Origin of the sequence: Streptomyces sp. NBC_00442, from assembly GCF_036014195.1 — a bacterium.
In the GTDB taxonomy this organism is placed as follows: domain Bacteria; phylum Actinomycetota; class Actinomycetes; order Streptomycetales; family Streptomycetaceae; genus Streptomyces.
Window position 1 is genome coordinate 3,247,178 of sequence record NZ_CP107918.1, and the last position, 111,593, is coordinate 3,358,770.

A 111,593-nucleotide genomic window follows, 5' to 3' on the forward strand; every position below is an offset into this window, starting at 1 on the left:
CGCGCGCGCCGAGGCCCAGACCGCCATCCTGACCGAGCGCGGCCGGATAGCCCGCGATGTGCACGACGTCCTCGCCCACTCCCTCGCCGGCATCAACATGCAGCTGGAACTGGCCGACGCCCTGATCGAAACCGGCGACCTGGAGCGGGTCCGCGAGGCGAACCAGAAGGCGCACAGCATGGTCAAGGAGAGTCTGAAGCAGGCCCAGTGGACGGTGCACGCGCTGCGCGAGGACGCCCTGCCGCTGGTGCCGAGCCTGACCGCGATGCTCGACTCTTCGGGCCACCGCGACGCACTGACCGTCACCGGGACCGTGCGCGACGTCCCGTCCCAGGTCACCCAGAACCTCCTGCGCATCGCCCAGGAAGCCCTCACCAACGCGGCCCGGCACGCACCCGGTGGCCCGGTCGCGGTGGAGCTGACGTACACGGCGACGTCCCTGACACTGGCCGTACGCAACGGCCCGGCGGCCCGTAGGGTGAACGCCGGCGTCGGCAGCGGCATGGGCCTCATCGGCATGCGGGAACGCGTCGCCCTGCTGAAGGGCACGATCACCGCGGGCCCGGTCGTCACCGGCCCGTACGAGGGCGGCTGGCAAGTGGAAGCGGTGATCCCCGGATGAGCGACAAGTCGAAGGACGAGGTGGGCGGCGACGTGACCGAACCGACGCAGGGCGCAGCGCGGTTGAAGGTGGTCGTGGCCGACGACCAGGCGGCGGTGCGCGAGCCGCTCGCCGCGGTGCTCGGCCTGTCCGACGACATCGAGGTCGTCGCGGCGGCGGCGGACGGAACCGAAGTCCTCGCGGCGGTCGCGGCGGGCCCGGTCGACGTCGTCCTCATGGACCTGCGCATGCCGGTGATGGACGGTACGGAGGCGACGCGGCGGCTGACCGAGGAGCATCCGGAGGTGGCCGTGGTCGTCCTGACCACCTTCGCCGACGACGACTCGATCCTGGCCGCGCTGAGCGCGGGCGCGCGCGGCTACCTCACCAAGAACGCCGGGCGCCAGGACATCGCGCGGGCCATCCGCGCGGCGGCGGCCGGCCAGTCGGTCCTGGACCGCGAAGTCCAGGCCCGCCTCCTGGCCACGGTCCGCACCGGCCCCGCAGCCGCCCCGGCCCCGGCCGCGTCGCAGCCGCTGCCCGGCGACATCACCCCGCGCGAACGCGAGGTGCTCGCCCTGATCGGCCAGGGCCTGCCGAACCGGGCGATCGCGCAGCAGCTGTTCATCAGCGAGGCGACGGTGAAGACCCACATCAACAACCTGTTCGCGAAGGCCGACATCCGCGACCGCGCGGACGCGGTACGCCGCGCGATCGCAGCGGGCCTGTCCTGACGGACCCCGCTCAGTCCCGCCGCGCCGTGGCGTACGCGACGAACGCCCCCCACGCGGAGGGCGCGAGCGCGAGCCGGGGCCCGGCCCTGTCCTTGGAATCCCGGATGTGGATGGCGGCGGGGCAGGCGGCCACTTCGACGCAGTCGTCGCCGGAGCTTCCGCTGTAGCTGCTTTTGAACCAGTCGAGTGCCGTGCTGCTCATAGCGCTCCTCGCAGTCGCTTCAACAGCCCCACGGAGTCCTCATAGGTGAGGGCCTGTGAGCGCAGTTTCGCATACCGCATATGGAGCGTGCTGATCACTTTCGGATCGTAGACGAACTGTCCGCTCTCCTGCCCTTCGCAGTAGCCGAACCATCGGTTACCAGGCGTCTCCAGCAGGCGGATTGGCCCGTCCATCGCAGCGTGGACGTCCCGCTGCATCGGAACGATCTGAAGCTGCACGTTGCGGGGCTCAACGCACGCCAGCACATAGTCGATCAGCTCGCCCGTCACCCCCGCCCCGCCCGTGCGCCGCAGGAAGACGTGCTCCTCGACGATGAAACTGTACGAAGTGTTCGGCCGCGACCTCAGCAACCGCTGTCGCTCCGCTCGGGCCGCCACCTGCGACTCCAGCTGTCTGTCCGTGAGGGGCGGGACGCGCTCGCCGAACAGAACGCGGGCGTATGCCTCCGTCTGGAGCAGCCCTGGGACCAGCCGGGACTCGTACGTGTACAGACCGATGGCCGACTTCTCCAGGCGAGCCCACTTGCGGAACCAGGTCGCGAGCCCCTGCTGGCGGTTGAGGTATTGAGCAGAGTTGCGCAACGCCCCCGTGTTACCGAGCGCGAGCTCGGCGCGCTCGACGAAATCGGGATCGGCAAGGCGGCGCCCCAACTCCACCGACGCGACGGTGTGTTTGGAGTAGCCAACCAGGATGGCGAACTCGGCGCGGCTGAAGCCGGCGTGTTCGCGCAGGGCCTGGACGACCGCACCGAACGTCTTCAGACTGTCGGAGGGGTCGGGCTCCCCATCACGCCCCTGCCCCTCACGCTTCTCGCCATCCTGTGCCATCGGCGGCCACCTCCCGGTGAACGAGTCGCCCCGCGTACGCAACTCACCCAGAGTTACGGTACGGAACGCGTACCGTCTACAGCGCGTGCGCGTACGCTCGCGGAGCGTACACAGTGCAGGGCTGGCGGCAGGGGTTCCACCCCGGCCAGGCTGGCCGTATGCACCTCGAAACAGAACCCGGAGTAGCCCAACTCCCGCAGGCCGTAAGCGTGTTCAGGAAGCGGTTCGCGTCGACGCGGCGGGCGGCGAGCTTGGCGCGGAGACTGGCGCAGGGCCAGTTGGACGCATGGGGCGTCGCGCACGGGAGCGAGGCCTCGGACACGGCGGGGCTGCTGGTGGCGGAGCTGGCGGCGAACGCGGTGCTGCACGGGTATGTGGCGGGCCGGGGTTTCGAGGTGGGGCTTCTGCTGTGCGAGGACGGCGTCCTGCGGATCGAGGTGACGGACACGCGGGCGGACAGGACGCTGCCGGTGGTGGCGCCGGTGGCAGCCGAGGACGCGGAGTCGGGGCGCGGCCTGCTCCTGGTGCAGGCGCTCGCCGATCACTGGGGGACGGTGGACGGCTTGCCGCCCCAGAAGACGGTGTGGGCTCAACTGGCCGTCTTCTAGGGGGGGGTCGTGCCTGCCGCGGTGCCCCGTCAGACCATGGCGAGCCGGTCCACCAGGAGCCACACCCGGGGCTCGGCCTCCTCCGGCGGCAGCCGTCGCGCCCGGGTCAGGGTCGCGAGGCCGTGCAGGGACGCCCAGAACGTTTCGGTGAACAGCCCCGGGTGGACGCCGTCCCCGGCGACGCCGCCGAGGGTCTCCAGGAGCGCGGCGAAGGCGTCCTTCAGCGGCTCGGGGGTGTCCTCCTGCGCGTACGCGAGGCCGCCGTCGAGCTGGAAGATGGCGTCGTAGACGGCCGGGTTGCGCTCGGCGAAGTCGAGGTAGGCACGGGCGAGGGCGGCGACGCGCTCGCGCGGGCCGTCCGCGGAGGAGGTCGCGGCGCGCACGGCCGCGGCCAGCTCGGTGGCGCCCTCCAGGGCGACGGCGCCGATGATCTCCCGCTTGCCGCGGAAGTGGCTGTAGAGAACGGGCTGGCTGTACTCGATGCGCTCGGCGAGCCGGCGGGTGGTGACCGCGTCCCAGCCCTGCTGCTCGGCGAGTTCGCGGGCCGTGGCCACGATGAGGCGCTCGCGGTCCGCCCGTTCGCGCTCCTTGCGTTCCTGTAGCGACATGATGCGATCCTAGCACCGCTAGACAACAGAGCGGCAGCAGGACTAGCGTTGCCTCATCACCTAGCGACGCTAGATTCGATCCCCGAACCCGGTCCCTGGAGGGGCATCATGCTGAACGCACTTGAGGTCGTCACCACCGTGATCGTCGGCTTGATGGTGGGGGTGGAGTTCTCCGTCGCCTTCGTCGTGGGCCCGATCCTCAACGCACTCCCCGAGGACAGCCGCCAGCTCGGTCATGCGCACGGGGGTCGGATGCTCGGGGCGGTGATGCCGTTCTGGTACATCGGCTCGCTCGCCCTCGTCGTGGTGTGGGCCGTCGCCGCACGGCACCACCACGGCACCGGTCTCGTCGTCACCGCAGGCGGGTTGCTGATGCTCAGCGTGGTCATGTCGGTGCTGCTGCTCGTCCCGATCAACAACCTGAACAAGACGTGGACCCCGGAGAACCGGCCCGCCGACTGGAAGCGGCAGCTGCACCGCTGGGAACGCTTCCACTACGTCCGCGTCGCCGTCATCGTCGCCGCGTTCGCCCTGCTCGTCGCGGCCCTCGTCTGAGCCCGCGCGGTACGAGGCCCGAGGGTGTCGGGTGCGGGCCGTGCGCGGCTGGTCGCGCAGTTCCCCGCGCCCCTGGGCGGGCGGACCTCGGCAGGGCGCCCAGGGGTGGCCACCCCGTGCCCGCTCCCCTCGCGCCCCCCGGTGGGCGGAACTGGCAGCAGGCCCAGTGGAGGCCACCTCAGCCCGCCATGGGGGTCCCCCCTGGCCCTCAAGGCCTTGGGGGAGATCGAGGACGAGCGCCCTCGAGGCGCGAACGGGGTCTGGGGCGGAGCCCCAGGGAGCCGGGGCCAACCAACCCCGCCGTACGGGTGGGTGGGTGGGGAAACGCGCTGAGGGGAGCCGAGGCGGAGCCGAACCGCCTGACCCCGGGTCGGAGAGGAGCCCCGAACCCCGCTACGCGTCAAGCACCGCCCGCCACTCGGCGACGGCCGCCGAGGAGACCGGGGCGGACCATCCGCCAGGCCGAGCCGCCCCGCCGATGTGCACCGCGTCAATGCCCGCACCCCGCAGCACCGGCAGGTGAGCGAGCGTGAGCCCGCCCCCGACGAGGATCCGCGGCTCGTACCCCGGCTCGTCCCGCCGCCCGGCCTCCGCGAGGAGAACGGGCAGCCCGTCCTCGACCCCGAGGGGCGACCCCGCGGTGAGGTAGGTGTCGAGGCCCGACAGCCCGGAGAGCTCCTTGCGCAGGGCGTCGCGGGAGGCGGCCCGGTCGATGGCCCGGTGGAAGGTCCAGCGGCACCCGGCGAGCGCGGAGGCGAGCGCACGTACCGCCACCAGGTCGGGACCCCCGGTCTCGTCGAGGAAGCCCAGCACGAACTCCTCCGCCCCCTCGCCGCGCAGCGCCTCCGCATCGCGTACGAGCGCATCGACGTCCCCCGCCGCGAACCCGTCCGCCGACCGCAGCATCACGCGCAGCGGGATGTCGACGGCGGCACGGATCGCCGCGAAGGTCCTCAGGGGCGGGGTCAGCCCGTCCGCGGCCATGTCGGTGACCAGCTCCAGGCGGTCCGCCCCGCCGGCCTGGGCCGCGACGGCGTCCTGCGCGTCGAGCGCGATCACCTCAAGCAGTGCGCGGTTGCTCATCTGGCCCCATTCCTCCGTAACCCGGGCCCGGCTCGGCCCCAATAGGTCTAGTCCATTGACCAGCCTACGCCGCGAGATGCCCGCCCGTGCGGACGGTAAAACACGCGGCGGCCGGAACGACGGATGCCCCATCGCTCCCCCTTGCGCTATATACGCCCGGGGGGTATACCTGTGACCGCACGAGGCAATACCCCCAAGGGGTATACTCGTCCTCATCACCACCGAGCCCACGGCCCGCACCGCGCCCACACACCACCTCCCACCCCTACACCCCCCAGCCGCCCCGCCTCCGCACTCCGCACTCCGCCCGAGGAGACCGCAGCCCATGACCACCACCGGCACCACCGGCACCAGCTCCCGCACCGGCACCCCCGGAGCCGACCCCGCCCCCACCGCCGTAGAACTCGCCATCGGCGGCATGACCTGCGCCTCCTGCGCGGCGCGGATCGAGAAGAAGCTGAACCGCATGGACGGCGTGGAGGCCACCGTCAACTACGCCACCGAGAAGGCGAAGGTCACCTTCGGTGGAGCCGTGTCCGTGGCCGAGCTGATCGCCACCGTCGAGGCCACCGGGTACACCGCCGAGGAGCCCGCCCCCGTACGGACCGGGCCCGGCCCCGCCGGTGACGGCGAGGGCGGTGAGGGCGGCGACGCGGAGCCGGCCGGCGCACTGCGCCCGCTGCGCCGGCGCCTGCTCGTCGCGGTCGTCCTCGCCGTCCCGGTCATCGCGATGTCGATGACCCCGGCCCTCCAGTTCGCGTACTGGCAGTGGCTTTCGCTGGCCCTGACCGTGCCGGTCGTCACGTACGCGGCCTGGCCCTTCCACCGGGCCGCCTGGACCAACGCCCGGCACGGCGCGGCCACCATGGACACGCTGATCTCGGTCGGCACATCGGCGGCGTTCCTGTGGTCCGTGTGGGCCCTGGTCTTCGGCACGGCCGGAATGATCGGCATGACCCACCCCTTCGAGCTGACCATCGGCCGCTCGGACGGCGCCGGCAACATCTACCTGGAGGCCGCCGCCGGGGTCACCGCGTTCATCCTGGCCGGCCGCTACTTCGAGGCCCGCTCCAAGCGCAAGGCGGGCGCGGCCCTGAGGGCGCTGCTCGAACTCGGCGCCAAGAACGTCACCGTCCTGCGTCCCGACGGCAGCGAACACACCGTCCCCACCGTCGAGTTGAAGGGCGGTGACCGCTTCCTGGTCCGGCCCGGCGAGAAGATCGCCACCGACGGCACGGTCGTCGAGGGCTCGTCCGCCGTCGACGTCTCGATGCTCACCGGCGAGTCCGTACCCGTGGAAGTCACCCCCGGGGACAGCGTCACCGGCGCCACTCTCAACGCGGGCGGCCGGCTCGTCGTCGAGGCCTCGCGGGTCGGCGCGGACACCCAGCTCGCCCGGATGGCCAAGCTCGTCGAGGACGCCCAGAACGGCAAGGCCGCGGCGCAGCGCCTCGCCGACCGCATCTCCGCCGTCTTCGTACCGGTCGTCATGGCCCTCGCCCTCGCCACGCTCGGCGTCTGGCTCGCCACCGGCTCCGGCCTGACCGCCGCTTTCACGGCCGCCGTCGCCGTGCTGATCATCGCCTGCCCCTGCGCCCTGGGCCTTGCCACCCCGACCGCCCTCATGGTCGGCACCGGGCGCGGCGCCCAGCTCGGCATCCTGATCAAGGGCCCCGAGGTCCTGGAGACCACCCGCCGCATCGACACGATCGTCCTCGACAAGACCGGCACGATCACCACCGGCCGCATGACCCTGCTCGCCGTCCACACCACCGACACCACCGACCGGGCCGAAGTCCTGCGCCTGGCGGGTGCGTTGGAGCACGCGTCCGAGCACCCCATCGCCCGCGCGGTCGCCGACGGCGCCACGGCCGAGGTCGGCGCCCTGCCCGCCCCCGAGGACTTCGCCAACGTCGCGGGCCTCGGCGTGCAGGGCATCGTCGACGGGCACGCGGTCCTGGTGGGACGCGAGAAACTGCTCGCGCAGTGGGCGATGGAGCTCACCCCGGTGCTGCGGAAGGCCAGGGAGGACGCCGAGGCCGCCGGACGCACCGCGATCGCCGTCGCCTGGGACGGCGAGGCCCGCGCGGTCCTCGAAGTCGCCGACGCGATCAAGGAGACCAGCCCCGAGGCCGTCGGACGACTGCGCGCCCTCGGCCTCACCCCGATCCTGCTGACCGGCGACAACAAGGCCGTCGCCGAGGCCGTCGCGGCCGAGGTCGGCATCGAGAAGGTGTACGCGGAGGTCATGCCGCAGGACAAGGTCGACGTGATCAAGTCCCTTCAGGGCGAGGGACGTTCGGTCGCCATGGTCGGCGACGGCGTCAACGACGCGGCCGCCCTCGCCCAGGCCGATCTCGGCCTCGCGATGGGCACGGGCACCGACGCCGCCATCGAGGCCGGCGACCTGACCCTGGTCCGCGGCGACCTGCGGGCGGCCGCCGACGCGATCCGCCTCTCCCGCAAGACGCTCGGCACCATCAAGTCCAACCTGTTCTGGGCCTTCGCCTACAACGTGGCCGCGCTGCCGCTGGCCGCGTCCGGCCTGCTCAACCCGATGATCGCGGGCGCCGCGATGGCCTTCTCGTCGGTCTTCGTGGTCGGCAACTCCCTGCGCCTGCGCCGCTTCAAGGCCGCCGACCACTGACCGCACCGGCCGGCCCGGCCGCCCCACGCCGTCCCGGCCGGGCCGGGGCCGGCCCACCTGCCGCCCCTACGGCTCAGGCCAGTTCGCGGCGGGTGCCGTCGGCGACCGCGTGAAGCTTGTCGGGGTTGGCCACGTTGTGGATCGTCGAGATGCGGCCCTCGGAGTCGAAGTCGAACGTCATCGTGGCGATCACCCGGTCCGGACCGCGGAAGACCACACCCGGACCGCCGTTGATCGATGTGAGCTCCGCCCGCATCTGTCCGGGCTCGATGCCCTGGTAGGTGACGGTGCCGAGCGAGGCGAACCAGCGCGCCACGGTCTCCAGGCCGACGACCGGCTTGAGTGCCTGACGGACCTTGCCGCCACCGTCCGTCCACAGCGTCACGTCGGGGGCGAGCAGCTCCATGAGGGCGTTGAGGTCGCCGCCCGTCGCCGCCGCCAGGAACCGTTCGGTGACGTCGCGCCTGCGGGCGCCGTCCGCGGCGAACCGGGGCCGGCGGGCCCGTACGTGCTCGCGGGCCCGGTGCGCGGCCTGCCGGACCGCCGGCTCCGAACGGTCCACCGCCCGCGCCACCTCCCCGTAACTGAAGGCGAAGACCTCCTTCAGGACGAAGACCGCGCGCTCCAACGGGCTCAGCGTCTCCAGGACGACCAGCAGGGCCGTGGAGACCGAGTCCGCCACGGCGACGCCCTCCGCGGCGTCCGGGCCGGTGAGGATCGGTTCGGGCAGCCAGGGTCCCACGTACGTCTCGCGCTGCCGACGGGTCGAACGGAGCTGCTCCATCGCCAGGTTGGAGACGATCCGGGCCAAATAGGCCTTGGGGTCGGCGACTTGGGACCGGTCGGCCGCGGACCATTTCAGCCAGGCGTCCTGGACCACGTCCTCGGCATCGGCGGCGGAGCCGAGGATCCGGTAGGAGACGGAGAACAGCAGGGTGCGGTACTGCTGGAAGACGAGCTGGTCGGTACCGGTCTGCCGGGGCGGGCTCTCCTGCTGCGGCCGGCTGTCCTGCTGCGGCTGGCTGTCCTGCTGCGGCTGGCACTCCTGCTGGGGCTGGCTCTCCTGCTGGGGCTGCGGCTGGGTCACTTGGTGCTCCTGTTACGGGTGTAGCGGCCGCCGTGCGGCCAGAACGCGCCCGAGGTGGGCATCTTCTTCATCCGGGCGAAGGTCGGCCACGGCGAAGCGGTCACCGTCTCCTTGTACCTGGCGGCACGCCTTCCGGTCAGCACGATCCGGCGCGGACTGCCGTCGGGGCGGGTGAACTGCACGACGGCGTCGCCTCGGCCCAGGCTGACGGGCGTGTGGTAGTAGCCGAAACGGAACGGCTTGGGCTCCTTGCCCGCCAGCACCCGCAGGATCGAGAGGGCCGCGTGCACCCCGGTCGGCATCCCGCTCTGGCAGGTGCCGTGCATCATGCCGTAGCCCTGCCGGACGGCCGCCGCGTCACCCACGGCGTAGACGTCGGGATGGGAGACCGAGCGCAGCGTGCCGTCGGTGACGACGCGGCCGCGCTCGTCGACGGTCAGGCCCGCGGCGGCCGCCAGCGGTGAGACGCGCGTCCCGCCGGTCCACAGCACCGCGGCCGCCGGGACGCCGGAGCCGTCCTTCAGCGCGACGCCGTCCGGCAGCACCTTGGCGACCTCGACGCCGCAGCGCACCAGGACGCCGAGCCGGGCGAGCGACGCGTCCAGGTGGGCCCTGGCCTTCGGGTGCAGCCCCGCGCCGGGCTCCCGCCGTCCCAGGAGCACGACCTGGTACTCCGGATGCCGCTCGGCGATCTCCGCGGCGGCTTCGACCCCGGTGAGGCCGCTGCCGACGACCGCCACCGTGCCACCGCCCTGCCGGGCCAGCCGGCGGGCCAGGGCGGCGGCGCCCTGCGGGTCGTCGAGCAGGTGGGCGTGGTCCGCCACGCCGGGGACGCTCGCGGTGTCCGCGATGCTGCCCAGGCCGTAGACCAGGGTGTCGTAACGCAGGACCCGGTCGTCATCGACGCGTACGGTCTTCGCCCCCGCGTCCACGGCGGTGACCCAGCCGCGGACGAAGTGGGCCCCGGTGCCCGCCAGCAGCTCCGGAATGCTCAGCTCCGCCGTGTCCTGACCGGTGGCGGTCATGTGCAGCCGGAGCCGCTCGGTGAAGGTGTCGTGGGCGCCGACCACCGTCACCCGCAGGTTCCCGCGCTTCCTGGTGCGCGCCGCGAGCTGGATCGCCGCCGAGAGCCCGGCATAGCCGGCGCCCAGGACCAGGACCTCGTGCTGCTGCGCTGCTGTCGCGTTCATCGCTCCGCCGCCTCTTCCGTGTCGGTCGATACCGCCGCCGTTCCCGCCGTGCGGACGACCACCAGACGCGTGCGGCCCTTCCGTTCGTGACACGACCCCGGTGTGCCCCGCATCACACTCCGCGTCGCACCCCGCGTCACACCCAGCGAGGGAGGCGGCTGCGGGAGCGGGCCGAGGTCTCGGCGGGCGGACGAGGACCCGGCCGGCGGCGGAACCCGCCCCCGCTACCCTCGGCCGCATGCCCGACACCCCCTCCCTGCGCACCCGCTGGCACACCACCCTCCTCGCGGCCCGCCCCGCCGGCCACGGCCCCGCCCCGGACCCCGCGCCGTACGGCGAGAACCTCCTCGCCCGCTGGGCGGAACCGCAGCGCCGTTACCACACCACCACCCACCTCACCGCGGTCCTCGACCACATCGACGTACTGGAGCGGTACGCGCACGACCCCGACCTCGTACGCCTCGCCGCCTGGTTCCACGACGCCGTGTACCTCCCGGACCGTTCGGAGAACGAGGAGCGCTCGGCCCGCCTCGCCGAACGCGCCCTGCCCGAGGCCGGGTTGACCCCGGAAGCGACCGCGGAGGTCGCCCGCCTGGTGCGCCTGACCGTCACCCACGCGCCCGACGAGGGCGACACGAACGGCGCGGTCCTGTGCGACGCCGACCTCGCGATCCTGGCCGCCTCCCCGCAGGCGTACGCCGCGTACGCCGCCTCCGTACGCGAGGAGTACGCCTTCGTGCCGGACGAGGCGTTCCGCTCCGGCCGGGCCGCCGTCCTGCGCCAACTGCTCGACCTGCCACGGCTGTTCCGCACCCCGCACGGCGAACGCGAGTGGCAGGGGCCGGCTCAAGGGAATCTGCGAGCGGAACTGGCCCGGCTCACCGCATAATCGGCCCGAGCCACCACCGCTCCCCTTCTCCCCGCCCGCCGACGGAAAGCAGGTACCCGCGTGCTCCCCGTGACAGTCAAGGCCGACCGTGTCACCCTCCACGAGCTGACCCGGGCGTCGGCGGCGGATCTCCAGGACGGCGGGAGCGGAGGCTGGCGGTGGGCGCCCGGCGGCCCCGACGAGGGCAGCCGCTTCGCCGCGGCGAAGATGCTCTCCGGCATGGACGCCGGCCGGCACCGCGCGGGCTGGGGCGCGTACGTCATGGTGCGCACCGAGGACGGCCGGGCCATCGGCGGGATCGGCTTCCACGGGCCGCCCGAGGACGGCCGCGTCGAGGTCGGCTACGACCTGGCCGAGTCCGTACGGGGCCGGGGGTACGCGACGGAGGCGCTGCGCGCGCTGAGCGCGTGGGCGCTGGCGCAGCCCGACGTCCAGACCGTGTACGCCACGACGGACGAGGACAACACCGCGTCCCAGCGCGTCCTGACCCGCGCGGGCTACCACCGCATCGGGGACACCCCCCGCCCCATCGGCGGCCGAGAATCCCAACACCTGTACGAACTCTCCACCCCCTAGCCCCACCCCGCCAGGGGCGCGGGGAACTGCGCGGCCAGCCGTCCACCGGCCCGCAGACGAAAGCGGGTTTTAGGGGCGCGGGGAACTGCGCGAGAAGCGGGCACGGTCCGCAGACGACAGCAGGTTTTAGGGGCGCGGGGAACTGCGCGAGAAGCGGGCACGGTCCGCAGACGACAGCAGGTTTTAGGGGCGCGGGGAACTGCGCGAACGGCGCTCACCGGCCCGCAGCCGATGTCCCGCCCCGGGAGGGGCCCGGCCGGCCCGGGGAATACCGGTCCGCCCCAACCCGTTGGCACCCGATATGCCCGCCGAGCCCATACCCAAGCCCGTGCCCGCACCCACAACCCCCGCCCAGCCCCCCGCGCAAGGGGGCCGGATGCCCCTGGCCGTCTACATCCTCGGCCTCTCCGTCTTCGCACTCGGCACGAGCGAGTTCATGCTCACCGGCCTGCTCCCCGCCATCGCCGACGACATGAGCGTGTCGATCCCCCAGGCGGGCCTGCTGATCTCGGCCTTCGCCATCGGCATGGTCGTGGGCGCCCCGCTCCTCGCCGTAGCCACCCTGCGCCTGCCCCGCCGCACCACCCTCATCGCACTGATCACGGTGTTCGGCCTGGGCCAGGTCGCGGGCGCGCTGGCCCCGAACTACGCCCTGCTCTTCGCCTCGCGGATCGTGTCCGCGCTGGCCTGCGCCGGGTTCTGGGCGGTCGGCGCGGCCGTCGCCATCGCGATGGTGCCGATGAACGCGCGGGCCCGCGCGATGGCCGTCATGATCGGCGGCCTGTCGATCGCGAACGTCCTCGGTGTGCCGCTGGGCGCGCTGCTCGGCGACGGCCTCGGCTGGCGCGCCGCGTTCTGGGCCGTCGGCGCGGCCTCCGCGATCGCCCTGGCCGGCATCCTGACCCGGATCCCGCGCATCCCGCTCCCCGCCGAGAAGCCCCGCCTCAAGCGGGAACTGGGGATCTACCGCGACCCGCAGGTGCTGCTCTCGGTTGCGATCACCGCTCTCGCCGCGGGCGGCGTGTTCTGCGCGTTCAGCTACCTCAAGCCCCTGCTCACGGATGTCGCGCACGTGGACGCGGGCTGGGTCCCGGCCGTGCTCGGCCTGTTCGGCGTGGGCGCGCTCATCGGCACGACGATCGGCGGCCGGGTCGCCGACGCGCACCTCTTCGGCGTGCTGCTCGGCGGCGTCACGGCCTCGACCGTGTTCCTGGTCGCGCTCGCGCTGTTCGCCTCGACGCCGGCCGCCGCGATCACCCTGTCGTTCCTGATCGGCCTCTCGGCGTTCTTCACCGCCCCCGCGCTCAACGCCCGCATGTTCAACGTCGGCGGCGCCGCCCCGACGCTGGCCGGCGCGACGACGACGTCCTCGTTCAACCTGGGAAACACCGCGGGCCCCTGGCTCGGCGGCATCGTGATCAGCGCGAACCTCGGATACGCCGCCACCGCCTGGGCGGGCGCCGCGATGACGGTCCTCGCCCTCGCCCTGGTCACGGCCTCCCTGCGACTGCACCGCTCGCAGTCCCGCGTGGTGGCCCGCTCGCCGGAGCGGACCCCCTCGGCGGCGTGCGTGGAGGTCTGACCCGGGCCCGTACACCTCCGCCGCACACCTGCGGCGTACACCTACGGCGTACATCTGCGCCGTACCCGTACACGACGGAGCGCCCCGCACCCGATTCCTCGGGTGCGAGGCGCTCCGGTGTTTCCCGGCCGGAGCCGGGGTCACGGTGTCACGCGGTCACTCAGACGGTGGTGACGTTCTCCGCCTGCGGACCCTTCGGGCCCTGGGTGACGTCGAAGTTGACCTGCTGGTTCTCCTGCAGCTCGCGGAAGCCGGTGGAGTTGATGGCCGAGTAGTGGACGAAAACGTCCGGGCCGCCGCCGTCCTGCGCGATGAAGCCGAAGCCCTTTTCGGCGTTGAACCACTTCACGGTGCCGGTTGCCATGTGTTTCCCCTGTCGAGGATCGTGGGGCACTGGCTTGTCAGTACCCCTGGGTGAGGTGATCGCCCTGGTCCTCGGACATTGCTGCACAGCAAACGCCCACGGCGTAAACCGCGGGCGTTGAGACTTCGGAACCACGACTACTGGCAAGGAAGTTAGCCGATCCGCGATCGTCTGGCTACGGGCCGCAGCCGAACCGGGTACAACTTCCGGCCAAGCAGGTGCTTCGAAGGGGGTCCGGCGGCGCGTCGGGCAGCCCGATCCGGCCCCGTCCAGCGGCGCCCCGCCCGGCCTCACCCGGCCCGGTCGGCGCGCCCGGCCCGGTCAGGCCGACCGCCCCTCAGGCAGGCCGACCGCCCCTCAGGCAGGCCGTCCCTTGGGCCGCCGCAGCCCCGCCCCCGTCAGACGGCGTACGAGCTCCTTGGAGCCGATCTCCACCGCGCCCGCGCGCACCGCGTCCTCGTACCGATGGGACGGCACGTCGTAGTGATCGCGTTCGAAGGCGCGGGGCGGGCAGCCGATGGACGCCGCGAAGGCGTGCAGTTCCTCGTACGAGACGTCGCTGACCAGATGCGACCACATGCGGCCGTGTCCCGGCCAGGTCGGCGGGTCGATGTAGAGCGTCATCCGCCGAGCCCGCCCGCCGCTCCCCCGCCCGGCCCGCCGGCTCCCCCGGGCCCGCCGAGCGCGCCGACCGGCGCCACCACGACGCCCGCCTTGCCGCAGACCCAGTGCGGGTCGGGCCCGAGCTCCGGCTCCACGTCGAGCGCGTGCGGGTCGCCGACGTCGCACACCGGGCACAGGGGCCAGCGGCCGTACCGCTCCAGGAGGGCGTCCTGGACGTCCTGGGCGACGAGCCCCGCGACGTACTCCGTGCCCTCGGGCCACTGCTCCACCCACCAGCGCCGGTGGGTCACCGCGTCCTCGACCAGGGAGACGACGTCGGCGTGCGCCACGTCGCGCGCCGCGAGGTCCGCCAGGACCAGGGCGCGGGCGGCGTGCAGGGCTTGCTCCAGAGGTTGTACGTCGTCCATGCCCCCCATTGTCACCCGAGGGGGTTGACCGGCGAACGTGCTGAAAATATCTTTCAAGAGTGACCAATGACGTGAAGGAAAGTTCCAACGAGGGTGCCCCGCCCGCACCCGCGGCCCTCGCCGCGAAGGTGCGCACGCTCGCGCCGTCCATGACCCGCTCGATGCAGCGGGTCGCCGAGGCCGTCGCCGGCGACCCGGCCGGCTGCGCGGCCCTCACGGTCACCGGCCTCGCCGGTCTCACCGGCACCAGCGAGGCCACCGTGGTGCGCACCGCCCGCCTCCTCGGCTACCCCGGCTACCGGGACCTGCGCCTGGCGCTCGCGGGCCTCGCCGCCCAGCAGCAGTCGGGCCGGGCCCCCGCGGTCACCGCCGACATAGCCGTCGACGACCCGATCGCGGACGTCGTCGCGAAGCTGGCCTACGACGAGCAGCAGACCCTCGCCGACACCGCGGCCGCCCTCGACACAGTCCAACTGGGCGCCGCCGTCGCCGCGTTGGCGGGAGCACGGCGCATCGACGTCTACGGTGTCGGAGCCTCCTCCCTCGTCGGCCAGGACCTCGCGCAGAAGCTGCTGCGCATCGGGCTCATCGCGCACGCCCACACCGACCCGCACCTGGCCGTCACCAACGCCGTGCAGCTGCGCTCCGGCGACGCGGCGGTCGCGATCACCCACTCCGGCTCGACGAGCGACGTCATGGAGCCGCTGCGGGTCGCCTTCGACCACGGCGCGACCACGATCGCGATCACCGGTCGCCCCGACGGCCCGGTCTCGCAGTACGCGGACCACGTCCTGACCACCTCCACGGCCCGCGAGAGCGAGCTGCGCCCGGCCGCCATGTCGTCCCGTACGAGTCAACTCCTCGTCGTGGATTGCCTGTTCATCGGCATCGCCCAGCGCACGTACGAGACGGCGGCGCCGGCCCTCGCCGCGTCGTACGAGGCCCTCGCCCACCGCCACAACCCCCGCACGCGCTGACACCCCCCGCCCCCTCCGCCCCCCATCCCCCTTTCCCGTCGGTACGCAGAGAAAGAGCCACCGCCACCATGACCACCCAGGATGAGCGCCAGGACGAGGGCCGGCTGCACGGCCGGGACCAGCGGCACGACGAGCCCCAGGCCCACGATGAACCCCGCGGCCACGGCCAGGACTACGCCGAGCTGCGCGCCCAGCTGGCCACCCTCACCACCGAGGCGTTCCGGCCGGAACTCGCGGACATCGACCGGCTGCCGACCGCCGAGATCGCACGGATCATGAACGGCGAGGACGCCACCGTCCCGGCCGCCGTGGCCGAGCGGCTCCCGGCCATCGCGGCCGCGATCGACGCCACGGCCGAGCGGATGGCGCGCGGCGGGCGCCTGGTCTACGCGGGCGCCGGCACGGCGGGGCGGCTCGGCGTCCTGGACGCGAGCGAGTGCCCGCCCACGTTCAACACCGACCCCTCGCAGGTCGTCGGCCTGATCGCGGGCGGCCCCTCCGCCATGGTCAAGGCGGTGGAGGGCGCCGAGGACTCCCGCCTGCTGGCGGCCGAGGACCTGGACGCGCTGCACCTCACCGCCCTCGACACGGTCGTCGGCGTCTCGGCCTCGGGCCGCACCCCGTACGCGATCGGCGCGGTCGAGCACGCGCGCCGCCTGGGCGCCCTCACGATCGGCCTGTCCTGCAACGCGGACAGCGAGCTCGCGGCGGCGGCCGAGCACGGCATCGAGATCGTGGTGGGCCCGGAGCTCTTGACCGGCTCCACCCGCCTGAAGTCGGGCACGGCCCAGAAACTGGTCCTCAACATGATCTCGACGATCACGATGATCCGGCTCGGCAAGACCTACGGGAACCTGATGGTCGACGTACGGGCCTCCAACGAGAAGCTCCGCGCCCGCTCGCGCCGCATCGTGGCCCTGGCGACGGGCGCGGACGACGCGGAGATCGAGGCGGCGCTCGCCGCGACGGAAGGCGAGGTGAAGAACGCGATTCTGGTCATTCTGGGCGGCGTGGAGGGCGGCACGGCGGCCGAACTCCTGACAGAATCCCGCGGCCACCTGCGCGCAGCACTGCAGGCGGCACCCTGACCCGAGCCCCCCACAGCAAGGCGCACCACCGTGACGCAACCGCCTCCGGAGTCCAAGCACCGCGCCGTCGCGGCGGCGATCCTCCCGCTCGTCGGCGGCGCCGGGAACATCGACTCGATCGCCCACTGCATGACCAGGCTCAGGCTCGGCCTGAAAAACCGCGCACGGGTCGACGACGAGGCCCTGAAGGCGCTGCCCGCGGTGCTCGGCGTGGTCGAGGACGACACGTACCAGATCGTGCTGGGCCCGGGAACGGTGGCGAGGGTGGCCCCAGAGTTCGAGACGCTGGCGACGGCGGAGGGAAGACCCCAAACCCCCCTCGCCGCAGGGGAGTTGGCAGCCCACGGAGCCGCCCTGAAGGAATCCCGCTCAGCAAGAACTGACGCGGTCCCTCACACATCGGCCCCCCGGCCCCGCGCCCACTCCTCGAACCCCTCCACCACCTCCCGCAACCGCCACGGCTCCCCCTTCAGGAACACGCCACACATTTCGGCGACCGGCACCGACGCCGGGCGGTAGTCGTCGTCCTCGTACAGGTCCTCGTGATCCGGGTCCTCCATGGGGTCGTCCGGCGTGCCGACGAACGGCCCCTCCCACCCGTCGCCGAAGTCCGACGCCGGGTTCACCTTCCACACCGCCCCCGCCGCCCGCACGCACACCTCCCCGAAGTACCACGCCGGTGCCGTCACCCGGGGCGTGTGCTGGAGCGCGCGCACCTCTTCCCACTCCGCACCCGCGAAGTCCGCCCGCACCGCCGATTCCAGCGCGTCGACCGAAGCCGGCGAGAAGTCCCACTCCCCCGGGTGCGACGCCGCCCACTCCCCGAACGCCGCCTCCTGCTCCGCCAGCCACGCGCGGAGTCGGGGGTGGTCGGTCCAGTCGGGGTGACGTTGCTCGCTCATGACGCCGAGCGTACGGCAGGGCGGCAAAAGCCTTGCGGGGAACGGCAGTTGGCGGGTTCGGCCGTCGACGCCACCCGGGCCATTGGCCCTCGCGCACGCCGCGCACGCCGCGTACGGTCGACGAGGACGTGAGCGGTGAGCATGGGGGGCGACGCCAAGTGAGTACGCGGGTCGGAGAGTGGGTGGGCACCGGCGCCAGTGCCCTCGTCCTCACGCTGGGTGCCGTAGTGACGGCGTACGCCGTGTTCTGCGCCTACGCGATCGAACCCGCCGGCCCGTGGGACCACCACGCCGTCACCAACGCCACCATGTCCGCCGGTCTCGGCCTGCTCTTCGCGGCGCTCCTGACCCTCCTGACATGGGTGGCCACCACGGCGGAATGGCTACGGACGTGGTGGTACGCCATACCCCTCACCCTGGCGGCAGCCGCCGTAGTGCGGCTGACCCTCGCGGCCCCCACACCCTGAAGCGAACTCATGTGGGGTGGTGACCGGGACGAGTGCCGCCCCCGGCACCACCCCCGGCACCGCTCCCTCCGGGCTGTACGCGCCGGCGAGTACGGCCACGAGCCTCAGCGCCATGTCCATGTTGCAGCGCCCGAGGTCCACGAGCGAATACAGCACGTGCCCCCCGCAGGTCAGCGGGTCGATCCTGAGCGACGGCAGCACCACCCCGACCCGCGCGAGCCCGTCCCGCAACTGCTCGACGGCATCCTCCGCCGCCCGCACCCTCTCCTCCGCCGTCAGTGCCATGTCCTCGTACCTCTTCCCTACAACCGAGTGTGCCGCTTACCTCACCCAGCGTGGCCGTTCGGGGCTAGCCTGACTACTGTCGGCGATCCAACAACCCCGCGTGTATCCGCAGGAGTTGCGCATGCCAGGACCGAAGGACCTCGACCCCTCCGCCTCCCCGCGCGCCCTCCTCGGCGCCGAACTCCGCCACGCCCGCGAGAAGGCCGGCCTCGGCCAGGAGGCCCTGGGCAGCCCCCTGTTCGTCTCCTCGTCCTTCATCGGCCAGCTCGAAGCGGGCATCCGCCGCATGCACCTGGAGTACGCCCGGCAGTTCGACCAGATCCTCGGCACGGGCGGCTTCTTCACCCGCAAGTGCATAGCGGCGGCCAAGTCCAAGTACCCGGACCACTTCGCCGAGGCGGCGGAGGCAGAGGCCGTCGCGACCACCATCCGCGAGTACGCGCCGCTCCTCATCCCGGGCTTGTTGCAGACGGAGGGGTACGCGCGGGCGGTGTGCCGGGCGTACCAGCCAACGGCCCCGGAACCGGTCATCGACGACTTGGTCGCCGCGCGTCTCGCTCGCGCCCACCTCCTCGACAGTCCAACAACACCGATGTTGTGGGCGGTACTTGACGAGGCCGTACTGCGCAGGGAGGTGGGCGACCGGTCGGTGATGGCCGAAGCACTGACGCACGTCTCGGCACTTGGAGTTCGGCACCGGATCATCGTGCAGGTGCTGCCCTTCACGGTGGGCGGGCATGCGGCACTCAATGGCTCCCTCAAGCTGATGAGCTTTGAGGACGCTCCACCTCTCGCCTATCTCCAGGGGCTGGGAACCGGGCAGCTTCAAGACGATCCCGCCACGGTCGCCCGTCATGAACCGACCTACGATCTACTCGGGGCCAGCGCACTCCCACCCCAACAATCCCTGGCCTGCTCAAGTCAGTGGCGGAGGATTACGCCCATGAGGATCAGCCCTGAGCATGACCTGAGCAAGGCCACGTGGCACAAGTCCAGTTACAGCGGTGGGGACGGCGGCGACTGCCTGGAAATCGCGCGCTGGCAGAAGTCCAGCTACAGCGGCGCGAGCGGCGGCGACTGCCTAGAAGTCGCCCGCTGGCGTAAGTCCAGCCATAGCGATGGCAGCGGAGGCAACTGCCTCGAAGTGGCGAACGACTTCCCGCACATCGTCCCCGTCCGGGACTCGAAGGCCGCCCCCGGCGGCCCGACGCTCGTGTTCCGAACCGCGACGTGGTCGGCTTTCATCGCCGACGTGAAGAAGGGGTCCAACACGGCGAGCTGAGGACCCGCAACCCCCGCACGAGCCGGTCACCGTCGCCGACGGGGCCGGCTCGTCGCATGTGCGGCGAAGCTCACGCGTCGAGCTTCGAGCGGTGCTTGAAATCGAATGGTTAGTGGGCCTCAACCCACCCTCCCACCCCGCCAGTTGGGCAAACACGCCTCGGCGAACACTTTCCGCGTTCGACTTGCCACGGAGGGTGACAACCCTCTAGCGTCCAGAAGAACAGCAAGACCCAAGACAGCATTCAGCCCCCGCCAGGTGCGGCAACACCTCCGGGGGCCTGACCACCAAGATCATCTCTCTCAAAGGAACCTGATCCGATGGCTGACAGCCACTTTAGTGCCGCACCCGCCCCCTCGCACCCCGACCGCCACCCGATGGCCAATCCGGGCTACGGGAAGCGCTCGACGCCGGGCCAACTCAAGCCGACAAAGCGCGACTTCGCGCACCTCCCGCCCCGCGAGGCGGCCGTGGCGGGGTACCTGGACCGGCTCCCGGACGGCGCGGACATCTCCGTGAAAACGCTGGCGAAGGTGCTCCCGTACGGGCAGTGCGCCCTGCGTACCGCGCTCCAACGCCTCGTCATTGAAGGCCACTTGCGGCGTGGACGCGAGCACCTGCGCGGCTCGGACAGCGCACGGTGGGTGACCCGGACGTGGTTCTCGCGTACGGCGCGGGACGACGCGTGGTGGGCGGAATTCACCCGAGGGGGTGTCAAAGACACGTCCCCCGCCCCGCCCCCGGAACCCGAGCCGCGCGCACACCCTCAACAGGCCACGCACAGCAAGGCGTTCATGCTGCTGGCCGCGCTGGGGCGTACCGCGCCGGCGCTCTCCCTCTCGGCGCGGGACTGTTCGGACCTGGAACCGCTGGCAGCGGCGTGGTTCGAGCGCGGCGCGACGGAGTACGACGTCCTGCGCGCCCTGACCGCAGGCCTGCCGACCCCGGTCTACAGCGCGGCCGCCCTGACCCGTACCCGCCTCACCACCAAACTCCCCCCGGAGCCGCCCCCACCTCCCGCACGACCGGCCCTGCGTGTCCTGGAGTGCGCGAAGTGCGGTGCGCCGGGCCGCCCAGAAGCCCTGCCCGGCGGCGAGTGCGGCCCGTGCCGGGGCGAGCGCCCGCCCCGGCCCCCCGCCCTCCCCCCGGCGACGGTCCAGGCCCGTGCCGCCGAGGCAAGGGCGGCAGCGGCGGGCCGACGCCGGGAGGACAGTCCCGTATGAGCGAGAGCGGCTTCGCTCAGGCCAGTTCCATCGCCTCTGTCCTGCGGCGGAGGTTGCCCTCGGTGTCGCTGTCGGAGTCCGAGCCGTAGTCGGTCGTCACCTTCGGCGACCCGTTGGTCGTGGCGATGGTGATCTCGTGCTCGGCGTCGCACTCCCATTGCAGGGTCGCGTAGGTGTTCCCGATCGCCTCGTCCACTCGGCTGACGAACCGCGAGGCATTCTTCGCCGAGTAGCCGGCCATTTCGATGTTGGCGGCGCCAGAGATCCAGAGCGGCCCGGGGCGCGTGTCGGTACCGATGAACAGATTCGCGTAGCACGAAACGCAGGGACGCTTCGTTCCCGCCAGACTGTCCGGGATGACCTGCTCGGGCCCGTCGCCGCTGAGATGGGAGACGATCCGGCGTTCGGCGTGATAACCGTCGTCACCACCAGAAGCGACCGTCACGGGCTTGCTGAGTGCGGTGATGACATTCTTGTACTTGTCCGCGGCTGCCGCGTCGACGTTGTCACCGACGATGCGCTTGTCGGTCTTGTCGGTGTGCCGGGCCAGCCTGCCGTCAGCGTTTCCGCTGTTGAGGTGGGCTGCCTCGGCCGGGTACTCCTCAAGAACCTTCTTCAGGAAGGCGCTGCCGCTGAGCCCTTCGAGGTGGTCCGCGAGCAGGCTGTTCGATGCCGTGGTGTTTCCGGCTATGTACAGGGCGCCTTCGTGGACCGCCGCCTGGATTTCGACGGGATTCGCCCCGTAGTCCGTCAGATAGTTCTTCACTACCGTGGCTACCCAGCGCATCGCCTGCTTGTCGGGCTCTCCCCGGTAGGAGCGGGGAGCCATGGTGTTTTCGTCATGTGCCTTGTAGGCCGCCGTGCTGGATTTGTAACCGGCCGCCTGCTTCGCGTCCATCCCCCCGATCTTGTGGAGGGTCATCCGGGACCAGACTTCCGGACTGCCGTCGGCTATCCAGCCCTTTGCCTCGAACTGCGACTTGACGGCGCGAGCGAATTCCTTGTTCGCTCTGGCCTCCGGGGACTGCTTGGCCTTGGGCATGCGCTGGATGGCGGGGGCCGCCGACGAGCTGGCCATGGCCCGCTGGGCGGTCACCGGGCCGTCCGCGACGGACCGCTGCGCCGCGACCTGCCCTTCCGGTGCGGGGCTCGACATGACGCGGGTGGCGTTGGCTTCGGCTTCGCGTTCGAAGCGGTCGGAGGGGTCGGAGACCTTGAGCCCGCTGCCGTTGTCGGTGCCGGCCACGGGGCCCTGACGCTGCTGAATGACGTGGGTCAACTCGTGCGCGAGGGTGTGCTTGTCGGCTCCGCCGTCGCCGATGACGACGTGGCTGCCCGAGGTGTAGGCGCGGGCGCCGACCTCCGCGGCCGATGCCTTGGCCGCGCTGTCGTTGTGGACGCGTACGTCGGAGAAGTCCGCGCCGAGCCGCGACTCCATGTCGCTGCGGGTGGTGCTGTCGAGCGGGCGTCCGCCGGTGCGCAGCACGTCGTGCACGGCGGAACGCTGCACCTGCGGGCCGGCCGCGCGCTGGACCGAGGGCCGCTCGGCCTGCTGGTGTCCGCATCCCGCGCCGTGCTGGTGCCGCTCCTGTTCGGCGGCCCGGTCCTGCGCGCCGGGGTGGCCGGCGCGGCGCAGCATCTGCACGACGGCGGCGTTGCCCGCACTGCCCTGGAGGGAGAGCAGGCTGTGCGGAATGCCGCCGCCCGACGCGGAGTTCTTAGCGGTGGTGCCGGCCGGCTTCTTGCCTTCGGAAGTCTGGGCCTGGTCGTTGGCGTGCACGGGGTCCTCTCTGCGTGGCACTGCTCGCGCTACGGTCTCGGGAAGCGTGACCGACGCGATCACTCCTCCCACTCCATACTGCACTGCCCGCTCCGCACTGTGGCCACGAGACCGGACCGCTGAGGAGGGCGCCGCGCTTACGGGCAACGGCGGCGGCCATCGGCTCTGCTGCGCTTGGGGGCACGTCAAGCACCCGATAGGGCATGCAAGTTGTGCGTTGATCCTGACGCTGGCCCTGACCCTTGCCGATGCCGATGCCGATGCCGATGCCGCTGCCGCTGCCCTTGCCGCTGCCCTTGCCGATGCGCTGCCGGGGCCGGCGGCCTTGCCGGGGCCGGCGGCCTTGCCGGGGCCGGCGGCAGTCGTCCAGGCCCAGGCCGGTGGCCGCGATGCACCGTCGACTAGGTCAGGGCGGTACCGGATTCCCCTTGATCCGACGTATCACGGCGCCCCTGGGCTACTTGGTGCAGCCGTACTTCTTCGCCTCGCGAGGCACCAGGTCCTCAATGAAAGGCTGGATCTTCTTGTAGCCATCCGGGGTGTCTTCCACTCGGCTGCCCGCAAGCTTGACGACCACACTGAGATAGCTGTTCGGGTCATCACATGTTGCTGCGACGACGCTGCCGTCGCTGCCGATAAAGGCTTCACCACGGAAGGAGACCTGGCGCTTTTTCCCGTTCCTGTAATTCAGGTCCAGCTTCGGGTCCAAGGGCTCCGGTGCGTGGCTGTACTGCTGAACGCTGGTGTAGAGGATTCGAGTTCCGTCGATGCTGATGCTGCACGCCATACCAGGGACAGCCTGAAGATCCGCATGCCAGTTTTTCAGGCTCTCGCCATCCGGCAGAAGCCGGGCCAAACTCTCCTTCTGCACCGGTACGCCACAAAACTCGCCAGGGACAGCAGCCTTGCCCCCGCACCCGGAAATGGCGGACGCCAAAACGAGCACCACTGCCACTGCTCCCGCTATCCGCGGCACTATTGTGCACCTGCCACGCCGCGACCTTGCTGGTTCCCGTCGTTGGCCGACGCGGCTATCTGCTTGTACACCCCGTCACCCGCGCCTGCGGAATAGCCCGGATGAGAGTCCGCCCAATCGGAGTTGACCGCGTGCCACTGGTCCGCGAGGGCATCAAGCTCTCCCCGGCGCTGGTTGTACGTCGTCTGATTGTCACCGGTGAGCTTCTCCGCTTGGCGGTGCTGCTCATCCATGATCCAAGCAGTGGTGACCGCATCCACTCCTCGCTGAGCCGCGTCCCCGACGCCGGGAATAAGAGTGATCGGCGTGCCCAGTGCGTGGTAACTCCATGTCTTGTCCCAGGTAAAATCGTGCTGGTCACCTTTGAGCGCTAGGTATCGGGCCTGCTCCATGGCTCCGACGGTGTATCCAGCAGAACTAAGGGTGTCCTCCGGCTTGCGAGTAGTGTCGTAGAAGGAGTCGACTATGGACTTGTGCATTCCCTCAGTGAACATCCCGTAGGAGTGCTCGCTCCGAGAAATCTGCTTGACGACCTCGAGGACCTTTTGCTGGTCCAACGGGACGTGCTCATTGTTGACTCTGCCAAGGGTCTCATGGATGTCATGTCCGTGATTACTCATCATCGTAGCCATGCTGTCTCGCAGGGAAGCCGGCACATCATCACCTTGCTTGGAAAAAACGTCCAGGGAATGCTTGAACACACGGTCATTGACATCCGTGTGAGAGGTGGGTGCGAGGTGCGGACCCGTCGAGGGGTCTGTTCCGGTCGCCGCTGCGGTCAACGCATCCCCCAGCCCCGCGCGGGTATCGGCATCAGCGATATCCGGGCCGTGCGTTTCGACCTTCGCCGCCGGGCCATCCCATTGGGTGGTGTTGATGACGTCCCAATTACGGCTGCCATCGCCGTGCCCGAGCAGATAGTCGAAGCGCTTTTTCCCGTCTTCCGTACCTGGGTCGAAGTACCCGGCGGCACCCTCCGGATCATGGGACATGACGCCGAGGGCTGCATCGACGGGATCATTCGCGAACCAGCCGTCTCCATCCTTCTTGTCGAACTTCCCATAGAGGTCCCAGATGTTGGGGTCCCTCTTTTCCATGGCAATCATGTCGTCGGTGACGTCTGCGACGAACTGCGGGGAGTACCCGTGCCCTTGTTGCATCAACGTGGCCAGGCTCTGGTACCCACGTACCTGCTGCCCCTGCCCCGGCCCGACCTTGACCTGGCCCTCGGCTACTTCGACGGAGTATTCGTCATCACCATGCTGCCGCAGGGCATCGCGCCAACGGCTGTAGAACTGCCCTTCTTTACGGTTCTCCCAGAAGCTGAGCTGAAGCTTGTATTCCGGCGTTCCGAGCTGCAACTTTGCACCGTTGGCGTCCGTGAAATCCGGTACGTGCATCGCGGTCGCCAGCGAGTCCGAAAGCCCACCGGCGAGCTTCAGGTAGGTGTCCTTGCGCTTGGTGTCGTCGAAGTACGCCAGGTCGTCGATCTTGTTGGACAACTTCAAGGTGTTGTCCGGGCCCAACGAGTCGAGAAGGGTCTGGCTGAAGACCCGGTCGCCCGAGTTGTCCCGCATGAGGCGTGCCCACTCATCCAGGTCGTCCGGCTTCTGGCCCGCAAGGACCTGGTCTGCGTACTTCTTCGCCTCTCGGGCCTCGTAGAGCTCGATGTCGCCGAGCGCGTCACCGTTGAAGGCGTGGTCGAGTCCCAGGACCTGATCCGGTATGCGCTGGAAGATGTCCTTTATGCCTGCGGCCTCATGCAGCGCCAGCTGCGCGCCCTGGTCCGCGTCGTCGACCGCTCTTACCGCATCCGCGATGCTCTTCGTCCACTCCGCGGCAGCGGCGTTCCCCTTCTTGACGGTCTCGTCGTAGTCCGTCCTGTACGGACTCAACTTGGCCGTGTCGTAGGCCGCCTGCCCTTGACCATTGACGTGCATTCCGTTCCGCTGCGCCTGGTCGACGAGATCCTTGACCCGACCCACCAGCCGGACGAACTGGCCGTGAGCGTCCTGAAGAATCGAAGCGATGGCCCGCGCCTCGACCTGAGCGTCAGCAAACTGCTTGCGCGTCATGGCAAACCGAGAGGAGGCTGCCCCGGCACTGACTCCGGCCCACACACCGTTGTCCGCAACGGCCTGCACCTGGGTCTCGTACCAGTTCTGAGGGTTCATGAACATGTCGGCCATGTCGTCCCAGACCTGTGCGGCATCCACCAAAGCGCCGATCGGCGCGGTGACCACGTCTTGATACGTGAGCATTCTTCCCCCCTGCTCCCTAGACGTCGCGCTCGGGACCGTGCCCGACGACGATGCGCGCCGCGTGGTCCCGCACCGCGTAGTCGACGTCTTGGAAGTCCTGCTTCGTCTGCTCCAGGGCTGTCTGTTCATACGCGAGGCGGCCCATCAAGCCGGCAACCTGCGCGTCCCATTCGTCCTGAGCGTCTCCGAGCGCGGAGCCGAAGGCCCAGGCCGAGAACGACCGGGCCATCGACGCGGAGCAATCACCGCTGTGGTGCCCGGCCTTGTCTGTTTCGGGCTGTATAAGGTCGCGTAACGCCTTCACCGCGGCGGTCTTTCCCGAGCGGTCAGTCTTCAAGTCCTTCCCCCCGGCACCGGGTGTGCTGTCGAGACCAAGACGGTCTTGACGCCGGAGCAGTGCGTCCGTCTTCAGCTGTTCCCATTCGTCCCACGCCATGTCAGTAACTCCTCCTGTGATCGCGGCTCTGGTTCTCCGGCCATCCCGCCCCATGGCCCCAACTCGGCTGCTGCGCCTGGGCCGCGGCCTCTTGCAGGCGATGCTTGCGCAAGAGCCAGAGACCCAGGAGCACGACGATGACCCCCAGGGCGCCAAAGCCCATTGGGAGCAAGGCCGTTGCCCTGGAGTCGGCCAGCTTCTCCGCCTGAGGCGCGCCGGCCTTGCCCGGGGTGGCGGCCGGGCTCGGTGTGCCGGCCGGGCTCGGTGTCGCGGGCGCGGCCGATGCCCCTGACGTCGGGGGGTCCGGCAGCGGGTACACATCAGCCGGGCCGGGATCCCCGGGGTTCACCAAAGCGATCCGGGGACGCACGATCCCGAAGCCGATGGAGTCATTGCGCTTGGCCCCGTCGGTCGGCCCACCGATCGTGTTCAGCATGACCCGCAGCACCTGATTGTTCGTCCAGGTGGGGTGCTTGGACCAAATCAGGGCGGCGGACGCGGAGGCCAGGGCGGTGGCGTCGCTGGTGCCGTGTGATTCGCACAGGCCAGTCCCGCCGTCGCAGGCGTGCACGATTTCATCGCCGGGCGCGGACATGTCCACCTGGGGACCGAATTCGGATTCAGGGGTCCCATGAAGATTCCTCCCCACCGCCGAGACACCCACCACCCCTGGCGTGGCTCCTGGATACTCGACTTCATTGGTCACATTGCCACTGTTGCCTACTGCAGCAAACACCAACGAGCCCTTGTCTAGGGCGTACTTCACCGCTGCGGTCAGCTCGGGTGAGCCCGCATTTGTTCCCATCGAGATGTTGATGATCTTCGCGTTCTGGTCGGCTGCGTAGCGGATCGCCTGATGAGCAGCCCTATTGAATTTTTCACTTGCGTCAGCTTGATTGTTCGCTGATTCTGCCTTCGGCATGCGGATAGGAAGAATCTTGGCGCCTGGAGCAAGACCGGAGGGCGCCTTCCCGTCATCCGCACCTCCTTTGCCGGCGATCAGGGTTGCCATGCTCGTTCCATGGCCCTCGTAGTCGACGTATGCGTCTCCCGGCTCACCCAGAGCAAAATCCTTGCCGGCCAGAACCTGCCCGGCGAGATTCGGATTCTTCGGGTTAACGCCAGTGTCGATGACAGCGACCGTCATGCCCGCGCCTGTGCTGGTTCTCCACATCTCATCGGCCTTCATGGCATCGAGGAACCACTGCTGCTCTCGGGGCGTATCCGCCCAAGCTGGTTCGGCTGGGACGCTCAGCAGCAGCACGCTGCACAGCACCAGCGCCGCGGCAGCCCCGCTCGGACGTCGAAAACGGCTCGATGGCATGAGCTTCTTTTGCGCCTTCCTCGAACTCATCAGTCGATGACCCGGCTAGCTGAGTCCGGCTCCGCCGCTTGGATCACCGGCATCCCACCTGTGGCGCACCTGAGGCAGCGCCTACGTGCTCACTGCCCCCAGCCCGTCTCCATCAGTAGCTTCCCGTGTGATCCCGGTTCTGATGCTCCGGCCATCCCGTACCCGGGCCCCAACTCGGCTGCTGGGCGCGCTCAGCTGCCGCGTGCCGGCGACGCTTGCGCCAGACCCAGAGGCCAAGGAGCACGCCCACAAGTCCCCCCGCCCCAATGCCCAGGAAGATGAGGAGAGTTGTGTCGGAGCTGCTGTCCTTGCCGGCCTTGGGCGCCTCGGCCTTGGCCGGGGTCGCGGCCGGGCTCGGTGTCGCGGGCGCGGCCGATGCCCCTGACGTCGGAGGGTCCGGCAGCGGGTACACGTCCGCCGGGCCGGGATCCCCGGGGTTCACCAAAGCGATCCGGGGACGGACGATCCCGAAGCCGATGTCGTCGTTGCGCTTGGCCCCGTCGGTCGGCCCACCGATCGTGTTCAGCATGACCCGCAGCACCTGGTTGTTCGTCCAGGTGGGGTGCTTGGACCAAATCAGGGCGGCGGACGCGGACGCTAGGGCGGTGGCGTCGCTGGTGCCGTGTGTTGTGCACAGCCCTGTCCCGCCCCCACAGGCGGCCACCATCTCGTCGCCTGGCGCGGCCATGTCCACTTGGGGCCCGTATTGAGACTCGGCGGTTTTGTGCAGGTTCTTGCCTACGGCCGCAACGCCAACGACACCGGGCGTGGCGGCCGGGTACTCCACCTCGTTGCCGATGTTGCCGCTGTTCCCCACGGCCGCGAAGACCAACGAGCCCTTTCCCAGAGCGTATTTAACCGCAGCCGTCAGCTGTGGTGAACCCTCGGGTACCCCCAGAGAGATATTGATGACTTTCGCGTTCTGATCGGCTGCGTAACGGATTGCCTGAGGGGCAATCGCGTTGAACTCCTTGTCGCCCTCGGCCTGGGTGACGGTGTCAGTTGCCTTCGGCATGCGGATTGGCAGGATCTTCGCACCTGGGGCAAGGCCGAAGGCTCCATTGCCACCGCCGCGTGCCCCTGTCCCAGCAATCAACCCGGCCATGCCGGTGCCGTGGCCCTTGTAGTCGTCGTGTTCGTCTCCGGGCTGGTCCTGTGCAAAGTCTCTGCCTGGCAGTACTTGCCCGAGTAGATCGGGGTTTTTCGGGTCGACGCCGCTGTCGATCACCGCGACAGTGACGCCCTTCCCCGTGCTGGTCTGCCACATCGTGTCGGCCTTCATGACGTCGAGAAACCACTGCTTCTCGCGCGTCGAATCCGCCCAAGCCGGTGTACCCCCGGCACTCACAATCAGCACACCGCACAACATCGCTACCGCAACAGACCCGCGCCCTCGCCGAACACTGCACCTTGGCATGAGCTTCCCTCGCGCCTTTCTCAAACGCATCAGTCGATGACCGGCGGCACAACGCGAGGATCGTCCCGCAGCCACGTCTCATCGTCTTCGACGAGATAGCTGGGGCCTCCGCCGCCCGCCTCACGTCGCGAACGCCCCTTTTGGGAGCCGCTAGGTGTACGCCCACCATGGGCTCCGCCGCCCGCGTTCCCGGCAATGGGCCTCCCGCCAGAGACACCCCCTCGCTCCGGGGCTGCACCAGTCGATACAGAACGTGAGCCGGCAGCTCGTCCAGACTGCTGTGCACTTCCGCCGCTTACCCCGCTGCGGGGAGCCATCGAGCCTCGGCCAGGCATCGCTCCCGACCGACCCGCTGCGTGGCCCATTGGACCAGTTCCCGTGACAGGCCGCGCTGCACCGCGACCGCCCGATTCCTCCGCCCCGACGACGGTTCCCTTGGGAACACTGCCATTTGGCCGGTCCGGCCCTGCGGGAACGGGCCGACCGCCCACGATCCCGGGGCCGCCATCCGGCATGCGCACGGTGCTGCGTCCGGATGCGGTTTGCCCATTCCGCGCCAGGGGGCCCTCTCCGGCGGCAGCCCTCCCTGTGCCGGAAGGGCCCGGAGGAACACTCCGCCCTCCGCCGAAGAGGGGCGGTGGGACTCGCACTGCCGACGTCTCACCACCATGCCCCGGACCCCCGCCCTGCCCGCTTCCCGCGGGGCTCGGTGGCGGCGCTGTCTGCGGCAGCGTGGCCACCGAGTCGGTGTCTAGCCGCGCGGGTTGGTGTGCGTCCCCTAGCGTCGGGCTCACAGACGAGGTGGAGTTCGAGTGCGGCGAGGGGTCCACGCCGCTATGAGCGGAAGCGAAGGTATGTCCCTGGCTTCCGGGATTGGCGCGGTGGGACGAGGAGGCGCGTTCTGCCGTACCGCCGGAACTTGGGTTATAGAAGCCGCTGTGCAACGACTCGTCTGTTCTCGGCGCGATCGACTGCGGCGGCGGAGGAAACTTCGGCCGCTGCAGCCCGTTCATCTGCGTCGCAGACTGCTGGTACGCCTGACCCAGCTTGCGCATCTGCGCCACGGCCTCCTGCCGCACCTTCTCCTTGTCGGCCTCCAGGGCCGCCAGTTCGCCCGCGGACTTTCTGCTGATCGCTGCCGCGTCCGGGTCGTTGTGGGCTGACCGTGCCGCGTCCAGGTTGGCCTGGGCGCCGGGCTTGTCGCGGGGGATGGCGGCCTGGGCCGAGGCGATGGCGTCGCTGGCGTGGCCCAGCCAGGTGGAGGAGCCCTCGCTGAAGTCGCCCAGCCTCAGGGTCTCGTTGGCCAGGTCCGCGCTCCACGTGCGGAACGCGTCCGCGCCCGTGCCCTTCCACTCCACCCACTGGGGGCGGACCTTCAGGTCTTCCGCGATCTTTCGGATCTCCTTGGCCGCGGCCGCGAGCCGGTCGGCTGCCCCCTGCACCGTGCCGCTGTTCGCCTGGTCGAGCCAGGCCAGCATGGCTTCGTGGCTCATGCCCTCGAAGGGTGTGCTGCCGCCCATCAGGCCGTTCCTCCGGTGCTGCCGCTCGTCGGCTTCGGGTCGCTCTTCGAGTGCGTCTGCCCGGGTTCGTAGGCGCCCCCGTAGTGCTTCGTCGTCTCCACGCTGATCGCCGCCATCCGCTGGCGGAGGTCCGCGTCGATGTTCTGGTAGCCCTTGTGCGAGGCCAGCACCGCGATCCCCATGCCCTCGATCGAGTCCGACAGCAGCCGGGACAGGTTTTCCAGTTCGGTGATCACCGTCTCGTACGAGGTGAACAGACCCGACGCCTCGGTGAACGCGCCGGCCCCACCGCCGAACTGGTCGCGTGCCAGGCGTTCCTGGCCCAGTTCGCCCGGGGCGGCCGGGGAGCCCTTGAGGTTGCGGATCAACTCGTCCACTCGCTTCTGGAAGCTCGTGAACGACGACAGTTCCGTGACCACGTCGGTCGCGGCCTTCTCCGCCACCTCCACGACGTTGAACGGCCAAGGCAGCGCCTGTGGCTGCGATCCCGCTCCGCTCTCGCTCGGTATCAAAACACCCTCCCCCGTACAGCCCTGATCTCAACCGCAACTCTAACTATCCGTAGTTGCAGTTCACAGTCGTCCCCTCGCAAAGAACGGCTGAAACAGGCCAACGTGGGTCACAGGCATGCGGTGGCTTGCCCTCCGCAACGCCTGGTTCTCAGCTCGCGGACTTCAGGGTGATGCCGCCGTTGTCCGTCGTCAGGTTCACGCGGTGCGGGGCGGACGGGTCGTCGGGTATGCCGAGTTTCCTGCTGCCGTTCTGGGTCTGGGCCGATACGCGGTACTTGGCGGGCGGCGCGGTCACGGTGATGCTGCCGTTGGAGGTCTGGGCCGTGATGTCCTGGGCGGTGGCAGGGGTCAGGGAGACCGAGCCGTTGGAGGCTCGTGCCGTGACGCCGGTGCCGTGCAGGGCCTTCGCCTCGATCGAGCCGTTGGTGGTGCGGACGTCGACCGGGCCCGTCGCGCCGTTCACCACGATGCGGCCGTCGTCGGCCGATACCTTCACCGAGCCCACCGTGGACAGGTTCATGCTGCCCGCCGCGGTGGAGCCGGTCACCGGGAGGCCGGCGGGGACGTCGACCGTGTAATCGACGGAGCAGTGGCCCGGACAGCCGCCGAGGATCAGCACGCCGTTCTCCACGCGGTACGTCGGGCCGTCCGGCTTCGCCTTGCCCCGGTAGGTGACCTCGCGGTGGACCGTTGTCCTGGTCAGGTTCTGTTTGCCGCGGACCCGGAAGCCGTCCGACTTTCCATCGATGCGGACCGCGGTGATCGTGTCCTTGACGGTGGCGTCGTCCTTGAACGTGCTGTCGTCCAGCGGGCCGCAGGCGCTGAGCGTCGTCACCGTGAGCACGGCCAGGGCGGCGGCGGCCGCGCCGGTGCGGATGCGTCGGTGGATGGTGCTGGTCATGAAGTTCCCCCGCGTGTACGTCAGTTGTACGTCAGGTGGGGCGGCCCCCGTGTCCGCCCCCTCTGATCACCAACGTAACCCGGGGTGAGGGGACCGCACCATGGAGCCAGCACCACCCTCCGGGTTCGGGTTTCCGTACCCCCAGGGGCCACAGGGCCTCAGATATGCGGGAACGGAAACGGCCGAGGGCGGCACCCCCTGGTGGGAGTGCCGCCCTCGGCGTTCAGCCAGAGCTACCGATCCGTGAGGATCAGAAGTCCATGTCACCGCCCGGCATGCCGCCCGGAGCGCCGCCCGCGGCGGCCTTCTCCGGCTTGTCGGCGATGACGGCCTCGGTGGTGAGGAAGAGCGCCGCGATGGAGGCGGCGTTCTGCAGCGCGGAGCGCGTGACCTTCGCCGGGTCGATGATGCCCTCGGCGATCATGTCGACGTACTCACCGGTCGCGGCGTTCAGGCCGTGGCCGACGGGCAGGTTGCGCACCTTCTCGACGATGACGCCACCCTCGAGACCACCGTTGACGGCGATCTGCTTGAGCGGGGCCTCCAGGGCCAGCTTCACGGCCTTGGCGCCGGTCGCCTCGTCGCCCTCGAGCTCAAGCTTCTCGAACACCGCGGAGGCCTGGAGCAGGGCCACGCCACCACCGGCGACGATGCCCTCCTCGACGGCCGCCTTCGCGTTGCGAACGGCGTCCTCGATGCGGTGCTTGCGCTCCTTGAGCTCGACCTCGGTCGCGGCACCGGCCTTGATGACCGCAACACCGCCGGCGAGCTTCGCCAGGCGCTCCTGCAGCTTCTCGCGGTCGTAGTCCGAGTCGCTGTTCTCGATCTCGGCACGGATCTGGTTGACGCGACCCTGGACCTGGTCGCTGTCGCCCGAACCGTCGACGATCGTGGTCTCGTCCTTGGTGATGACGACCTTGCGGGCGCGGCCGAGCAGGTCGAGACCCGCGTTCTCCAGCTTGAGGCCGACCTCCTCGGAGACGACGGTGCCGCCCGTGAGGATGGCGATGTCGCCGAGCATGGCCTTGCGGCGGTCGCCGAAGCCCGGGGCCTTGACGGCGACGGACTTGAAGGTGCCGCGGATCTTGTTGACGACCAGGGTCGACAGGGCCTCGCCCTCGACGTCCTCGGCGATGATCAGCAGGGGCTTGCCCGACTGCATGACCTTCTCGAGGAGCGGGAGCAGGTCCTTCACGGAGCTGATCTTCGAGTTGACGATCAGGATGTACGGGTCGTCGAGCGACGCCTCCATACGCTCCATGTCGGTGGCGAAGTACGCCGAGATGTAGCCCTTGTCGAAGCGCATGCCCTCGGTGAGCTCAAGCTCGAGCCCGAAGGTCTGCGACTCCTCGACGGTGATGACGCCTTCCTTGCCGACCTTGTCCATCGCCTCGGCGATGAGCTCGCCGATCTGGGTGTCGGCGGCGGAGATGGAGGCCGTCGAAGCGATCTGCTCCTTGGTCTCCACGTCCTTGGCCTGCTCCAGGAGGGCGGCGGAGACGGCCTCGACGGCCTTCTCGATGCCACGCTTCAGGGCCATCGGGTTGGCGCCGGCGGCGACGTTGCGCAGACCCTCGCGCACCAGGGCCTGGGCGAGGACGGTCGCGGTGGTCGTTCCGTCACCGGCGACGTCGTCCGTCTTCTTGGCGACTTCCTTGACCAGCTCGGCGCCGATCTTCTCGTACGGGTCCTCGAGCTCGATCTCCTTGGCGATGGAAACACCATCGTTGGTGATCGTGGGGGCGCCCCACTTCTTCTCGAGGACGACGTTGCGGCCCTTGGGGCCGAGGGTGACCTTGACGGCGTCGGCGAGCTGGTTCATCCCGCGCTCGAGACCGCGCCGTGCCTCCTCGTCGAACGCGATGATCTTGGCCATGTGAAGTGGTCCTCCCGGACAGGGGTGGCGTTCTTCGTGGACCGTGCCGGTGCCCGCGACGGACGGCCTGCAGGCCTTGTGGTTCCTTGCCCCACCCGGTCTGCGGACCTCACTGACGCGATCCAAGTTCTGTCACTCTCACTGGGAGAGTGCTAAGCCCAATGATTAGCACTCGGCCCCTGCGAGTGCAAGCGAGTCTCTTGAACCGGGACCCTCTACCGACCGGTGTTGTCCGGTTCCCCGGTACCGGCGGGGGCTCCGCCCCCATGCCCCCGGTTCCCTCGCCCCTGCCGCGGCGGCTCACTCGTCCCCGCGGGCCGTGCGTGGCTGTTCGCGCAGGCCCCCGCGCCCCTGACGGGGTCGGTGGAGAACGGGGGCCGGGGCGGAGCCGCAAGGGGTGGGGACGCGTGAAGGGGGCCACCCTTTTGGGTGGTCCCCTTCATGCGTGAGTGCGTCGGTGGCCGATCGCGCCGAGATCAGACGGCGAGCTTGACCATGTCCGCCTGTGGACCCTTCTGGCCCTGCGAGATCTCGAACTCGACTCGCTGACCTTCTTCAAGGGTGCGGTAACCGTCCATCTGGATCGCACTGTAGTGGACGAAAACATCCGCACCACCGTCGACCGCGATGAAGCCGTACCCCTTCTCCGCGTTGAACCACTTGACGGTGCCCTGAGCCATGCCTAACTCCCCTATTACTGGCCCTTGCACGGAACCGCACTTCGCGGAACCGGGTCAGACCTGCACCCTCCGACAGGAGAGGGTGTGCGCCGGAACGCGTCGACCGCGGCTGAATGTATCTGCCCAACTGCCCTCTGCAACAGGTCAATCGGACGAGAATTCCGGGCGCACTCGGGGAGCGGAATGCCATCAATTCAACATTCCGGGGCAAGTCGGGCCGGGCAAAGCGCACTTAAGGCGCAAAGGGCTCCCACACTTTGACCCCATGTTGTCGCGTTCTCATATGCGCTCGGCGCCGGAAGCGAAGGGGCTTCCCCAACTGTACCCCGCTCAACCATGTTGAATTGCCCCCTCCGCTTCTTAAGTGGAGGGGGCAATTCCGAAACGAATACGGGTCCGCTCAGCCGCCCGCGACCGCGGGAATGATCGAGACGCCGGCGCCGTCGGGCGTCGCCGTCTCCAGGCCCTGCTCGAAGCGGACGTCGTCGTCGTTGACGTAGACGTTGACGAAACGGCGCAGCTTGCCCTGGTCGTCCAGGACGCGCGCGGCGATCCCCGTGTGGTTCTTCTCCAGGTCGGCGATCACGTCGGCCAGGGTCGAACCCTCGGCCGTGACCTCGGCCTTGCCACCGGTGTAGGTGCGCAGGATGGTGGGGATGCGGACGTTCACGCTCATGGTTCGGTGCTCCTCGTCGTTCAGGATCAGCGGTGGCTCAGTGGGCCAGGCCGGTGGCTCAGTGGGCCAGGCCCGCGTCGCGGAAGGCGTCCAGGCTCGGGCGGATGGTCGCGGTCGCCTGGGACGTGGCGGCCACCGCGTCCAGGGTCTTGAGCCCGTCACCGGTGTTGAGCACGACCGTGGTGAGCGACGGGTCGAGGAGCCCGGCCTCGATGAGCTTCTTCGTGACACCGACCGTCACGCCGCCCGCGGTCTCCGCGAAGATGCCCTCGGTGCGGGCCAGCAGCTTGATGGCGTCGACGATCTGCTCGTCGTTGACGTCCTCCACCGCACCGCCGGTACGGCGCGCGATGTCCAGGACGTACGGGCCGTCCGCCGGGTTGCCGATGGCGAGCGACTTGGCGATGGTGTCGGGCTTCTGCGGGCGTACGACGTCGTGCCCGGCCTTGAAGGCGGTCGACACCGGGGAGCAGCCCTCGGCCTGGGCACCGAAGATCTTGTACGGCTTGTCCTCGACGAGCCCGAGCTTGATCAGCTCCTGGAGGCCCTTGTCGATCTTGGTGAGCTGGGAGCCCGAGGCGATCGGGATGACCAGCTGGTCGGGCAGCTGCCAGCCGAGCTGCTCGCAGATCTCGTACGCCAGCGTCTTGGAACCCTCGCCGTAGTACGGACGCAGGTTGACGTTGACGAAGCCCCAGCCCTCGCCCAGCGGGTCACCGATCAGCTCGGAGCAGAAGCGGTTCACGTCGTCGTAGTTGCCCTCGATGCCGACGAGCTCGCCGCCGTACACCGCGGCCATGACGACCTTGCCCTGCTCCAGGTCGTGCGGGATGAACACGCAGGAGCGGAAGCCGGCCCGTGCGGCGGCGGCGCCGACCGCGCCCGCGAGGTTTCCGGTGGAGGAGCAGGAGAGCGTGGTGAAGCCGAAGGCGCGGGCGGCCTCCAGGGCCTGCGCGACGACGCGGTCCTTGAAGGAGTGCGTCGGGTTGCCCGAGTCGTCCTTGACGAACAGCTTGCCGGGCTCGACACCCAGCTCGCGCGCCAGGTTCTCGGCCTTGACGAGCTTGGTGAAGCCGGGGTTCAGGTTCGGCTTGTCGGCGACGTCGGCCGGGACGGGCAGCAGCGGGGCGTAACGCCAGATGTTCTCGGGACCCGCCTCGATCTGCTTGCGCAGCGCCTCGGGGTCGCCGAGCGGCAGGTCATAAGCCACTTCGAGCGGTCCGAAACACAGTTCACAGGCGAAGATCGGGCCAAGTTCGAAACGCTGGCCGCATTCGCGGCAGGAGAGCCCGGACGCCGGACCGAGATCAACAGGAGCGCCGGAAGCGGTCTCGGCGGCGGTGCGGCTTTCAGCAGTCTGTGCAGACATGGAGGGGAGGCCCTTTCTCCTCATCTTCCTCAGGGCGAACTTCGCCATGAGACGGATTTGGCACCTTCCCTAGCCGGTGGCCCCGTGTCTTGACCGACGTGTGTACGCGATCGACGAGAACCGACTGGAGGGTTGCCGGGGCTTCAACGGGCCGTTTCCCTCTGCCCCTCTGGATGAGCGGTATTCGATTGTCGGCAGGAGGACCCCCGGCATGCGGCGGTCCCGTGCGTTGTTCAAGACTGTAACCGAAGCCCCGGACGGTTGAGATAGTCGTCCGAACCGCGAGATGGATCACACAAGGAGGCCGACGACCGTGCTGGAAGAGGTGGAACGCTGGCTGAGCAGGCGTTCCTGGTCGGCGGCCGAGCGGCCGCTGGAGCGGATGCTGGCCGCGAAACACCGTACGGGAACGACCGTCAGCGTGGTGTTGCCGGCGCTGGACGAGGAGGCCACGGTCGGCGAGATCGTGACCACGATCCGGCGTGAGCTGATGACCGCTTCCGCGCCGCTCGTCGACGAGCTCGTGGTGATCGACTCCGGCTCCCGCGACCGTACCGCCGAGGTCGCGGCCGCCGCCGGCGCCCGGGTCGTCCACCGCGACACGATCCTGCCGCGGCTGTCCGCGCTGCCCGGCAAGGGCGAGGTGCTGTGGCGCTCACTCCTCGTGACAAGCGGCGACGTGGTCTGCTTCGTCGACGCCGACCTGAAGGACTTCGACGCCCGGTTCGTCTCCGGGATCGTCGGACCGCTCCTGACCGAACCGGACGTGGACTTCGTCAAGGCCATGTACGACCGGCCGCTCGGCGGGGCGGCGGGCCAGGGCGGGCGGGTCACCGAGCTGGTGGCGCGCCCGCTGCTCAATCTCCACTGGCCCCAACTGGCCGGAATGGTCCAGCCGTTGGGCGGCGAGTACGCGGCCAGGCGTTCACTCCTCGAACGGCTCCCGTTCCCGGTCGGGTACGGGGTCGAGCTCGCCCTCCTCGTCGACGCGCTGCACACGGTGGGGCTCGACGCACTGGCCCAGGTCGACGTGGGCGTGCGCAAGCACCGCCACCAGGACGGCCAGGCGCTCGGCCGGATGGCCGCCGCGATCTACCGCACCGCCCAGCTGCGCCTGTCCCGCGGCCATCTCGTACGCCCCGAGCTGACCCAGTTCGAGCGCGGCGAGCACGGCTTCGTACCGCGTACGTACCCGGTGGACACCGAGGAGCGGCCGCCGATGCGGGAGATCGAGGAGTACCAGGTGCACCGGGCGGCGTAGCGAACCGTCCCGGTGGCGCGCGGCGGCAGCCGGACCTTCTCCGGGGGGACGCGGCGCCGGCGGCCGGATCCCGTGGGTGGAGCGCGGCGTCGGCGGCCGGATCCGGTCGGTGGGGCGGGCGTACGCGTGTTTGAGGCATTGCGGGGCGGGCTAGGTTCCGCAACATGGTCACCGCGCACACATCCCCCCGGGCTCAGGTCCTCGTCGCGTCCAACCGCGGCCCCGTCTCGTACGTCTTCCAGGAGGACGGCTCGCTGGAGCCACGGCGGGGCGGCGGCGGCCTCGTCTCCGGGCTCAGCGCGATCGGTTCCGACGTGGAGTCGGTGTGGGTGTGCGCGGCCCTCGGCGACGGCGACCGCGAGGCGGTGCGGCGGGGCATGGGCGAGCAGGGCGTCCGGATGCTGGACATCGACGCGGACGTCTTCGCCGACGCGTACAACGGCATCGCCAACTCGGTGCTGTGGTTCGTCCAGCACATGCTGTACCAGACTCCCCTCGAACCGGTCTTCGACGCCGAGTTCCGGCGGCAGTGGGCCTCGTACGAGACGTACAACCGGGCCTTCGCCGAGGCGCTGGCGGCGGAGGCGGCGGACGGGGCGCGCGTCCTGGTGCAGGACTACCACCTGGCGCTGGTGCCGGGCATGCTCCGCGAGCTCCGCCCCGACCTGCGCATCGGCCACTTCTCGCACACACCGTGGGCGCCGGTGGACTACTTCCGGATGCTCCCGGACGACATCGCGCGCCAGCTGCTGCGCGGGATGCTCGGGGCGGACCGGCTCGGGTTCCTCACCTGGCGGTGGGCGTCGGCGTTCACGGACGCCGTCGTGATCACGCTGGAGGGCGAGGCCGACCTCGTCAGTCCGGCCGGCGACGGGCGGCGCCGGTTCCGGCACGGCGGGCCGGGGCAGCCGGCACGCGAGACGGACATCGCGGTGTACTCGCTGGGCGCGGACGGCGACTTCCTGCGCCGGCGCGCGCACGAGACCGACGTCGAGGAGCGGATCGTCGCGCTGCGCGAGCAGATCGGGGCCGGCCGCAAGACGATCGTGCGGGTCGACCGCACCGAGCTGTCCAAGAACATCGTGCGCGGCCTGCACGCGTACCGGCATCTCCTGGAGACCCGCCCCGAGTGGCGCGAGCGGGTCGTGCACGTGGCCTTCGCCTACCCCTCGCGGCAGGACCTCACGGTGTACCGGGAGTACACGGCCGAGGTCGCCCGGGTGGCCGAGGAAATCAACTCGACGTTCGGCACGGCCAGTTGGACCCCGGTCGTGCTGCACGTCCAGGACGACTTCGCCCGCTCGCTCGCGGCGTACCGGATCGCGGACGTGGCCCTGGTCAACCCCGTACGCGACGGCATGAACCTCGTCGCCAAGGAGGTACCGGTGGTCTCGGACGCGGGGTGCGTGCTGGTGCTCTCGCGCGAGGCGGGGGCGTACGAGGAGCTCGGCGCCGACGCGCTCGTCGTGAACCCGTACGACGTGACGGGCACGGCGGAAGCGCTGCACGCGGGGCTGACCATGGGAGACGAGGAGCGGGCCGAGCGGACGAAGCGGCTGGCTGTCGCGGGGACGGCGTTGGTGCCTCGGCGGTGGTTCTTGGCGCAGTTGGAGGGGTTGGGGGAGTAGGGGGCGGGTTTTCCCACCCTCCCACCCGTGCGGCTGCTTGAGGGCCTCGGCTCCCTGGGGGGGGGCTGGTCGGATGTTGGGGCTACATGTGTGTGGCCAGTGCCTTCAGGAAGGCGGTTACCGCTGCGGGGCCGTTCAGGGCGAGGTCGGCTCGTTCGGCCAGTTCGTCGATGACCGTGTCCGCCGCGATCAGCAGGCCGGGCATGCCGTCCGAGCGGAGCTTTTCGACGGCGGCGAACGCGGGCAGGTCGCCCAGATCGTCGCCCGCGTACACGATGGCCTCGGCTCCGACCTCGCGCACGTACGCCGCGAGCGCCACGCCCTTGTCCATGCCCGGCGGCCTCAACTCCAGGACCATGCGGCCGGGTTCGAGGACCAGGCCGTGCTGGGTCGCGAGGTCGGCGAGGGGTTCGCGCAGGGCATCGAAGGCGGCTTGGGGATCGCTGGCCCGGCGGGTGTGGACCGCGACGGCCTGCCCCTTCTCCTCGATCCAGGTGCCGCGCCAGGCGCCGTGCGTGTCGAGAACTCCGGGGAGTTCCGCGCGGGCGGCGGCGACGCCGGGGTGGGGCGCGGGGGTTCGGACGGTGCCGGTGACCGCGTCCCAGCGTTCGGCACCGTAGTGGCCGAGGACCACGAGGTGTTCGAGGCCGGGCACGCCCGCGAAGCCGCCGTAGCGGACCGCGACGCCGGCCGGGCGCCCGGTGACCACGGCGACGGACGCCACGTGCGGGGCGAGCGCCGCGAGGGCGGGTACGGCGTCGGGGTGGGCCCTGGCCTGCTCGGGGTCGGCCACGATCGGGGCGAGCGTACCGTCGAAATCGAGCGCGACGACGACCCGCTCGGGCCGCGCGAGGACCGCGGCGAGCCCGTCGCGGCCGGCCTGGGTGGCGGGGGTCGGCAGAGGTTGCTGGTCACGTCCCATGCGGTTGACCCTATCGGGGTGGTGCGGGGTGGGGTGGGTCGCACGTGTGGCGCAAGGGGGCGCGGGTCTGTGGGCGATCCGCTGCGCGTCGGGCCGGCGGCCGGTGGGCGGCGCGCGGGTCAGCGGCGGTCGCGCTGTTCCTCGCGGAGGCGGCGCAGGCGGTTGACCGTGACGGGGTCGTGGGCGAGGGCGCGGGTGTCGTCGAGGAGGGTGTTGAGCAACTGGTAGTAGCGCGTGGGGGACATCGCGAGTTCCTCGCGGATGGCTCGTTCCTTGGCACCGGGGGTGGGCCAGGGGTGGCGTTCCATACGGAGCACTGCGCGGGCGCGGGCGTCCAAGTCGCTGTTCTGAGCGGCGTCGAGGTCGCGGGCCTGAGCGGCGTCGAGGTCACGGGCCTGGGCGTCGTCGAGGTCGCGGGCCTGGGTGCCGCCGAGGTCGGGGGCCGGGGCGGCGTCGAGGTCGCGGGCCTGGGCGGCGTCGAGGTCGGGGACCTGGGCGGCGTCGAGGTCACGGGCCTGAGCGGCGTCGAGGTCACGGGCCTGGGTGCGGCCGAGGTCGCGGGCCTGGGTGCCGCCGAGGTCGGGGGCCGGGGCGTCGGTGCTTCCCGGGCCCTTGCTGGGGTGGCCGTCTTCCAGGTCCTCGTCGGTCATGGGGCCCACGGTAGCTTCCCCACCCCGCCCCTTCCCGAGACCCTCCGGGGGTGGTCTCTTCGGGTGCGGGTGGGGGGATGGTTGCTCGCGCAGTTCCCCGCGCCCCTGACCCCGCTTTCGTCCTCGGGCCGTGGACGGCTGGTCGCGCAGTTCCCCGCGCCCCCAAAAACCCCGGTTCGGCTGCGGACCGTGCCCGCTTCTCGCGCAGTTCCCCGCGCCCCTAGCTACTCGGTGCCTGCCCGCATGGACACCCTCAGCCCGTCATGGGGTCCCCCCCGGGCCCTTGAGGCCTTGGGGGGGATTGAGGACTAGCGCCCTCAAGGCGCGCTACGGGGTCCGGGGCGCAGCCCCAGGGAGCCGCACCCTTCAGAGTTGGCGCACGGGCGGCCGGGTGGGTGGGGAAACCCCGCCCCACTACTGCGCGTTGTCCGCGTCCGTAGCCACCTTCGCGATGTCCTGGAGGACCGACTTCGGGGACCCCCCGGGCGCCACCGCCGAGCCGATCTTCTTCTTCACCGTCTCGCTCACCTTCGGCCACGACGTCTTGCCCACCGGTGGCAGCTCGGACGTCGGGAGCGCGGTCAGGAACGGCTTCAGCTCCGCGTGCTTGGGGTCGGCAGCCATCTCCGAGGACGCCGACACCGTGGACGGCAGCAGGTCGTACTGGTCCGCGAACTGCAGCACGTTCTGGTCGGAGAACGTGAAGTCCAGGAACTTCCCGATCTGCGCCCGGTGCCCGCCCTGCTTGAAGCCCATGATCCAGTCGGCGACACCCATCGTCGCCTTGGCGGGGCCGTTCTGGCCGGGCAGCGCGATCTTCCCTACCTTGATGCCCTTCTTCTTGGCCGCCTCCATCAAGGAGGGATGCCCGTTGAGCATGCCGACGTCGCCCTTCGCGAACGCGTCGAACGCGGCCTGGCGGTTGAGCTTGCCGGGCGCGACCGGGCCGGTCAGTTCGGGCTCGACGAGGTTGCTCTTGAGCCACTCGAAGGTCTGGATGTTCTCGGGCGAGTCGATGTCGTAACCGTCGACGGTGTTGGTGTAGCCGCCGTTGCCGCTGAGCATCCACATCATGGTCTCGGCCTGCGCCTCCTCGCTGCCGAGCGGCAGCGCGAAGGGGGTCTTCACCCCCTTGGCCTTGAGCGCCTTGGCGTCGCTCGCGAGCTCGGCCCACGTGGTGGGCGGCTTGATGTGGGCCTCGTCGAAGAGCGTCTGGTTGTAGAAGAGCAGACGCGTGGAGGCCACGAACGGCATGCCGTACTGGACGCGCTTGACGTTGCCCGCGTCGGCGAGCGGCGCGAGGAAGTTGGCCTCGACGGGGATGGAGAGCAGCTGGTCGGCGCTGTAGAGCTTGCCGGTCGCCGCGTAGTCGGAGTACGCGCCGATCTGCGCGATGTCGGGGGCGTGGCCCGCCTTGACCATCTCGGCGACCTTGGCGTCGACGACGTCCCAGGAGAAGATCTGGACGTCGACCTTGATGCCCGGGTTCTTCTTCTCGAACTCCTCGACGACGTTGTGCCAGTACGTCTTCGTGGTGCTGCCGCCGGCTATGTCGTAGTCGGCGGCCACCAGTTTGAGGGTGGCGTCCCCTGACCCGCTCTCGCCGCCGCATCCGGAGAGCACTGCCGTCATACCGAATGCGGCAACCGCCGCGGTCAAGCCCAAGAAGCGCCTGCGCACGCGCTATCCCACCCTCGTTGTGATCCTCGCGGATCCAGTCGGTCCCCCGTGACGTCCTGTATTGAGCTGCGATGTTCCCTCATTCGGGGGTTTGAGGTCTACACCAGTCGCATATCGCTTCCGCAACGCCCGGTGCAAGGGTACATTGGGAAACTTTCGGCGCGGAAAGCGCTTTCCCCCTCATCCGGCGAGTGGACTAGACCTTTAGTGGGTGTTGGCGCGAGACTGTCCCCGTGAGACACGTCATCGCCCTGGATGTGGGCGGCACCGGGATGAAAGCCGCCCTGGTCGGGGCGGGAAGCGCGATGCCCGACGGGCCTTCCCCCGGGCCCCCCGCCCTGCTCCACGAGGCGCGCCGGCCCACCGGCAGGGAGCGCGGCCCCGACGCCGTGGTCGAGTCGATCCTCGACTTCGCCGCGGATCTGCGGGCGTACGGCGAGGAGCACTTCGGCGAGAGCGCCGTCGCGGCCGGCGTCGCCGTGCCCGGCATCGTCGACGCCGAGAACGGCATCGCCACGTACTCGGCCAACCTCGGCTGGCGCGACGTGCCCATGCGCCGTCTGCTCAGCGAGCGGCTGCGGGGCGTACCGGTGGCGCTCGGCCACGACGTGCGCACCGGTGGGCTCGCCGAGGGCCGCGTCGGCGCGGGCAACGGCACCGACCGCTTCCTGTTCGTGCCGCTCGGCACCGGGATCGCGGGCGCCATCGGCATCGACGGCCGGGTCGAGCCGGGTGCGCACGGCTTCGCCGGGGAGATCGGCCACATCGTCGTACGCCCCGGCGGCGTCGCCTGCCCCTGTGGCCAGCGGGGCTGCCTGGAGCGGCTCGCCTCCGCCTCCGCCGTGTCGCTCGCGTGGGCCGAGGCGAGCGGCGATCCGGACGCGGACGCGGCCGACTGCGCCAAGGCCGTCGAGTCCGGCGACGGCCGGGCGCTCGCCGTGTGGCGCAACGCGATCGACGCGCTCGCCGACGGACTGGTCACCGCGCTCACCCTGCTCGACCCCCGGGTGCTGATCATCGGTGGCGGACTCGCCGAAGCCGGGGAAACCTTGTTCGTACCGCTCCGGGCCGCCGTCGAGGAGCGGGTGACGTTCCAGAAGCTGCCCGAGATCGTCCCGGCCGCCCTCGGAGACACCGCGGGATGCCTGGGCGCGGGGCTGCTCGCCTGGGACCTCGTGGCCGAGACCACCAAGACCCCCGAGCCCGCCACCCCCCGCTCCCCGGCCGCCGGCCCCGACACCGACATCGACCCCGACTCCGACTCCGACTCCAGTGAGGTAACCGCCTGATGGCCGCATCGCTTGTTCTCTCCGGCGCCCGTGTCGTCCTCCCGACCGGGGTCGTCGAGAACGGACGCGTGATCGTCGACGGCACCACGATCTCCGGGGCCGCCCCCGCGGACGCGCTCTCCCTCGACCTGGCGGGCCACTGGGTCGTGCCCGGCTTCGTCGACATGCACAACCACGGCGGCGGCGGTGCGTCGTTCAGCAACGGCACCGTCGAGGACGTGCTCACCGGCGTGCACACCCACCGGCTGCACGGCACCACCACGGTGGTCGCCTCCACGGTGACGGGCGAGATGGACGTGCTCGCCCAGCGCGCCGGGCTGCTGTCCGAGCTGGTCGAGCAGGGCGACCTGGCCGGCATCCACTTCGAGGGACCGTTCATCTCGCCCTGCCGCAAGGGCGCACACAGCGAGGGCCTACTGCGCCACCCGGACCCGGCCGAGGTCCGCAAGCTGCTGGACGCGGCACGCGGCACCGCGAAGATGGTCACGCTCGCCACCGAGCTGCCCGGCGGCCTCGACTCCGTACGGCTGCTCGCCGAGCACGGCGTGATCGCGGCGATCGGTCACACCGACGCCTCGTACGAGCAGACCGTCGAGGCGATCGAGGCGGGCGCCACCGTCGCCACCCACCTCTTCAACGCGATGCCCCCGCTCGGGCACCGCGAGCCGGGTCCGATCGCGGCCCTCCTGGAGGACGACCGGGTCACCGTCGAGCTGATCAACGACGGCACGCATCTGCACCCCGCCGCCCTCGAACTCGCCTTCCACCACAAGGGCGCCGACCGGGTCGCCTTCATCACGGACGCCATGGACGCGGCCGGTTTCGGTGACGGGCTCTACCACCTGGGCCCGCTGGAGGTCGAGGTCAAGCAGGGCGTGGCGCGGCTCGTGGAGGGCGGCTCGATCGCCGGCTCCACGCTCACCCTGGACCGCGCCTTCCAGCGTTCGGTGACCGTCGACGGGCTCGGTGTCGAGGACACCGTGCGGGCGATCTCCGCCAATCCGGCGCGGCTGCTCGGCATCGACGACAAGGTCGGCTCGCTGGAGCCCGGCAAGGACGCCGACCTGGTGGTCCTGGACGCGTCCTTCGCCGTCAAGGGCGTTCTGCGCAAGGGAAGTTGGGTCGTGGAGCCCGGCCTCGACCGAGCCCTCCCCCAGCGGTAGGCGCGCGGCGGCGGGCCCGAGGGATCCACGGGTCTGGGCCTGCCGCCATCCGTTTGGCATGATCACCCCCGTGATTGTGACCGTCACGCTGAACACCGCACTCGACCTCACCTACCGCGTCCCCGCCCTCGTACCGCACGCGAGCCATCGCGTGGACGAGGTCACGGAGCGCCCCGGCGGCAAGGGCCTCAACGTCGCGCGGGTCCTCGCCGCGCTCGGACACGAGAGCGTGGTGACCGGTTTCGCGGGCGGCCCGAGCGGCGAGGTGCTGCGCGGGCTGCTCGCCGGCCTCGGGCCCGTCGACGCGCTCGTGCCCATCGAAGGCGCCACCCGCCGCACGATCGCCGTGGTCGACGCGGCCACCGGCGACACGACCCAGTTCAACGAACCGGGCCCCCTCGTCTCGCCCGCCGAGTGGGACGCGTTCCTCCTCACGTACGGGCGGCTGCTCGACGGCGCCGACGCGGTGGCCCTGTGCGGGAGCCTGCCGCCGGGTCTTCCGGTGGGCGCCTACGCCCAGTTGGTACGCCGGGCCCGCACCGCGAAGGTGCCCGTGCTCCTGGACACCAGCGGCGAGGCGCTGCGGCGCGGCATGGCCGCCCGGCCCGATCTGGCCAAGCCCAACGCCGACGAGCTGGCCCAGCTGACGGGTTCGCGCGAGCCGCTGCGGGCGGCCCGCGATGCCCGGCGCCGCGGCGCTCACACGGTGGTCGCCTCGCTCGGCGCGGAGGGCCTGCTCGCCGCCACCCCCGACGGCCTGTGGCGGGCGGCGCCGCCGGCCGCGGTGCGCGGCAACCCGACGGGCGCCGGCGATTCGGCGGTGGCAGGTCTGCTGTCGGGCCTGGTCGAGGGCCTGGACTGGCCGGGCCGTCTGTCGCGCGCTGTGGCGCTGTCCGTGGCGACCGTACTGGCGCCCACGGCGGGCGAGTTCGACGCGGGGGCGTACGAGAAAACGCTCGGCTCGGTGCGTGTGACCGAGGTGGCCGAGCACACGCACTGAACCGAGCGGATTCGCCGTCAGAAACCGGGCATCAGATGTCAGATATCAGATGTCGGTCCTCAGATGTCGGTCGACAGATGTCGGTCGACAGATGTCAGCCGGCAGACGTCAGCCGGCGGGAGCCGGGCTTCAGGAGCCGGACACCAGCCAGAACTGGTCGAGGTTGGCGTTGCACTGGTTGCCCTGCTCGCAGGAGAGCTTGATCTCGTTGACGCCCTTGGTGAGCTCCACGTTGGCGTACGTGGTCGTCCAGCCCTTGGCCCAGTCACCGGCCTCGGCGTGCGCGAAGTTCTTCATGTTCATCGGGCGCGACTCGGGCTTGCCGTTGAGCGATATCGTCGCGTTCGCGTCGGTGCCGGGGACGCCGAAGCGCAGGTACAGCTTGTACGAGCCGGCCTTCGGCACGGTGGGCTTCCAGGTGACCGAGGCGCCCACGTTGTTGAAGTTGCCGACGAACGCGCCGCCGGTGCCCTTCGCGCCCGCCACGTTCGTGCCGACCTGCGCGGAGCCGCCGAGCGTCAGCGTCGCCGCGTCGCCCTTGGGCAGTGCCGCCGGCGCGGAGCCCGAGGGCGAGGGGCTGGTGCTGGGCGACGAGGGCTGACCTGACGTGGAGCTGCCGGGCTTGGCGGCGTCGTCCTTCTTGTCCTTGTCGTCGCCGTTGCTGACGAGCGCCACGGCGATGCCGATGACGACCGCGGCGACCACCGCGACCGCGCCGATGAGGAGCCCCTTGGTGTTGGGGCCGCGGCCCCCGCCGCCGTTCTGCTGTGGGGGCGGGCCCTGCCGGGGCGGGGCGCCGCCGGGGAAGGTCTCGGGCGCCGCGTACTGCGCGGTCGGCTGCCCGTACTGCTGGGGCGGGATCTGCTGGGCCTGCTGCGGGGGCCCCTGGTACTGGCCCTGGTACTGCTGCTGCGGGATCTGTCCGTACTGGCGCTCACCGACGGTGCGCACCTGGTTGTACGACGTCCTGGGGACTCCGGGCTGCTGCTGCCCCACCGTCGGACCCGGGTAGCCGTAGCCGCCGCCGTTGCGGGGCGGGTTGGCACCTGCTGCCTGCCCGTCCTCGTACAGGTAGCCGAACGGATCGTCGTCCTCGGGGGTGTTCGCGCCGTTGCTGCCGGGCGTCGTCATCCGGGGTCACTCCTCACTGTCCGCCAGCCGTCGCCGACCGGCCGAGCCTACCCCGAACGGACCGCTGCCCGATCTGGCCCCGGTCACACATGATCGGCGTACGGTCCGCTCAGCCCGCCCGGCGGTGGACCTTGGATCGGGACCTCTTCTCGATGTACATCCGCTGGTCGGCCGAGCGCAGGACCTCTTCGACGGACATGCCGCAGCTGGCCCAGCCGATGCCGAAGCTGGCTCCGACGCGGACCGCCCTGCCGTCCACCCGGATGGGCGGGATGATCGCGTTGCGCAGACGAACGGCCAGGTCGGCGGCATCGGCCGAGCCGAGGCCGTCGGCGAGGACGACGAATTCGTCACCCCCGAGGCGGGCCACGGTGTCGCCGTCGCGCACGCCCGTGGTGAGGCGGCGGGCGACCTCGATGAGGACCGCGTCGCCGGTGTGGTGGCCGAACCTGTCGTTGATCGACTTGAAGCCGTCGAGGTCGCAGAAGAGCACCGCGAGCCCCTTCGTACCGTCGTCGATCTCACTGTCGGGGGCCACGGTGTGGACGTGGTGGTCGTAGGGTCCGCCGCCGGGCAGCGCGTCGAAGTCGAAGCCGTCGGCGCGGAACGCGTGGCCGTGTGCTTCGGGCTCGGCTGCGCCCGCGGGGTGGCCGTACGCCGCGTCGAGGGTCTCGGCCGCACTCGCCGGGCCGGTCGAGTGCGGCCGGGGACAGAGCCGCGCCGAGAGCCTCGCGCGCAGTTCGGCGCTGTTGGGCAGGCCGGTCAGGGCGTCGTGGGAGGCGCGGTGGGCGAGCTGGAGCTCGTGCCGCTTGCGGTCCTCGATGTCCTCGACGTGGGTGAGCAGGAAGCGCGGCCCGTCGGCGGTGTCGGCGACCACGGAGTTGCGCAGCGACACCCACACGTAGGTGCCGTCGCGCCGCCCGAGCCGCAGTTCGGCGCGGCCGCCCTCGGCGGAGGTGCGCAGGAGCGTCCCGATGTCCTCGGGGTGCACGAGGTCGGCGAAGGAGTAGCGCCGCATGACGGAGGCGGGCCGGCCGAGCAGCCGGCACAGGGCGTCGTTGGTGCGCAGGAGGCGGCCGTGCTGGTCGCCGCCCATCTCGGCGATGGCCATGCCGGACGGCGCGTACTCGAAGGCCTGGCGGAAGCTTTCCTCGCTGGCGCGCAGGGCCTGCTGTTCGCGTTCGAGGCGGACGAGGGCGCGTTGCATGTTTGCGCGGAGCCGGGCGTTGCTGATCGCAATGGCGGCCTGGGAGGCGTACATCTGGAGCGCTTCGCGTCCCCAGGCGCCGGGCTTGCGGCCGTTGCGGGGCTTGTCGACGGAGATGACGCCGAGGAGCTCCTGGGTGCCGCCCGAGGAGTACATCGGGGCGTAGAGGCGGTCCTGGGGGTGCCACTCGTCCGCGAACCGCGGGTCGGGGCCCTCGGTGTACCACTGGGGGACGTCGTCCTCCAGGAGCACCCAGCCCTCGGTGTACGGGATGAAGCGGAGTCCGTCCCAGTCCTCGCCCATGGACAGGCGCCGGTCCCAGGAGGTGCGCGAGCCGACCCGGCCGGTGATCAGGGCTTCCGCGGCCGCGTTGCCGGCGAAGGCGGCGACGACCAGGTCACCGTCGGGGCGTACGAGATTGACGCACGCCAGCTCGTAGCCCAGGCCCGCGATGACGCCGTCCGCAACGGTCTGCAGCGTGTCCGCAAGGCTGCGGGCCGTGTTGAGCTCCCCGACCACCTGGTGCAGCTGCCGCAGGGTCGCAAGACGGACGTAGGGCTCCGACTCGGTCTCCATTGCTCGCTCTCCCCGAGACCTCGACAGCAACTCCTGGCTTCAGATCGACATTCCTTTTCGCACTGTCCCGCCACTGAATCACAGCGAGCTGTCTAGCCGGTACACAGGGTCAACAAATAGTGCTCTCTGTGACTCAAGTCACAGCAGATGGTGGGGGGTTGGCCGTTCTTTCCGTCTTTGCCCCCTGTCTTTCCTGAACGCAAACACGGGAACGACTCCGCCGCAGGACCTAGGTCCCGCCTGGTCCCGGGGCCCGATGCGGTCCGCGGTGGCAGGAGACTAGCGTTCCGCTTGTGTTGCAGACACCCCTTACCGGCGCCCTTTCCGCACCAGACGCGGCGACCCCTCATCCTGTGGGGGTGAGCAATGACGAGTTCCGCGCCGCGATGTCCCGGCTTGCCGCGGGCGTGGTCCTGGTGACCGCGCACGACACCGACCACGGGCCGCGCGGCGAAGACGTGGGCATGACCGCGACGGCGTTCCTCTCGGTCTCGCTCGACCCGCCCCTCGTCCTGGTCTCGCTGCGGTGCGGCTCGCGGATGGACGACCTCCTCGCGGAACAGCCGCTGTGGGGGGTCTCGCTGCTCTCCGAGAGCCAGCGCCACATCGCGGGCCGGTTCGCGATGAAGGGCCGGATCAGCGACCGGCTGCTGTTCGAGGACATCCCGTACAGCAGGGGCGAGGCGAGCGGCGCCCCACTGGTCGGCGGCGCGCTGGCGACGCTGGAATGCCGCACCGAGCAGCGCGTCGAGGCGGGCGATCACACGCTGGCCATCGGCCGCGTCCTGACGGCCCGGCTCCCGAGCGCGGAGGGCGGCCCGCTGACGTACTTCCGGGGCCGGTACCGGCAGTTGGGCTGACGCGAACCGCCCGCAGGGGTCGTGCGGGCGGAAAGGGGCCGGCCGGGCCCCGGGCGGCCGGCGGGCTACCAGTCCTGGCCGGAGCGGCCCTTCTTCGTCTGCGCGCGCTGCTTCTTCTCGCGCAGCCGGCGCTCATTGATGCCGCGCGGGATCTTGGTGGCGCGGCGCGGCTTGGGCGGCGGGGCGGTCGCCTCGGCGAGCAGGGCGGCGAGGCGGACCGCGGCGGTCTCACGGTTGCGCCACTGCGAGCGGTGCTCGGAGGCGCGCACGGAGACGACGCCGCCCACCAGCCGGCTCGCGAGCCGTTCGAGGGCGCGGGCCTTCCACACCTCCGGCAGCGACTCGGTCCGCTCCAGGTCGAAGCGGAGCTCGACCTGCGAGTCGCTGGTGTTGACGTGCTGGCCGCCGGGCCCTGACGACCTGGAGAAACGCCAGATCAGCTCGGCCTCCGGGAGGGAGACGGAGCCGCGGATGACATAGGGCCCGGACATGACATCCATGGTGACGGGTGCCCGGCACCGCGTCACCCTCTTTTCCCGCGACCGGCCGCGCCGCTTTCCCCGCGGCCGTCCGTGCTCCTGTCCCCGCGGCCGTCCGTGGCTTTCCCCTTGACGCCGCCTTGGCAAAGAAAGCAAAGCGGGATGGAACCTCACGGTCCCCTGCCGACGTTATGGGGAATGACGGTAGCTTCGGGACGGCTCGAAGCCCGCAGATCACGAAGCAGAAGAAGGGGACATCCCATGGCTGTAAGCCTGTCCAAGGGCGGAAACGTCTCGCTCACCAAGGAGGCCCCGGGCCTGACCGCCGTCACGGTCGGCCTCGGCTGGGACGTCCGCACCACCACCGGTACCGACTTCGACCTCGACGCCTCGGCCATCGCGGTGAACACGACGGGCAAGGTCTACTCCGACGGCCACTTCGTGTTCTTCAACAACAAGTCGACGCCGGACCAGACCATCGTCCACACCGGTGACAACACCACCGGCCAGGGCGAGGGCGACGACGAGGCCATCAACGTCAACCTCGCGGGCCTTCCCGCCGACGTCGACAAGATCGTCTTCCCGGTCTCCATCTACGACGCCGAGACCCGCTCGCAGAACTTCGGCCAGGTGCGCAACGCCTACATCCGGATCGTCAACCAGGCCGGCGGCGCCGAGATCGCCCGCTACGACCTGAGCGAGGACGCGGCGACGGAGACCGCGATGGTCTTCGGCGAGCTGTACCGCAACGGTGCGGAGTGGAAGTTCCGCGCCGTGGGCCAGGGTTACGCCTCGGGCCTGGTCGGCATCGCGCAGGACTTCGGCGTCAGCGTCTGACGTTCCGCGGGTGACGTCCCGCATGGTGAGACCCCGCGGGTGATGTCCCGCGTGTGAGGTCCCGCGGGTGACGTCCCGCGGATGAGGTGCCCCCGGCGTTCACCGCCGGGGGCACCTGCATGTGCATGTGTACGTCTGGTGCACGTGTGTCGACGGAACCGACACACACATTCCGCCCGCTGTCTTCCAACTCGCTTGTCCGCGGCCGGAATTCGCCGTTGAGCGGACAGGGGCGCACCCCATTCGGACACGATCAGGTCAAATACTTGTCGCGTCACTGTCAAGAACTGGTCACCTGCTGGCAGTCTCCAACTCGCCCCCACAGAACGAGTGAAGGAGACCACCGAGTGCGAACCACTCTGCGTGCCGCCGCTCTTGCTGCATCCGCCGCCATGGTCGTCGTCGGCGTACAGGCCGGCTCGTCCGCCGGCGCCACCGACCGCGCCGCCGGTGCCACCGCCCTGGACCTGACCACCGTCCAGCGCGCCGACGCCCTGCGCTCCGCCCAGGACGCGGCGCCCGCCGCCGCCCGCACCCTCGGGCTCGGCGCCCAGGAGAAGCTCGTCGTCCGCGACGTCATCAAGGACGCCGACGGCACGGTCCACACCCGCTACGAGCGCACCTTCGACGGCCTGCCCGTCCTCGGCGGCGACCTCGTCGTGCACACCGCCAAGGACGGCGCCGTCAAGGGCGTCGACAAGGCGACCGACGCGAAGATATCCGTCGCCACCACCACCTCGCTCAAGGCCGCCCCCACCGGCTCCCGCAAGGTCGTCTGGGCCGCCTCGGGCAAGCCCGTCCTCGCCTACGAGCGCACCGTCACCGGCACCCAGCCGGACGGCACCCCGAGCCGCCGCGACATCGTCACGGACGCCACCACCGGCGCCCAGCTCTACTCCCACGAGGAGATCGAGACGGGCACCGGCACCAGCGAGTACTCCGGCACGGTCACGCTCGGCACCACCAAGAGCGGGTCGACCTACAGCCTCAACGACGCCTCGCGCGGCGGTCACATGACGTACGACCTGAAGGGCGGCAGCTCCGGCAAGGGCACGCTCTTCACGAAGTCCACCGACACGTGGGGCAACGGCTCCCCGTCCAACCGCGAGACCGCCGCCGTCGACGCGCACTACGGCGCCGCCGAGACGTGGGACTTCTACAAGACCGAGCTCGGCCGCAACGGCATCGCCGGCAACGGCAAGGCCGCCTACAGCCGTGTCCACTACGGCAACGCGTACGTCAACGCGTTCTGGGACGACAGCTGCTTCTGCATGACGTACGGCGACGGCGAGGGCAACAAGAAGCCGCTCACCGCGCTCGACGTCGCCGGCCACGAGATGAGCCACGGCCTGACCGCCGCCACCGCCAAGCTGAACTACAGCGGCGAGTCCGGCGGCCTCAACGAGGCGACCAGCGACATGTTCGGCACCTCCGTCGAGTTCTACGCCAACAACGCCTCCGACAAGGGCGACTACCTCATCGGCGAGAAGATCGACATCAACGGCGACGGCACCCCGCTGCGCTACATGGACAAGCCGAGCAAGGACGGCGCGTCGGCCGACTACTGGTCGAGCGGCGTCGGCAACAAGGACGTGCACTACTCGTCCGGCCCCGCCAACCACTTCTTCTACCTGCTGTCCGAGGGCAGCGGCGCGAAGACGATCAACGGGGTGAGCTACAACTCGCCGACGTACGACAACTCCAAGGTCACCGGGATCGGCCGCGTCAAGGCGTACAAGATCTGGTACAAGGCGCTCTCCACGTACATGACCTCGACCACCAACTACAAGGCCGCGCGCGCCGCGACCCTGAAGGCGGCGGGCGACCTGTACGGCACCACGAGCACCGAGTACAAGACGGTGGCGGCCGCCTGGACCGCCATCAACGTGAAGTAACCCGCGCGCCGCGGCGCCGCACGGTTACCGCTCAACTCACCTGGTTCTACGGAGAGTCCGGCGGGAAGCACGGGCCCCTCACGGGGAATCCGGCTTCCCGTCCCCGTAGAGCCAGGTGTTCCACACCTGCGTGAGCCGGTGGCCCGCCTCGCCGTCCACGAAGCGGGTGAAGTCCTTGGTCGAGGCATTGGCGTGCCGGTGGGCGCGCAGCCAGTCCTGGACGAGCGCGAAGAACTTCTCGTCGCCGACCGCCTCACGGACCTTGTGGACGGCCATGGCGCCCCGCACGTACACCGGGCGGCCCGACACATCGGCCGCGGTCGGCGGGGCCGCGGGCGGGAACGCCCAGATCTCGTCGCCGTCGTCCTTCGCGTACTCGGTGTCGAAGTGCTCCTGCGCGCTCATCCCGCCGTGGTCCTCGCTCCACAGCCACTCCGCGTACTGCGCGAACCCCTCGTTGAGCCACATGTCACGCCAGGCGGCCGGGGTGACGGAGTCACCGAACCACTGGTGGGCCAGCTCGTGCACCAGGGTGCTGAGGTCGAACTGGTCGAGCGGCATCACCGGCCGGTTCTGCGTCTCCAGGGCGTAGCCCGCGGACTTCGCCGGCGCGACGACCACCCCGGTGGAGGAGAACGGGTAGGACCCGAACTTCTCCTCCTCCCACGCTAGGATGTCCGGCAGTTGAGCGACGACCTGCGCGGTCCGCTCCTTCGCGGCCGGGTCGACGGCGGTGTAGACCGGGATGCCGGACTTGGTGGTCCCCTTGTCGTCGATCTCGTACGGCCCGATCGCGAGCATCGCCAGATACGTGGCCATGGGCTCCTTGGTGCGCCAACTGAACGCCGTGCGGCCCCCGTTGTGGACGGTGGACGTCAACTCGCCGTTGGACACGACGCGCAGGCCGTCGGGAACGGTCACCTTGATGTCGTAGGTGGCCTTGTCGCTCGGGTGGTTGTTGGAGGGGAACCAGGCCATGGAACCGGTGGGCTCGCCCAGGGCGAGGACGCCGCCGCCCGGTGACGTCAGCCAGCCCTCCTTGGAGCCGTCGGAGTCCGTGATGGTCCTGGGCCTGCCCGAGTAGCGCACGTACGCCGTGAACGTCTCGCCCCGGCCCAGGTCCTCCTGGGGACGCAGGGTCAGCTCGTCACCGGCCCGGTTGACGGCCGCGGGCTCGTCGTCGACGGTGGCGTCCCGCACGTCCATCCCGGCGAAGTCCAGGTCGAAGGCGCTGAGGTCCTTGGTGGCCCGCGCCACGATGGTCGCCCCGCCCGAGAGGGTTCCGGTCGCCGGGTCGTACGCCAGGTCGAGGCCGTAGTGCTGGACGTCGTAGCCGTCGTTGCCGAGCCGGGGAAAGAGCGGATCACGCGTGCCGGAGGCGCCCGGTGTGCCGTTCACCCCGCCGGTGCAGGAGGTGACGGCGAGGGCGGCGAGCAGCGCGACTGCGATGCGCCCGCGCCTGCCGCGCCCGGCCCCGGGCCCCTTCGGCGTCGTCCGCCGCTCCGGTCGTTTGTCCACGTCCGTGATCCTACGGGCGCCCCGGCAACCCGCCACCGGGGACGGCCCATTACCCCTCCGAGGGGCTACGCCGTCACGGCCCCCGCGAGGGACTACGTCGTCACGTGGCGGGACTACTTCGCCAGTGCGGCGACCCCGGCCTGCGCGAACTTCTCGTCGAGGTCGCCGCTGGGCGCACCGGCCACGCCGACGCCCGCGACCGGAGCGCCCTTGGCCTGGACGGGCGCGCCGCCGGCGAGGAACAGCGTGCCCGGGATGTCCTTGAGGTTGGGGGTCTGGGCGAGCCGCCCGGCCAGGACGGAGGTGGGCGCGTTCCAGGAGACGGCGGTGTACGCCTTGCGCTCGGCCGACTCGGGCGACTGCGGGCCCGCACCGTCGCCGCGCAGCGTGACCAGGGTGTTGCCGTCACGGTCGACGACGGCGACGGACACCTTCTGGTGGTCCTTGCCGGCGGCGTCGAGCGCCGCCTGGGCGGCCTTGGTGGCGGCCGCGACGGTCAGGTGGGTGGAGGTGGTGAGGTTGCGGTCGCCCGCGTCGGCCTTGACGGCGCCCGCGGCCGGGGTGGCACGGGCGGCCGGGGTGGCCGCGTTGGCGGAGACGACGCCGAAGGTTCCGGCGGCGCCGATGGCGAGGGCGGTGACGGAGAGGGCGAGCTTCTTGTTCTTCACGGTGAGGCCCTTCGTGGCGGTGAGGTTCATGCTTCGATCCTCGCGGCGCGCGCGCCCCTTCCCCGTCGGCGAACCGGCTGCCTCCGGGCGCCGGATCGGCCGACCCGCCTGTCAGCCGATCGGATGATGCGAGGGTGGGTACGCCGGGTGACGATGGGGCGTACGCGCAGGTACCGATGAGGTGTACGCGCAGGCGATGAGGCGTACGCGCAGGCGGTAGGTGTGGCAGGCGGTAGGCGGGACGGGACGGGACGGGAAGGAGGGCGATGGTGGAGGACGGCGAGGCGCGCGCGGCGAGCGGCGGGCACGCGTCGGTGAGCGATGGACACGCCTCGGTGAGCGGCGGGCACGGGCTGGCGCGCGGCGCGGAAGACCGCACGGCGGGCGGGCCGCGGCTCGGTGCGACGGGGCTTGGCGGTGACGACGCCGCCGGGACCGAGCGGTGGCTGCCCGTGGTGATGCACGCCGCGTTCTTCCTGCTCCTCGGCGCCTCGCTCGCGCGGTTCCTCATCCGCCACCCCGGCGAGCCCCGCACCCCCTGGATCATCGCGCTGTCCACCGCCCTGGCCCTGCTGTACGTGCTCGGCCCGGTGCTCGGCCCGGTGGTCGGCCCCGCGACCGGCTCGCGGCCCACCCCGAGGCGGCTGGCCTGGCTCGGCGGGGTCGTCGCCACCTGGATGGTCCTGGTGGTGCTCGCGCCGAGTTTCGCGTGGTGTGCGGTGCCGCTGTTCTACACGGGCCTGCGCACGCTCCGGCCCCGGGCCGCCGTGGCGCTCGTCGTGGTCCTGACGGCGTTCGTCGTCACCGCTCAGGTCGAGCTGGCCGGCAACGGCACCGGCTTCGATCCGAACCTCGTGCTCGCGCCGCCCGCCGTCGCGGCGATCGCGACGGCCGTGTTCGTACAGATGCAACGCCAGGCGGACCGGCAGCGCGAACTGACGGCGCGGCAACGGGAGTTGATCGACGACCTGCTGCGCACCCGGCGTGAACTCGCCGCCACCGAGCGCCGCGAGGGCACGCTGGCCGAGCGGCAGCGGCTCTCCATGGAGATCCACGACAGCCTCGCCCAGGGCCTGTCCAGCCAGCGGATGCTGCTCCAGGCCGCCGACCGGATGTGGTCCGCCGACCCCGGCACGGCGCGCCGGCACGTCCGCACCGCCGAGTCCATCGCGGAACGCAACCTCGCCGAGGCGCGCCGTTTCGTCCACGATCTGGCCCCGGCCGACCTGGCTGCGGGCGGCGGCCTCGACGAGGCGCTGCGCACGCTGGCGGCACGGGAGTCCGCGGAGTCGGGAGGCATCGAGGTGCGCTGCCACATCGACGGGGCGCCCGTCGTGGCGCTGCCCGACCGCGTCGGCTCGGCGCTCCTGCGCATCGCCCAGGGCGCGCTCGCGAACGTACGGGAGCACGCGGGGGCCACGACCGCGGCGCTCACGCTCACCTATCTGGGCGACCAGGTGGTCCTGGACATCGCGGACGACGGCCGGGGTTTCGCGCCGGAGGCCGGCGCCGGGGCAGGTGTACGCGAGGGCGGCGTACGGGAGCGTGGCGTACGGGAGCGTGGCGTACGCGGTCATGGTCTTCCCGCGATGCGGGCGCGGGTCGGCCGGCTCGGGGGCAGCCTCACCGTGGAGTCGGCCCCCGGCGAAGGCACCGTCCTGTCCGCAGCGATCCCCCTGGAGCCCCGGCCATGAACGACGACCGCGCCCGCCCCGCGCACCCCGCGCACCCCGTACGGATCCTGCTCTGCGACGACCACGCGGTGGTACGCGCGGGTCTGCTCGCGCTCATCGGCAGCGAACCGGACATCGAGGTGGCCGGGGAGGCGGGCAGTGGCGAGGAGGCGGTGGCCGCGGCGGCGAAGCTGAAGCCGGACGTGGTGCTGATGGACCTCCAGCTGGGGCCGGGCATCGACGGGGTGGAGGCGACGCGCCGCATCGCCACGACCGGGGTGCACGTGCTGGTCCTGACGACCTACGACACGGACGCGGACATCACGCGGGCGATCGCCGCGGGGGCGACGGGGTACCTCCTGAAGGCGGAGCGGCCCGAGGAGCTGTTCGCCGCGATCCGGGCCGCGGCGCAGGGACGCACGACGCTGTCCGCGCCGGTCGCGGGCCGCGTCATGAACCAGCTGCGCGGCGCGTCCGGCCCCGCGCTGACTCCCCGCGAACTCGACATCCTGGCGCAGCTCGCGGGGGGTCTCGGCAACCGGGACATCGCGCGGGCTCTGTTCATCAGCGAGGCGACGGTGAAGACGCATCTGGGGCGGATCTACGAGAAGCTCGGCGTCGACACGCGGGCCGGCGCGGTAGCAGTAGCCACCGAACGCCGCCTCCTCACCTAGCCCGGCGCCGGGTGCCCTACAAGGGCGCGGGGCTGAGACATTGCGCGGCTCCGCCGCGGTAAGCGCGAGCCATCAGCGCCGGGTGCCCTACAAGGGGCACAGGGCTGTGACATTGCGCGGGCCCGCCGCGTAAGCGCGAGCCATCAGCGCCGGGTGCCCTACAAGGGGCACAGGGAACTGCGCGAGAAGCGGGCACGGTCCGCAGACGAAGACGGGTTTTGGGGGCGCGGGGAACTGCGCGAGAAGCGGGCACGGTCCGCAGACGAACCGGGGTTTTCAGGGACGCGGGGAACTGCGCAAAATCGTGGCGGTCCCCGCGCGCACAGGGGCCCGGGGGCGGGCGAGGCGGCCACATCCGGCATGACACCATCGACCCGTGCTCGACATCGGCTACTCCCTATCCCGCCGCTTCCCCGACCCCACCCGCATCGACTACCGCACCGCAGACGTCTACACCCTGCGCCACGACCTGTTCTGCGGAGACGTCTACCTCGCCGACACCAAGGCGGACCGCGAGGTGTCCACAGCCTGGGGATGGGTTCCGGTGCTCGACTTCGCGTGGGCGCTGTGCGACACCGTGGAACACCTCGACCGCGACCCCCTGGGCTCCCGCGCCGCCCGGCCCCAGTACGCCGAGATCGACTTCACCGAGTCCTCCGACCGGATGCTGTTCGAGCGCCGCTTCGGCTGGGTGGACGTGGAGGCGGACTGGATGCCCGGCGACGAGGAGCCCCTCACGTTCTCGTACGCCGAACTCCGGCGCGAGACAAGGGACTTCCTGCATGACCTGATCGCCGACCTGACCGACATGCACGAGGACCTCGGCGAGAACCCGGTCGTCTGGGACCTCCAGGCCCGCTTCCCCCGTATCGACTAGCGGGAGCGGAGCACCAGCACCAGCACCAGCACCAGCACCAGCACCAGCGGCGCAACCCCCGCCCCCACTCCCTCACGCCTCCACCCGCACCCCCACCTGCGCCGCGAACGCCGGTGCGAGATCGAGTAGTTGGGACGGGCTGATGACCGCGCCGGCCAGCCGCTCCACCCCGCGCGCGATGTCGAGCAGCGTCGCGCCCCGCAGATCGACGTCCGTCATCCGCACGCCCGTGAAGTCGGCCCCGCGCAGCTCGCAGCCGCGGAACTCGACCCGGGTCAGCTTGGCGCCGCCGAAGTCGGGCTCGGAGAGCACGCAGCCGTCGAAGACGACGTCGCGCAGCCCGGCCTCGCGCAGGTTCAGGTAGTCGATCTTCCCGCCCTTGATCAGCACCCTTTCGAGCACCGCGCCGTGCAGCTGCACCCCGCCCATCCGGACGTCGCGCACCTCCACGTCACGCAGGCTGGCCCGGGAGAGATCCGTACCCACGCCTCGGACGCCCGAGAGCACCGAGTCGATGAAGCGGGCCCCGGTCAGCCGTGTGTCGTCCAGGACGCAGCCGTAGACGCCGCAGTCGAGGAAACGCGCGCCGGTCGCCTGCTGGCGCGCCAGGTCGAGGTCCCTGAACTCCAGCCCGTCGTAGTCTCCCTCCGGCTCCAGCTCACCCGCGCCGAAGGGCGCAAGGGGCGGCAGCCGCACCTCCACCCTGCGGGCACCCGCCGTAGCCGCCGTCTTCTTCGCACTCCGTGCCGCTGCCATGTCCCCATGCTGGACCATGGCACTGACAATCACCCCTGCTCGCGGCCGGGGGAACCCCTCACTCCGGACATTCATGCTCCGGACATGTCACATTCCGGGCGCGCCCAGCTTCCGCAGCCCCCCGTCCGTCAGCCGGTACACGGTCCACTCGTCCTGCGGCCGCGCGCCCAGTGATTCGTAGAAGGCGATCGTCGGGGCGTTCCAGTTCAGGACCGACCATTCGAGGCGCTCGTAGCCGCGGGACACGCAGATGCTGGCCAGTTCCGCCAGCAGGGCCTTGCCGTGGCCGCCGCCGCGGGCCTCGGGGCGTACGTACAGGTCTTCCAGGTAGATGCCGTGCACCCCGCGCCACGTCGAGAAGTTCAGGAACCAGACCGAGAAGCCCACCGCCTCGCCCGACTCGTCCTGCGCGATGTGCGCGAAGGCGGCCGGGTGCTCGCCGAACAGCGCCTCGCGGAGCTGGGCCTCGGTGGCGCGGGCCTCGTCGGGGCACTTCTCGTATGCGGCGAGCTCGCCGATCATCCGGTGGATCACGGGGACGTCGTCAAGGGTGGCGTTGCGAATCATGCCCGCAGGGTAGGCAGCCGTTCACGGGCCCGCCCGGCCGTTTCGCCCAGCGGACGACCCGGGCGGGGCGGCAGGGCGGGCAGGGAGCAGGGCGGGCGGAGCGGCGGGGCGGGCGGGGCGGCAGGGCGGGCAGGGAGCAGGGCGGGCGGAGCGGCGGGGCGGGGCGGGGCAGCGGCGGCGCCCGGCTCCACCGGAACACCCACCACCCGGATGTCGGTCCCGCCGCCCGCGCCGCCCCCGTGCGTGAATCGGGGGCATGAGGCCCCTTCCCCCCGGTGTGCGACGGCCGGTGCGTGCCGTGCTGCGCTACATCCGCAGTGCGCCCGGCACCTACCTCTGGCTTGCGGCGCTGTTCGTGACCACGATCGCCATGCACCACATGTCGCCGGAATTCGAGGCGGACTTCCTGCGGCAGCGTTCCACCAACATCCACGAGCTGTCGACCAACCCCCGCCGGGTCCTGATCGCGAGCGCGTTCTGGATCGACGGGGGCACCTGGATCTCGTACGCCGTGCTGTACAGCGTCTTCCACGCCCAGGCCGAGCGCTGGCTGGGCACCTGGCGCTGGCTGGTCGTCGCCTTCGGTACGCACGTGGCGGCCACCTTCATCAGCGAGGGCGCCCTGCTGTGGGCGGTCCGTCACGACTACGCGCCGGACACCGCCGTCAACACCCTTGACGTGGGCGTCAGTTACGCCCTCGCAGGAGTCGTGGCCGTCCTCACGTACCGCATCGCGCCGCCCTACCGGTACCTCTACCTCCTGGTCGTCCTCGTCCTCTACGGCGCCCCGCTGCTCAGCGGCCGCACCTTCACCGACCTCGGGCACTTCGCGTCCGTGCTCATCGGGCTCGCCTGCTATCCGCTGACCCTCGGGCAGGGCGGCGCGCCGTGGAACCCGGCCGACAGCGTGCGCGCGGCCGCCGGGTGGCTCAAGGAGCGGCGGGCCCGGCATGATCCACACGAGAGGCCCTAGTAGTGCTTTGTTAGGTGGTGTCGTAGGGCTGCCAGGTGGGTTGTCGGCAGGTGGGGCATGTGCCGGTCCAGGTGGCGATGATGTGTTGAAGGAGGTCCAGGGCCTGGTAGAGGGTCAGGCCCTGGCAGGGGCTTTTGGGCTGGTCCGCTGTTCGGTCAGGAACAGGTGGGCGGCGGTGACGAGGGTGACGTGGCGGTGCCAGCCGGTGAACGAGCGGCCTTCGAAGTGGTCCAGGCCCAGGGCGGTCTTCAGTTCCCGGTAGTCGTGCTCGATCCGCCAGCGGGCTTTCGCCAGGCGAACGAGGTCTTTGGCGGGCATGCCGGCGGGCAGGTTCGAGATCCAGTACTTCACCGGCTCGCTCTCGCCCCCGGGCCACTGGGCGATCAGCCAGACCAATGGGATCGTTCCGTCGTCGGCGGGCTTGGGGCGGCGCCCGGCGAGCCTCACCCGCAGGAACACGAAGTGTGAACTCATCGCTGCCTTCGAGCCCTTGCGCCAGGACACGGTCCGGCCGCTGTCGCGGCCCGCGGTCAGGGCGTGCTCGCGAAGGGAGCACGGGCTGGTGCGGTAGCGGGGCAGCGGCCGAGGTCCCAGACCGCCGTAGGCCGGCTGGTGGGGTGCGGCCTGTTCGCCATGGGCGGTCATCTCGCCCTTGGCCTGCAGGACGTAGGCCAGGCCGCGGTCTTCCAGGCCGCGGCGGAAGTCGGCGTTGGCGCCGTAGCCGGTGTCCGCGACCAGCACAGCGGGCCGCAGACCGGTGGCGGCGAGTTCGTCGAGCATGTCCAGGGCGAGCTGCCACTTGGGCCGGTGGTGTTCGGCCTCGGGTATCCGGCAGGCCCGCCGGCGTGCCGCGGCCTCGGGCCCGTCCCAGGGGGCGGGAAGGAACAGCCGCCAGGACAACGGACACGAGGCGGTATCGGACGCGGCATGAACGCTGACGCCGATCTGGCAGTTGCCGACCTTGCCCAGAGTGCCGGAGTACTGCCGGGCCACCCCGGGCGAACAACGGCCGTCCTTGGGGAAACCGGTGTCGTCCACCACCCACACCTGCGGCCGCACCGACGCCACCGCCCGCCATGCCAGCCGGGACTGCACGTCCTGGACCGCCCACGTCGAGGACGTCATGAACTGCTGCAACTGCTGGTGATCGACACCGAGGCGTTCCGCCATCGGCTGCATCGACTTCCTGCGGCCGTCCAGCAGCAGCCCCCGCAGGTACAAGGCACCCTTCTCGCGCTGATCCCGCCGCACCAAGGGCGCGAACACCTCGGACGCGAACTCCTCCAGCCGCATCCGTACCGCCGCAAGCTCCCCAGCCCTCATACAGCCAGCGAACTACCAGAGCCCCGACACGACAAGGACACCTAACAAAGCACTACTAGGCCGTGTCCGCGAAGTCCCGTCCGGCCGGCGGGGTCTGCCCTGCGGGCGGACCCGGCCGGCGGGGTCTGCCCTGCGGGCGGACCCGGCCTGCGGGGTCTGCCCTGCGGGCGGACGACGCCACTTCGAGGACGCTCCCTAGGAGATCCCCGCGTCGGCGAGCACCTTCGTGAACGCGGCCGCGTCGAACATCGCCCGCCCGTCCCCGGCCGGCTTCTTGCCGTCGACGAGGACGGTCGGGCTGTTGTTGACGCCCGAGTCCTCGAACGCCGACTCCGCCGCCTTCACGAAGTCCTTGTACGTGTTCTCGCGCACCGCCTTGTCGAAGGCGGCCCCCCGCAGACCCGGCACCCGGTCGGCGATCTTCAGGAGGTTGTCGGCGGTGAAGGCGTCGTCGGTCTCCTTCTCCGGCTGGCTGGCGAAGACGGCCGCGTGGAACTCGGGGAACTTGCCCCGCTCCACCGCGGCGCGCATCGCGTTGGCGGCCCGCTTCGAGCCGTCGCCACCGAAGTTGGCGTCGAGGAACGAGGCGATCGTGTAGCGGATCTTGACCTTGCCGTCGGCTGCGAGCCGGGCGACCGCGCTCGCGCCGCCGGCCTCGAAGTGCTTGCAGAACGGGCAGCGCGGGTCCTCGTACACCGTCACGGTGTGGGGCGCGTTCGGATCGCCCACGACGATTTCCGCACCCTCCGCCTTCGCCGGCAACTTGGCGAGCACGGCGGCGTCCGGTGAGGTCTTCACGACGAGCTCGGCCTGCGAGGACGTCCCGGAGCCGGACCCGGAGCCGGACCCCGACGAGCAGCCGGCCGCCGAGACACCGAGGGCCGTCGCCACCGCAAGCGCGACGGCGGCACGACGGAAACTGCGTACACGCATGGAGAGCCAGCCCTTCAACGAACACGGACGAAACAGACAACAGCAGGCATGAACACAGCTGGAACACGGACAGACACACGGGCGCAAACGCGGTGAAACCACCCGTCCCCCCGACACTAAACACCGAGCCGTGCCGCCCCCGCCGCCAAAGGTCCCGCCCCACGCCGCCATTGGTCCCACGGATTCCGCACCACGGCCGCCACCTGCGCATTCCATGGGTGGACAGGTCGCGGGGCCGGGTGTACGAACAGGGCCCATGAGCGCGATCAACGGCGGAATCTCCTTCTGGTACGCAACCGACGGCCTGCCCACACCCCGCGAGCCGCTGCCCGGCGACGCCTCCGCCGACGTGGTGATCGTCGGCGGCGGATACACCGGCCTGTGGACGGCGTACTACCTGAAGAAGGCGGCTCCCTCCCTCGACGTCGCCGTCCTCGAATCCCGCTTCTGCGGCTACGGCGCCTCCGGCCGCAACGGCGGCTGGCTCTACAACGGCATCGCGGGCCGCGACCGGTACGCCGAACTGCACGGCCGGGACAGCGCGGTACGCCTCCAGCACGCGATGAACGACACCGTGGACGAGGTGGTGCGGGTGGCGTCCGAGGAGTCCATCGACGCCGACGTCCACCAGGGCGGCGTGCTCGAAGTCGCCTACACACCAGCCCAGTTGACGCGCCTCAAGGCCTTCCACGCCGACGAAGTCGCCTTCGGCGAGAAGGACCGGCTGCTGCTCGGGGCGCGCGAGACGGCCGAGCGGATCCGGGTCGCGGGGGCGGTCGGCTCGACATGGACACCGCACGGCGCGCGCATCCACCCCGTGAAGCTGGTCAAGGGGCTCGCGACGGCGGTCGAGGCGCTGGGGGTGCGGGTGTACGAGTCGACGCCGGTCACCGAGATCCGCCCCGGGCACGCGGTCACCCCGTACGGAACCGTCCGCGCGCCCTATGTGCTCCGCTGCACCGAAGGGTTCACCGCCTCCCTCAAGGGACAGCGGCGGGCCTGGCTCCCCATGAACTCCTCGATGATCGCGACGGAGCCGCTGGGCCCCGAGGCGTGGGAGGCGATCGGCTGGGCGGGGCGCGAGACGCTCGGCGACATGGCGCACGCGTACATGTACGCGCAGCGCACCGCGGACGACCGCATCGCGCTCGGCGGGCGGGGCGTGCCGTACCGCTTCGGTTCGCGCACCGACAACGACGGCCGCACCCAGGCGGCCACGGTGTCGGCCCTGCGCGAGATCCTGGTGCGCTTCTTCCCGCAGCTGGCCGGGGTGCGCGTCAGCCACGCGTGGTCGGGGGTGCTCGGCGTGCCGCGCGACTGGTGCGCCTCGGTCACCCTCGACCGCGCGACGGGCCTCGGCTGGGCGGGCGGCTACGTCGGCTCGGGCGTGGCCACGGCGAACCTCGCGGCGCGGACGCTGCGGGACCTGGTGCGGCGGGACTCCGGCGAGGCGGGCGACACCGGTCTGACGACCCTGCCCTGGGTCAACCACAAGGTGCGGATGTGGGAGCCGGAGCCGTTGCGGTGGCTGGGGGTACGGGGAATGTACGCGGCGTACCGCGGGGCGGACCGGCGCGAACTCCTGCGACCCCGGGCCACGACGGACCGCGTCGCGCGGCTGGCGGATCGGGTGGCTGGGCGGGCCTGAGCCGGTGCCGGGTGCGGGCCCGCGCCGGGTGCCCTCAGGAGGGTGCCGGGTCGCTCGGGGGCTGGGTGCAGGACCGTGCCGGGTGCCCTCAAGGAGCCGGGTCGCTCGGGACCGGTGCGGGTCCGCCTGAGAGGGCCGGCTCGCTCGGCAGGGGTTCGCGCAGTTCCCCGCGCCCCTGAACCACCCGGTGCCGACCTGCGCGCACACCCTCAGCCTGTCATGGGGGTCCCCCCTGGCCCTTAAGGCCTTGGGGGAAATCGAGGACGGCGCCCTTCGGGCGCGAACGGGGTCTGGGGCGGAAGCCCCAGGATCCTTGACCTCAGCCCCTCTCTCGCCCCCGGAGGGTTTCGGGAAGGGGTGGGGTGGGGGTCACTCCCGGGGCCTGGGGCAGAGCCCCACCAACCCCGCCGCACTTCGTGTGACGACCGTGCTGGGTCACCCGCGCAGTTCCCCGCGCCCCTGAACCACCCGGTGCCGGCCTGCGCGCACATCCTCAGGGCACCCGGCGCCTCAGAGCCGACCCCCACGCCCCCTTGGGGCCCGGAGTCGCAGAGCCTCCGCCCTGGGCGGCACCGCACCGAGCGCGGCCGGGGCCGCTCAGGCCACCGTGACCCCGTACTCCCCCACCAACTCCCCCAGCCCACCCCGATATCCCTTCCCACCCGGCACGAAGTCCCAGTCACCCCCAGCTCGCCGCCGGAACGACCCGAGCACCAGCGCCGTCTCCCCGGCCCGCCCGTCCGCGACGGGAAGCCGGTCCAGCTCACGCCCCGCCGCGTCCCGCAGGCAGATCGCCGCGTCGGTGAACCCCGCCAGATCCTGGTCCGGGTTCGCCTCGGGGTCGACCGCGGCAACCAGCACCAGCCGGTCGGCCCCTTCGGGCAGGCCGTCGAAGACCACCCGTACCGCCGCCCGGTCGCCCCCGACCCCCGGCACCATGCGGACGGAACTCCCGGGATTCTCGGGGTTGTTGAAGAACACGAAGTGATCCTCGGCAAGAACCCGCGCACCCCGGCACACCAGCGCGCACACGTCGAGCGCGACCGCCCCGGCCCAGGTCATGCCGAGCACATTGAAGTCTTCGCCGCCCCCGGATTCGCCGCTCCCGGATCCGGCCCCCGCCGGCGCCGACCGCTGAGCGGGAACGCCACCCACACCCGGCCCACCGCCGGCATCCCCGGCACGCTCCCCCAACCGCCCCCGCAACCCGTGCTGATGCAGCAGCTCCACCAGCTCCGCCCCCGACACCAATGTCAGCGGCTTGCCCTCGGCGAACCCGTACGACCCGGGCCCGAAGCCCGAAGTCGTCACCAGCACACCCTTGTTGGCCCCGGCCCCCTGCACCGTCCCGTACAAGTCCCGCACCGCGGTCGGCGGCACCGTATTGCGGTAGCGCTTGACCTGGACGATGATCCGCCCCCCGCTGATGGGGTCCGGATCGAGCGCCTCGACATCCACCCCGCCGTCGTTGGAGCGCTGCGTGGTGAGCGCCTGCATCCCACGCGCCCGGAACAGCTCGGCGACGAGCCCCTCGAACTCGATGGGGTCCATGGTGAACAGATCGGGCTCCTCGCCGCCCCCGTGCGAGACGACCCCTGTGCCCACATCGGCGGGCCGCCGCCCGGGACGTACGGCCGCCCGCAGATCGGGCCGCGCCGACAGCTGACCGCGCAGCGCCTCCACGAGGCACTCGACCGCGCTGACCTGCCCGAGGTTGAGCGGCGCGTACGCCTCGCGCGTCACGCTCACCGCGGCGAGGAAGATCTCGGCACGCCGACCGGTGGCCGGATCGACGTCATCCACAAACCCATTGAGGACGACCGACTCGAGCACCCCGAACTCATCCGCCGCGAACAGATCACGCAGCACGAGCAGCACGCACTGCGCGAGCGCGTCCCGGTACAGGGCGCGCCGCTGCGTGACAGGCCGCGCGGCCTCCTTCTCCTGATCCGAACTGGCCACATACCGCACGGACTTGGCCTCCGGGACGACCTCGATCCCGGGCAGCTCCCAGTCGAGTACGAGCTGACGCGCACCCCGGTCGAAGGCGGCGGCCACCTGACGCGGGAACCCCTCCGGCCAAGCGCCCGAGGCGTACAGCGCGGCGGAGAAGTAGTCCACCGCCGCACCCGGCTCGCCGGCCCGCAGCGCGTCCACGAGCTGCGCGAGCCCGGCGTTGTGCCCCCGCACCTCGGCGAGCTGCTGCGCCGCCCACGCGTCGTACTGCGCCCGGTACTCCGTGAGCTGCCGCACCCGTTGGGCCTCGGCGGCCTGCGCGACGTGCCAGTCCTGTTGATACCTGGCCTGCGCCTCCTGCTGGGCCTGCGCCCGCCGCCCGGCGGTCCAGCCGCCCTGTGCCTGATACTGCGTGGGGTCGGGCATCACCACCGGCTGTGCGAGCGGGCCCGGCTCGAACGGCGCGACCCGCTCCGGCCGCATCAACGCCGCCACCCGGAACGGCGCGGCGCGGCACCCGTCCGCCAACAGGGCCCCTAGCGCGGCGACTTGCTGCTCCAGCTCCTCCGTACGCAGCCGGGCATCCGCCTCCCGCCCCTGCCGGTACGCCGCCTGCTGCTCCCGCTGCGCCCGCGCCCGGTCCCGCTCGTACGCCCGCTGCTGCCGCTGCTCCTGCACGACCGCCCGCTGCTGCGCCTCCCGCTGACGCTGCTGCTGCCGCTGCGCCTCGGCCCAGACCCCGACAAGACCATTGGAACGCCGGCTCATGCCTCGCCCGCCCCTCTCCCCAAACCCCGCACCCGCACCCGCGCCCCTAAGGCAAGTGTCCCGGGACCCGGCGCAGTGCCGGGACAACTCCTCTCGGCAGAGCCCCCACTCGGCCGGAGACACAAGGGCGATCATAGTGCTCTGGCCTGCGGAGCCATGGTTAGAAAACCGGCGCCACGGGTGCCTGGCGCATGCACCCGATGACCCACTCCTTGTCGGCCCCGCTTCGCGCCGCACGAGATACGCCGGCCACCTGTACACAGGAAGTCGCCGCGGACAGCAGTTGTGTTGCGAACTCCACTCTGCTCGCTCCCCCAAAAAACTTACCTCCAGACCTCAGGTTCCCGCAGCTCACAACCAGCGAGGCGCACCCCTTTCAGACATGGCTGGACTCACTACGCAAGGGAGACATCTCGGGCGGCAAGCCGGCCGAGCAGGCCTATCAAAGACGTATGGCAGGGTTTCCGGAATTCGAGGTGCCGATCCCGGCAGGAATCAGCCCGTCAAACACACTGATGGTGGACGGATTCCGCAATCTCGACGGGATGGCGATCGAAGCAAAGTACGTGAACAAGCCGGATCAGCGCTGCTATCGCTCGTTGGAGGATCTCCGCAAGAACCACGCGACAGGCGACAGGGACTTCCTCTACTGGAAGGATCGTCTGGAGCTCCGCAAATACGCGGGCGCGCTCAGCGACCCACGTAACCATGAGATACGCGGTGTCGAGACTGTCACCAACAATCAGGACGCCGTCCAGTACTGGCGCCTCATGATGGCGGCCTACGGCGTCAAAGGCCATGCCCGCTACGTCCCTTGACCAGACCCACCCCAGGAAGCACCACCATGGAGCCGGAACAGATCGCGGAACTACGCACCACCTTCGTCTTCACCCCACCACATGGGCAAAGCTGGGGCCTGACCTTCGAAGGGCTGGGAGCGCGGCTTCGTGAGCGGGACACGGACGCCTTCATCCGCATCGACGACGAAGGAGACGGCCCCGTACGTGGCGCATCGATGATCTTTGGGATCACTTTCGAGGACGAGACCCTGGAAGGCTTCGCCTCCCTGGATCCCGAGGGTGTCTCAGTCCTGGATTGCGACTGTCACTTCGCGTCTCGGGTTGCCCTGTGGCTCAGGAATCGAGTGGCACCGGCCGATGTCCCGGTCATGTTCAACACGACGTGGGGAATCGAGGAAGGCATCGGACACGCCCTTGTTCCCGAGGTAACCCGCCCTCGGATCGCAGCGGTCTTCGTCAGTCACATCAAGGAGACGGGGGATCTTGACTAGTGCTTTTCCAGGATGGGACGTACAGCTCCGGCCCTTCCGCTCCCTCCCTCCCCTTCGCCACGCGCGCGACAGCAGCTCCGTATTTGAACCACGCGCCTGACCCTCGGGGCGCTGATGGCTCGCGGTCAGCCGTGTCAACTCAAAGGATATGCGGCGCAGTTGGGGACGGTTGACCCCTTGCCCGCGCGCTGTCCGCAGCAAGCGTGCCGCGCCGTGAGTTCAACCAGGCGGAGAAACCTGCAACAGATCCCCGCGACGGCTCCTGGCTGATACATGGCCAGGCGGATCGTCGTCGCCGACAGGCTTCACTAGACACAGACCGTGGAACCCGAGAACGATCTCCGGGCGTGGCATCTCGTGGCTCTTGCCGACGCTGACCCACCTCACTGGCCGAGAGGCACGGCTTCGGCCGGCGCCCTCTGCTCTCGATCACTACCGCACAGGTCCGGGCATGGCGTACGGCGGGCCCTGGCAGAGCGCCAGGTGTGTCGCCGGCCTTCTTCGTGGCCGTGGTCCAGTCGCCCCCGAAGTTGCTGCGGCGGGGATGTGGAATCGCAGTGGAGTCTGGCATGTGTGTGGCACGGCCGTGATCACGACGAAGGGCCAGTTCGAGAGGTTCAAGCCTCCGAACTGGCCCTTCGCGTTGAGCCCCCTGTCGGGTTCGAACCGACGACCCCCGCTTTACAAGAGCGGTGCTCTGGCCAGCTGAGCTAAGGAGGCAACGGGTGAAGTGTAACCAACGCCCGGCCGGGCGGGGCCGGGAATTTCGTGGGCGGAGCTCGGGCCGTCGATCTCGTGGGGCCGGGCCAGGGCCGGGAAGCTCGCGGGGCAGACCCGGGACGGACGGGAAGCTCGCGGGGCCGGGAATTTGGTGGGTGGTGCGGGCGGAAAGTTCGCGGCACCGGGCTGCTGACAAGCGGAGCATCGGCAGGTAGCGTCCTGACCCAGTCCACCCAGGTGGACTACACCACTTCTCCCTCTACTCGGATCGTCCGGCACGTTCCTGCCGGTGAAGGGACACATCAGTCATGGCCACTGTCACGTTCGACAAGGCGACCCGGGTCTACCCGGGTTCCACCAAGCCCGCGGTCGACGGGCTCGAGATCGAGATCGAGGACGGCGAGTTCCTCGTACTCGTCGGCCCCTCCGGCTGCGGAAAGTCCACCTCCCTGCGCATGCTCGCGGGCCTGGAGGACGTCAACGGCGGAGCCATCCGCATCGGCGAGCGTGACGTCACGCACCTGCCGCCCAAGGACCGGGACATCGCGATGGTGTTCCAGAACTACGCGCTGTACCCGCACATGACCGTCGCCGACAACATGGGCTTCGCCCTGAAGATCGCCGGCGTGAACAAGGCGGAGATCCGGAAGAAGGTGGAGGAGGCGGCCAAGATCCTCGACCTGAGCGAGTACCTGGACCGCAAGCCCAAGGCGCTCTCCGGTGGTCAGCGCCAGCGCGTCGCGATGGGGCGCGCCATCGTGCGTGAGCCGCAGGTCTTCCTCATGGACGAGCCGCTCTCCAACCTCGACGCCAAGCTCCGCGTCTCGACCCGTACGCAGATCGCCTCGCTCCAGCGCCGGCTCGGCATCACCACCGTGTACGTCACGCACGACCAGGTCGAGGCCATGACGATGGGCGACCGCGTGGCCGTCCTCAAGGACGGTCTGCTCCAGCAGGTCGACTCGCCGCGCAACATGTACGACCGCCCGGCCAACCTGTTCGTCGCCGGGTTCATCGGCTCGCCCGCGATGAACCTCGTCGAGGTGCCGATCACCGACGGCGGCGTGAAGTTCGGCAACAGTGTGGTGCCGGTCAGCCGCGAGGCGCTGGCCACGGCCGCCGACCGCGGCGACCGCACGGTCACCGTCGGCGTGCGCCCCGAGCACTTCGACATCGTCGAGCAGGGCGGTGCCGTCGCGAAGTCCCTCACCAAGGAGTCCGCGGAGGCCCCGGCCGGCCTGGCCGTCACCGTCAATGTCGTCGAAGAGCTGGGCGCGGACGGCTATGTGTACGGTTCCGCCGAGGTCGGCGGCGAAGTGAAGGACCTCGTGGTCCGCGTGGACGGCCGCTCGGTACCGGAGAAGGGCACACAGCTCCACGTCGTCCCGCGTCCGGGTGAGACCCACGTGTTCTCCACCTCCACGGGCGAGCGCCTTACAGACTGATACCCGTACGCGCCTCCCACCAGGGGGTCTACGGTTGTGGCGGCCCCGCACTCGCGTGCGGGGCCGCAGTCGTCGGTCGGCCGGTTGTCGACAAATACCCCGGCACACCGGGCAATTCGAATCGCGTTCGTCAACACGCCATTCGAAAAGCGACGTCGAACCATCCCCCGACAGAGTGACTAAATGTCGCCAAATCATCACTCCCCGCTACGCTCACCTGCGTGACGCACACAGCCCGCCGAATCGGCCGAACCCTCGCCCTCGTCCTGCCCGTCGTCCTCGTGCTCTCCGGGACCCTCGCGGTCACCCGGGTCAACTGGGCGGGCAGCAACGGATCGCAGATCCTCACCGCCTCCTCCGAGAACGTCTCCGTACGCGCCAAGTCCCGTGCCCCGCAGGACGTCCTGCGCGACGCGCTCCTCACCGAGCTCCAGGAGAAGGACCCCGGCACCGCGCTGACCCACCTCCAGCGCGAGGTCGAGCACCGCCCCTCGCTCGCCCAGCACTGCATGTCGATCGCCCGCGCGCTCGGCAGGGCCGCCGTGGAGCACTACGGCCCGGTGAAGGCCCAGACGTTCTCCCGTCCCGTCTGCGACACCTCCTTCGCTTCCGGCGTGGCCCAGGAGCGGTGACGTCCCGCTGCGGGGACGCCTATCGTTCACCGCATGACAGCGAGCACCACTGCGACATTTCCGACCCAGGCCGTGGTCCTGGCGGGCGGCCAGGGCTCACGACTCCGCCCGTACACCGACGACCGCCCCAAGCCGATGGTCGAGATCCCGGGCACCGGGGTCCCGATCATCGGCCATCAGCTTGCCTGGCTGGCCGCCGAGGGCGTCACTGACGCCGTGATCTCCTGCGGCCACCTCGCCGACGTCCTGAAGGACTGGCTGGCGAAGGCCGATCTTCCGCTGCGCGTCACCACGGTCGTCGAGGACGAACCGCTGGGCCGCGGCGGCGGCCTCAAGTACGCGGCGGCGTCGCTGCCCCACCCCGACCGGCCCTGGTACGCCACCAACGGCGACATCTGGACGCGCTTCTCGCTCCGCGAGATGGCCTCCTTCCACGGCGAGCGCGACGCGACCGCCACCCTGGCCCTGGCCCGCCCTCGCATCCCGTGGGGCGCCGTCGAGACCGACGCGTTCGGCCACATCACCGACTTCATCGAGTCGCCGCCCTCGCCGTACCTCATCAACGCGGGCGTGTACGTCTTCTCCGCGGCCTTCACCGCGATGCTGCCCGATGTCGGCGACCACGAGCGGACCACGTTCCCGCGGCTCGCCCGCGAGCGCCGGCTCGCCGGGTTTCCGCTGCCGCACGGGGCGTACTGGCGGGCCATCGACACGGCGAAGGACCTCACGGAGGCGGCCAAGGAACTCGCTGCGCACCGGAGTTGAGTGCCCGCCCCCCCCGGCCGGCCGGGGCTCCGCCCCAGACCCCGTATCGCGCCTAAAGGGTGCTCGTCCTCAATCTCCCCCAAGGCCTTAAGGGCCAGGGGGACCCCCACGACGGGCTGAGGTGGCCTCGACCGAGCCCCGCCAGGGGCGCGGGGAACTGCGCGAGAAGCGAGCACGGCTCGCAGACGAACCGGGGTTTTTGGGGGCACGGGGAACTGCGCGGGACGCGGGCACGGTCCGCACACGAGCCGGGTTTTTTGGGGGCGCGGGGAACTGCGCGAGAAGCGGGCACGGTCCGCGCCCGAACCGGGGTTTTCAGGGGCGCGGGGAACTGCGCGAGACGCGGGCACGACCCGCACACGAAGGCGGGTTTAGGGGCGCGGGGAACTGCGCGAGACGCGGGCACGACCCGCACACGAAGGCGGGTTTAGGGGCGCGGGGAACTGCGCGAGACGCGGGCACGACCCGCACACGAAGGCGGGTTTAGGGGCGCGGGGAACTGCGCGAGACGCGGGCACGGGCCGCACCCGGAAGCGGGGTGGACGGTGGTGCGGTGAAGGGGGCCGGGATGTTCACCGGCCCCCTTCTTTCCGCTTCGGCCGCGCGCCCGGCGCTACCCCAGCAACCCCCCGATCGGGTTGCGGTTGCCGCGCCCTCCGCCGCTGCCCCCCGTCGACCCCGTACCGCCGGAGGAGCCCGTGCCGCCCGAGGACGTCGGGCCCGCGCTCGTGGACGGCGGGGCCTTGGGGGTGGTGCGGTGGTGGGACGGGGCCTGGCCGCCGGTGCCCGCGGAGTGGCTGGGCTGGCCGGTGGTGCCCGCCGTGACCGTCTGGTGCGCCTTCGGCTTCTTGGACGCCTTCGGGGACGGGCTGGCCGACGTCTTGGCCTTGGGAGAGGGCTTGACGGCCTTCGGGGGCGTACGGGGCGCCAGCGCCGGGCCCGTTTCGCTCGGCAGCGGGGTGCCGGGCAGGTAGTTGGTCGGGTCGTCGTCGGGGCCGGGCACGGTCACCACGGTGGTGGAGCGGACCGCGCCGCCGAGGATCGCGCCGGTCGTCAGGGTGAGGCCGACGACGACCGTCGTCATGACCAGGCCGCGGCGCAGCACCCGCCGCCGCAGCTCCCAGAGTTCGGAGCGCGGGCCGAGCTTGCGCCACGCCTCGCCGGCGAGGCGGGCGTCGAGCGAGTAGACCGGGGCGCCCGCGATGATCAGCGGCGACCAGGCGGCGAGGTAGATGATGTCGGGCGCGTCATAGGCGCGCACGGTCTGCCAGCTCACCGTCACGAGCAGGGCCGCCGACAGGAGCGCGCCGAACACGGCGGCGACCCGCTGCCACAGGCCGAGCATCGTCAGTACGCCGACGACGACTTGAAGGAAGGCCACCGTGAGCCCCGCGCCCACGGGGTGCGCGAGGGCGAAGTCGCGCAGGGGCTCGGCGAGCGCCCAAGGGTGCAGCGAATTCAGCCACTTGACCATCGAGCCGCGCTCGCCGCCGTCGAAGTACACGGGGTCGCACAGCTTGCCCATGCCGGCATAGACGGAGATGAAGCCGAGGAAGACGCGCAGCGGGAGCAGCACGACGCCGAGGTTCATCCGGCGGCCCGGGTAGTAGGCGTGCCGGACGGGGTCGGCGCCGCGCCGCTTGGCGGGCGAGCCGTCGTCCGGGTCGCCGTCGAGCTCGTCGAATTCCTCGAACTCGTCCTGCGCATAAGGCTGTTGACCGTACGGCGTGCGCATCTGCGGGAGCAGTGCGGTCTCCGGTCCCGCGCCGGGTCCGGGGACCAGCGGCGTCGGCATCGTGTCGTCGACGGAGACGCGCGGGATGGTCTGCGTCGCGCCGGTGTCGTAGCCTGCGCCGCCTCCGCCCACGGAGGTGGCGCGGACCGCCTGCAGGAGTCCGCTCGCCCCCGGCGCCGACTTCCCGCTCCACACCACGGGCGCCCTGCGGCGCACCGCGGTGCTCGAAATGATGGGCTTCGGCAGCGACTTGGGGGCAAGCTGCACCCTGAAACTCGCGTGGTTGACGATGACCTGCGCGGGGTCGCAGTCCACCTTGGCCATGCTCAGGGCAGGCTGGTCGTCGAACCCGGGCCGGGGCGTTCTGGTGTCCACACTCATCTAACCGAGTGACGGGTGTTTAGGACACTGCTTGACGGGTCCGAATCTGTCCGAGACCCGTCAAGATCACCCGGTTCAGGCGCGTCGGCGGGCCGCCTCGTACAGCACGATGCCCGCCGCCACACCGGCGTTGAGCGATTCGGCGCCGCCCGGCATCGAGATCCGCACGCGGTAGTCGCAGGTCTCGCCGACGAGCCGGCCAAGTCCCTTGCCCTCGCTGCCGATCACGATGACGACGGGCCCGGCGATCTGGTCGAGCTCCTCGACCGTGTGCTCACCGTCCGCGGCGAGACCGACGATCGTGAGGCCTTCCTTCTTGTACGCCTCCAGGGCGCGCGTCAGGTTGGTGACGCGCGAGACCGGCGTACGCGCCGCGGTGCCCGCCGACGACTTCCACGCGCCCGCCGTCATGCCGGCGGCACGCCGCTCGGGCACGACCACGCCGTGGCCGCCGAAGGCGGAGGTGGAGCGGACGATGGCACCCAGGTTGCGCGGGTCGGTCACGCCGTCGAGCGCGACGATCAGCGGGTCCTCGCCGTTGTCGTACGCGTGCGCGGTGAGGTCCTGCGGGTCCGCGTACTCGTACGGCGGGACCTGGAGGACGAGGCCCTGGTGGTTGAGGCCGTTGGTCATGCGGTCGAGCTCGACGCGCGGGGCCTCCATCAGGTGGATGTTGCCGCGCTCGCCGGCGAGCTGGAGCGCCTCGCGCACCCGCTCGTCGTTGTCGATGTACTGCTGCACGTAGAGCGTGGTCGCCGGCACGCCGTCGCGCAGCGCCTCGAAGACCGGGTTGCGGCCCACGACCATCTCGGACGTGCCCTTGGCGCCGCCGCGGCGGGGCGCGGGGCGGCGCGTCGCGGCCTGCTTGGCCTTGGCGGTCGCGATGCGGTTCTTCTTGTGCTTCTTGCGGTCCTCGGCCTTGGGAGTGGGGCCCTTGCCCTCCAGGCCACGGCGCCGCTGGCCACCGCTGCCGACCGTCGCGCCCTTCTTGTTGGACGTGCGGCGGTTCCTGCGCTGGCTGTTCCCGGCCATGACTACCTGTTTCTGTGGATCCGCGATCCACATGCACATGCAGATCGTGTACGTACGTATATGAAGTGTGCCGCCCGATCGCCCGAGCGGCACATCGCGCGTGGGCTCAGCGCGGGCCGAGGGTCCAGCGGGGGCCGCTGGGGCTGTCCTCGATGACCAGGCCGGACTGGGTGAGCTGATCGCGGATCGCGTCCGCGGTCGCCCAGTCCTTGCGCGTCCTGGCCGCCTCGCGCTGCTCCAGGACGAGGCGTACGAGCGTGTCGACGGCCCCGTGCAGGTCGTCGCCCCGGTCGCTCTCCTCGGCCCAGTGCGCGTCGAACGGGTCGAGACCGAGCACGCCGAGCATGGCGCGCACCTCCGCGAGGCGTTCGGTCGCCGCGTCCTTGTCGTCGGCGGCGAGCGCGCTGTTGCCCTGGCGGACGGTGGTGTGGACGATCGCGAGGGCCTGTGGCACGCCCAGGTCGTCGTCCATCGCCTCGGCGAACGCGAGCGGCACCTCGGCGGCGGGCTCGACGGCGCCCCCCACCTTCTCGACGACCCGCTGCATGAATCCCTCGATCCGCGCGAACGCGGACTCGGCCTCGCGCAGGGCGTCCTCGCTGTACTCGATCATCGAGCGGTAGTGCGGGGTGCCCAGGTAGTAGCGCAGCACGATCGGACGCCAGCGCTTGACCATCTCGGAGACGAGCACGCTGTTGCCGAGCGACTTCGACATCTTCTCGCCGGACATCGTCACCCAGGCGTTGTGCACCCAGTACGTCGCGAACGCGTCGCCGAAGGCCTGGGCCTGGGCGATCTCGTTCTCGTGGTGCGGGAAGATCAGGTCGATGCCGCCGCCGTGGATGTCGAAGGCGGTGCCCAGGTACTTGTGGGCCATCGCCGAGCACTCCAGGTGCCAGCCGGGGCGGCCGCGGCCCCACGGCGTCTCCCAGTCGGGCTCGCCCGGCTTGGACGCCTTCCACATCGCGAAGTCCCGCGGGTCGCGCTTGCCCGCGACGCCCTCGTCGGGCTGGCGCAGGTCGTCGACGTCCTGGTTGGAGAGCTGGAGGTACTCGGGGAAGGACCGCACGTCGAAGTAGACGCTGCCGTCCGCCTCGTAGGCGTGGCCACGCTCGATGAGGCCGCGCATCATCTCGATCATCTCGGTGATGTGGCCGGTGGCACGCGGCTCGTAGGTGGGCGGCAGGCAGCCGAGCGCGGTGTAGCCGTCGTTGAAGGCGCGCTCGTTGTCGTACCCGATCGACCACCAGGGGCGGTTCTGCTCCGCCGCCTTCTTGATGATCTTGTCGTCGATGTCGGTGACGTTGCGGATGAACGTGACGTCGTAGCCGCGGTAGTCGAACCAGCGGCGCATGATGTCGAAGTTGAGGCCCGACCGGATGTGGCCGATGTGCGGGGCCGCCTGGACGGTGGCGCCACACAGGTAGATCGAGACACAACCCTGCGTGAGCGGGACGAAGTCACGAATCTGCCGGGCGCTGGTGTCGTACAGGCGAATGGTCACCTCACCAGGGTAGTGGCCCGACAGGAGTGCCCCGCGACCCTTTCCGGGCCCCGGGGCACACAATTCGGCGACTGTTGGGCCTCGGAACCGCCGGACGATCTTCGTCCGCGTCCCGGACGATCACCCGTGGGGGTCACGGCCCGGAGCCGACGGGGGTCACGGGCTTCACGACACCGGGTGGACCGGACTCACGCCACCCGGTACACGAGCGCCGTGGCCACGGCCGCGAGACCCTCGGACCGGCCGGTCAGGCCGAGGCCGTCGGTGGTGGTGCCGGACACCGCCACCGGCGCCCCGGCCGCCGCCGACAGCGCCTTCTGCGCCTCGTCGCGCCGCTTGCCGATCTTCGGGCGTACGCCGATGACCTGCACCGCGATGTTGCCGATCTCGAAGCCCTCGGCGCGCACGATCCGCGCGGCCTCCGCGAGCAGCGCCACGCCCGACGCGCCGGACCACTCGGGGCGGTCGGTGCCGAAGTGCGCCCCGAGGTCGCCGACGCCGGCCGCCGAGAAGATCGCGTCGCAGGCGGCGTGGGCGGCGACATCGCCGTCGGAATGGCCGGCGAGGCCGAACTCCGTGTCCCCGGGGCCGTCCCACAGCAGCCCGGCGCACCACAGCTCGCGTCCGCGCTCGAAGGCGTGGACGTCGGTGCCGATCCCGACCAGCGGGATCACGGGAACGGGCGTGTCAGAAGCCATCGTTGGCCCTCCGTCGTGCGAGTACGGCCTCGGCGAGGACGAGGTCGAGCGGCCGGGTCACCTTGAACGCCTCTTCGTGCCCGGGGACCGCCACGACCGTCAGACCGAGCCGCTCGATCATGCTCGCGTCGTCGGTGACATCGCCGGTGACCGTCTCGTGGGCGCGTACGAGCGTGTCGTGGTCGAAGCCCTGGGGCGTCTGCACCGCGCGCAGCCGGGCCCGCTCGGGGGTGGCGACGACCGGCTCGGGAGAGCCGTCACCGCTCGGCTCGACCTCCTTCACGGTGTCGGCGAGCGGAAGCGCGGGCACCACGGCGGGCGCCCCGTCGCGTACCGCCTCGATCACCGCGTCGACGGTGTCGACCGGCACCAGCGGGCGGGCCGCGTCATGGACGAGGACGGCGTCGAAGCCGGGCGGCAGAGCGTCGAGGCCGAGCTTGACCGACTCCTGGCGGCTCGCGCCGCCGGGCACCACGAGGAAGTCCGTCCTCTCCGGCAGCGCGTGCTCGGTGAGGAGGTTCTTCACCTCGGTGGCGCCGTCGGGCGGGGCCACCACCACGACGAGCGAGACGCCGCGCGAGGCGGCCATCGCCCGGACGGCATGGACGAGCATGGGGGTACCGCTCAGCGTGCGGAGCGCCTTGGGGGCGCCCGGACCGAGCCGCACGCCGCGTCCGGCCGCTGGAACCACCGCGGCCGTGCGGAAAGGGCGCGATTCGTCTGACAAGGTTTGTGTCCTCAAACGACGTGGGTATGGCCTGGGAGTACCCCCTGCTTCCGGAGCGCTTTCGGAGCGGGGGAGTGCCGGGCGCTCCGCCCTGACCGGCCCTTCCGTGACGACTGGTCGGGCAGCCGTCCGGCCGCCGGGGCCCGGCGTCCGCGCGGTGCGGGTGCTCGGGCGCCGAGACAGGTGGTACGCGCGGCGGGGGAACGCGGGAAATGCAGTGCGGGCGCTTGGCAAGGGGATACGAACATGCCGCAGCGCCCGGCGACACAGCTAGGGACTCTGCTGGTCAGCGGGCACCGCGGCAAAGCCGGGTATTCCGGAGCGAGCCCCGGAACCAGGTCCGTCCGCCGGACAGACCTGACGGCGTCAGGACGCGAGAACCTCGTCGAGGAGGGCCTCGGCCTTGTCTTCGTTGGTGTTTTCCGCGAGGGCCAGCTCGCTCACCAGGATCTGGCGCGCCTTGGCGAGCATGCGCTTCTCGCCCGCGGACAGGCCGCGCTCGCGCTCGCGCCGCCACAGGTCACGCACCACTTCGGCGACCTTGATGACATCGCCGGAGGCGAGCTTCTCAAGGTTCGCCTTGTAACGACGGGACCAGTTCGTGGGCTCCTCCGCGTACGGCGCGCGCAGCACCTCGAAGACCCGGTCCAGCCCGTCCTGACCCACTACATCGCGAACGCCTACGAACTCCGCATTGTCCGCGGGCACGCGCACAGTCAAGTCGCCCTGGGCGACCTTGAGCACCAAGTAGGTCTTGTCCACGCCTTTGATCTGGCGAGTTTCGATAGCCTCGATCAGCGCGGCCCCGTGATGGGGATAGACCACGGTGTCGCCAACCTTGAACGTCATGTGACAGGTACCCCTTCCGTGGCTATCCAGGGTAACACGGATACGGCTTCTTCTGAATGGCGTTTTCGCAGGTCAGGGCATATCTCGGGGCTTGACAACAGCAACAGGAACGTGCTGCGCAGGGCTTCCGCAAGGCGGTATTCGCAGGTCGGAGCAGCTGCGAAGGAGTTGCGAAACGCCTACGTTCCGCAGCCGCGAGGAGGGTCCCGAGAGGCTGATTGTCCCGATTTGCCGGATTCCGGACGGTGAACTTCATCTACTCCGTTCGGCGCTCGTTCACCCGTTCGGCCGCCTGTCATTCATTCCGGGAATTGATCAACGAACGGCTCGGCGCGCGCAGTCGCGCGGATTTTCGGTAAGGAATGTGTGGCGGCCGCGGAAATTGATCATCCGGCCTATGGGAACGGCCCACGAAAGAGCGAGCGGGGCGCATGATCCACCCGAGTTCGCCGGGCCGGTCGTCCGTAGGGGCGGGTCGGGTGCGGGACGCGTCGGACGGCTCGGTAATCTAAGCCCGCTGACACACCCTTAGCCGGCTCTCAGGCATGCGGCCGGCTGACCCGTAGCCCGTCCGAAGTCCGTCCGAAGTCCCCCTCGTACGTCCAAGGAGTTGCCGCCGCCGTGAGCCGCAGCCTTCGACGCGGCGCCCTCGCCGCTTCTGCCATCGCGTTCTCGCTCGCTTCCCTCTCCGCCTGCGCGGCGGGAAACAACGCACAGACGCTTGAGGTCAAGGCGGACAACGCCTACGTCACCGTCGGCGACATCAAGGTCCAGAACGCGACGGTCGTCACCCAGCCGAAGACCGACGCCGAAGGCCCGGCCGTCGTCGCCGCGACGCTCTTCAACAACGGCGCCGACCCGCAGACCCTGGACTCCGTCCAGGTCGGCAGCGCCGTCGTCAAGCTCACCCCCGCCAAGGGCACGGGTGCGGTCACCGTCCCCGGGCACGGCTCGATCGTGCTCGGCGGCAAGGGCAACGCCTCCGCGGTCATCGACAACGGCCGCGAGGCCGCCAAGAACGGCGACGCGCAGAAGGTCACCTTCCAGTTCAGCAAGGCCGGCGCGGTGAGCCTGGGCGCGTACGTGGTCCCGGCCACCAGCTACTTCGAGGGCGTCGGCCCCAGCGAGCTGCCGAAGCCCAAGGCCTCCCCCTCGGGCGAGCCGTCGGGCAAGGCCTCCGGCAGCCCCTCCGGCACCCCCTCGGGCGGCCCGTCCAACGCGGCGGGCCCGAACGCGGGCAGCAGCGGCAAGCCCGCCGGCACCGGCTCGCCCTCGCACAGCGCGGGCACCGGCCACTGACACCGAGGCTCGGGCCGGCCTGAACGACTGGCCGGCCGAGCGAACGACGGAGGGCGGCCCCGGATTCGATCCGGGGCCGCCCTCCGTCGTATGGCCGCCGGTCTACGGCTCTCCTCGTACCGGCTGCCGGTCTACAACTCTCCTCGTACCGGCTGCCGGTCTACGGCTCGAACTTGTAGCCGAGGCCGCGGACGGTCACCAGGTAGCGCGGCGCGCCCGGGTCCGGCTCGATCTTGGCGCGCAGGCGCTTCACGTGGACGTCGAGGGTCTTGGTGTCACCCACGTAGTCCGCGCCCCACACCCGGTCGATGAGCTGCATACGAGTCAGCACGCGCCCCGCGTTGCGCAGCAGCATCTCCAGGAGGTCGAACTCCTTCAGCGGCAGGTCGACCTTGGCGCCCGAGACGGTGACCACGTGCCGGTCGACGTCCATGCGGACCAGGCCCGCCTCCAGGGCGGCCGGCGTGACCTCCTCCGGCTCGCCGCGGCGGCGCAGCACGGCGCGGATGCGGGCGACCAGCTCGCGGGAGGAGAACGGCTTGGTGACGTAGTCGTCGGCCCCTATCTCCAGGCCGACGACCTTGTCGATCTCGCTGTCCTTGGCGGTCACCATGATGACCGGCACGTTGGAGCGGCCGCGCAGCTGACGGCAGACCTCGGTGCCGGGCAGGCCGGGCAGCATCAGGTCGAGCAGCACGAGGTCGGCGCCGTTGCGCTCGAACTCGTCCAGGCCGTCGGGCCCGGTGGCCGCCACCGCGACCTCGAAACCCTCCTTGCGGAGCATGTAGGACAGGGCGTCGCTGAAGGATTCCTCATCCTCGACGACGAGCACTCGGGTCACGGAAGGACCTCCGGGGCAGGAACTATGGCTGGGGAATGAGGCAGAGCGGAACTGAAGGTCTCGTACGGGACGTCGTCGTCCTCGTCCACCGTGTCCGGGCCGCGCCCGGACACGGCGCGGTCCCGAACGGCGGCGGCTTCCGGCAGCCGCAGGGTGAAGGTGGAGCCCTGTCCCTCGGAGCTCCACACCGTGACCTCCCCGCCGTGCGAGGCGGCCACGTGTTTGACGATGGCGAGGCCGAGGCCCGTGCCACCGGTGGCGCGGGAGCGGGCCGGGTCGACCCGGTAGAAGCGCTCGAAGACGCGCTCGCGGTCCTTCTCGGAGATCCCTATGCCCTGGTCGGTCACGGCGATCTCGATGAGATCCCCTCCCGGCGCGGCGATGCGGCGGCCGGCGATGCCGACCCGGGTCCTGGCGGGCGAGTAGTTCACCGCGTTCTCGACGAGGTTGCCGAGCGCCGCCGCGAGCTGGCCGCGGTTGCCCCACACGTACAGGTCGGCGGTGCCGCCCGAGGCCATGGTGATCTGCTTGGTGGACGCGGGGTGGCGCGAGCGGTCCATCGCCTCGGCGACGAGCTCGTCGACACGGACCGGCTCGGCGTCCTCCAGCGGGTCGTCGTTCTGGACCCGGGACAGGTCGATGAGCTCCTGGACCAGGTTGGTGAGCCGGGTCGCCTCGATCTGCATCCGGCCGGCGAAGCGGGTGACCGCCTCGGGGTCGTCCGAGGCGTCCATGACGGCCTCGGAGAGCAGGGAGAGCGCCCCCGTCGGCGTCTTGAGCTCATGGCTGACGTTGGCCACGAAGTCACGCCGTACGGCCTCGATGCGGCGGGCCTCGGTGAGGTCCTCCACCAGGAGCAGGACGAGCCGGGAGCCGAGCGGGGCGACCCGCGCCGACACCGCGAGGGCCTCGCCGCGGCCGGTGCCGCGCCGGGGGAGGTCGAGCTCGACCTGGCGTATCTCGCCGTCGCGCCGGGTGTCGCGCGCCATGTGCAGCATGGGCTCGACGGCCAGCTTGCCGCCCCGGACCAGGCCGAGCGCGTACGCCGCGGAGCTGGCCTTGACCACCGAGTCGCTCTCGTCGAGGACGACCGCGGAGGAGCGCAGCACGGACAGGACGGTGTCCACGCCCGGGGGCAGGACCGCGTCGGTGTGCAGGGACGACCTGGTGGGCCGGGCCTGGTCCCGCTCGCTCCAGCGGAATGCCAGCATGGCGATCACGCCGGTGCATACGCCGGCGATCGCTGCCAATGCGGCGACCGCCGCGTTCACGTCCATGCGTCCAGGTTATGCGGCCGCACCGACACTCTCCCAGCCGAAAGAGGGCCTGCTCGAACGTTCGTCGCCCAGAGTTCACCGAGGTGACGGGGATGGTTCACTTCCCGTGGCCGAACCGGACGCGTGCGGGACGGAACGTGGGAGCGTGGGGGCCGCAGCAGCCCCGAGCCCCCGGAGACCGTCGAGAGAGGGACACCCATGCGTGACGCGTACCACGAGGAACTTGACTCGATCGGCGAGGGCCTGGTCGAGATGGCCCGGCTCGTCGGGTCGGCGATCGGGCGCGCCACCACGGCCATGCTCGACGCGGACCTGAAGCTCGCCGAGAACGTGATCGCCGCCGACCAGAAGGTCGACGACCTCCAGCACGACCTGGAGGCCCGCGCCATAGCCCTGCTCGCCCGCCAGCAGCCCGTCGCCACCGACCTGCGCATCGTCGTCACCTCGCTGCGCATGAGCGCCGACCTGGAGCGCGCGGGCGACCTGGCCCAGCACGTGGCCAAGCTGACCCGGCTGCGCTACCCGGAGCGCGCCGTACCGAACGACCTGCACGCCACCATCCTGGAGATGGGCCAGCTCGCCCAGCGCCTGATGGCGAAGGCCGGCGAGGTCATCATCACCAAGGACGTCGACCTCGCGCTCCAACTGGAGCAGGACGACGACGAGATGGACCTGCTGCACCGCACGCTGTTCCAGCACCTGATGGACGACCGCTGGAAGCACGGCATCGAGACGGCGGTCGACGTGACCCTGCTCGGCCGCTACTACGAGCGGTACGCGGACCACGCGGTGTCGGTCGCCAAGCGCGTCGTCTACCTCGTCACCGGCGAACACGCCGACGAACTCCAGGCACCCGCGCAGACCGAGGGCGCCTGACCGCGGGCGGCCCCGGCCGGGGGTGCGGACCGGCGGGGCCTTCCGACCGGCGGGTGACGGACGCGTCCGTACGGGGGCAGTGGTACGGGCGCGTCCGTACGGGGACGGTGGTACGGCGCCCAACGCCCGCGCCCACATGCGCCGTTGATGCGCCCGCCGAAGTGGGCATGCAATGGGCGAAGGCTCATTGCTGTGCCTACCCCGGGAGGGACCCATGACCGATTCACCCGCGAGCGAACCACGGCAGGACGCACCCGTCACACCCGTCGAAGTGACCCGGCTGCCGCTCGTCGGCGCCTGCGGATGCGGCTCGGGCTGCGGCTGCGGCTGCCAGTCGGGGGCGCCCTGCCAGTGCGGCGGCTGCTCCTGCTGACCCCGCACCCCCGCTGAACTCGGCGCGAGAGGGGCCCCGCCGGCCATGGCGGGGCCCCTCTCGCATCGATCCGCTCACCCGCACGCCGGGGCACCGGGGCACCGCGTCGTCAGGTCAAGCGCCCTGCTGGCTACGTCAGTTGACGGTGACGTTGATGGTCGGCGACGTGGCGTTGTCCGCCTTGATACGGAGCTCCTGCTTGCCCTTGTCGTTGAGCTTGGCCTCGATGGCGTAGCTGCTGCCCTGCTTGACGGTGGCATTGGCCTGCAGGGTCGTCCACTTGCTGCCCTTCTTGTGCTGGAGCACCAGCTTGCTGCCTATGGGCATGCCCTTGGTGCGGCCGGTGAAGATCACCTTGCCGCCGGCCTTCACGGAGGTGGGCGCGGCCTTCACGGTGATGGAGCCGGCCGCCTTGGAGGCGGACGCGGACGGGCTGGGCTTGGCGCTCGGCGCGGCGAAGACGTCGGCGCCGCCGGCGACCAGCAGGGCGGCGGACAGAGCACCAGCCGCGGTCAGGCGGGCGGAGCGGCTGAGCAGGGTGGCTTTCACGTTGAACTCCCGTCTTGGCGGACCCCCCGCATCGAGGCTATCCACGGGGCGCCCGGACGGCGACCGGAGGGGATGCGCACGGCTACGGGCAGTGACCGACTGGGCTTCGGGCCAGCTGCTACGCCACTCGACACCGGCGTTCAGCCGGCCCGTCGACTCCGTCAGCCCCGTATCAGCCCCGTCAGCCCCGTCAGCCCCGTCAGTTTCGGGGGAGAAGGCTGCCCAGCGGGCCGAGGTCGAGATTGAGGTCCTCAGGTCGCACACCGTGCTGTTCACAGAGTTCGGTCATGCGCTGGTCGAGCAGCATCAACGTCGTGCCGATCTCGTCGGCCTGCTCCTCGCTGAGGTCACCCTGTTCGATGCGGCGGATCGCTTGCCGCTCCATCAGTTGTCTGAGGAGTTCGACCACGGTGAGTACGAGGGCGACGAGGTCGCGTCCCATCTTCTCGGAGTCCATGTCCAGGCGAGAGGTCGTCACAGCGGCCCGCTGTCCGACCAGGGGGCAGGGACCCGTTCGTTGACCGATGACAGCAGGGCATGGAGCGAGACCCGTACGAGCGGCACATCGGCGATGGCGATGACCAGGTCACCGCTCACCACCACGCCAGTCGCCAGAACCCGGTCAAGAAGGTCGACGAGCGGCACCCCGATGGGGCCGTTCAGCCGACTGGAGCCGTCCCAGGGCACCGCGTCATGCGCCATGATCTACACCTCGCCGACGAATGAGTACGGCACCCACGGCCCGGACAGTTCGATGGGCGCTCCGGTGCGTTGCCTGAGGTTTTCTGTCAGCACAGCGAGCTCATCGGAGCGGTCTTCCGCGATGAGGTAGGTCGCGTTGAGGATCTGCGTCCTGCCTTCGGTGGCGGGCTGGGTCCGCAGTCTGCGGGACGCGGTTGCGAGGTGGCGGACCTGTTCATCCACCGACTCCGCCGTACGCAGCGCCTCTTCCTCGTCCCGTTCGCGGAGTTTCTGGGCTCCTCGCTTGCGTTCCAGGTAGGCGAGGCCCGCGCCTGGCGCCGGGCGGGTCCTCTCGGCAGACCTGACAGGTCGGGCGGCCTGGCAGGCGTCGCGTCCGACTGCGGGGGGTGCGTAGACCTTGACGCCCCATTCGGCGTGATGCGCGGTGCGCTCAAGGGCCGTGCTGAACCGGGCCAGTTCCCTGCTCAGGGCATCTCGGGCCCTGTCGTCGCCGTGGTAGACGGTGGCCATCGGCAAGGGAACCGTCGGGCAGCGGGCAGCGACTGCGGAGACCACGTCGTGGTGGGCGCGCGCGTAGCGTTCGAGTTCCGGCGGGTCGGCCAGGCGTGCCTGCCAGGCCTCGTCGGTGAAGTCCCGTGCCCGGACGGTCTGGACGATCCCCGTGAGCGAACCCAGTGACAGGGCCCTCACGGGTGCCCCATGGGCCGCGACCCCGGACAGCCCGTCCACGGCCGGCAGGCCGGGGTCGCGACAGACGGCGAACACGTACGTGGCGCCGGCGTCTGCAAGCTCAGCGTCGCAATCCGTCATGGTCCCTCGGTTCTCCTCACTCGTCGAGTCTTTCTGGGATGCCCTTGAGTCTTCTGGGATGCCTGGAGCGCCGGCCGACCAGGCAGTCGCCCCCTCAGTCGACCCCTCAGTCGTCCGACGTTCCGGACTCGAGCGATTCCAGCCGCTCCCGCAACTCCCGGTTCTCTTCCTGAAGAGCGTTTCGGGATGCGCGGGAGCTGAGCGCGGGATCGGTTTCCCACCAGTCGATCCCTGCCTTCTTCGCTGTATCGACAGATGCGACGAACAAACGAAGACGAATGGTGAGGAGTTCGATGTCGAGAAGGTCGATCTTGATATCGCCCGCGATCACGATCCCTTTGTCCAGGACGCGTTCAAGGATGTCGGCGAGATTGGTCGTCTGAGGACCGGAAGCGAGAGGCTGGCTCTGCCGGAAGTCGACATCGGTCACGAGCGTCGCCTTCGCCCTCGGCGCGTGGGGGCGCTCTCCTCTTCTTCTTCGTCCTCTTCTTCGTCCTCTTCTTCGTCCTCGCCGTTCTCCTCGCCCTCCTCGTCCTGCTCGTCCTCGTAGCCCTCCTCGTCCTCGTCGGCGTCCTCGCCCTCCGGAGCCTCTTCGTCGTCCGCGCCCTCTTCGTCCTCGTAGGCGGCGTCGGCGTCCTCGTCGTACTCGTCCTCGGGCCGGTCGCCGTCCTCCGCCCCCTCTTCCCCTTGCTGCGCCTCCTCTTCCTCCAGGGCGTCCTCGTGCGTGACGACGACTTCTCCGTCGCGGATCTCGCCGCGCCAGCCCTCGGGCTCCTCGCTGGTGAGCGTGGCGTAACGATGGAAGTTCTTGAAGTCCAGCCGTAGACGGCGTCCCTGTGCCCGCCAGAGGTTGCCGGTCTTCTCGAAGAATCCGGACGGGTAGTACTCCACGACCAGGATGATGCGCGTCAGGTTGGGTGCCAGTTCATGGAAGCTGACGGCTCCCCTGGTGGTGCCCTTGGCGCCTTCGGAGGTCCAGACGATGCGGTCGTCGGGGATCTGCTCCTGGACGGTCGCCTTGAAACTGCGGGTGGACGGGCCGACCTTCACCTTCCAGTTGCTTTCGGTGTCGTCGCCCTTGGATACGTCCTGGACGCCCTTCGCGAAGCCGCTGAACTTGTCGTACTGAGTCCAGAAGTCGTAGGCGTCCCGCAGAGGAATTCCGATGTCAAGGCTCTCGTTGATGTTCATGAGCTTGCCGCCACCGGACTTGCGTTTGCCCTTTCCTCCGCCGAAGGCACCCTTGACCTTGTCCACGACGTTGTCCTTGACGCCCTTGGCCTTCTCCGAGACGAACGCCTTCACAGGGGAGTCGCCCTGCAGAATGCGGGATCCGATCGCAGGGAGCGATCCCCCGTTCTCGGCTGCGTCCGTCAGCTGCCCAGTGACGTCGGTCAGTTTGTCGCCCGCCTTTTCGGCGAGATGCTCGACCTGCGTGGACAGAAACTTCGTCAGCGCTTCACGGACCTGGTCCATCCCTGAGGCCGGCCCGGCAGGCTGGTCGCTTTCCTTCGTGGCCATGGCTCTCTACCTCCGGCCGCTGGCGCGCTTGGATGCGGTCCGCTTGGACGAAGCCGTCTTCTTGGCCGCCGTCTGCTTGGCCGCCGTCTTCCCGGACGCCGTCTTCTTGGCCGGCGAGGTCTTCCTGGCCGCCGCCTTCTTGGCCGGTGCCTTCTTCGCCGCCTTCTTGGCCGGAGCGGTCTTCGCCGGTGCCGCCTTCTTCGCCGGTGCCTTCTTGGCCGCCGCCTTCCGGGAGGCGGTCTTCTTCGCCGGTGCCGCCTTCTTCGCCGCAGCCTTCTTCGCAGGTGCCGGCCTGCGTCGCGGCGCTGTCTTCCCAGCTGCTCCGGACTTTCTCTCATCGCGAGCAGGGGCAGGCCTCCGACGCCTACGCCGCGGAGCCGGCTCTTCCTCTTCCTCTTCCTCTTCCTCTTCGTCCTCCTCGTCCGCTTCTTCCTGGTCCTCCTCGTATTCGTCTTCCGGCTCTTCCTCCTCCTCTTCGTCCTCCTCCTGGTCTTCTTCGTACTCGCCTTCCGGCTCTTCCTCGTCCTCTTCGTCGTCGTACCCGGCGTCCTCGTCCTCCGGATACTCGTCCTCGTCCTCTTCTTCGTCCGCCTTCGTTCCGATCAGAGCCGTGCGTTCGCTGATGACGCTGGCGAGGTTGCCCATGCTGCGTTCGGCGGCGGCCGTCATGGCCTTGCGGCCGGCGTCCAGGACCTCTCCGCGCAGCTGCTCCTGCAACTCGGCCACCTGCGGGATGTCCTTCAGCCTGCGCATGCCTTCGGCGGCCAGCTGACGAGGCTCCAGACCGAATCGGCGCCCTGCCAGGTAGGTGGCGATGGACAGCGCCATGCGGCCCTTCTTGGTCCGGCCCAGCACGTAACCGCCCACTACCGCGGCAGCGAGTGCCACCTTGTCCTTGTCGTCCATGAGTGCGTCACCTTCGATCGATCGACGTGGAACGGGCTCGCGCGGCATGCAGCCGGTCGAGCAACCGTTCCTCTTCGCGTTCGAACTCCTCCAGGCTGATGTCGCCGTCTTCGAGTTCCTGGTTCAGCACGGCCAGCTGGGCTCGGAGCACTCCTGGGTCGTGCAGTTCGCGCTCGGCTGCGTCGTTGAGCTTCTCCGCCACCCAGACGACGCCTCGGACGGGCGCGAGGGGCAACGTGAGCAATCCGGTGATGAGGCCCATCTCAGGCTCCTGCGGTTCGTGCGGGAGTGCCTTCGACGGCCACGAAGCTGTAGCAGGGCAAGGGGCCTGCGAGGCGCAGTTCCACGCGGTCCCGGCTCACGCGGGCCATCTCCTCCGCCGCCGAGCGGAAGGCGTCGCTGTCCGCGCGGTCGACGAGGAACGAGGCGTTGAGTACGCAGCCCTGAACGTCGGGCCCCTGGGCCACGGCGCGTGCCCGGGGCGCGAGTTCCTGCAGCATGCGGCGGCCCGCTTCGAGGGCCCTGCCCTCCAGGGCCGCCGCGACGGCCTGCCCCAATCGCAGGCTGGCTTCGTACCCGGGCTGTCGCCGGACGGCATCCCGCAGCCGGCGCACCGCCTTGTCCTCCGCGACGACGCTCGCCAGTGCGTCCTGCGCCGGCAGGGCCTTGACGTTGAATTCGACCGCGCCCGAAAGGTGTCGCAGCACTGCCAGGTGGTCCGTCTCGCGAGGGGCCAACTGGTCGCGGAGCGTGTCCTCGTCGAACGCAACCATGCCGAAGCGCATCGGGAGGACCGGGCCTGCCTCCGACAGCCGGAGCAGGAGCTGCTGATGGGCGAGCAGGTCACGGCGCCTGGCACGCAGCTTGGGGGGAGCCTCGCTGATGACGGCGGCCACCCGTCCCTGTGGAACCGACCGCACTGCCGCGGCGGGACTGCCCACACCCGTCAGCCCGGCCGGCAGACGTCTTCCGGCCGGGACGATCGCGTAGACGTAGACACCCGATTCCGGCACGCTCATGCCTCCGCAGTGCGTCGACGGCTACTGGAGCTGCCACCGCTTCGTGGCGCAGGGCGACGCTTCCTCGTGGGTTCGCGGCGCTCTTCCTCGTCCTCGTCGGTCTCGTCCGCGTCGTCGTCGCGGCCTCGGACCGCCTTGCGCACCGTGTCCCCGACGCTGTGTGCCGCCTCGCGCACCTTGCGTTTGCCCATGGACTTCGCGGCGCCCGCCGCTCCACCGCCGAGCAGCTCGGGAATGGTGGTGCTGCCGGAGTCCCGCTCCAGATCGAGCCGGTTGCAGGCCTCGGCGAAACGGAGGTAGGTGTCGACGCTGGCCACCACGATGCGAGCGTCGATCTTGAGGATCTCGATGCCGACCAGGGAGACCCGGACGAACACGTCGATCACCATGCCCCGGTCAAGGATGAGCTCAAGCACGTCGTACAACGTGCCGGCGCGCGGTGGGCAGGCCACTACCTCGTCGGAGTAGGTGGTCGCGGGCATGGAGCGTCCTTCCGGTCGGTCGAGCACTGATCACTCGTCGGCGGATCCCCGTCGATAACGGCGGACCCGGCGGTATTCGACGAGTTCGCCCTCCTGGTCGAGTCGCACTTCGTACGAGGCGAGCAAGCTCGTCGTGTCCGGAATGCGGGCCAGTTCCAACACGTCCACGACCACACGCCAGCCGTCGTCCTCGCGCCCCACGGCCGTCACTCCCTCGGTCGGGTGGCCGATCAGGCCCTGCAGGCTCTGCGACGCGGCACGTGCGGCGTGCTCGGCTCCCCGCACAGCCCGCGGACGGCGAGCGGTTGCCGTCGAGGACTTCTTGGGGCGAGGTCGCCGTTCTTCTGCCATGAGTTCAGTCTGGTCGATATCAGACATAACGCACCTTGAGCGGTGCAGTTGGGTGGGCTCTCGGCAAGGCGCTCGGGCCACAAGACCCCCGGCCTCACGGCCCACGGACGGCCCCGAACAAACGAAAGCCCCTGACCTGCGCTTCAGGCGCAGATCAGGGGCTTGATGACAAGGGCTACTTCTTCTTGCCCTGGTTCTTCACGGCCTCGATCGCGGCGGCCGCCGCGTCCGGGTCCAGGTAGGTGCCGCCCGGCTTGACCGGCTTGAAGTCGGCGTCGAGCTCGTACACGAGCGGGATGCCGGTCGGGATGTTCAGGCCGGCGATGTCGGCGTCGGAGATGCCGTCGAGGTGCTTGACCAGGGCGCGCAGCGAGTTGCCGTGGGCGGCGACCAGGACGGTCTTGCCGTCGAGCAGGTCCGGGACGATGCCGTCGTACCAGTACGGCAGCATGCGCGTGACGACGTCCTTGAGGCACTCGGTCTGCGGGCGCAGCTCCGGCGGGATCGTCGCGTAGCGGGCGTCCTCGCTCTGCGAGAACTCCGTGCCGTCCTCGAGGGCGGGCGGCGGGGTGTCGTACGAGCGGCGCCACAGCATGAACTGCTCCTCGCCGAACTCGGCGAGCGTCTGCGCCTTGTCCTTGCCCTGGAGCGCGCCGTAGTGCCGCTCGTTCAGGCGCCAGCTGCGGTGCACCGGGATCCAGTGGCGGTCCGCGGACTCCAGCGCGAGCTGGGCGGTGCGGATGGCGCGCTTCTGGAGGGAGGTGTGCAGCACGTCGGGGAGCAGGCCGGCGTCCTTGAGCAGCTCACCGCCGCGCGCCGCCTCCTTCTCGCCCTTCGGCGTGAGGTTGACGTCCACCCACCCGGTGAACAGGTTCTTCTCGTTCCACTCGCTCTCGCCGTGGCGGAGCAGGATCAGCTTGTACGGTGCGTCGGCCATGCGTCCGAGCCTAATCGACGTTCCGGGGCCGTCGCCCGCTCGGGGACCAAGGTCCCGGGCCCGTCTCGATTGACGGACGCCGTCAATTCGGTGGCCCCCGCGAGCGACCCCCTTGTAACTTCCGATCATCTACCGCGCCACTTACACACACCGTGTGCCCGAGGCACAGTTCCGGGGGGAATCCGCATGTCCGTAGCCAGTCTGAGGATCGCCGCACGAGAAACCGTATCCGGGCTGCCCCGGGCCTTCTGGTGGCTGTGGATCAGCACCCTCATCAACCGCCTCGGGGCGTTCGTCTCCACGTTTTTGGCGCTCTACTTGACCCTGGACCGGGGCTATTCGGCCTCGTACGCGGGACTCGTGGCCTCCCTGCACGGGCTCGGCGGCGTCGTCTCGTCCATCGGCGCCGGCATCATGACCGACCGGCTCGGCCGCCGCCCCACTCTCGTCATCGCCCAGACCTCCACGGCCTTCGCGGTCGCGCTGCTCGGCTTCATGACCGACCCGGTCGCGATCGCGGGCGTCGCCTTCCTCGTCGGCATGGCGAGCAACGCCTCGCGGCCCGCGGTGCAGGCGATGATGGCGGACATCGTGAAGCCCGAGGACCGGGTCCGCGCGTTCTCCCTCAACTACTGGGCGATCAACCTCGGTTTCGCGGTCTCGTCGATGGCGGCGGGCTTCATCGCGCAGTACAGCTACTTGGCGGGCTTCCTCGGCGAGGCGACCCTGACCCTGGTGTGCGCCCTCGTGGTCTTCCTCAAGCTGCCCGAGTCGCGCCCGGAGCACACGGCCGCGGAGAAGGTGGCGGAGCCGGGGATCGGCATCGGCACGGTCCTGAAGGACGGCCGCTTCATGGGCGTGGTCGGCCTGTCCTTCCTCATCTCCCTGATCTTCCAACAGGGTTACGTGGGCCTGCCGGTCGCCATGGGCACGGACGGGTTCTCCAGCTCCGACTTCGGCCTGGCGATCGCGGTCAACGGCATCCTCATCGTGGCCCTCCAGATCCCCCTCACCCGCTACACCCAACACCGCGACCCGCGCCACCTGCTGATCGTCTCGGCGCTGCTCGCGGGATACGGGTTCGGCCTGACGGCGTTCGCCGGTTCGGTCGCGGTGTACGCCCTGACGATCTGCGTATGGACGCTGGCGGAAATCGTCAACGCGCCGACCCAGACCGGCTTGATCGTCCGCCTCTCCCCCACCCACGGCCGCGGCCGCTACCAGGGCGTCTACACGATGTCCTGGTCGGTGGCGGCCCTGCTGGCCCCCCTGATGTCGGGCTACGTGATCGACCACTTCGGCGCGTCCTGGCTGTGGGGCGCGTGCGCGGTGCTCGGGACGGTGACGGCGGTGGGGTACTGGGCGCTGATGCGGGGGCTGTCGACGGGGGACGGCGCCGGGGGGCGGGTTGTTGTTACGGAGGAGGCGAAGGAGACGGAGGGGACGGAGGAGTTGGCGGAAGTGGGCGACGTGGCGGAGGAAGCGGCGGGGGCTGGGGGGACGGCGGTATCCGGACACCGGGCAGAATCCGCGGTCTGACTCCTGCCGGGGGGGGCGGGGTGCAGGGGACCCCGCGAGAGCCGGGGGTGCCGCCCCGAAAGGGGTGCGGGCGACGAAGTCCCCGCCGGGGGGGCGGGGGCACAGCCCCGGGAGGGGACCCGGCGACGAAGTCCCCACGGGTCCGGGGCACAGCCCCGAAAGGGGTGCGGGCGACGAAGTCCCCACGGGTCCGGGGCACAGCCCCGAAAGGGGTGCGGGCGACGAAGTCCCCACGGGTCCGGGGCACAGCCCCGGGAGGGGACCAGGCGACGAAGTCCCCACGGGTCCGGGGCACAGCCCCGGGAGGGGACCAGGCGACGAAGTCCCCACGGGTCCGGGGCACAGCCCCGGGAGGGGACCAGGCGACGAAGTCCCCACGGGTCCGGGGCACAGCCCCGAAAGGGGTGCGGGCGACGAAGTCCCCACGGGTCCGGGGCACAGCCCCGAAAGGGGTGCGGGCGACGAAGTCCCCACGGGTCCGGGGCACAGCCCCGGGAGGGGTCCAGGGGACGAAGTCCCCACGGGTCCGGGGCGCAGCCCCGGGAGCTCGGGCTTTCAACCCCGCGTAACGGGCGGGCGGGAAACGTCCCCGGGGGCGCAGCCCCAAAGGGGACCCGGGGACGAAGTCCCCGCCAGGGTCCGGGGCGCAGCCCCAAAGGGGACCCGGGGACGAAGTCCCCGCCAGGGTCCGGGGCGCAGCCCCGGGGAGCTCGGGCCTTCAACCCCGCGCAACAGGCAGCCGGGCGGGGAAGCCGCTCAGCCCTCGCCCCCCGTCACGCGCCCGAACGCCTCAAGGTTCCGCGTGGACTCCCCCCGCGACACCCGCCACGCGTACTCCCGCCGGATCGCGGACGCGAACCCCATTTCGAGAAGCGTGTTGAAGGAGCCGTCCGCTTCCTCCAGGACGACCCCGAGCAGCCGGTCGAGCTCCTCCGGTGTGACCGAGGAGAGCGGGAGCTTGCCCGCCAGGTAGACGTCGCCGAGCCTGTCGACCGCGTAACTCACGCCGTACAGACGGAGGTTGCGCTCAAGGAGCCAGCGATGGACGGCGGGCTCGTTCTCGTCCGGGTGGCGCACCACGAACGCGTTCACGGAGAGGGAGTGCCGCCCGACCCGCAGCGAGCAGGTCGTGGAAAGTTTGCGGGTGCCCGGCAGCGTCACCACGTACGCGCCGGGCTCCGGGGACTCCCACGAGAGCTCCGCGTCCTTGAGGGCCGCTTCGATGACCTGCCGCACGTCAGCCATGCCGCGAGCCTACGCGAACCCCCGCTCGCGCCCGGGGCGGGCCGGGGCGACCGGGACGGGCCGGGGCGACCGGGGCGGACCGGGCTCACCCGTGGTGGGACCGCACCCGCCGCCGGTGCTCCTGCATCGCCGCCACGTACACGTCCGCCGTCGCCGACGCCGCCGTCCCCCAGCCGAACGACTGCGCGTGCCGGGCCGCCGCGCCGCCCATGCGCTCCACCAGCGCGGGATCCGTCACGAAGCGGTGGAGGGCGGTCGCGTAGTCCTCGGGGGCATGGCCCTGGACGAGGAAGCCGGTCGAGCCGTCCCGTACCGCCACCGGAAGGCCGCCGACCGACGCCGCGACCACCGGCGTACCGGCCGCCTGCGCCTCTATCGCGACCAGGCCGAACGACTCGCTGTACGAGGGCATGACGAGCACGGACGCCGCCCGGAACCAGTCCGCGAGCCGGTCCTGGCCGACCGGCGGCTTGAACCGTACGACGTCGCTGATGCCGAGCTTGGCCGCGAGCTTCTGCAGCCCCTCCGGCTTGGCGAGGCCGCTGCCGGAGGGCCCGCCGACGACCGGCACGATCATCCGCGAGCGCAGGGACGGGTCCCGGTCGAGGAGTTCGGCCGCCGCGCGGAGCAGGATGTCAGGTGCCTTGAGCGGCTGTATGCGGCCCGCGAAGAGCGGAATGAAGGCGTCCTGCGGCAGCCCGAGCCGGTCGCGCGCCGCGGCGCGGCCGTCCGCCGGGCGGAAACGGTCGAGGTTCACGCCGGGGTGGACGACGGCGACCTTGCCGGGGTCGGCTTCGTAGAAGCGGACGAGCTCGTCGGCTTCCTCGGCGGTGTTGGCGATCAGCCGGTCCGCCGCGTTCACGATCTGCGTCTCGCCGATGACCCGCGCGGCGGGCTCGGGGGTGTCGCCCTCGGCGAGCGCCGCGTTCTTGACCTTGGCCATGGTGTGCATGGCGTGGACGAGGGGCGCGCCCCAGCGCTGCGCGGCGAGCCAGCCGACGTGGCCGGAGAGCCAGTAGTGGGAGTGGACCAGGTCGTAGTAGCCGGGTCTGTGACGTGCCCAGGCCGTCATCACCCCGTGCGTGAAGGCACAGAGCTGGGCGGGCAGCTCCTCCTTGGCGAGGCCTTCGTACGGGCCCGCGTCGATGTGCCGGACCAGCACGCCGGGCGACATCTCCACGGTCGGCGCGAGCCCGCCCGTGGTGGCCCGCGTGAAGATCTCGACCTCGATGTTGATCGCGGCGAGGCGCTTGGCGAGCTCGACGATGTAGACGTTCATGCCGCCCGCGTCGCCGGTGCCCGGCTGGTGCAGCGGTGAGGTGTGGACGCTGAGCATCGCGACCCGGCGGGGCTTGCGGTGGCCGCCGGGCAGCCTGAGCCGGGGCGGGCCCGCCAGGGTGCCGGCGAACCGGGACACGTACTGGCTCACGTCGGGGCCCTCCTCGGCTCGGGGCACTTCCTCATGGCACGGAGTGGGCATGGGCATGCGGGTATGCCCCTCCAAAGCCCCGAACACCGGAATCCGTCCTTTCATTTCCACTTTGCCAAAAACTTGCCGGACACGCCGGGCGGGGCGTCCGGCGGAGCGCGGAAAGTATGGAGCGGCCCTCGGCCCTGCCCGGGGCGGCGCGTCCGCGGCAGACACGGTTCGCCCCGTCCGGGGCGGCACGGCGGACACGGTTCACCCCGCCCGGGGCGGCACGGCAGGCACGGTTCGCCCGCCCGGGGCGGGGCCGGCCGGCGCCTACCCTCGTCCTATGGCTCCACCCGCCCCGCCCGCGAAGCGCCCCGTCGGCACCGTCACCCGCGGCACCACCAATCCGAACCGGCTGCGCCGCATGGACCGCTGGATCGCCGACGCGCACGGGGCGGCGCTGCGCCGCGCGGATGCCCCGCTCGCCGTCGACCTCGGGTACGGGGCCGCCCCCTGGACCGCCGTGGAGCTGTTGCAGCGGCTGCGCACCGCCGCGCCGGCCGTCTCGGTGACCGGCATCGAGATCGAGCCCGCCCGCGTCGCCGCCGCCAAGCCGTACGAGCGCGAGGGCCTCACCTTCCGCCACGGCGGCTTCGAGGTCCCGCTGGCCGAGCCCCCGATGCTGATCCGCGCGGCGAACGTCCTGCGCCAGTACGACGAGGGCGAGGTGGCCGCCGTCTGGGCCCGGCTCTGTGCGCGGCTCGCGCCCGGCGGGCTGCTGGTCGAGGGCACCTGCGACGAGATCGGGCGCCGCCACGTATGGGTCGCGCTCGGCCCCTCCGGCCCGCGCACGGTGACCTTCGCGACCCGGCTCGGCTCCCTCGCCCGCCCTTCCGACCTGGCCGAACGGCTGCCGAAGGCGCTGATCCACCGCAATGTGCCGGGCGAGCCCGTACACGCGTTCCTGCGCGACTTCGACCGGGCGTGGGCGGCGGCCGCCCCATACGCCTCGCTCGGCGCGCGGCAGCGGTGGATCGCGTCCGTGCGGGATGTGTCCGCCGACTGGCCCGTCACCGACAGCGTACGGCGCTGGCGGCAGGGCGAGGTCACGGTGAACTGGGCGGCGCTCGCGCCTCGTTGAGGCGGGCTCGATCCGGTTTGCGCGCGTAGGCGAGGACGCCTCACGCGCCCTCCGCACCTCCTGTCGTCGTCGCGTCTCGCCTTGTCGTCGCGTCTCGTCTCGTCGTCGTGTCGTCGTCGCGTCGTCGTCTTGTCGTCGTCGTCCAACGGGTGAACTCCCGTGGCCCGCGGAACGCGTGGCGCTCGCGGTTCGTCAGACGGGACGGAACGGACGAGTCGTGTCGGGGCGTACGGGCGGAGGAACGGAGGAACGGGCAAGGGGGCGTGCCCCGTCCGGCGCCCGGCACCTCTGTCGTTTTGGCCGGGGTCGTGGCAGCATCGCTGCCATCGGTGTGATGTTACTGACGGTAAATCACATCTGGAGTGCCCGGTGTTCCGGTGGGGTCCGCAGTTGGCTGGAGGGGGAGTTCTCAGTGTCGAAGAAGCGCCGCTTGGCGGCCGCGATCGCCTTGGTGGGTGCGTTGACCGCATGGGCCGCGCCGGGAACGGCGTTCGCCGATCCGTCGCCGAAGCCGACCCCGTCGGCCACCGCGCCGGCCCCGGCGTCCGGTGCCCCCCAGACCCTGGAAGAGGTGGGGAAGCAGATCGACGACCTGTACCGGCAGGCGGCCGTCGCCACCGACGCGTACAACCTCGCCGAGGAACAGACCAAGGCGCAGTCCGCTCAGATCGTGAAGCTGGCCCAGGAGACGGTGAAGGGTCAGGAGAAGATCAAGCGCCTGAAGGACCAGGCGGGCGCCACCGCGCGGATGCAGTACCGCAACGGCGGCCTGCCGCCCGGCGCGCAGCTGATGCTCAGCGGCGACCCCGACGGCTTCCTGAACGGCGCCGATCTGCTGCGCCAGGGCCAGCAGGCCGCCCAGGGCCTGCTCGGTGAACTGAACAGAACCCAGGCCGACTTGACGGCCTACAGCAAGGACGCCACCGAGCAGTGGAAGAACCTGGAGGCCAACCGGGTCAAGAAGGAAGCCGCGACGAAGGCCATCACCGAGAAGATCGCGGCGGCCGAGAAGCTCCAGTCCGACCTGAAGGAGCAGGAGCGTCAGCGCCTGGCCGACCTCGAGCGCAAGAAGGAGTTCGACGCGCAGACGGCCTGGCTGAGCACGGGCGTCCTGAAGGACATCAGCACCGACGCGAGCGAGCAGGGCAAGAAGGCCGTGAAGTTCGCGACCGACCAGATCGGCAAGCGGTACGTGTGGGGCGCGGCCGGTCCCGACACGTTCGACTGCTCGGGGCTGACCTCCCAGGCCTGGATCGCGGCCGGCCGCGGGATACCGCGCACCTCGCAGGAGCAGTGGGCCCAGCTGCCGCACGTCGCGGTCAAGGACATGCGCCCCGGCGACCTCGTCATCTACTTCGCCGACGCCAGCCACGTCGGCATGTACATCGGTGACGGGGCGATCGTGCACTCCCCCCGCCCCGGCCGGACCGTGACGATCACCGGAGCGGGCACCATGCCGATACTCGGCGTCGTCCGGCCGGACAAGTAGGCGCCTGCCCGCCCGCGCACCTCGGCGGCGTCCGGGCGGGCAGGGTCCGGGCGGCGGCACGGGCACAGCCCGGCCGTCCTACGGCCACCGCGCTACCGGCGGTACGGGCACCCCGCAACTTCCTGGGGCCCCGACAAATCGGGCATGCGGCATATGCCAACCGACTGCTAGTGATGAACGACCCATCACCATTCCGCCGCACCGGTCGATGACGCTAGGGTCCCGGCTGGTGGGGCGCCGACCGGCGTCCCTCCGCGCCCTCGGGGGGAGGGAAGGAATCCGGAACCGACGATGCCCGCATCCCAGCACGTACCCGTACCGCACCAGCGAGCCGCCCCGGAGGCCCAGACGGGCAGCGCCGACAGTCCGCTCAACCTGCTGGTCATCGAGGACGACCCCGCGGGCACCTTCACCGTGCACGAACTGCTCGACGAGGCCGGCACCCGGGTCCGCATCCGTACCGCCCGCAATCTCACCGAGGCCGAGCGGCTGCTCACCGACGACATCCACTGCATACTCCTGGATCTCGCACTGCCCGGCCGCGACCCCGACGACGAGCTCGCGGCCCTGCGCCACCTGCTCCACCTGGCCCCGCGCCACGCCGTGCTCGCCCTCACCCCGTCCACGCACGCGGAACGCGCGGCGGAGGCGGTCCGGGTCGGCGCGCAGGACTACCTCTTCCGCGACGAGCTGGACGGCAGGCTGCTGAGCCGTGCCATCCGGTACGCGGTGGAGCGCAAGCGCGCGGACACGGCCCAGTACAAGCTGGCCGAGTCGCGGCTGCGCGCGCAGGAGAACGCCCGGCTGGAGCGCGGGCTCCTGCCGACGCCGCTGCTCGACGGCTCGGACCTGCGCTTCGCGGCCCGCTACCGCCCCGGCCGTTCCCGCGCCCTGCTCGGTGGCGACTTCTACGACACGGTGCGCACGCCCGACGGAACCGTCCACGCGATGATCGGCGACGTCTGCGGCCACGGTCCGGACGAGGCGGCCCTCGGGGTCGAACTCCGCATCGCCTGGCGGGCGTTGACACTGGCGGGGCTCTGCGGCGACGAGCTGCTCTCCACCCTGCAGGAGGTCCTGGAGCACGAGCGCGACAGCGAGGAAATATTCGCGACGCTGTGCACGGTCGACATCGCACCCGACGGCCGCAGGGCCGGCCTCTGCCTGGCCGGCCACCCCTCGCCGCTGATCGCCCTGAACGGCCGCGCCCAGCTGCTCCCGTACGAGAACAGCGGCCCGGCCCTCGGCCTGCTGCCGCGCGCCCGCTGGCCGCGCCGCCAGGTCGAACTGGGCCGGGAATGGGGCCTGTTGATGTACACCGACGGCCTGATCGAGGGGCGTACCGGCGACGGCAGCCAGCGCCTCGGACAGGACGGAATGCTGGAGATGATCAATAGTCAGCTGGCGTCCGGGCTGCGCGGCGACGCGCTGCTCGAAGCGGCGGTCACCCGGGCCCGTGAACTCAACGGCGGCGAGCTGACGGACGACGTGGCGGTACTCCTCCTGGAACGCAAGCGCCCCGAGGAGCGGCGGGCCTGAGACCAGCCGTGCGCCCCCGGCGGGACCGGCGGCGCACGAGCGTGCGGGCGTGTGAGCGGCTGAGCATCCGGGGCGCCGAGACGCTCCGAGGCACCGGAGGCACCCGGGCGTCCGAGGGTCAGCGACCGCCGTTGTACGGCCCGTACGGCCCGTCGCTGCTGGAGCCGCCGCCGCGACGACCGCCCCGGCCGCCGCCGGAGACCTGCCGGAGCGCGGGGCGCACGTCGACCATGAACACGATCGAGGCGACGAGCCCGGCGAGCTGCAGGAAGAGCATCGGCACGAACAGGTTCACCACGACGGTGATGCCGAGGATGATCAGCCAGAAGGGCTTGGTCTGCTTGCTCGCCGCGCGGTACGCGTCCTCGCGGGCGATGGCGGCGAAGACCAGCGCCACCACGGCGATGACGAGCATCGCGAGATAGAGCAGCGAAGTGAGAAGGCTGAATCCCGTGAGCAACATGCCGTGCACCGCCTAGTGAGTCCTGCTGGGAATGGTCTGTCGGGTCGTGGGGGTGGAGCGCGCCTCGCGGCCAAGGTACTAGGACAACGGGGCGAGCACCGCGAAGGTGCCCGCCCCGGCATCCGGTCCCGGCCCGGCGGCTGCGTCCGTCGCACCCACCGCGCCCGGTCCGCCTATTCCGCGGACTTGGACGCGGTCTTCGGCTTCGCCGTGGTCTTGCGCGGGGCGGCCTTCTTGGCGACGGGGGTGTCCGTCGCACCGGCCGTGGCCGCGGCGCCCGCCGGGGCGCCCGTTCCGGCGGTCTCGGTCGTGGCCGGGGTCACGTCCTTGACCCGGGGCTCGTCCGTCGCGGCCGGGGCGTCGCTCGTGGGCTCGACGGCGCCGGCGATCTCGACGATCTCGTCGGCGGCCTCGCCGCGCCACTGCTTGACGACGTCCTGGCCGTGCTCGGCCACGGAGTCGTAGCCCTCGCGCGCCTTCACCGCGTACTCGGCGAGGACGCCGACGCCGCGCAGGGCCAGGTCCTGGGCACTCTCCCCCAGCTTCTTGAAGTCGCCGTCGAGCGCGCCGAGGAACTCGTTGGCGCGGGTGGTGACGGCGGCCTGGACCTCCTTGGCGCGCGCGGTCGCCTTCTCCTGCACGGCCTTCGGGTCGGTGCGGCGCACGGCCTCGATGCGCTCGGGCGCCTCGGACTGGATCTTCTCGATCAGGGCCGGAACCTTCTTGGCCTGCTGCCCCGCGAGGTCCGCCGTCCCGGCGAGGAAGTAGAGGGGGGTGGGGTCGGTGAGGGTCTTGCGCAGGTCATCGGTGATGGCCATGTCTGTCCTCCCGGATCAGTGCTCAGTTGCTCGCTTGAGGGTGGTCGGCATCGCTGCCGTCGGCTGCGCCGTCGGTGTCCGTCGTGTCGTCGAGCCCGTTCTCCTTGCGGAAGGACCCGTAGATCTGGAGCAGAACCTGCTTCTGACGTTCGTTGAGCGAGGGGTCGGCGAGAATGACGCTCCGCGTCTCCGCGGCCTCGGGAGACCTCTCGTCGAGAATCCCGGCCTGCACGTACAGCGTCTCGGCGGAGATCCGCAGCGCCTTCGCGAGCTGCTGCAGAATGTCCGCGCTCGGCTTGCGCAGCCCGCGCTCGATCTGACTCAGATACGGATTGGACACCCCGGCGGCATCGGCGAGCTGCCGCAGCGACAGCTGCGCGGTGCGCCGCTGCTCGCGCAGGAACTCGCCGAGATTGCCGACGTTGAGCGATGCCATGCCCCGAGACTGCACCACCCGCGCTAACTTTTGCAAGCACCCGCTTGCAAAAGTGTGCCACGCCACGTTCCCGCGCCGCTGTGACTGAGCGCTCCGATTCCACTTGAGCAGGGCGACCGTCCCTACGACTCGCGTCCGCGACACCCCTCTGAGCGCGCTCTGCCGGCTACCGCCTTGAGGATCGGACCGCGAGTAACAGGCCTCTGCACCACGGCGCCTGCACGTAGATGGCCCCAACGGAGCGGAGCGAGCAACACGTACTGGAGTAGCTGGACATACGCAGAGTCGATCTCCAACTTGCTCCGGAAATTAAGAACTTATTCAGCGTGACAGGTAACTGCCTGATAATTTCGATGAGTTGAACGATGTCATGAAGCGCAGTCGACTCGATCAGGGGCTGTAGTGAGCATCAACGTTGACCCACTGCGTCTGTCCAAGCCGCAGGACTCCAGCACCTACCTGGCGATCAAAACGCCTCAGGGGGGCCGCGTCGTCTACAGCACGCGCGTCCCGCTTCTCGACCTCCCCACCCTCCTACCCGTCCCTGACCCGAACAACGTCGACAAGGACAACCGGAAGGTCGATCGTCTTCACGCCAAGCACTTCGGTGAGTACCTGGACGCCAAGCAGGACTGGGTTGCCCCCGCTCTCTTGGCGCGCGACGGCGGGGGCTGCACCTTCGAGAAGGTGGACGAACACGGCGCTGTCGGCTACCTCACGGTCCCGTGGGCCATCGGTGGCATCTCCTCTCTGCGCACCATCGACGGCCAGCACCGCGTGCTCGGCGTCTCGATCGAGAAGCAGCGCATCACCGACGCCATCTCCGCCGTCGACCGTGAGATGGCGCGCAGGCTCAGCCCGGAGAAATCCGCAAAGCTAGAGGCAGAACGGGAGCGGCTCATCAGCCAGATGAACCGACTGAAGGCCGAGTACATCGGCCTGGACATCTACGTCGAGCTAGACCCGATCAAGGCCCAGCAAATGTTCGTTGACGTTGCCGACAACGCCAAGGGCATCAGCAGCGCCGTCCGTGCCCGGTTCGACAGCTACAAGGTCGCCAACCGCACCCTGTCCGACGTCATCGACCACCCGCTGCTGAAGGGAAGGGTCGACGCCGAGCAGGACCGTATGACCCTGAAGAACCCAAACCTGATGGGCGCCAAGCACGTTGCCGACATCACCCGTGCCGTCATCGCCGGTGCCGGCGGTCGGATCAGTAAGAAGGCTGAGCAGACCCTGACCGACGGCGAGGTCATCGAACAGGTCAAGGACTTCCTCGATGTCATCTCCAACGCCTTCGCCGATCTCGCTGCCATAACCGAGGACGACCCAGAGGCGGATCGCCAGGCCGACGAGCTGACCATGTCGCAGAAGCTTCGCCGGAACTCACTGCTCGGCTCGGTGGGCATGCTGCGCGTCCTGGGCGGGGTGTTTCGCGAGCTGCGCGCGGGGGACAACCCGGCGGAACTCGACGACATCACCGAGTTCTTCAAGCGCCTCAACCCGCACATGTCCGCGCCAGTTGCCGAGAACAGCATCTGGCGTACCACCGAGGTAAACGTGGACTTTGAGCCGAACGCCGCCGCGCCCATCATGCGGACCCAGAACATCGTGCACCTCGTTGGTGTGGTCACCGGCTGGTACAAGAAGGCTCCTGCCGCTCTGTAGCCGATCGCAGGACCATGGGCGGCGCCTCCTGCGCTGGGAACGGCGCCCGTCGTGATACGCGTCGCCGCCGGCAACGACATGTTGGAGCATCCGGACGCTGTCGTACGCGGCTCCTGAGCCTCGCCGGACTACCGAACGAGTAGACCGCGCCCACTATGAAATCCACCCCAGCGCCCTTGGCGGGCACTCACGTGAAGAGCTGTCATGGACTTGAGCAGCAATCCGCTCGCGCATCGAACGATCCTCACCGTTCCGAGCGCGGAGAACCCCTTCCAAGCAGTTCGCCGCATCAGTGCGCAGTGGCTTACTGGAAAGTTCGGCAGCGCCCCGCTGACGTCCGGGCATCATCACCTCGATGAGGTCTCGGTGTTGACCAACCATGCTGCCTACCTGGCAGACGGCTCCGAACACGCGATACGCCTCCAGCTGCGAGAGGACAAGGCCGAGGCCACGTGGCGGACGACGATAACCGCCGTCGCGTTCGAGGACCTCTCCGCATTGCTCACAGTCGGCCTGGAGGTTTTCCCCAACGGGAACGCGCAGCTGGCTCCTGGTAGACCTGGCCTGGTTCGCAACCTCGTCCAGGATCTGGGGCCCACGGATGGACCGGCGAGGCTGACCCTGGAGCCCCAGGGTGTGGACGCGGAGGGCGTGGGCCCGTTGATCGACGTGCTCTGTGACCCCTCACGCCGCATGCCGGTGATCGTGGCAGCCCAGCCTCTCCGTCCCAATGCGCTGTGGTCGACTCGACTGCGGCAGGCGATGCTGCAATGCGCCGGTGCGGCCTCGCTGTATGCCCTTGCAGACACCGAAGCCGTCGATGCATTCCGCGAGGCGATCGGCGAGTACCACCGCGTCGCCCCGGGAGCCGTACGTACGTTTTTGACCGAGGTGGATCCGGCGTGGCCGAAGGATGCCTCTCGTCACCGTTTCTTGACCGTGGCTCGGATGAGCGATACCCAGGATCGGGCGTGGTTCGGGCTCGCGCGTACTGTCCAGCGCCTTTCTACCGAGGCCCCGGTGCCCGAGGCACTGCGCACGCTCTCCTTCCCGGATGACGTGGGCCGGCGTCAGCGCGAGGAGCGACAGGCCGCTCTGACATCCGCACGGCCCTCCGAGGAATTGGTGGGGGTACGCAAGGACGTCGAGGAGCTCAGGGCCCTGCTGGCCCAGGCCGATGAGGAGTTGAAGGAAGCAGCACGCACCGCCGACCTGTCGGCCCGGACCGCAGCCTCCCTGGAGGAGCAGCTGCACGCGGCCGTGGAACGGGCAGACGGGGATATGGAGGAGGCCTTGCGGGCGCTGGACGACGTCGAGCGGGCGCGGGCGGAGGCAGACATCCTGCGACGGCGCCTTCGTGACGTAGGCCGCTATGACGACACCGTCGTCCTGGAGCCGCCTCCCGGCGTTCCGGACTCGTTCGAGGAGCTGTGGGAGCGGCTGGAGACCTTCGATGGCGTTCAGGTCACCGCTGACAAGAGCAGGGCCCTGGAACTGGATGACGCGGAGCGGGCCCGCGTGTGGGCGGCGAAGGCATGGAACGCCTTGAGGGCGCTGGACTCCTATGCGCATGCAGCCGGTCAGGGGTTCAACGGCGGTTTCTACCAGCACTGCACGTCGGACCGTCCAGGGGCGGTGAACTGGCCGCTCAAGCAGCTGGCTGCCGTCGAGTCCGACACGACAATGAGCAGGTGGGGCGCGGAGAGGATCTTCGCTGTCCCCTTGGAGGTGGACTCCTCGGGACGCACGGAAATGCAGGCCCATCTGAAACTCGACTCCAAGGGAAGCACATCGCCGAGGATCTACTTCATGGACGACACGAAGGGTGCCACCGGAAAGGTGATCGTTGGTTACGTCGGCCCCCACCTGACCAACACGAAGACCAACTGACACGGGGCATGAAGATCAACGCGCTCAGAGCGCGAAGGTCGATGATGTACTGGGCCCCGCCTCCGTCATCCGAACGTATGCGTCGAGGTCGATGCAATGGGGATCGGGATCGGGCGAGTCATGGATCGCGGCTGGCCATGGATGTCCGAAGCATGCGTCAGTCATGCGGCCGAACGCATAGGGGCTGAGCTGGCTGCCCAATCAATTCCTGTGGCTACCAGCGGTGTTGGCGCTCGTATGAGTCGAGGTCTCCAATCGATCGCCTTTCGGTGACCTCGACAGCCTCCGCGTCATGGCAATCCGCGCTCGTTCCGGGCTGAGAGCGTTCAGTGCCGAGACGGCAGTGGCGTCAGCTGCATCGGAGCTGATCATTAGGCTCCGCTCATGACCAGCAACCCCGGATTCACCTGCTCGTGCTGTGGCAGTCACCACGCCGAGCCAGCGATGAACTACTCGGCCACCGCCCCCCATGTCTGGGAACCGAGCTTCGCCGACTCTGCGGACTGCCTTCTCTCTTCGGATCAGTGCGTGATCAAGGCGCAGCACTACTTCGTCAAGGGTCTGGTCGAGATACCGATCATCGGCAGCGACGAGGTGTTCTCCTGGGCCGCATGGGTCTCCCTGAGCAGGGACAACTTCGCCCGATCCGCAGACCTTTGGGACACCGCGGGGCGGGAAGCCGAGGAGCCGTACTTCGGGTGGCTGTCCAGCGACCTCTTCCTCTACTCGCCCAGCACCATCAACCTGAAGACCCGCGTCCACACCCGCCCCATCGGGCAGCGTCCCTTCATCGAGCTGGAGCCGACCGACCACCCTCTCGCAGTTGAACAGCGGAACGGCATCACCCTGGAGCGCGTCCGTGTGATCGCCGAAGCCGTTCTCCACCCCACCGACAGCGAATCCAAGTGACGTCGAACGGGCTGCTCACCTAGCGTTCCGCCCATGACCACCACACCGGACGACGACACCGACGAAGCGCCCAGCGTGACCATCCGCTGCCAGGTCAACGCCTCCGTCGGCGTGGCCTTCTGCGACCGGTTCAGCTTCGACGCGGACTCCGTGCACTATGCCGTCGAGCTGCGGGCCCCGGGCCTGACCGCTCGCGTCGACGAGGTCGTCGCCTGGATCTGGGACAGCGATCTCACCACGTTCCTGGAGGCGCTCGCCGCGGACTACCGGGGATGGGACGGCGAACGGAGCTGGCAGACCAACGACCGGGACCTGACAGTGTCGGCCGTCTTCCGTTCCGGCGGCCACGTTGGGCTGACCTGGGCCGTGCGACCCTGGCCACAGGCCGCCGACGGCTGGGGTGCCTCGGTGACGACCTGGCTGGAGGCCGGCGAGCAGATGACTTCCCTGGCGGCCGATGTTCGGGCCTTCCTCGCCGAGGAGCACCAGTGACATCCGTCCTGCGCATCACCTGGACGCCGGCGGGCTCCGGGTGGGCCAGCTGCACCCTTGAAGATCACCAGGCGAAGGTCGAGCTCACCGCGTCCTGCCTCACCAGTGCGCCCGAGGAGTTCCTGACCGCGGTGGCCCGGCTCGTTGCGGGCGAGGCGGAGACCCGCGCCCAGTTCGAGGCCGAACCGACCGCGTATCGGTGGATCTTCTACCGCGAAGGCGCGGACACCTGGACCCGCGTACTGGAACTGCGTCACGGCGGCGATCACGACAACAAGGGGACCGAGATCTGGTCCGGCCAGCTCGGCATCGACCAGCTCGCCCGCGCCATGATCCGCTGCTTCGATGAGGTCGCGCAGACCTACGGCGAGAGCGGCTATCGGGGCAAGTGGGGCGAACATTTCCCACGAACCGAGCTCGAGGCCCTCAGACGCCTCTGGCACGCCCACCACCGCAGCGACGACACACAGCCGCAGCCGGCCGCTGCTCAGGTTGAATGAGCCAGGCCAGCCACGACGCCGACCTCGCGCACCATCCGCACGGTGTCAAGGAATGGGCACTCGATCCCGCTGCCGCCGAGCGCCTTTGGGCAGTCTCGACCGACCTGCTCCGCGTCTGACCTCTCGACGCCGCGACACTGCCACGTCCGGTCTTCCCCGGCCCCCGGCTGAGCCCGGCAGAGCCCGGCAAAAAATCGGTGTCCCGCCGCCGACCGTCTCGCTAGGGTCTCGGACCGATGATGCACGAGAACGAGATTCCGACCGACGCCGCGTTGGTGCGGCAACTTCTCACACACCAATTCCCGCAATGGGCGGATCTGCCCATCGGTCCGGTGGAATCCGCGGGCACCGAGAACGCCATTTACCGGCTGGGCGACGAGCTCGTGGTCCGGTTGCCCCGGATGCAGGACGCTGTCGGCCAAGTGGAGTTCGAACAGCGCTGGTTGCCACGGCTGGCCCCGTCCCTGCCTGCTTTGGTGCCCGAACCGATCGCCGTGGGGCAGCCGGGACACGGGTATCCCTTCCCGTGGGCGCTCAGCCGCTGGATCGAAGGCTCGCACCCTGCCACCAGGCCGGACGAGGCGCCGGACGGAGGCCGGCTCGCCAGAGACCTCGGCGAGTTCGTCACAGCACTGCGCAAGACCGAGACCACGGGGGCCCGTTCCGGCTACCGGAGCGTGTCCCTGCGCACCCGCGACGCCTCCGTGCGGGAGTGGACCGCCAAGGCGGCGGACGACGTGGACGCCTCCGCCCTCCTCTCCGCCTGGGAACGAGCCCTCGATCAGCCGGAGTGGGACGGACCACCCCAGTGGACACACGGCGATCTCATCCCCGGCAACATCCTCGTCAACGACGGTCGGCTCCGTGCGGTGATCGACTTCGGCACCGCCGGCGTGGGCGATCCGGCCTGCGATGCCATGGCGGCCTGGACGGTGCTCAGTGCGGAGTCGCGGGAAGCCTTCCGCGCGGCGGGAGAATTCGACGACGCCGCCTGGGCACGCGGACGAGGCTGGGCACTCACCTTCGTCAGCGGGATCGATTACTACCGTCACACCAACCCCGCCATGGCCGAGCTGGGACACCGCGCCGTATCCGAGGTCCTCGCAGATCCGGCCGGATGACGCGGCGAGGGGCACGGAGACGTACCCACCGTTGCACCGCGCCGTGACATACCCGGACTCGGCGGAGACAGGAACAACCGGTCGAGGCTCCACTGGTCCAGGCTTCGGGCAAGCGAGGGGTGCTCACGTTCCGGCCGGTGTCCACGTTGCTCCCCCTGAGCGGGTGGGCGGCACACGGGGTCGCGGCGGTCGACGCGGTCGGGTGACACGCGTCGTCGCGTGCCCGTGCGCGGTCAGGACGGCTGGACCCGGTCGAACACGGCGAGGGCTTGGGCGGGGTCCGGGCTCACCAGGCGGTCCAGGCCGGCCGTCGTGATCTTCGACCATCGGGCGGCCCGCGTACACATCCGGTCCTCGAAGGCGCGGACGGCCTGATCCAGGTCCGCGGGACCGGAGGCGATCGTCTCGGCGAGCTCGGCGCCCTCCAGCATCGCGAGGTTCGCGCCCGCCCCCAGCGGAGGCATCAGATGGGCGGCGTCGCCCAGGAGCGTCACGCCGGGGACATGGGTCCAGGTGTGACCGACGGGCAGGGCGTAGAGGGGCCGGTGGAGGAAGGCGGTGCCGCGGCGCAGGAGGTCGAGGACGGGCGCGGCCCAGCCGTCGAACAGGGCCAGCAGGCTCGATCGCACGGCCTCGGCGTCGCCCAGGTCCAGGCCCAGGTCCGCCGGCCAGTCCCGGGGCGCGCGGAACTGTGCGTTGACCTTCACGTGGCCGCCGCTGTTGCGCTGGGCGACGAGGTTCCGGTTCTCGCCGTACACACCCATCGAGCCGTCACCGATCAGGCGGGCGAGGTCGGGGTGGCGGGTGTCGACGTCGTCGAGGGAGGTCTCGACCGAGGTGACGCCGGTGTAGTGCGGCGTCACCGGCGACACCGCCGGGCGGGTCCGCGACCAGGCGCCGTCCGCACCGACCACGAGGTCGTACGCCGCCTGCCGCCCGTCCTCGAACATCACCCGTACGCCGTCCCGGCCGCCCGGCACCACCCGCGTCACCCCCCGACCCCATTGCACGTCGAGCGGGCCGAGCAGCAGGTCACGAAGGCGCCCTCGGTCGATCTCCGGGTTGGCCGTCTCGTCCGGGCCGGGCAGCCAGTCGCGCAGGACGGTTCCGTCCGGGGCCAGGACGCGCATGGCCTGCCCCTCGGGGCGGGACAGCGCCCGGAACTCCGCGAGCAGCCCCGCCTTGTCCAGCGCGAGCTGGCCCAGCCCTTCGTGCAGGTCGAGGGTGCCGCCCGAGGGACGCGCGTCCGGGGCGGGATCGCGTTCGAGGACATCCACCAAGTGGCCGTGGCGGAGCAGGACACGGGCAAGGGTGAGGCCTGCGGGGCCGCCCCCGACCACAGCGATACGATGTCTCATGTCGATACACTGTATTTCCGCGCGGCGTCACCCCGCAAGGGACGGCAGCAGGACAGCGGCGCAGCCGCAGCGCAGCGCAGCGACCGGACAGAACAGCACAGCACAGCACAGAAACGACCGAACAGAACGGAACGGTGGACCATGACCGTCTGGGACCGGCCGGAGCCGCCGGCGCGCCCCGTGCCGCTCGACCGGGAGCGGATCGTCGCGGCCGCCATCGCACTGGCCGACGACGGCGGACTCGACGCGGTGTCGTTGCGCAAGGTCGCCGCCCGGCTGAACGCCGGCCCGATGCGGCTGTACGGGTTCATCGCCACCAAGGCGGAACTGCTCGACCTCATGGCGGACGAGGTCCAGGCCGAGATCCTCCCCGAGATCGTCCCCGAGGAGCAGGCCCGGAACCGGACCGAGGAGCAGACCCGGAACCGGACCGGGAAGCAGCCCGAGGAGCGGCCCGGCCACTGGCGGGAGGCGCTGCGCACCCTCGCCCATCGCACCAGGCGGGCCGCCCTCCGTCACCACTGGCTGGCCGACCTGCTCGGTGGTCGCCCGGCCCTCGGCCCCAACGGCCTCGCCGTCACCGAGGCCAAACTGGCCGCCCTCGACGGCCTCGCCGACGTCGACACGGTCATGCGCGCGGTGGAAACCGTCAGCGCCTACGTCACCGGCGCGATCAGGCGTGAGATCGCGGGCCTGCGGGCCGAGCGCGCCACGGGTCTTTCCGAGCCCGAGTGGCAGCGCGCCTCCGGCCCGCATGTGACGAGAATGCTGGCCACCGGCCGCTTCCCCGCGCTGGCCAGGGCGGTGCACGACGCCACGGACGTGGACGCCGAGACGTCCTTCACGACCGGCCTCGACTGGGTCCTCGACGCGGTGGCGGCCAGACTCCCCCAGAACCCGGAGTCCCCCTTGTACTAGGCGCCCTGCACTAGGCGCGGTTGACTAGGCGCCCTGCACTAGGCGCGGTTGCCCGCCTGCTTGAGGGTCTTGATCACCGGCGCCGTTTCGAGGTGGGTGATGGCCGGGAGCGCGGCGACCCGCGTGGTCAGGTACCGGTACAGCTCCCGCTGCCCGGCGCACAGCACGCTCGCGTACAGGTTGCTCCTGCCGGTCGTGGCGGCGGCGAACGCGACTTCCGGATGCTCCGCCAGTGCCAGGCCGGTCTCCTCCAGGTGGGCAGGGGCGACCGAGAGCCAGAGCAGGGTGCGGGTGGTCACGCCGAACATGCGCCAGTCGACGTCGATGTCGAGGTAGAGCAGGCCGTGTTCGCGCAGCTCCCGCATCCGGCGCCGGACCGTCGTCGGCGACCAGCCCGTCGCCCCGGCCAGCTCCTCGAACCCGGCCCGCCCGTCGATGGCGAGTACGGCCAGCAGCCTGCGGTCGCCGTCGCTGAGCCGCACCGGTCCCTCCCGGTGCGGCAGGGCGGGCGGGGTCAGCCGCTCGATCGCGTCCGCGTCCAGTGCGCCGAGCTTGCCGATCAGGCTGTCGGGGCCGCCGTAGAAGGCGTGCAGCACACAGTGCGCGGTGACGCCCTCCACGCGCGGGGTGCGGGGCAGCTTGGCCAGCAGCAGCGCCTCGCTGTCCGCGTCGTTCTCGGTCCTGACCACGGCGGTGAGTTCGGTGCCGCCCGAACTGAGGCTCACCCAGGACGTGTCGGGCCGCCGGGCCAGCGCCTCGGCGACGGCGAGCGACGCGGCGGGCGCGCATCGCACGCGCAGCAGCCACGGGACGGTGCCGAGCACGACCGGGGCGATACCGCCGAGCACCCGTACCGCACCGGTGGCGCGCAGCCGCGCGTAACGGCGGGCGACGGTGCGGTCCGACACGCCGAGTGCCTCGGCGATGGTGCTGAACGGGGCGCGGCCGTCGATCTGGAGGGCGTGCACGAGCCGCCGGTCGAGGTCGTCGTAGTCGGATTCCACCGGGCCGAGGCTAGTCCGTGTCAAGTACCGCTGAAAGTGGGCTGGTTGCTGGCTGCCGAGGGCGGCCGGGGCGAGCGTTGCCCGTGTCCCGATCGGGACGGACCCCGACGGATCCAGGCCGGCTCGCGCGGCCCCGGGTCCCGCCGAACGGAGGAGGACCCATGGACACCGATGTGCTCGTCGTCGGCGCAGGCCCCACCGGAATGACGCTGGCCGGCGAACTCCTGACCGCGGGGGCGTCGACCGTCCTCGTCGACAGGCTGCCGCGGCGCAGCGACCTGTCCAAGGCGGGCGGCGTGCAGTCCCGCACCCTGGAGGCCTTCGACCAACGTGGGCTCCTGGAACCGCTGTTGGCCACCGGCGATCACCCCGTCTCTACGGGCCATTTCGCCGGCATCCCCCTCCCGGACCAGCCCGGCCGACACCAT

General features: G+C 70.5%; 107 protein-coding genes, 1 tRNA gene, 4 pseudogenes and 1 riboswitch (2 of these 113 running past the window's edge). Of the genes and pseudogenes, 49 read left to right on the top strand and 63 right to left on the bottom strand.

What is annotated here, in order from left to right; all coding sequences use genetic code 11:
* A protein-coding gene (locus tag OG432_RS14610) for a sensor histidine kinase (protein ID WP_443058388.1) crosses the window boundary here: on the top strand, nucleotides 1-622 show its 3' portion. 506 nt of this gene lie to the left of the window's left edge; 622 of the gene's 1,128 nt are visible here — the last part of the coding sequence; its start codon lies beyond the left edge, outside the window; it ends in the stop codon at nucleotides 620-622.
* A complete protein-coding gene (locus OG432_RS14615) occupies nucleotides 619-1,335 on the top strand; it encodes a response regulator (protein ID WP_443058389.1) in 717 nt (238 codons plus the stop codon). Before OG432_RS14610 ends, OG432_RS14615 begins: the two co-directional genes overlap by 4 nt.
* 10 nt (nucleotides 1,336-1,345) lie before the next feature.
* Here OG432_RS14615 and OG432_RS14620 read toward each other — a convergent pair whose 3' ends face one another.
* Both OG432_RS14620 and OG432_RS14625 read right to left on the bottom strand, forming a co-directional pair.
* A complete protein-coding gene (locus OG432_RS14620) occupies nucleotides 1,346-1,537 on the bottom strand; it encodes a DUF397 domain-containing protein (RefSeq protein WP_328311376.1) in 192 nt (63 codons plus the stop codon).
* Entirely contained in the window at nucleotides 1,534-2,385 is an 852-nt protein-coding gene (locus OG432_RS14625; RefSeq protein WP_328311377.1) for a helix-turn-helix domain-containing protein, read from the bottom strand. The genes OG432_RS14620 and OG432_RS14625 overlap by 4 nt, the downstream gene beginning before the upstream one ends.
* Nucleotides 2,386-2,543: 158 nt before the next feature.
* On the opposite strand from OG432_RS14625, the gene OG432_RS14630 reads away from it, so the two are divergent.
* Nucleotides 2,544-2,993 (top strand): ATP-binding protein, encoded by a 450-nt coding sequence (locus tag OG432_RS14630; protein WP_328311378.1) that lies wholly within the window; start codon nucleotides 2,544-2,546, stop codon nucleotides 2,991-2,993.
* Nucleotides 2,994-3,022: 29 nt separating this feature from the next.
* On the opposite strand, the gene OG432_RS14635 is transcribed toward OG432_RS14630, so the two are convergent.
* The gene (locus OG432_RS14635; protein WP_328311379.1) at nucleotides 3,023-3,601 is read right to left on the bottom strand and encodes a TetR/AcrR family transcriptional regulator; all 579 of its coding nucleotides are present in this window, start codon (nucleotides 3,599-3,601) and stop codon (nucleotides 3,023-3,025) included.
* Nucleotides 3,602-3,709: 108 nt separating this feature from the next.
* Between OG432_RS14635 and OG432_RS14640 the strand changes: the two genes are divergently transcribed.
* On the top strand, nucleotides 3,710-4,156 hold the full coding sequence (locus OG432_RS14640; protein WP_328311380.1) for a DUF1772 domain-containing protein: 447 nt from the start codon (nucleotides 3,710-3,712) through the stop codon (nucleotides 4,154-4,156).
* Between the two features lie 393 nt (nucleotides 4,157-4,549).
* Here OG432_RS14640 and OG432_RS14645 read toward each other — a convergent pair whose 3' ends face one another.
* Nucleotides 4,550-5,239: a copper homeostasis protein CutC gene (locus OG432_RS14645; protein WP_328311381.1), complete on the bottom strand. Its 690-nt coding sequence runs from the start codon at nucleotides 5,237-5,239 to the stop codon at nucleotides 4,550-4,552.
* A 325-nt stretch (nucleotides 5,240-5,564) separates the two neighbouring features.
* Here OG432_RS14645 and OG432_RS14650 point away from each other — a divergent pair, with 325 nt between their 5' ends.
* Nucleotides 5,565-7,886 (top strand): heavy metal translocating P-type ATPase, encoded by a 2,322-nt coding sequence (locus OG432_RS14650; protein WP_328311382.1) that lies wholly within the window; start codon nucleotides 5,565-5,567, stop codon nucleotides 7,884-7,886.
* A 73-nt stretch (nucleotides 7,887-7,959) separates the two neighbouring features.
* Here the strand turns inward: OG432_RS14650 and OG432_RS14655 are convergent, their stop codons facing one another.
* Nucleotides 7,960-8,973 carry an RNA polymerase sigma-70 factor gene (locus OG432_RS14655; protein WP_328311383.1) on the bottom strand — a complete coding sequence of 338 codons (1,014 nt, stop codon included), beginning with the start codon at nucleotides 8,971-8,973 and terminating at the stop codon, nucleotides 7,960-7,962.
* Nucleotides 8,970-10,163: an NAD(P)/FAD-dependent oxidoreductase gene (locus OG432_RS14660; RefSeq protein WP_328311384.1), complete on the bottom strand. Its 1,194-nt coding sequence runs from the start codon at nucleotides 10,161-10,163 to the stop codon at nucleotides 8,970-8,972. The genes OG432_RS14655 and OG432_RS14660 overlap by 4 nt, the downstream gene beginning before the upstream one ends.
* A gap of 238 nt (nucleotides 10,164-10,401) precedes the next feature.
* On the opposite strand from OG432_RS14660, the gene OG432_RS14665 reads away from it, so the two are divergent.
* The 3 genes from OG432_RS14665 to OG432_RS14675 all read left to right on the top strand — a co-directional run bounded on the left by OG432_RS14665 (nucleotide 10,402) and on the right by OG432_RS14675 (nucleotide 13,210).
* On the top strand, nucleotides 10,402-11,052 hold the full coding sequence (locus OG432_RS14665) for an HD domain-containing protein (RefSeq protein ID WP_328311385.1): 651 nt from the start codon (nucleotides 10,402-10,404) through the stop codon (nucleotides 11,050-11,052).
* A 60-nt stretch (nucleotides 11,053-11,112) separates the two neighbouring features.
* Nucleotides 11,113-11,628 carry a GNAT family N-acetyltransferase gene (locus tag OG432_RS14670; RefSeq protein ID WP_328311386.1) on the top strand — a complete coding sequence of 172 codons (516 nt, stop codon included), beginning with the start codon at nucleotides 11,113-11,115 and terminating at the stop codon, nucleotides 11,626-11,628.
* A 376-nt stretch (nucleotides 11,629-12,004) separates the two neighbouring features.
* Nucleotides 12,005-13,210: a Cmx/CmrA family chloramphenicol efflux MFS transporter gene (locus OG432_RS14675; protein WP_328311387.1), complete on the top strand. Its 1,206-nt coding sequence runs from the start codon at nucleotides 12,005-12,007 to the stop codon at nucleotides 13,208-13,210.
* Between the two features lie 160 nt (nucleotides 13,211-13,370).
* Here the strand turns inward: OG432_RS14675 and OG432_RS14680 are convergent, their stop codons facing one another.
* The 3 genes from OG432_RS14680 to OG432_RS14690 all read right to left on the bottom strand — a co-directional run bounded on the left by OG432_RS14680 (nucleotide 13,371) and on the right by OG432_RS14690 (nucleotide 14,605).
* Nucleotides 13,371-13,574, bottom strand: coding sequence for a cold-shock protein (locus tag OG432_RS14680; protein WP_030160827.1), 204 nt, complete (start codon nucleotides 13,572-13,574; stop codon nucleotides 13,371-13,373).
* Nucleotides 13,575-13,931: 357 nt separating this feature from the next.
* Nucleotides 13,932-14,198, bottom strand: coding sequence for a DUF4031 domain-containing protein (locus OG432_RS14685; protein WP_328311388.1), 267 nt, complete (start codon nucleotides 14,196-14,198; stop codon nucleotides 13,932-13,934).
* Nucleotides 14,195-14,605: a hypothetical protein gene (locus OG432_RS14690; RefSeq protein ID WP_328311389.1), complete on the bottom strand. Its 411-nt coding sequence runs from the start codon at nucleotides 14,603-14,605 to the stop codon at nucleotides 14,195-14,197. Before OG432_RS14690 ends, OG432_RS14685 begins: the two co-directional genes overlap by 4 nt.
* A gap of 59 nt (nucleotides 14,606-14,664) precedes the next feature.
* On the opposite strand from OG432_RS14690, the gene OG432_RS14695 reads away from it, so the two are divergent.
* The 3 genes and pseudogenes from OG432_RS14695 to OG432_RS14705 form a co-directional block, all read left to right on the top strand.
* Complete coding sequence (locus OG432_RS14695) at nucleotides 14,665-15,582, top strand: MurR/RpiR family transcriptional regulator (protein ID WP_328311390.1); 918 nt, start codon at nucleotides 14,665-14,667, stop codon at nucleotides 15,580-15,582.
* Between the two features lie 68 nt (nucleotides 15,583-15,650).
* The gene (gene murQ / locus OG432_RS14700; protein WP_328311391.1) at nucleotides 15,651-16,670 is read left to right on the top strand and encodes an N-acetylmuramic acid 6-phosphate etherase; all 1,020 of its coding nucleotides are present in this window, start codon (nucleotides 15,651-15,653) and stop codon (nucleotides 16,668-16,670) included.
* A gap of 30 nt (nucleotides 16,671-16,700) precedes the next feature.
* Nucleotides 16,701-17,048: pseudogene (locus tag OG432_RS14705) on the top strand (PTS glucose/sucrose transporter subunit IIB); the annotation flags it as partial.
* A 14-nt stretch (nucleotides 17,049-17,062) separates the two neighbouring features.
* Here OG432_RS14705 and OG432_RS14710 read toward each other — a convergent pair.
* Nucleotides 17,063-17,572, bottom strand: a complete 510-nt coding sequence (locus OG432_RS14710; RefSeq protein ID WP_328311392.1) for a hypothetical protein — start codon at nucleotides 17,570-17,572, stop codon at nucleotides 17,063-17,065.
* 158 nt (nucleotides 17,573-17,730) lie between these two features.
* On the opposite strand from OG432_RS14710, the gene OG432_RS14715 reads away from it, so the two are divergent.
* The 4 genes and pseudogenes from OG432_RS14715 (at nucleotide 17,731) to OG432_RS14730 (ending at nucleotide 20,829) form a co-directional block, all read left to right on the top strand.
* A complete protein-coding gene (locus OG432_RS14715; RefSeq protein ID WP_328311393.1) occupies nucleotides 17,731-18,039 on the top strand; it encodes a hypothetical protein in 309 nt (102 codons plus the stop codon).
* Nucleotides 18,040-18,445: 406 nt separating this feature from the next.
* Nucleotides 18,446-19,284 (top strand): annotated as a pseudogene (locus OG432_RS14720) (helix-turn-helix domain-containing protein).
* A gap of 19 nt (nucleotides 19,285-19,303) precedes the next feature.
* Nucleotides 19,304-19,606: pseudogene (locus OG432_RS14725) on the top strand (DUF397 domain-containing protein); the annotation flags it as partial.
* Between the two features lie 377 nt (nucleotides 19,607-19,983).
* Nucleotides 19,984-20,829: a hypothetical protein gene (locus tag OG432_RS14730; RefSeq protein ID WP_328311395.1), complete on the top strand. Its 846-nt coding sequence runs from the start codon at nucleotides 19,984-19,986 to the stop codon at nucleotides 20,827-20,829.
* A 16-nt stretch (nucleotides 20,830-20,845) separates the two neighbouring features.
* On the opposite strand, the gene OG432_RS14735 is transcribed toward OG432_RS14730, so the two are convergent.
* The 12 genes from OG432_RS14735 to thrC form a co-directional block, all read right to left on the bottom strand.
* A complete protein-coding gene (locus OG432_RS14735; RefSeq protein WP_443058390.1) occupies nucleotides 20,846-22,609 on the bottom strand; it encodes an eCIS core domain-containing protein in 1,764 nt (587 codons plus the stop codon).
* A 457-nt stretch (nucleotides 22,610-23,066) separates the two neighbouring features.
* Nucleotides 23,067-23,564, bottom strand: coding sequence for a hypothetical protein (locus OG432_RS14740; RefSeq protein WP_328311396.1), 498 nt, complete (start codon nucleotides 23,562-23,564; stop codon nucleotides 23,067-23,069).
* 20 nt (nucleotides 23,565-23,584) lie between these two features.
* Nucleotides 23,585-25,846, bottom strand: a complete 2,262-nt coding sequence (locus OG432_RS14745) for a hypothetical protein (protein ID WP_328311397.1) — start codon at nucleotides 25,844-25,846, stop codon at nucleotides 23,585-23,587.
* Nucleotides 25,847-25,862: 16 nt separating this feature from the next.
* Nucleotides 25,863-26,282 carry a hypothetical protein gene (locus OG432_RS14750; protein ID WP_328311398.1) on the bottom strand — a complete coding sequence of 140 codons (420 nt, stop codon included), beginning with the start codon at nucleotides 26,280-26,282 and terminating at the stop codon, nucleotides 25,863-25,865.
* 1 nt (nucleotide 26,283) lies between these two features.
* On the bottom strand, nucleotides 26,284-27,636 hold the full coding sequence (gene mycP, locus OG432_RS14755; RefSeq protein ID WP_328311399.1) for a type VII secretion-associated serine protease mycosin: 1,353 nt from the start codon (nucleotides 27,634-27,636) through the stop codon (nucleotides 26,284-26,286).
* A 112-nt stretch (nucleotides 27,637-27,748) separates the two neighbouring features.
* The gene (gene mycP / locus OG432_RS14760) at nucleotides 27,749-28,993 is read right to left on the bottom strand and encodes a type VII secretion-associated serine protease mycosin (protein ID WP_328311400.1); all 1,245 of its coding nucleotides are present in this window, start codon (nucleotides 28,991-28,993) and stop codon (nucleotides 27,749-27,751) included.
* 1,579 nt (nucleotides 28,994-30,572) lie between these two features.
* Complete coding sequence (locus tag OG432_RS14765; protein WP_328311401.1) at nucleotides 30,573-31,016, bottom strand: hypothetical protein; 444 nt, start codon at nucleotides 31,014-31,016, stop codon at nucleotides 30,573-30,575.
* A 217-nt stretch (nucleotides 31,017-31,233) separates the two neighbouring features.
* The gene (locus OG432_RS14770; RefSeq protein ID WP_328311402.1) at nucleotides 31,234-31,986 is read right to left on the bottom strand and encodes a DUF4097 family beta strand repeat-containing protein; all 753 of its coding nucleotides are present in this window, start codon (nucleotides 31,984-31,986) and stop codon (nucleotides 31,234-31,236) included.
* Between the two features lie 250 nt (nucleotides 31,987-32,236).
* Entirely contained in the window at nucleotides 32,237-33,862 is a 1,626-nt protein-coding gene (groL, locus tag OG432_RS14775) for a chaperonin GroEL (RefSeq protein ID WP_267058587.1), read from the bottom strand.
* A gap of 476 nt (nucleotides 33,863-34,338) precedes the next feature.
* Entirely contained in the window at nucleotides 34,339-34,542 is a 204-nt protein-coding gene (locus OG432_RS14780) for a cold-shock protein (protein WP_005315736.1), read from the bottom strand.
* Nucleotides 34,543-34,942: 400 nt separating this feature from the next.
* Nucleotides 34,943-35,218: a ubiquitin-like small modifier protein 1 gene (locus OG432_RS14785; RefSeq protein WP_328311403.1), complete on the bottom strand. Its 276-nt coding sequence runs from the start codon at nucleotides 35,216-35,218 to the stop codon at nucleotides 34,943-34,945.
* Nucleotides 35,219-35,276: 58 nt separating this feature from the next.
* Nucleotides 35,277-36,587, bottom strand: coding sequence for a threonine synthase (thrC, locus tag OG432_RS14790; protein ID WP_328311404.1), 1,311 nt, complete (start codon nucleotides 36,585-36,587; stop codon nucleotides 35,277-35,279).
* A gap of 17 nt (nucleotides 36,588-36,604) precedes the next feature.
* Nucleotides 36,605-36,767: riboswitch (SAM riboswitch) on the bottom strand.
* 133 nt (nucleotides 36,768-36,900) lie between these two features.
* On the opposite strand from thrC, the gene OG432_RS14795 reads away from it, so the two are divergent.
* Both OG432_RS14795 and OG432_RS14800 read left to right on the top strand, forming a co-directional pair.
* A complete protein-coding gene (locus OG432_RS14795; protein WP_328311405.1) occupies nucleotides 36,901-37,848 on the top strand; it encodes a glucosyl-3-phosphoglycerate synthase in 948 nt (315 codons plus the stop codon).
* A gap of 164 nt (nucleotides 37,849-38,012) precedes the next feature.
* Entirely contained in the window at nucleotides 38,013-39,476 is a 1,464-nt protein-coding gene (locus tag OG432_RS14800; protein WP_328311406.1) for an alpha,alpha-trehalose-phosphate synthase (UDP-forming), read from the top strand.
* A gap of 82 nt (nucleotides 39,477-39,558) precedes the next feature.
* Here OG432_RS14800 and otsB read toward each other — a convergent pair whose 3' ends face one another.
* The 3 genes from otsB to OG432_RS14815 form a co-directional block, all read right to left on the bottom strand.
* Entirely contained in the window at nucleotides 39,559-40,398 is an 840-nt protein-coding gene (gene otsB, locus OG432_RS14805) for a trehalose-phosphatase (protein WP_328311407.1), read from the bottom strand.
* 119 nt (nucleotides 40,399-40,517) lie between these two features.
* Nucleotides 40,518-40,736: a DUF3263 domain-containing protein gene (locus tag OG432_RS14810; RefSeq protein ID WP_328315111.1), complete on the bottom strand. Its 219-nt coding sequence runs from the start codon at nucleotides 40,734-40,736 to the stop codon at nucleotides 40,518-40,520.
* A gap of 726 nt (nucleotides 40,737-41,462) precedes the next feature.
* Nucleotides 41,463-42,680: an extracellular solute-binding protein gene (locus OG432_RS14815; protein ID WP_328311408.1), complete on the bottom strand. Its 1,218-nt coding sequence runs from the start codon at nucleotides 42,678-42,680 to the stop codon at nucleotides 41,463-41,465.
* Between the two features lie 281 nt (nucleotides 42,681-42,961).
* On the opposite strand from OG432_RS14815, the gene OG432_RS14820 reads away from it, so the two are divergent.
* The 3 genes from OG432_RS14820 to OG432_RS14830 all read left to right on the top strand — a co-directional run bounded on the left by OG432_RS14820 (nucleotide 42,962) and on the right by OG432_RS14830 (nucleotide 46,180).
* Nucleotides 42,962-44,017, top strand: a complete 1,056-nt coding sequence (locus OG432_RS14820) for an ROK family protein (protein WP_328311409.1) — start codon at nucleotides 42,962-42,964, stop codon at nucleotides 44,015-44,017.
* Nucleotides 44,017-45,180, top strand: a complete 1,164-nt coding sequence (gene nagA, locus OG432_RS14825) for an N-acetylglucosamine-6-phosphate deacetylase (RefSeq protein ID WP_328311410.1) — start codon at nucleotides 44,017-44,019, stop codon at nucleotides 45,178-45,180. The genes OG432_RS14820 and nagA overlap by 1 nt, the downstream gene beginning before the upstream one ends.
* A 70-nt stretch (nucleotides 45,181-45,250) precedes the next feature.
* Entirely contained in the window at nucleotides 45,251-46,180 is a 930-nt protein-coding gene (locus OG432_RS14830) for a 1-phosphofructokinase family hexose kinase (protein WP_328311411.1), read from the top strand.
* A gap of 129 nt (nucleotides 46,181-46,309) precedes the next feature.
* Here OG432_RS14830 and OG432_RS14835 read toward each other — a convergent pair whose 3' ends face one another.
* Nucleotides 46,310-47,311, bottom strand: a complete 1,002-nt coding sequence (locus tag OG432_RS14835; RefSeq protein ID WP_328311412.1) for a CBM35 domain-containing protein — start codon at nucleotides 47,309-47,311, stop codon at nucleotides 46,310-46,312.
* Nucleotides 47,312-47,420: 109 nt separating this feature from the next.
* Complete coding sequence (cdgB, locus tag OG432_RS14840) at nucleotides 47,421-49,094, bottom strand: diguanylate cyclase CdgB (RefSeq protein WP_328311413.1); 1,674 nt, start codon at nucleotides 49,092-49,094, stop codon at nucleotides 47,421-47,423.
* A 386-nt stretch (nucleotides 49,095-49,480) separates the two neighbouring features.
* Between cdgB and OG432_RS14845 the strand changes: the two genes are divergently transcribed.
* The gene (locus OG432_RS14845; protein WP_443058573.1) at nucleotides 49,481-49,954 is read left to right on the top strand and encodes a flavin reductase family protein; all 474 of its coding nucleotides are present in this window, start codon (nucleotides 49,481-49,483) and stop codon (nucleotides 49,952-49,954) included.
* A 65-nt stretch (nucleotides 49,955-50,019) separates the two neighbouring features.
* Here the strand turns inward: OG432_RS14845 and arfB are convergent, their stop codons facing one another.
* Nucleotides 50,020-50,454, bottom strand: coding sequence for an alternative ribosome rescue aminoacyl-tRNA hydrolase ArfB (gene arfB, locus OG432_RS14850; RefSeq protein WP_328311414.1), 435 nt, complete (start codon nucleotides 50,452-50,454; stop codon nucleotides 50,020-50,022).
* Between the two features lie 240 nt (nucleotides 50,455-50,694).
* Between arfB and OG432_RS14855 the strand changes: the two genes are divergently transcribed.
* Together OG432_RS14855 and OG432_RS14860 are read left to right on the top strand one after the other, a co-directional pair.
* Nucleotides 50,695-51,270, top strand: a complete 576-nt coding sequence (locus OG432_RS14855; protein WP_328311415.1) for a TerD family protein — start codon at nucleotides 50,695-50,697, stop codon at nucleotides 51,268-51,270.
* 392 nt (nucleotides 51,271-51,662) lie between these two features.
* Nucleotides 51,663-53,165, top strand: coding sequence for a M4 family metallopeptidase (locus OG432_RS14860; RefSeq protein WP_328315113.1), 1,503 nt, complete (start codon nucleotides 51,663-51,665; stop codon nucleotides 53,163-53,165).
* Nucleotides 53,166-53,243: 78 nt separating this feature from the next.
* Here the strand turns inward: OG432_RS14860 and OG432_RS14865 are convergent, their stop codons facing one another.
* The gene (locus OG432_RS14865; RefSeq protein ID WP_328311416.1) at nucleotides 53,244-54,683 is read right to left on the bottom strand and encodes a M1 family metallopeptidase; all 1,440 of its coding nucleotides are present in this window, start codon (nucleotides 54,681-54,683) and stop codon (nucleotides 53,244-53,246) included.
* Nucleotides 54,684-54,796: 113 nt separating this feature from the next.
* Nucleotides 54,797-55,381 carry a GlcG/HbpS family heme-binding protein gene (locus OG432_RS14870; RefSeq protein ID WP_328311417.1) on the bottom strand — a complete coding sequence of 195 codons (585 nt, stop codon included), beginning with the start codon at nucleotides 55,379-55,381 and terminating at the stop codon, nucleotides 54,797-54,799.
* Between the two features lie 236 nt (nucleotides 55,382-55,617).
* On the opposite strand from OG432_RS14870, the gene OG432_RS14875 reads away from it, so the two are divergent.
* The 3 genes from OG432_RS14875 to OG432_RS14885 all read left to right on the top strand — a co-directional run bounded on the left by OG432_RS14875 (nucleotide 55,618) and on the right by OG432_RS14885 (nucleotide 58,575).
* Nucleotides 55,618-57,045 carry a sensor histidine kinase gene (locus OG432_RS14875; RefSeq protein ID WP_328311418.1) on the top strand — a complete coding sequence of 476 codons (1,428 nt, stop codon included), beginning with the start codon at nucleotides 55,618-55,620 and terminating at the stop codon, nucleotides 57,043-57,045.
* On the top strand, nucleotides 57,042-57,698 hold the full coding sequence (locus OG432_RS14880) for a response regulator transcription factor (protein WP_328311419.1): 657 nt from the start codon (nucleotides 57,042-57,044) through the stop codon (nucleotides 57,696-57,698). The genes OG432_RS14875 and OG432_RS14880 overlap by 4 nt, the downstream gene beginning before the upstream one ends.
* A gap of 376 nt (nucleotides 57,699-58,074) precedes the next feature.
* Entirely contained in the window at nucleotides 58,075-58,575 is a 501-nt protein-coding gene (locus tag OG432_RS14885) for a hypothetical protein (RefSeq protein WP_328311420.1), read from the top strand.
* A gap of 72 nt (nucleotides 58,576-58,647) precedes the next feature.
* Here the strand turns inward: OG432_RS14885 and OG432_RS14890 are convergent, their stop codons facing one another.
* A complete protein-coding gene (locus tag OG432_RS14890; protein WP_328311421.1) occupies nucleotides 58,648-59,331 on the bottom strand; it encodes a pentapeptide repeat-containing protein in 684 nt (227 codons plus the stop codon).
* Nucleotides 59,332-59,418: 87 nt separating this feature from the next.
* Entirely contained in the window at nucleotides 59,419-59,898 is a 480-nt protein-coding gene (locus OG432_RS14895) for a GNAT family N-acetyltransferase (RefSeq protein ID WP_328311422.1), read from the bottom strand.
* Nucleotides 59,899-60,154: 256 nt separating this feature from the next.
* Between OG432_RS14895 and OG432_RS14900 the strand changes: the two genes are divergently transcribed.
* Nucleotides 60,155-60,871 carry a rhomboid-like protein gene (locus OG432_RS14900; protein WP_328311423.1) on the top strand — a complete coding sequence of 239 codons (717 nt, stop codon included), beginning with the start codon at nucleotides 60,155-60,157 and terminating at the stop codon, nucleotides 60,869-60,871.
* Between the two features lie 114 nt (nucleotides 60,872-60,985).
* Here the strand turns inward: OG432_RS14900 and OG432_RS14905 are convergent, their stop codons facing one another.
* Both OG432_RS14905 and OG432_RS14910 read right to left on the bottom strand, forming a co-directional pair.
* Entirely contained in the window at nucleotides 60,986-62,194 is a 1,209-nt protein-coding gene (locus OG432_RS14905; RefSeq protein ID WP_328307487.1) for an IS701 family transposase, read from the bottom strand.
* A gap of 195 nt (nucleotides 62,195-62,389) precedes the next feature.
* Nucleotides 62,390-63,127 (bottom strand): DsbA family protein, encoded by a 738-nt coding sequence (locus OG432_RS14910; protein ID WP_328311424.1) that lies wholly within the window; start codon nucleotides 63,125-63,127, stop codon nucleotides 62,390-62,392.
* Between the two features lie 256 nt (nucleotides 63,128-63,383).
* On the opposite strand from OG432_RS14910, the gene OG432_RS14915 reads away from it, so the two are divergent.
* The gene (locus OG432_RS14915; RefSeq protein ID WP_328311425.1) at nucleotides 63,384-64,775 is read left to right on the top strand and encodes an NAD(P)/FAD-dependent oxidoreductase; all 1,392 of its coding nucleotides are present in this window, start codon (nucleotides 63,384-63,386) and stop codon (nucleotides 64,773-64,775) included.
* 597 nt (nucleotides 64,776-65,372) lie between these two features.
* Here the strand turns inward: OG432_RS14915 and OG432_RS14920 are convergent.
* On the bottom strand, nucleotides 65,373-67,499 hold the full coding sequence (locus tag OG432_RS14920) for a restriction endonuclease (protein WP_328311426.1): 2,127 nt from the start codon (nucleotides 67,497-67,499) through the stop codon (nucleotides 65,373-65,375).
* A gap of 191 nt (nucleotides 67,500-67,690) precedes the next feature.
* Here OG432_RS14920 and OG432_RS14925 point away from each other — a divergent pair, with 191 nt between their 5' ends.
* Entirely contained in the window at nucleotides 67,691-68,317 is a 627-nt protein-coding gene (locus tag OG432_RS14925) for a restriction endonuclease fold toxin-2 domain-containing protein (RefSeq protein ID WP_328311427.1), read from the top strand.
* A 26-nt stretch (nucleotides 68,318-68,343) separates the two neighbouring features.
* The gene (locus OG432_RS14930) at nucleotides 68,344-68,790 is read left to right on the top strand and encodes a hypothetical protein (protein ID WP_328311428.1); all 447 of its coding nucleotides are present in this window, start codon (nucleotides 68,344-68,346) and stop codon (nucleotides 68,788-68,790) included.
* A gap of 646 nt (nucleotides 68,791-69,436) precedes the next feature.
* Here OG432_RS14930 and OG432_RS14935 read toward each other — a convergent pair.
* Nucleotides 69,437-69,510: transfer RNA gene (locus OG432_RS14935), tRNA-Thr, on the bottom strand.
* 308 nt (nucleotides 69,511-69,818) lie between these two features.
* Between OG432_RS14935 and OG432_RS14940 the strand changes: the two genes are divergently transcribed.
* The 3 genes from OG432_RS14940 (at nucleotide 69,819) to OG432_RS14950 (ending at nucleotide 72,352) form a co-directional block, all read left to right on the top strand.
* On the top strand, nucleotides 69,819-70,955 hold the full coding sequence (locus OG432_RS14940; protein WP_328311429.1) for an ABC transporter ATP-binding protein: 1,137 nt from the start codon (nucleotides 69,819-69,821) through the stop codon (nucleotides 70,953-70,955).
* Between the two features lie 221 nt (nucleotides 70,956-71,176).
* The gene (locus OG432_RS14945) at nucleotides 71,177-71,587 is read left to right on the top strand and encodes a hypothetical protein (RefSeq protein ID WP_328311430.1); all 411 of its coding nucleotides are present in this window, start codon (nucleotides 71,177-71,179) and stop codon (nucleotides 71,585-71,587) included.
* 33 nt (nucleotides 71,588-71,620) lie between these two features.
* A complete protein-coding gene (locus tag OG432_RS14950) occupies nucleotides 71,621-72,352 on the top strand; it encodes a nucleotidyltransferase family protein (RefSeq protein ID WP_328311431.1) in 732 nt (243 codons plus the stop codon).
* Between the two features lie 613 nt (nucleotides 72,353-72,965).
* On the opposite strand, the gene OG432_RS14955 is transcribed toward OG432_RS14950, so the two are convergent.
* The 6 genes from OG432_RS14955 to OG432_RS14980 all read right to left on the bottom strand — a co-directional run bounded on the left by OG432_RS14955 (nucleotide 72,966) and on the right by OG432_RS14980 (nucleotide 79,278).
* Nucleotides 72,966-74,468 (bottom strand): DoxX family membrane protein, encoded by a 1,503-nt coding sequence (locus OG432_RS14955; RefSeq protein WP_328311432.1) that lies wholly within the window; start codon nucleotides 74,466-74,468, stop codon nucleotides 72,966-72,968.
* A 75-nt stretch (nucleotides 74,469-74,543) separates the two neighbouring features.
* A complete protein-coding gene (gene rlmB, locus OG432_RS14960) occupies nucleotides 74,544-75,500 on the bottom strand; it encodes a 23S rRNA (guanosine(2251)-2'-O)-methyltransferase RlmB (RefSeq protein ID WP_328311433.1) in 957 nt (318 codons plus the stop codon).
* Nucleotides 75,501-75,606: 106 nt separating this feature from the next.
* Nucleotides 75,607-77,004: a cysteine--tRNA ligase gene (gene cysS / locus OG432_RS14965; protein WP_328311434.1), complete on the bottom strand. Its 1,398-nt coding sequence runs from the start codon at nucleotides 77,002-77,004 to the stop codon at nucleotides 75,607-75,609.
* 188 nt (nucleotides 77,005-77,192) lie between these two features.
* On the bottom strand, nucleotides 77,193-77,702 hold the full coding sequence (ispF, locus tag OG432_RS14970) for a 2-C-methyl-D-erythritol 2,4-cyclodiphosphate synthase (protein WP_328311436.1): 510 nt from the start codon (nucleotides 77,700-77,702) through the stop codon (nucleotides 77,193-77,195).
* Entirely contained in the window at nucleotides 77,692-78,429 is a 738-nt protein-coding gene (gene ispD / locus OG432_RS14975) for a 2-C-methyl-D-erythritol 4-phosphate cytidylyltransferase (protein ID WP_328311437.1), read from the bottom strand. The genes ispF and ispD overlap by 11 nt, the downstream gene beginning before the upstream one ends.
* 366 nt (nucleotides 78,430-78,795) lie before the next feature.
* Complete coding sequence (locus OG432_RS14980) at nucleotides 78,796-79,278, bottom strand: CarD family transcriptional regulator (protein WP_003953493.1); 483 nt, start codon at nucleotides 79,276-79,278, stop codon at nucleotides 78,796-78,798.
* Nucleotides 79,279-79,899: 621 nt separating this feature from the next.
* On the opposite strand from OG432_RS14980, the gene OG432_RS14985 reads away from it, so the two are divergent.
* The gene (locus OG432_RS14985; protein WP_328311438.1) at nucleotides 79,900-80,577 is read left to right on the top strand and encodes a DUF461 domain-containing protein; all 678 of its coding nucleotides are present in this window, start codon (nucleotides 79,900-79,902) and stop codon (nucleotides 80,575-80,577) included.
* 160 nt (nucleotides 80,578-80,737) lie between these two features.
* Here the strand turns inward: OG432_RS14985 and OG432_RS14990 are convergent, their stop codons facing one another.
* On the bottom strand, nucleotides 80,738-81,418 hold the full coding sequence (locus OG432_RS14990) for a response regulator transcription factor (protein WP_267058550.1): 681 nt from the start codon (nucleotides 81,416-81,418) through the stop codon (nucleotides 80,738-80,740).
* The gene (locus tag OG432_RS14995; RefSeq protein WP_328311439.1) at nucleotides 81,415-82,695 is read right to left on the bottom strand and encodes a sensor histidine kinase; all 1,281 of its coding nucleotides are present in this window, start codon (nucleotides 82,693-82,695) and stop codon (nucleotides 81,415-81,417) included. Before OG432_RS14995 ends, OG432_RS14990 begins: the two co-directional genes overlap by 4 nt.
* Nucleotides 82,696-82,893: 198 nt before the next feature.
* On the opposite strand from OG432_RS14995, the gene phoU reads away from it, so the two are divergent.
* Nucleotides 82,894-83,571, top strand: coding sequence for a phosphate signaling complex protein PhoU (gene phoU, locus OG432_RS15000; RefSeq protein WP_328311440.1), 678 nt, complete (start codon nucleotides 82,894-82,896; stop codon nucleotides 83,569-83,571).
* A 214-nt stretch (nucleotides 83,572-83,785) separates the two neighbouring features.
* Nucleotides 83,786-83,944, top strand: a complete 159-nt coding sequence (locus OG432_RS15005; RefSeq protein ID WP_328311441.1) for a hypothetical protein — start codon at nucleotides 83,786-83,788, stop codon at nucleotides 83,942-83,944.
* Between the two features lie 135 nt (nucleotides 83,945-84,079).
* On the opposite strand, the gene OG432_RS15010 is transcribed toward OG432_RS15005, so the two are convergent.
* The 12 genes from OG432_RS15010 to OG432_RS15065 all read right to left on the bottom strand — a co-directional run bounded on the left by OG432_RS15010 (nucleotide 84,080) and on the right by OG432_RS15065 (nucleotide 91,221).
* Entirely contained in the window at nucleotides 84,080-84,493 is a 414-nt protein-coding gene (locus tag OG432_RS15010; RefSeq protein ID WP_328311442.1) for a hypothetical protein, read from the bottom strand.
* 199 nt (nucleotides 84,494-84,692) lie between these two features.
* Nucleotides 84,693-84,971 carry a gas vesicle protein K gene (locus OG432_RS15015; RefSeq protein ID WP_328311443.1) on the bottom strand — a complete coding sequence of 93 codons (279 nt, stop codon included), beginning with the start codon at nucleotides 84,969-84,971 and terminating at the stop codon, nucleotides 84,693-84,695.
* Entirely contained in the window at nucleotides 84,968-85,195 is a 228-nt protein-coding gene (locus tag OG432_RS15020; protein WP_328311444.1) for a gas vesicle protein, read from the bottom strand. Before OG432_RS15020 ends, OG432_RS15015 begins: the two co-directional genes overlap by 4 nt.
* Before the next feature lie 3 nt (nucleotides 85,196-85,198).
* On the bottom strand, nucleotides 85,199-86,005 hold the full coding sequence (locus tag OG432_RS15025) for a GvpL/GvpF family gas vesicle protein (protein WP_328311445.1): 807 nt from the start codon (nucleotides 86,003-86,005) through the stop codon (nucleotides 85,199-85,201).
* 106 nt (nucleotides 86,006-86,111) lie between these two features.
* Nucleotides 86,112-86,435 (bottom strand): gas vesicle protein GvpJ, encoded by a 324-nt coding sequence (gene gvpJ / locus OG432_RS15030; RefSeq protein ID WP_328311446.1) that lies wholly within the window; start codon nucleotides 86,433-86,435, stop codon nucleotides 86,112-86,114.
* Entirely contained in the window at nucleotides 86,432-87,526 is a 1,095-nt protein-coding gene (locus tag OG432_RS15035) for an SRPBCC family protein (RefSeq protein WP_328311447.1), read from the bottom strand. The genes gvpJ (OG432_RS15030) and OG432_RS15035 overlap by 4 nt, the downstream gene beginning before the upstream one ends.
* Nucleotides 87,527-87,532: 6 nt before the next feature.
* Nucleotides 87,533-88,432 (bottom strand): histone protein, encoded by a 900-nt coding sequence (locus OG432_RS15040; protein ID WP_328311448.1) that lies wholly within the window; start codon nucleotides 88,430-88,432, stop codon nucleotides 87,533-87,535.
* A 7-nt stretch (nucleotides 88,433-88,439) separates the two neighbouring features.
* The gene (locus OG432_RS15045) at nucleotides 88,440-88,694 is read right to left on the bottom strand and encodes a gas vesicle protein GvpG (protein WP_328311449.1); all 255 of its coding nucleotides are present in this window, start codon (nucleotides 88,692-88,694) and stop codon (nucleotides 88,440-88,442) included.
* A 1-nt stretch (nucleotide 88,695) separates the two neighbouring features.
* Complete coding sequence (locus OG432_RS15050; protein WP_328315114.1) at nucleotides 88,696-89,445, bottom strand: GvpL/GvpF family gas vesicle protein; 750 nt, start codon at nucleotides 89,443-89,445, stop codon at nucleotides 88,696-88,698.
* 2 nt (nucleotides 89,446-89,447) lie between these two features.
* Nucleotides 89,448-89,933 (bottom strand): gas vesicle protein GvpJ, encoded by a 486-nt coding sequence (gene gvpJ / locus OG432_RS15055; RefSeq protein WP_328311450.1) that lies wholly within the window; start codon nucleotides 89,931-89,933, stop codon nucleotides 89,448-89,450.
* Nucleotides 89,934-89,963: 30 nt separating this feature from the next.
* On the bottom strand, nucleotides 89,964-90,284 hold the full coding sequence (locus tag OG432_RS15060) for a gas vesicle protein GvpO (protein WP_328315115.1): 321 nt from the start codon (nucleotides 90,282-90,284) through the stop codon (nucleotides 89,964-89,966).
* Between the two features lie 175 nt (nucleotides 90,285-90,459).
* The gene (locus tag OG432_RS15065; protein ID WP_328311451.1) at nucleotides 90,460-91,221 is read right to left on the bottom strand and encodes a phosphoglyceromutase; all 762 of its coding nucleotides are present in this window, start codon (nucleotides 91,219-91,221) and stop codon (nucleotides 90,460-90,462) included.
* Between the two features lie 186 nt (nucleotides 91,222-91,407).
* Between OG432_RS15065 and OG432_RS15070 the strand changes: the two genes are divergently transcribed.
* Nucleotides 91,408-92,760, top strand: a complete 1,353-nt coding sequence (locus tag OG432_RS15070) for an MDR family MFS transporter (protein ID WP_328311452.1) — start codon at nucleotides 91,408-91,410, stop codon at nucleotides 92,758-92,760.
* 756 nt (nucleotides 92,761-93,516) lie between these two features.
* Here OG432_RS15070 and OG432_RS15075 read toward each other — a convergent pair.
* Nucleotides 93,517-94,005: a YbjN domain-containing protein gene (locus OG432_RS15075; protein ID WP_328311453.1), complete on the bottom strand. Its 489-nt coding sequence runs from the start codon at nucleotides 94,003-94,005 to the stop codon at nucleotides 93,517-93,519.
* 85 nt (nucleotides 94,006-94,090) lie between these two features.
* On the bottom strand, nucleotides 94,091-95,434 hold the full coding sequence (mshA, locus tag OG432_RS15080) for a D-inositol-3-phosphate glycosyltransferase (RefSeq protein ID WP_328311454.1): 1,344 nt from the start codon (nucleotides 95,432-95,434) through the stop codon (nucleotides 94,091-94,093).
* Nucleotides 95,435-95,762: 328 nt separating this feature from the next.
* Between mshA and OG432_RS15085 the strand changes: the two genes are divergently transcribed.
* From OG432_RS15085 to OG432_RS15095, 3 genes are all read left to right on the top strand, one after another.
* The gene (locus tag OG432_RS15085; protein WP_328311455.1) at nucleotides 95,763-96,560 is read left to right on the top strand and encodes a class I SAM-dependent methyltransferase; all 798 of its coding nucleotides are present in this window, start codon (nucleotides 95,763-95,765) and stop codon (nucleotides 96,558-96,560) included.
* A gap of 412 nt (nucleotides 96,561-96,972) precedes the next feature.
* Nucleotides 96,973-98,049 (top strand): C40 family peptidase, encoded by a 1,077-nt coding sequence (locus OG432_RS15090; protein ID WP_328311456.1) that lies wholly within the window; start codon nucleotides 96,973-96,975, stop codon nucleotides 98,047-98,049.
* A gap of 291 nt (nucleotides 98,050-98,340) precedes the next feature.
* On the top strand, nucleotides 98,341-99,588 hold the full coding sequence (locus OG432_RS15095; RefSeq protein ID WP_328311457.1) for a PP2C family protein-serine/threonine phosphatase: 1,248 nt from the start codon (nucleotides 98,341-98,343) through the stop codon (nucleotides 99,586-99,588).
* A 118-nt stretch (nucleotides 99,589-99,706) separates the two neighbouring features.
* On the opposite strand, the gene OG432_RS15100 is transcribed toward OG432_RS15095, so the two are convergent.
* From OG432_RS15100 to OG432_RS15110, 3 genes are all read right to left on the bottom strand, one after another.
* Complete coding sequence (locus tag OG432_RS15100; RefSeq protein ID WP_328311458.1) at nucleotides 99,707-100,051, bottom strand: DUF2516 family protein; 345 nt, start codon at nucleotides 100,049-100,051, stop codon at nucleotides 99,707-99,709.
* Nucleotides 100,052-100,224: 173 nt separating this feature from the next.
* Nucleotides 100,225-100,869, bottom strand: coding sequence for a hypothetical protein (locus OG432_RS15105; protein WP_328311459.1), 645 nt, complete (start codon nucleotides 100,867-100,869; stop codon nucleotides 100,225-100,227).
* Nucleotides 100,870-100,891: 22 nt separating this feature from the next.
* Nucleotides 100,892-101,305 (bottom strand): helix-turn-helix domain-containing protein, encoded by a 414-nt coding sequence (locus OG432_RS15110; RefSeq protein WP_328311460.1) that lies wholly within the window; start codon nucleotides 101,303-101,305, stop codon nucleotides 100,892-100,894.
* A 402-nt stretch (nucleotides 101,306-101,707) separates the two neighbouring features.
* On the opposite strand from OG432_RS15110, the gene OG432_RS15115 reads away from it, so the two are divergent.
* From OG432_RS15115 to OG432_RS15145, 7 genes and pseudogenes are all read left to right on the top strand, one after another.
* Nucleotides 101,708-102,973: a DNA sulfur modification protein DndB gene (locus tag OG432_RS15115; RefSeq protein WP_328311461.1), complete on the top strand. Its 1,266-nt coding sequence runs from the start codon at nucleotides 101,708-101,710 to the stop codon at nucleotides 102,971-102,973.
* Between the two features lie 204 nt (nucleotides 102,974-103,177).
* Nucleotides 103,178-104,863 (top strand): hypothetical protein, encoded by a 1,686-nt coding sequence (locus tag OG432_RS15120; protein ID WP_328311462.1) that lies wholly within the window; start codon nucleotides 103,178-103,180, stop codon nucleotides 104,861-104,863.
* Nucleotides 104,864-105,307: 444 nt separating this feature from the next.
* Nucleotides 105,308-105,772 carry a DUF2199 domain-containing protein gene (locus tag OG432_RS15125; protein WP_328315116.1) on the top strand — a complete coding sequence of 155 codons (465 nt, stop codon included), beginning with the start codon at nucleotides 105,308-105,310 and terminating at the stop codon, nucleotides 105,770-105,772.
* 33 nt (nucleotides 105,773-105,805) lie between these two features.
* Entirely contained in the window at nucleotides 105,806-106,264 is a 459-nt protein-coding gene (locus OG432_RS15130; protein ID WP_328311463.1) for a DUF6228 family protein, read from the top strand.
* Nucleotides 106,261-106,764: a hypothetical protein gene (locus OG432_RS15135; RefSeq protein WP_328311464.1), complete on the top strand. Its 504-nt coding sequence runs from the start codon at nucleotides 106,261-106,263 to the stop codon at nucleotides 106,762-106,764. The genes OG432_RS15130 and OG432_RS15135 overlap by 4 nt, the downstream gene beginning before the upstream one ends.
* Nucleotides 106,765-106,775: 11 nt before the next feature.
* Nucleotides 106,776-106,883 (top strand): annotated as a pseudogene (locus tag OG432_RS15140) (SDR family NAD(P)-dependent oxidoreductase); the annotation flags it as partial.
* Between the two features lie 117 nt (nucleotides 106,884-107,000).
* Complete coding sequence (locus OG432_RS15145) at nucleotides 107,001-107,885, top strand: aminoglycoside phosphotransferase family protein (RefSeq protein ID WP_328311465.1); 885 nt, start codon at nucleotides 107,001-107,003, stop codon at nucleotides 107,883-107,885.
* A gap of 233 nt (nucleotides 107,886-108,118) precedes the next feature.
* Here the strand turns inward: OG432_RS15145 and OG432_RS15150 are convergent, their stop codons facing one another.
* Nucleotides 108,119-109,243: an FAD-dependent oxidoreductase gene (locus tag OG432_RS15150; RefSeq protein ID WP_328311466.1), complete on the bottom strand. Its 1,125-nt coding sequence runs from the start codon at nucleotides 109,241-109,243 to the stop codon at nucleotides 108,119-108,121.
* A gap of 141 nt (nucleotides 109,244-109,384) precedes the next feature.
* Here OG432_RS15150 and OG432_RS15155 point away from each other — a divergent pair, with 141 nt between their 5' ends.
* Nucleotides 109,385-110,161: a TetR/AcrR family transcriptional regulator gene (locus tag OG432_RS15155; RefSeq protein ID WP_328311467.1), complete on the top strand. Its 777-nt coding sequence runs from the start codon at nucleotides 109,385-109,387 to the stop codon at nucleotides 110,159-110,161.
* A gap of 38 nt (nucleotides 110,162-110,199) precedes the next feature.
* On the opposite strand, the gene OG432_RS15160 is transcribed toward OG432_RS15155, so the two are convergent.
* A complete protein-coding gene (locus tag OG432_RS15160) occupies nucleotides 110,200-111,165 on the bottom strand; it encodes an Lrp/AsnC family transcriptional regulator (RefSeq protein WP_328311468.1) in 966 nt (321 codons plus the stop codon).
* A gap of 161 nt (nucleotides 111,166-111,326) precedes the next feature.
* On the opposite strand from OG432_RS15160, the gene OG432_RS15165 reads away from it, so the two are divergent.
* Nucleotides 111,327-111,593 carry the 5' end (the start) of an FAD-dependent monooxygenase gene (locus OG432_RS15165; RefSeq protein WP_328311469.1) on the top strand. Its footprint extends 1,263 nt past the window's final position, so the window shows 267 of its 1,530 coding nt (coding positions 1-267); it begins with the start codon at nucleotides 111,327-111,329; its stop codon lies beyond the right edge, outside the window.

Coding starts and splice junctions, on each gene's coding strand:
- OG432_RS14615 (WP_443058389.1), top strand. CDS start 619: ATGAGCGACAAGTCGAAGGACGAGGTGGGCGGCGACGTGACCGAACCG.
- OG432_RS14620 (WP_328311376.1), bottom strand. CDS start 1,537: ATGAGCAGCACGGCACTCGACTGGTTCAAAAGCAGCTACAGCGGAAGC.
- OG432_RS14625 (WP_328311377.1), bottom strand. CDS start 2,385: ATGGCACAGGATGGCGAGAAGCGTGAGGGGCAGGGGCGTGATGGGGAG.
- OG432_RS14630 (WP_328311378.1), top strand. CDS start 2,544: ATGCACCTCGAAACAGAACCCGGAGTAGCCCAACTCCCGCAGGCCGTA.
- OG432_RS14635 (WP_328311379.1), bottom strand. CDS start 3,601: ATGTCGCTACAGGAACGCAAGGAGCGCGAACGGGCGGACCGCGAGCGC.
- OG432_RS14640 (WP_328311380.1), top strand. CDS start 3,710: ATGCTGAACGCACTTGAGGTCGTCACCACCGTGATCGTCGGCTTGATG.
- OG432_RS14645 (WP_328311381.1), bottom strand. CDS start 5,239: ATGAGCAACCGCGCACTGCTTGAGGTGATCGCGCTCGACGCGCAGGAC.
- OG432_RS14650 (WP_328311382.1), top strand. CDS start 5,565: ATGACCACCACCGGCACCACCGGCACCAGCTCCCGCACCGGCACCCCC.
- OG432_RS14660 (WP_328311384.1), bottom strand. CDS start 10,163: ATGAACGCGACAGCAGCGCAGCAGCACGAGGTCCTGGTCCTGGGCGCC.
- OG432_RS14665 (WP_328311385.1), top strand. CDS start 10,402: ATGCCCGACACCCCCTCCCTGCGCACCCGCTGGCACACCACCCTCCTC.
- OG432_RS14675 (WP_328311387.1), top strand. CDS start 12,005: ATGCCCCTGGCCGTCTACATCCTCGGCCTCTCCGTCTTCGCACTCGGC.
- OG432_RS14680 (WP_030160827.1), bottom strand. CDS start 13,574: ATGGCAACCGGCACCGTGAAGTGGTTCAACGCCGAAAAGGGCTTCGGC.
- OG432_RS14685 (WP_328311388.1), bottom strand. CDS start 14,198: ATGACGCTCTACATCGACCCGCCGACCTGGCCGGGACACGGCCGCATG.
- OG432_RS14690 (WP_328311389.1), bottom strand. CDS start 14,605: ATGGACGACGTACAACCTCTGGAGCAAGCCCTGCACGCCGCCCGCGCC.
- murQ (WP_328311391.1), top strand. CDS start 15,651: ATGACCACCCAGGATGAGCGCCAGGACGAGGGCCGGCTGCACGGCCGG.
- OG432_RS14710 (WP_328311392.1), bottom strand. CDS start 17,572: ATGAGCGAGCAACGTCACCCCGACTGGACCGACCACCCCCGACTCCGC.
- OG432_RS14730 (WP_328311395.1), top strand. CDS start 19,984: ATGGCCAATCCGGGCTACGGGAAGCGCTCGACGCCGGGCCAACTCAAG.
- OG432_RS14745 (WP_328311397.1), bottom strand. CDS start 25,846: ATGCTCACGTATCAAGACGTGGTCACCGCGCCGATCGGCGCTTTGGTG.
- OG432_RS14750 (WP_328311398.1), bottom strand. CDS start 26,282: ATGGCGTGGGACGAATGGGAACAGCTGAAGACGGACGCACTGCTCCGG.
- mycP (WP_328311399.1), bottom strand. CDS start 27,636: ATGAGTTCGAGGAAGGCGCAAAAGAAGCTCATGCCATCGAGCCGTTTT.
- OG432_RS14770 (WP_328311402.1), bottom strand. CDS start 31,986: ATGACCAGCACCATCCACCGACGCATCCGCACCGGCGCGGCCGCCGCC.
- groL (WP_267058587.1), bottom strand. CDS start 33,862: ATGGCCAAGATCATCGCGTTCGACGAGGAGGCACGGCGCGGTCTCGAG.
- OG432_RS14780 (WP_005315736.1), bottom strand. CDS start 34,542: ATGGCTCAGGGCACCGTCAAGTGGTTCAACGCGGAGAAGGGGTACGGC.
- OG432_RS14785 (WP_328311403.1), bottom strand. CDS start 35,218: ATGAGCGTGAACGTCCGCATCCCCACCATCCTGCGCACCTACACCGGT.
- thrC (WP_328311404.1), bottom strand. CDS start 36,587: ATGTCTGCACAGACTGCTGAAAGCCGCACCGCCGCCGAGACCGCTTCC.
- OG432_RS14800 (WP_328311406.1), top strand. CDS start 38,013: ATGGTCACCGCGCACACATCCCCCCGGGCTCAGGTCCTCGTCGCGTCC.
- otsB (WP_328311407.1), bottom strand. CDS start 40,398: ATGGGACGTGACCAGCAACCTCTGCCGACCCCCGCCACCCAGGCCGGC.
- OG432_RS14815 (WP_328311408.1), bottom strand. CDS start 42,680: ATGACGGCAGTGCTCTCCGGATGCGGCGGCGAGAGCGGGTCAGGGGAC.
- nagA (WP_328311410.1), top strand. CDS start 44,017: ATGGCCGCATCGCTTGTTCTCTCCGGCGCCCGTGTCGTCCTCCCGACC.
- OG432_RS14835 (WP_328311412.1), bottom strand. CDS start 47,311: ATGACGACGCCCGGCAGCAACGGCGCGAACACCCCCGAGGACGACGAT.
- cdgB (WP_328311413.1), bottom strand. CDS start 49,094: ATGGAGACCGAGTCGGAGCCCTACGTCCGTCTTGCGACCCTGCGGCAG.
- OG432_RS14845 (WP_443058573.1), top strand. CDS start 49,481: ATGTCCCGGCTTGCCGCGGGCGTGGTCCTGGTGACCGCGCACGACACC.
- arfB (WP_328311414.1), bottom strand. CDS start 50,454: ATGGATGTCATGTCCGGGCCCTATGTCATCCGCGGCTCCGTCTCCCTC.
- OG432_RS14855 (WP_328311415.1), top strand. CDS start 50,695: ATGGCTGTAAGCCTGTCCAAGGGCGGAAACGTCTCGCTCACCAAGGAG.
- OG432_RS14860 (WP_328315113.1), top strand. CDS start 51,663: ATGGTCGTCGTCGGCGTACAGGCCGGCTCGTCCGCCGGCGCCACCGAC.
- OG432_RS14870 (WP_328311417.1), bottom strand. CDS start 55,381: ATGAACCTCACCGCCACGAAGGGCCTCACCGTGAAGAACAAGAAGCTC.
- OG432_RS14875 (WP_328311418.1), top strand. CDS start 55,618: ATGGTGGAGGACGGCGAGGCGCGCGCGGCGAGCGGCGGGCACGCGTCG.
- OG432_RS14880 (WP_328311419.1), top strand. CDS start 57,042: ATGAACGACGACCGCGCCCGCCCCGCGCACCCCGCGCACCCCGTACGG.
- OG432_RS14890 (WP_328311421.1), bottom strand. CDS start 59,331: ATGGCAGCGGCACGGAGTGCGAAGAAGACGGCGGCTACGGCGGGTGCC.
- OG432_RS14895 (WP_328311422.1), bottom strand. CDS start 59,898: ATGATTCGCAACGCCACCCTTGACGACGTCCCCGTGATCCACCGGATG.
- OG432_RS14900 (WP_328311423.1), top strand. CDS start 60,155: ATGAGGCCCCTTCCCCCCGGTGTGCGACGGCCGGTGCGTGCCGTGCTG.
- OG432_RS14905 (WP_328307487.1), bottom strand. CDS start 62,194: ATGAGGGCTGGGGAGCTTGCGGCGGTACGGATGCGGCTGGAGGAGTTC.
- OG432_RS14910 (WP_328311424.1), bottom strand. CDS start 63,127: ATGCGTGTACGCAGTTTCCGTCGTGCCGCCGTCGCGCTTGCGGTGGCG.
- OG432_RS14915 (WP_328311425.1), top strand. CDS start 63,384: ATGAGCGCGATCAACGGCGGAATCTCCTTCTGGTACGCAACCGACGGC.
- OG432_RS14920 (WP_328311426.1), bottom strand. CDS start 67,499: ATGAGCCGGCGTTCCAATGGTCTTGTCGGGGTCTGGGCCGAGGCGCAG.
- OG432_RS14925 (WP_328311427.1), top strand. CDS start 67,691: ATGCACCCGATGACCCACTCCTTGTCGGCCCCGCTTCGCGCCGCACGA.
- OG432_RS14930 (WP_328311428.1), top strand. CDS start 68,344: ATGGAGCCGGAACAGATCGCGGAACTACGCACCACCTTCGTCTTCACC.
- OG432_RS14940 (WP_328311429.1), top strand. CDS start 69,819: ATGGCCACTGTCACGTTCGACAAGGCGACCCGGGTCTACCCGGGTTCC.
- OG432_RS14950 (WP_328311431.1), top strand. CDS start 71,621: ATGACAGCGAGCACCACTGCGACATTTCCGACCCAGGCCGTGGTCCTG.
- OG432_RS14955 (WP_328311432.1), bottom strand. CDS start 74,468: ATGAGTGTGGACACCAGAACGCCCCGGCCCGGGTTCGACGACCAGCCT.
- rlmB (WP_328311433.1), bottom strand. CDS start 75,500: ATGGCCGGGAACAGCCAGCGCAGGAACCGCCGCACGTCCAACAAGAAG.
- ispF (WP_328311436.1), bottom strand. CDS start 77,702: ATGGCTTCTGACACGCCCGTTCCCGTGATCCCGCTGGTCGGGATCGGC.
- OG432_RS14980 (WP_003953493.1), bottom strand. CDS start 79,278: ATGACGTTCAAGGTTGGCGACACCGTGGTCTATCCCCATCACGGGGCC.
- OG432_RS14995 (WP_328311439.1), bottom strand. CDS start 82,695: ATGGACGTGAACGCGGCGGTCGCCGCATTGGCAGCGATCGCCGGCGTA.
- phoU (WP_328311440.1), top strand. CDS start 82,894: ATGCGTGACGCGTACCACGAGGAACTTGACTCGATCGGCGAGGGCCTG.
- OG432_RS15005 (WP_328311441.1), top strand. CDS start 83,786: ATGACCGATTCACCCGCGAGCGAACCACGGCAGGACGCACCCGTCACA.
- OG432_RS15020 (WP_328311444.1), bottom strand. CDS start 85,195: ATGGCGCATGACGCGGTGCCCTGGGACGGCTCCAGTCGGCTGAACGGC.
- OG432_RS15025 (WP_328311445.1), bottom strand. CDS start 86,005: ATGACGGATTGCGACGCTGAGCTTGCAGACGCCGGCGCCACGTACGTG.
- OG432_RS15035 (WP_328311447.1), bottom strand. CDS start 87,526: ATGGCCACGAAGGAAAGCGACCAGCCTGCCGGGCCGGCCTCAGGGATG.
- OG432_RS15040 (WP_328311448.1), bottom strand. CDS start 88,432: ATGGACGACAAGGACAAGGTGGCACTCGCTGCCGCGGTAGTGGGCGGT.
- OG432_RS15045 (WP_328311449.1), bottom strand. CDS start 88,694: ATGGGCCTCATCACCGGATTGCTCACGTTGCCCCTCGCGCCCGTCCGA.
- gvpJ (WP_328311450.1), bottom strand. CDS start 89,933: ATGCCCGCGACCACCTACTCCGACGAGGTAGTGGCCTGCCCACCGCGC.
- OG432_RS15060 (WP_328315115.1), bottom strand. CDS start 90,284: ATGGCAGAAGAACGGCGACCTCGCCCCAAGAAGTCCTCGACGGCAACC.
- OG432_RS15065 (WP_328311451.1), bottom strand. CDS start 91,221: ATGGCCGACGCACCGTACAAGCTGATCCTGCTCCGCCACGGCGAGAGC.
- OG432_RS15070 (WP_328311452.1), top strand. CDS start 91,408: ATGTCCGTAGCCAGTCTGAGGATCGCCGCACGAGAAACCGTATCCGGG.
- OG432_RS15075 (WP_328311453.1), bottom strand. CDS start 94,005: ATGGCTGACGTGCGGCAGGTCATCGAAGCGGCCCTCAAGGACGCGGAG.
- OG432_RS15085 (WP_328311455.1), top strand. CDS start 95,763: ATGGCTCCACCCGCCCCGCCCGCGAAGCGCCCCGTCGGCACCGTCACC.
- OG432_RS15095 (WP_328311457.1), top strand. CDS start 98,341: ATGCCCGCATCCCAGCACGTACCCGTACCGCACCAGCGAGCCGCCCCG.
- OG432_RS15100 (WP_328311458.1), bottom strand. CDS start 100,051: ATGTTGCTCACGGGATTCAGCCTTCTCACTTCGCTGCTCTATCTCGCG.
- OG432_RS15105 (WP_328311459.1), bottom strand. CDS start 100,869: ATGGCCATCACCGATGACCTGCGCAAGACCCTCACCGACCCCACCCCC.
- OG432_RS15110 (WP_328311460.1), bottom strand. CDS start 101,305: ATGGCATCGCTCAACGTCGGCAATCTCGGCGAGTTCCTGCGCGAGCAG.
- OG432_RS15120 (WP_328311462.1), top strand. CDS start 103,178: ATGGACTTGAGCAGCAATCCGCTCGCGCATCGAACGATCCTCACCGTT.
- OG432_RS15125 (WP_328315116.1), top strand. CDS start 105,308: ATGAACTACTCGGCCACCGCCCCCCATGTCTGGGAACCGAGCTTCGCC.
- OG432_RS15130 (WP_328311463.1), top strand. CDS start 105,806: ATGACCACCACACCGGACGACGACACCGACGAAGCGCCCAGCGTGACC.
- OG432_RS15145 (WP_328311465.1), top strand. CDS start 107,001: ATGATGCACGAGAACGAGATTCCGACCGACGCCGCGTTGGTGCGGCAA.
- OG432_RS15150 (WP_328311466.1), bottom strand. CDS start 109,243: ATGAGACATCGTATCGCTGTGGTCGGGGGCGGCCCCGCAGGCCTCACC.
- OG432_RS15155 (WP_328311467.1), top strand. CDS start 109,385: ATGACCGTCTGGGACCGGCCGGAGCCGCCGGCGCGCCCCGTGCCGCTC.